Source organism: uncultured Zoogloea sp. (assembly GCF_937894855.1).
Lineage (GTDB): Bacteria > Pseudomonadota > Gammaproteobacteria > Burkholderiales > Rhodocyclaceae > Zoogloea > Zoogloea oryzae.
On record NZ_CALAYQ010000036.1, the window covers coordinates 1 to 108426 of the forward strand.

The 108426-nt window shown below is 67.7% G+C and carries 100 protein-coding genes and 1 riboswitch; of the genes, 55 read left to right on the forward strand and 45 right to left on the reverse strand.

The genetic code is table 11. The features are described 5' to 3' along the window. Together Q0672_RS03975 and Q0672_RS03980 are read left to right on the forward strand one after the other, a co-directional pair. On the forward strand, nt 1-871 hold an 871-nt coding region (locus tag Q0672_RS03975), incomplete at its 5' end, for an ISAs1 family transposase (protein WP_298619982.1). A 29-nt stretch (nt 872-900) separates the two neighbouring features. Next, a complete protein-coding gene (locus Q0672_RS03980) occupies nt 901-1554 on the forward strand; it encodes a transporter (protein WP_298619983.1) in 654 nt (217 codons plus the stop codon). A gap of 106 nt (nt 1555-1660) precedes the next feature. Here Q0672_RS03980 and Q0672_RS03985 read toward each other — a convergent pair whose 3' ends face one another. The 5 genes from Q0672_RS03985 to ada form a co-directional block, all read right to left on the reverse strand. Beyond that, nucleotides 1661-2074, reverse strand: a complete 414-nt coding sequence (locus Q0672_RS03985; protein WP_298619984.1) for a hypothetical protein — start codon at nt 2072-2074, stop codon at nt 1661-1663. A 129-nt stretch (nt 2075-2203) separates the two neighbouring features. Then, on the reverse strand, nt 2204-3646 hold the full coding sequence (locus Q0672_RS03990; protein ID WP_298619986.1) for a hypothetical protein: 1443 nt from the start codon (nt 3644-3646) through the stop codon (nt 2204-2206). A gap of 524 nt (nt 3647-4170) precedes the next feature. Next, complete coding sequence (locus tag Q0672_RS03995; RefSeq protein ID WP_298619988.1) at nt 4171-5040, reverse strand: DNA-3-methyladenine glycosylase; 870 nt, start codon at nt 5038-5040, stop codon at nt 4171-4173. A 69-nt stretch (nt 5041-5109) separates the two neighbouring features. Further along, nucleotides 5110-5760 (reverse strand): DNA oxidative demethylase AlkB, encoded by a 651-nt coding sequence (gene alkB / locus Q0672_RS04000; RefSeq protein WP_298619990.1) that lies wholly within the window; start codon nt 5758-5760, stop codon nt 5110-5112. Then, nucleotides 5757-6821 carry a bifunctional DNA-binding transcriptional regulator/O6-methylguanine-DNA methyltransferase Ada gene (gene ada, locus Q0672_RS04005; protein WP_298619991.1) on the reverse strand — a complete coding sequence of 355 codons (1065 nt, stop codon included), beginning with the start codon at nt 6819-6821 and terminating at the stop codon, nt 5757-5759. Before ada ends, alkB begins: the two co-directional genes overlap by 4 nt. 293 nt (nt 6822-7114) lie before the next feature. On the opposite strand from ada, the gene Q0672_RS04010 reads away from it, so the two are divergent. The 11 genes from Q0672_RS04010 (at nt 7115) to Q0672_RS04060 (ending at nt 18539) form a co-directional block, all read left to right on the forward strand. Beyond that, a complete protein-coding gene (locus Q0672_RS04010; protein WP_298619993.1) occupies nt 7115-8620 on the forward strand; it encodes an aldehyde dehydrogenase family protein in 1506 nt (501 codons plus the stop codon). A gap of 102 nt (nt 8621-8722) precedes the next feature. Next, nucleotides 8723-8863, forward strand: a complete 141-nt coding sequence (locus Q0672_RS04015; RefSeq protein ID WP_153160073.1) for a hypothetical protein — start codon at nt 8723-8725, stop codon at nt 8861-8863. A gap of 24 nt (nt 8864-8887) precedes the next feature. Beyond that, nucleotides 8888-9847, forward strand: a complete 960-nt coding sequence (locus Q0672_RS04020) for a ZIP family metal transporter (RefSeq protein WP_298619998.1) — start codon at nt 8888-8890, stop codon at nt 9845-9847. Between the two features lie 127 nt (nt 9848-9974). After that, complete coding sequence (locus tag Q0672_RS04025; RefSeq protein WP_298620000.1) at nt 9975-10475, forward strand: Dps family protein; 501 nt, start codon at nt 9975-9977, stop codon at nt 10473-10475. Nucleotides 10476-10825: 350 nt separating this feature from the next. Then, nucleotides 10826-12271 carry an aspartate ammonia-lyase gene (gene aspA, locus Q0672_RS04030; protein ID WP_298620002.1) on the forward strand — a complete coding sequence of 482 codons (1446 nt, stop codon included), beginning with the start codon at nt 10826-10828 and terminating at the stop codon, nt 12269-12271. A 33-nt stretch (nt 12272-12304) separates the two neighbouring features. Beyond that, on the forward strand, nt 12305-13609 hold the full coding sequence (locus Q0672_RS04035; protein WP_153160077.1) for a dicarboxylate/amino acid:cation symporter: 1305 nt from the start codon (nt 12305-12307) through the stop codon (nt 13607-13609). A gap of 178 nt (nt 13610-13787) precedes the next feature. Next, the gene (locus Q0672_RS04040; RefSeq protein ID WP_298620005.1) at nt 13788-14543 is read left to right on the forward strand and encodes a TSUP family transporter; all 756 of its coding nucleotides are present in this window, start codon (nt 13788-13790) and stop codon (nt 14541-14543) included. A 51-nt stretch (nt 14544-14594) separates the two neighbouring features. Further along, nucleotides 14595-16463 (forward strand): ATP-binding protein, encoded by a 1869-nt coding sequence (locus tag Q0672_RS04045; protein WP_298620007.1) that lies wholly within the window; start codon nt 14595-14597, stop codon nt 16461-16463. Continuing rightward, the gene (locus Q0672_RS04050; RefSeq protein ID WP_298620009.1) at nt 16456-17781 is read left to right on the forward strand and encodes a sigma-54 dependent transcriptional regulator; all 1326 of its coding nucleotides are present in this window, start codon (nt 16456-16458) and stop codon (nt 17779-17781) included. The genes Q0672_RS04045 and Q0672_RS04050 overlap by 8 nt, the downstream gene beginning before the upstream one ends. A gap of 211 nt (nt 17782-17992) precedes the next feature. Next, the gene (locus Q0672_RS04055; protein WP_153160081.1) at nt 17993-18274 is read left to right on the forward strand and encodes a DUF6156 family protein; all 282 of its coding nucleotides are present in this window, start codon (nt 17993-17995) and stop codon (nt 18272-18274) included. 46 nt (nt 18275-18320) lie between these two features. Next, on the forward strand, nt 18321-18539 hold the full coding sequence (locus Q0672_RS04060) for a Nif11-like leader peptide family natural product precursor (protein ID WP_298620012.1): 219 nt from the start codon (nt 18321-18323) through the stop codon (nt 18537-18539). A gap of 57 nt (nt 18540-18596) precedes the next feature. On the opposite strand, the gene cynS is transcribed toward Q0672_RS04060, so the two are convergent. The 5 genes from cynS to dinB all read right to left on the reverse strand — a co-directional run bounded on the left by cynS (nt 18597) and on the right by dinB (nt 24705). Beyond that, complete coding sequence (cynS, locus tag Q0672_RS04065; RefSeq protein ID WP_153160083.1) at nt 18597-19040, reverse strand: cyanase; 444 nt, start codon at nt 19038-19040, stop codon at nt 18597-18599. Nucleotides 19041-19130: 90 nt separating this feature from the next. After that, nucleotides 19131-20045: a hypothetical protein gene (locus Q0672_RS04070; RefSeq protein WP_298620015.1), complete on the reverse strand. Its 915-nt coding sequence runs from the start codon at nt 20043-20045 to the stop codon at nt 19131-19133. Nucleotides 20046-20062: 17 nt separating this feature from the next. Next, nucleotides 20063-20929 carry a surface-adhesin E family protein gene (locus tag Q0672_RS04075; protein WP_298620018.1) on the reverse strand — a complete coding sequence of 289 codons (867 nt, stop codon included), beginning with the start codon at nt 20927-20929 and terminating at the stop codon, nt 20063-20065. Between the two features lie 113 nt (nt 20930-21042). Beyond that, nucleotides 21043-23442: a 5-histidylcysteine sulfoxide synthase gene (gene ovoA, locus Q0672_RS04080; RefSeq protein WP_298620020.1), complete on the reverse strand. Its 2400-nt coding sequence runs from the start codon at nt 23440-23442 to the stop codon at nt 21043-21045. A gap of 111 nt (nt 23443-23553) precedes the next feature. Further along, nucleotides 23554-24705, reverse strand: coding sequence for a DNA polymerase IV (dinB, locus tag Q0672_RS04085; RefSeq protein ID WP_298620023.1), 1152 nt, complete (start codon nt 24703-24705; stop codon nt 23554-23556). 204 nt (nt 24706-24909) lie between these two features. On the opposite strand from dinB, the gene Q0672_RS04090 reads away from it, so the two are divergent. Both Q0672_RS04090 and Q0672_RS04095 read left to right on the forward strand, forming a co-directional pair. Then, on the forward strand, nt 24910-25248 hold the full coding sequence (locus tag Q0672_RS04090) for a TfoX/Sxy family protein (protein WP_153160086.1): 339 nt from the start codon (nt 24910-24912) through the stop codon (nt 25246-25248). Nucleotides 25249-25318: 70 nt separating this feature from the next. Beyond that, complete coding sequence (locus Q0672_RS04095; protein WP_298620029.1) at nt 25319-25921, forward strand: class I SAM-dependent methyltransferase; 603 nt, start codon at nt 25319-25321, stop codon at nt 25919-25921. A gap of 65 nt (nt 25922-25986) precedes the next feature. Here the strand turns inward: Q0672_RS04095 and Q0672_RS04100 are convergent, their stop codons facing one another. The 4 genes from Q0672_RS04100 to Q0672_RS04115 form a co-directional block, all read right to left on the reverse strand. Next, nucleotides 25987-27405: an esterase-like activity of phytase family protein gene (locus Q0672_RS04100; RefSeq protein WP_298620031.1), complete on the reverse strand. Its 1419-nt coding sequence runs from the start codon at nt 27403-27405 to the stop codon at nt 25987-25989. Nucleotides 27406-27873: 468 nt separating this feature from the next. Continuing rightward, complete coding sequence (locus tag Q0672_RS04105; RefSeq protein ID WP_298620034.1) at nt 27874-29688, reverse strand: ABC transporter ATP-binding protein/permease; 1815 nt, start codon at nt 29686-29688, stop codon at nt 27874-27876. A 123-nt stretch (nt 29689-29811) separates the two neighbouring features. After that, a complete protein-coding gene (locus Q0672_RS04110) occupies nt 29812-30438 on the reverse strand; it encodes a LysE family translocator (RefSeq protein WP_298620037.1) in 627 nt (208 codons plus the stop codon). A gap of 33 nt (nt 30439-30471) precedes the next feature. Continuing rightward, nucleotides 30472-31602: a methyl-accepting chemotaxis protein gene (locus Q0672_RS04115; RefSeq protein WP_298620040.1), complete on the reverse strand. Its 1131-nt coding sequence runs from the start codon at nt 31600-31602 to the stop codon at nt 30472-30474. A 165-nt stretch (nt 31603-31767) separates the two neighbouring features. Here Q0672_RS04115 and Q0672_RS04120 point away from each other — a divergent pair, with 165 nt between their 5' ends. After that, nucleotides 31768-32400, forward strand: a complete 633-nt coding sequence (locus tag Q0672_RS04120; RefSeq protein WP_298620043.1) for a DUF2238 domain-containing protein — start codon at nt 31768-31770, stop codon at nt 32398-32400. Nucleotides 32401-32403: 3 nt separating this feature from the next. On the opposite strand, the gene apaG is transcribed toward Q0672_RS04120, so the two are convergent. Beyond that, on the reverse strand, nt 32404-32790 hold the full coding sequence (gene apaG / locus Q0672_RS04125) for a Co2+/Mg2+ efflux protein ApaG (protein ID WP_298620046.1): 387 nt from the start codon (nt 32788-32790) through the stop codon (nt 32404-32406). Between the two features lie 147 nt (nt 32791-32937). On the opposite strand from apaG, the gene rpe reads away from it, so the two are divergent. Then, on the forward strand, nt 32938-33627 hold the full coding sequence (rpe, locus tag Q0672_RS04130) for a ribulose-phosphate 3-epimerase (RefSeq protein WP_298620048.1): 690 nt from the start codon (nt 32938-32940) through the stop codon (nt 33625-33627). A 7-nt stretch (nt 33628-33634) separates the two neighbouring features. Here the strand turns inward: rpe and Q0672_RS04135 are convergent, their stop codons facing one another. Then, entirely contained in the window at nt 33635-34576 is a 942-nt protein-coding gene (locus Q0672_RS04135) for a GlxA family transcriptional regulator (protein WP_298620050.1), read from the reverse strand. An 83-nt stretch (nt 34577-34659) separates the two neighbouring features. Here Q0672_RS04135 and Q0672_RS04140 point away from each other — a divergent pair, with 83 nt between their 5' ends. The 3 genes from Q0672_RS04140 to trpE all read left to right on the forward strand — a co-directional run bounded on the left by Q0672_RS04140 (nt 34660) and on the right by trpE (nt 38224). Beyond that, a complete protein-coding gene (locus Q0672_RS04140) occupies nt 34660-35832 on the forward strand; it encodes an MFS transporter (RefSeq protein WP_298620052.1) in 1173 nt (390 codons plus the stop codon). Nucleotides 35833-35878: 46 nt separating this feature from the next. Beyond that, nucleotides 35879-36556: a phosphoglycolate phosphatase gene (locus Q0672_RS04145; RefSeq protein ID WP_298620054.1), complete on the forward strand. Its 678-nt coding sequence runs from the start codon at nt 35879-35881 to the stop codon at nt 36554-36556. 195 nt (nt 36557-36751) lie between these two features. Then, nucleotides 36752-38224, forward strand: a complete 1473-nt coding sequence (gene trpE, locus Q0672_RS04150; protein ID WP_298620057.1) for an anthranilate synthase component I — start codon at nt 36752-36754, stop codon at nt 38222-38224. 56 nt (nt 38225-38280) lie between these two features. On the opposite strand, the gene Q0672_RS04155 is transcribed toward trpE, so the two are convergent. Beyond that, nucleotides 38281-38835, reverse strand: coding sequence for a hypothetical protein (locus Q0672_RS04155; RefSeq protein ID WP_153160099.1), 555 nt, complete (start codon nt 38833-38835; stop codon nt 38281-38283). A 185-nt stretch (nt 38836-39020) separates the two neighbouring features. On the opposite strand from Q0672_RS04155, the gene Q0672_RS04160 reads away from it, so the two are divergent. From Q0672_RS04160 to Q0672_RS04205, 10 genes are all read left to right on the forward strand, one after another. Next, entirely contained in the window at nt 39021-39593 is a 573-nt protein-coding gene (locus Q0672_RS04160; protein WP_298620061.1) for an aminodeoxychorismate/anthranilate synthase component II, read from the forward strand. Between the two features lie 11 nt (nt 39594-39604). Continuing rightward, a complete protein-coding gene (trpD, locus tag Q0672_RS04165) occupies nt 39605-40636 on the forward strand; it encodes an anthranilate phosphoribosyltransferase (protein WP_298620064.1) in 1032 nt (343 codons plus the stop codon). Nucleotides 40637-40660: 24 nt separating this feature from the next. After that, a complete protein-coding gene (trpC, locus tag Q0672_RS04170; protein ID WP_298620066.1) occupies nt 40661-41449 on the forward strand; it encodes an indole-3-glycerol phosphate synthase TrpC in 789 nt (262 codons plus the stop codon). A 3-nt stretch (nt 41450-41452) separates the two neighbouring features. Next, nucleotides 41453-45505, forward strand: a complete 4053-nt coding sequence (locus tag Q0672_RS04175) for a translocation/assembly module TamB domain-containing protein (protein WP_298620068.1) — start codon at nt 41453-41455, stop codon at nt 45503-45505. Nucleotides 45506-45662: 157 nt separating this feature from the next. Then, nucleotides 45663-46391 (forward strand): DUF2189 domain-containing protein, encoded by a 729-nt coding sequence (locus Q0672_RS04180; protein WP_298620070.1) that lies wholly within the window; start codon nt 45663-45665, stop codon nt 46389-46391. 27 nt (nt 46392-46418) lie between these two features. After that, nucleotides 46419-46967 (forward strand): peptide-methionine (S)-S-oxide reductase MsrA, encoded by a 549-nt coding sequence (gene msrA, locus Q0672_RS04185; RefSeq protein WP_298620072.1) that lies wholly within the window; start codon nt 46419-46421, stop codon nt 46965-46967. A gap of 191 nt (nt 46968-47158) precedes the next feature. Beyond that, nucleotides 47159-47797: a TetR/AcrR family transcriptional regulator gene (locus tag Q0672_RS04190; RefSeq protein WP_298620074.1), complete on the forward strand. Its 639-nt coding sequence runs from the start codon at nt 47159-47161 to the stop codon at nt 47795-47797. A 49-nt stretch (nt 47798-47846) separates the two neighbouring features. After that, nucleotides 47847-48830: an MDR family oxidoreductase gene (locus tag Q0672_RS04195; protein WP_298620076.1), complete on the forward strand. Its 984-nt coding sequence runs from the start codon at nt 47847-47849 to the stop codon at nt 48828-48830. A gap of 175 nt (nt 48831-49005) precedes the next feature. Next, nucleotides 49006-49350, forward strand: coding sequence for an FKBP-type peptidyl-prolyl cis-trans isomerase (locus Q0672_RS04200; RefSeq protein ID WP_153160130.1), 345 nt, complete (start codon nt 49006-49008; stop codon nt 49348-49350). A gap of 203 nt (nt 49351-49553) precedes the next feature. Beyond that, entirely contained in the window at nt 49554-51137 is a 1584-nt protein-coding gene (locus Q0672_RS04205; RefSeq protein WP_298620078.1) for a tetratricopeptide repeat protein, read from the forward strand. Nucleotides 51138-51149: 12 nt separating this feature from the next. On the opposite strand, the gene Q0672_RS04210 is transcribed toward Q0672_RS04205, so the two are convergent. The 3 genes from Q0672_RS04210 to Q0672_RS04220 all read right to left on the reverse strand — a co-directional run bounded on the left by Q0672_RS04210 (nt 51150) and on the right by Q0672_RS04220 (nt 53811). Next, nucleotides 51150-51335, reverse strand: a complete 186-nt coding sequence (locus tag Q0672_RS04210; protein WP_153160134.1) for an HRDC domain-containing protein — start codon at nt 51333-51335, stop codon at nt 51150-51152. Nucleotides 51336-51445: 110 nt separating this feature from the next. Next, nucleotides 51446-53194: an ATP-binding protein gene (locus tag Q0672_RS04215; protein ID WP_298620083.1), complete on the reverse strand. Its 1749-nt coding sequence runs from the start codon at nt 53192-53194 to the stop codon at nt 51446-51448. Next, nucleotides 53191-53811 (reverse strand): response regulator transcription factor, encoded by a 621-nt coding sequence (locus tag Q0672_RS04220; RefSeq protein WP_298620086.1) that lies wholly within the window; start codon nt 53809-53811, stop codon nt 53191-53193. Before Q0672_RS04220 ends, Q0672_RS04215 begins: the two co-directional genes overlap by 4 nt. Before the next feature lie 289 nt (nt 53812-54100). Between Q0672_RS04220 and Q0672_RS04225 the strand changes: the two genes are divergently transcribed. From Q0672_RS04225 to Q0672_RS04240, 4 genes are all read left to right on the forward strand, one after another. Continuing rightward, nucleotides 54101-54457: a hypothetical protein gene (locus Q0672_RS04225; protein ID WP_153160141.1), complete on the forward strand. Its 357-nt coding sequence runs from the start codon at nt 54101-54103 to the stop codon at nt 54455-54457. Between the two features lie 8 nt (nt 54458-54465). After that, entirely contained in the window at nt 54466-55206 is a 741-nt protein-coding gene (locus tag Q0672_RS04230) for a hypothetical protein (RefSeq protein WP_298620090.1), read from the forward strand. A gap of 36 nt (nt 55207-55242) precedes the next feature. After that, complete coding sequence (locus tag Q0672_RS04235; RefSeq protein ID WP_298620093.1) at nt 55243-57153, forward strand: MAC/perforin domain-containing protein; 1911 nt, start codon at nt 55243-55245, stop codon at nt 57151-57153. Between the two features lie 82 nt (nt 57154-57235). Then, nucleotides 57236-57490, forward strand: coding sequence for a hypothetical protein (locus Q0672_RS04240; protein ID WP_153160146.1), 255 nt, complete (start codon nt 57236-57238; stop codon nt 57488-57490). 98 nt (nt 57491-57588) lie between these two features. Here Q0672_RS04240 and recQ read toward each other — a convergent pair whose 3' ends face one another. The 3 genes from recQ to Q0672_RS04255 all read right to left on the reverse strand — a co-directional run bounded on the left by recQ (nt 57589) and on the right by Q0672_RS04255 (nt 60771). Further along, nucleotides 57589-59403, reverse strand: a complete 1815-nt coding sequence (recQ, locus tag Q0672_RS04245) for a DNA helicase RecQ (protein WP_298620097.1) — start codon at nt 59401-59403, stop codon at nt 57589-57591. A 27-nt stretch (nt 59404-59430) separates the two neighbouring features. Next, the gene (locus tag Q0672_RS04250) at nt 59431-60432 is read right to left on the reverse strand and encodes a hypothetical protein (protein ID WP_298620099.1); all 1002 of its coding nucleotides are present in this window, start codon (nt 60430-60432) and stop codon (nt 59431-59433) included. Nucleotides 60433-60504: 72 nt separating this feature from the next. After that, complete coding sequence (locus Q0672_RS04255) at nt 60505-60771, reverse strand: hypothetical protein (RefSeq protein ID WP_153160151.1); 267 nt, start codon at nt 60769-60771, stop codon at nt 60505-60507. 141 nt (nt 60772-60912) lie between these two features. On the opposite strand from Q0672_RS04255, the gene Q0672_RS04260 reads away from it, so the two are divergent. Then, on the forward strand, nt 60913-61854 hold the full coding sequence (locus tag Q0672_RS04260; protein ID WP_298620101.1) for an MBL fold metallo-hydrolase: 942 nt from the start codon (nt 60913-60915) through the stop codon (nt 61852-61854). A gap of 24 nt (nt 61855-61878) precedes the next feature. Here Q0672_RS04260 and Q0672_RS04265 read toward each other — a convergent pair whose 3' ends face one another. Both Q0672_RS04265 and Q0672_RS04270 read right to left on the reverse strand, forming a co-directional pair. Further along, nucleotides 61879-62295 (reverse strand): YbaN family protein, encoded by a 417-nt coding sequence (locus Q0672_RS04265; protein ID WP_284187247.1) that lies wholly within the window; start codon nt 62293-62295, stop codon nt 61879-61881. A gap of 377 nt (nt 62296-62672) precedes the next feature. Beyond that, the gene (locus tag Q0672_RS04270) at nt 62673-63101 is read right to left on the reverse strand and encodes a TOBE domain-containing protein (RefSeq protein ID WP_298620104.1); all 429 of its coding nucleotides are present in this window, start codon (nt 63099-63101) and stop codon (nt 62673-62675) included. Between the two features lie 176 nt (nt 63102-63277). On the opposite strand from Q0672_RS04270, the gene Q0672_RS04275 reads away from it, so the two are divergent. The 5 genes from Q0672_RS04275 to Q0672_RS04295 all read left to right on the forward strand — a co-directional run bounded on the left by Q0672_RS04275 (nt 63278) and on the right by Q0672_RS04295 (nt 68312). Beyond that, nucleotides 63278-64105: a TOBE domain-containing protein gene (locus tag Q0672_RS04275; RefSeq protein ID WP_298620106.1), complete on the forward strand. Its 828-nt coding sequence runs from the start codon at nt 63278-63280 to the stop codon at nt 64103-64105. A 23-nt stretch (nt 64106-64128) separates the two neighbouring features. Next, a complete protein-coding gene (gene modA, locus Q0672_RS04280; protein ID WP_298620109.1) occupies nt 64129-64884 on the forward strand; it encodes a molybdate ABC transporter substrate-binding protein in 756 nt (251 codons plus the stop codon). Between the two features lie 3 nt (nt 64885-64887). Beyond that, nucleotides 64888-65577 carry a molybdate ABC transporter permease subunit gene (gene modB, locus Q0672_RS04285; protein ID WP_298620111.1) on the forward strand — a complete coding sequence of 230 codons (690 nt, stop codon included), beginning with the start codon at nt 64888-64890 and terminating at the stop codon, nt 65575-65577. Beyond that, nucleotides 65574-66650 carry a molybdenum ABC transporter ATP-binding protein gene (gene modC, locus Q0672_RS04290; RefSeq protein WP_298620114.1) on the forward strand — a complete coding sequence of 359 codons (1077 nt, stop codon included), beginning with the start codon at nt 65574-65576 and terminating at the stop codon, nt 66648-66650. The genes modB and modC overlap by 4 nt, the downstream gene beginning before the upstream one ends. A gap of 87 nt (nt 66651-66737) precedes the next feature. After that, complete coding sequence (locus tag Q0672_RS04295) at nt 66738-68312, forward strand: ATP-binding protein (RefSeq protein WP_298620117.1); 1575 nt, start codon at nt 66738-66740, stop codon at nt 68310-68312. On the opposite strand, the gene Q0672_RS04300 is transcribed toward Q0672_RS04295, so the two are convergent. From Q0672_RS04300 to Q0672_RS04310, 3 genes are all read right to left on the reverse strand, one after another. Further along, complete coding sequence (locus tag Q0672_RS04300) at nt 68309-70324, reverse strand: TonB-dependent copper receptor (RefSeq protein ID WP_298620119.1); 2016 nt, start codon at nt 70322-70324, stop codon at nt 68309-68311. The two genes, Q0672_RS04295 and Q0672_RS04300, sit on opposite strands and share 4 nt — an antisense overlap. 133 nt (nt 70325-70457) lie before the next feature. Next, entirely contained in the window at nt 70458-72068 is a 1611-nt protein-coding gene (locus Q0672_RS04305; RefSeq protein ID WP_298620121.1) for a methyl-accepting chemotaxis protein, read from the reverse strand. A gap of 222 nt (nt 72069-72290) precedes the next feature. After that, nucleotides 72291-73904 carry a methyl-accepting chemotaxis protein gene (locus tag Q0672_RS04310; RefSeq protein WP_153160172.1) on the reverse strand — a complete coding sequence of 538 codons (1614 nt, stop codon included), beginning with the start codon at nt 73902-73904 and terminating at the stop codon, nt 72291-72293. Nucleotides 73905-74105: 201 nt separating this feature from the next. On the opposite strand from Q0672_RS04310, the gene Q0672_RS04315 reads away from it, so the two are divergent. From Q0672_RS04315 to Q0672_RS04325, 3 genes are all read left to right on the forward strand, one after another. Further along, a complete protein-coding gene (locus Q0672_RS04315; RefSeq protein WP_153160174.1) occupies nt 74106-75002 on the forward strand; it encodes a spermidine synthase-like protein in 897 nt (298 codons plus the stop codon). A gap of 85 nt (nt 75003-75087) precedes the next feature. Then, nucleotides 75088-76056, forward strand: coding sequence for a restriction endonuclease (locus Q0672_RS04320; protein ID WP_298620126.1), 969 nt, complete (start codon nt 75088-75090; stop codon nt 76054-76056). 118 nt (nt 76057-76174) lie between these two features. Next, complete coding sequence (locus Q0672_RS04325; protein ID WP_298620128.1) at nt 76175-77020, forward strand: putative RNA methyltransferase; 846 nt, start codon at nt 76175-76177, stop codon at nt 77018-77020. Nucleotides 77021-77308: 288 nt separating this feature from the next. On the opposite strand, the gene Q0672_RS04330 is transcribed toward Q0672_RS04325, so the two are convergent. The 3 genes from Q0672_RS04330 to Q0672_RS04340 all read right to left on the reverse strand — a co-directional run bounded on the left by Q0672_RS04330 (nt 77309) and on the right by Q0672_RS04340 (nt 79829). Next, entirely contained in the window at nt 77309-78559 is a 1251-nt protein-coding gene (locus tag Q0672_RS04330) for a nucleoside recognition domain-containing protein (protein ID WP_298620130.1), read from the reverse strand. Nucleotides 78560-78644: 85 nt separating this feature from the next. Beyond that, nucleotides 78645-79334 (reverse strand): L,D-transpeptidase family protein, encoded by a 690-nt coding sequence (locus tag Q0672_RS04335; RefSeq protein ID WP_298620132.1) that lies wholly within the window; start codon nt 79332-79334, stop codon nt 78645-78647. A gap of 228 nt (nt 79335-79562) precedes the next feature. Next, nucleotides 79563-79829: a hypothetical protein gene (locus tag Q0672_RS04340; RefSeq protein WP_298620134.1), complete on the reverse strand. Its 267-nt coding sequence runs from the start codon at nt 79827-79829 to the stop codon at nt 79563-79565. A 178-nt stretch (nt 79830-80007) separates the two neighbouring features. Between Q0672_RS04340 and Q0672_RS04345 the strand changes: the two genes are divergently transcribed. Together Q0672_RS04345 and Q0672_RS04350 are read left to right on the forward strand one after the other, a co-directional pair. After that, entirely contained in the window at nt 80008-80376 is a 369-nt protein-coding gene (locus Q0672_RS04345; protein ID WP_298620136.1) for a hypothetical protein, read from the forward strand. A 110-nt stretch (nt 80377-80486) separates the two neighbouring features. Continuing rightward, nucleotides 80487-80816 (forward strand): YnfA family protein, encoded by a 330-nt coding sequence (locus Q0672_RS04350; RefSeq protein WP_298620138.1) that lies wholly within the window; start codon nt 80487-80489, stop codon nt 80814-80816. 124 nt (nt 80817-80940) lie between these two features. On the opposite strand, the gene Q0672_RS04355 is transcribed toward Q0672_RS04350, so the two are convergent. Then, nucleotides 80941-81723 (reverse strand): SGNH/GDSL hydrolase family protein, encoded by a 783-nt coding sequence (locus tag Q0672_RS04355; protein ID WP_298620140.1) that lies wholly within the window; start codon nt 81721-81723, stop codon nt 80941-80943. Nucleotides 81724-82028: 305 nt separating this feature from the next. Here Q0672_RS04355 and Q0672_RS04360 point away from each other — a divergent pair, with 305 nt between their 5' ends. Next, nucleotides 82029-83045 carry a sensor domain-containing diguanylate cyclase gene (locus Q0672_RS04360; protein ID WP_298620142.1) on the forward strand — a complete coding sequence of 339 codons (1017 nt, stop codon included), beginning with the start codon at nt 82029-82031 and terminating at the stop codon, nt 83043-83045. Between the two features lie 38 nt (nt 83046-83083). Here Q0672_RS04360 and Q0672_RS04365 read toward each other — a convergent pair whose 3' ends face one another. The 6 genes from Q0672_RS04365 to Q0672_RS04390 all read right to left on the reverse strand — a co-directional run bounded on the left by Q0672_RS04365 (nt 83084) and on the right by Q0672_RS04390 (nt 93889). Then, on the reverse strand, nt 83084-86050 hold the full coding sequence (locus tag Q0672_RS04365; protein WP_298620145.1) for a bacteriohemerythrin: 2967 nt from the start codon (nt 86048-86050) through the stop codon (nt 83084-83086). A gap of 318 nt (nt 86051-86368) precedes the next feature. Continuing rightward, the gene (lldP, locus tag Q0672_RS04370; RefSeq protein ID WP_298620148.1) at nt 86369-88015 is read right to left on the reverse strand and encodes an L-lactate permease; all 1647 of its coding nucleotides are present in this window, start codon (nt 88013-88015) and stop codon (nt 86369-86371) included. Nucleotides 88016-88087: 72 nt separating this feature from the next. After that, a complete protein-coding gene (locus Q0672_RS04375; protein ID WP_298620151.1) occupies nt 88088-90865 on the reverse strand; it encodes an FAD-binding and (Fe-S)-binding domain-containing protein in 2778 nt (925 codons plus the stop codon). 86 nt (nt 90866-90951) lie between these two features. Next, complete coding sequence (locus Q0672_RS04380) at nt 90952-92331, reverse strand: LutB/LldF family L-lactate oxidation iron-sulfur protein (protein WP_298620188.1); 1380 nt, start codon at nt 92329-92331, stop codon at nt 90952-90954. 71 nt (nt 92332-92402) lie between these two features. Continuing rightward, a complete protein-coding gene (locus Q0672_RS04385) occupies nt 92403-93077 on the reverse strand; it encodes a lactate utilization protein (RefSeq protein WP_153160199.1) in 675 nt (224 codons plus the stop codon). Next, nucleotides 93074-93889 (reverse strand): (Fe-S)-binding protein, encoded by an 816-nt coding sequence (locus tag Q0672_RS04390; protein WP_298620155.1) that lies wholly within the window; start codon nt 93887-93889, stop codon nt 93074-93076. Before Q0672_RS04390 ends, Q0672_RS04385 begins: the two co-directional genes overlap by 4 nt. A gap of 279 nt (nt 93890-94168) precedes the next feature. Here Q0672_RS04390 and Q0672_RS04395 point away from each other — a divergent pair, with 279 nt between their 5' ends. The 6 genes from Q0672_RS04395 (at nt 94169) to leuE (ending at nt 100975) form a co-directional block, all read left to right on the forward strand. Continuing rightward, nucleotides 94169-94951 carry an FCD domain-containing protein gene (locus Q0672_RS04395; protein ID WP_298620157.1) on the forward strand — a complete coding sequence of 261 codons (783 nt, stop codon included), beginning with the start codon at nt 94169-94171 and terminating at the stop codon, nt 94949-94951. Between the two features lie 103 nt (nt 94952-95054). Next, entirely contained in the window at nt 95055-96371 is a 1317-nt protein-coding gene (locus tag Q0672_RS04400; RefSeq protein WP_298620159.1) for a leucine-rich repeat-containing protein kinase family protein, read from the forward strand. A 72-nt stretch (nt 96372-96443) separates the two neighbouring features. Next, nucleotides 96444-96530, forward strand: a riboswitch (cyclic di-GMP riboswitch). Between the two features lie 164 nt (nt 96531-96694). Continuing rightward, nucleotides 96695-98767 (forward strand): DUF945 family protein, encoded by a 2073-nt coding sequence (locus tag Q0672_RS04405; RefSeq protein WP_298620161.1) that lies wholly within the window; start codon nt 96695-96697, stop codon nt 98765-98767. Between the two features lie 225 nt (nt 98768-98992). Continuing rightward, entirely contained in the window at nt 98993-99511 is a 519-nt protein-coding gene (gene speG, locus Q0672_RS04410) for a spermidine N1-acetyltransferase (RefSeq protein ID WP_298620164.1), read from the forward strand. Beyond that, nucleotides 99429-100244: a hypothetical protein gene (locus Q0672_RS04415; RefSeq protein ID WP_298620167.1), complete on the forward strand. Its 816-nt coding sequence runs from the start codon at nt 99429-99431 to the stop codon at nt 100242-100244. Before speG ends, Q0672_RS04415 begins: the two co-directional genes overlap by 83 nt. Nucleotides 100245-100324: 80 nt before the next feature. After that, a complete protein-coding gene (gene leuE / locus Q0672_RS04420) occupies nt 100325-100975 on the forward strand; it encodes a leucine efflux protein LeuE (RefSeq protein ID WP_298620170.1) in 651 nt (216 codons plus the stop codon). A gap of 86 nt (nt 100976-101061) precedes the next feature. Here leuE and Q0672_RS04425 read toward each other — a convergent pair whose 3' ends face one another. The 5 genes from Q0672_RS04425 to Q0672_RS04445 all read right to left on the reverse strand — a co-directional run bounded on the left by Q0672_RS04425 (nt 101062) and on the right by Q0672_RS04445 (nt 105143). After that, entirely contained in the window at nt 101062-102444 is a 1383-nt protein-coding gene (locus Q0672_RS04425) for a phosphomannomutase/phosphoglucomutase (protein WP_298620173.1), read from the reverse strand. Nucleotides 102445-102535: 91 nt separating this feature from the next. Continuing rightward, nucleotides 102536-103507 (reverse strand): hydrolase, encoded by a 972-nt coding sequence (locus Q0672_RS04430; protein WP_298620176.1) that lies wholly within the window; start codon nt 103505-103507, stop codon nt 102536-102538. Continuing rightward, nucleotides 103504-103935: a nuclear transport factor 2 family protein gene (locus tag Q0672_RS04435; protein ID WP_153160209.1), complete on the reverse strand. Its 432-nt coding sequence runs from the start codon at nt 103933-103935 to the stop codon at nt 103504-103506. The genes Q0672_RS04430 and Q0672_RS04435 overlap by 4 nt, the downstream gene beginning before the upstream one ends. Before the next feature lie 71 nt (nt 103936-104006). Further along, complete coding sequence (locus Q0672_RS04440; RefSeq protein ID WP_153160210.1) at nt 104007-104207, reverse strand: zinc-finger domain-containing protein; 201 nt, start codon at nt 104205-104207, stop codon at nt 104007-104009. A gap of 15 nt (nt 104208-104222) precedes the next feature. Beyond that, nucleotides 104223-105143, reverse strand: coding sequence for a branched-chain amino acid transaminase (locus tag Q0672_RS04445; protein ID WP_153160211.1), 921 nt, complete (start codon nt 105141-105143; stop codon nt 104223-104225). Nucleotides 105144-105256: 113 nt separating this feature from the next. On the opposite strand from Q0672_RS04445, the gene Q0672_RS04450 reads away from it, so the two are divergent. The 3 genes from Q0672_RS04450 to mnmA are packed head-to-tail and all read left to right on the forward strand — an operon-like array spanning nt 105257 to nt 107401. Further along, the gene (locus Q0672_RS04450; protein WP_153160212.1) at nt 105257-105715 is read left to right on the forward strand and encodes an NUDIX hydrolase; all 459 of its coding nucleotides are present in this window, start codon (nt 105257-105259) and stop codon (nt 105713-105715) included. Then, the gene (locus tag Q0672_RS04455) at nt 105712-106299 is read left to right on the forward strand and encodes a hypothetical protein (protein WP_298620183.1); all 588 of its coding nucleotides are present in this window, start codon (nt 105712-105714) and stop codon (nt 106297-106299) included. Before Q0672_RS04450 ends, Q0672_RS04455 begins: the two co-directional genes overlap by 4 nt. Next, nucleotides 106289-107401 carry a tRNA 2-thiouridine(34) synthase MnmA gene (mnmA, locus tag Q0672_RS04460; protein ID WP_153160213.1) on the forward strand — a complete coding sequence of 371 codons (1113 nt, stop codon included), beginning with the start codon at nt 106289-106291 and terminating at the stop codon, nt 107399-107401. Before Q0672_RS04455 ends, mnmA begins: the two co-directional genes overlap by 11 nt. 66 nt (nt 107402-107467) lie before the next feature. Here the strand turns inward: mnmA and Q0672_RS04465 are convergent, their stop codons facing one another. Next, nucleotides 107468-108097, reverse strand: a complete 630-nt coding sequence (locus Q0672_RS04465; protein WP_153160237.1) for a lytic transglycosylase domain-containing protein — start codon at nt 108095-108097, stop codon at nt 107468-107470. Between the two features lie 2 nt (nt 108098-108099). Continuing rightward, nucleotides 108100-108426 (reverse strand): His/Gly/Thr/Pro-type tRNA ligase C-terminal domain-containing protein (locus Q0672_RS04470; RefSeq protein ID WP_298620185.1); only part of this gene is annotated, 327 nt, incomplete at its 5' end.

Consider the following 108426-nt stretch of genomic DNA (forward strand, 5'->3'; position numbering starts at 1 on the left):
GGCGTTTCGTGAATGGGTGGCTGGGGTGATTCCGGCGCTGCGGCAGGAGCAGGTGGTCGCCATCGACGGCAAGACGAGCCGGCGCACGACGAGCAAGGCGGCCGCGGCGCCGCTGCACATGGTCAGTGCCTTTGCGGCCGAAGTGGGTCTGGTGCTCGGGCAGGTCGCCACCGATCAGAAATCCAACGAAATCACCGCTATTCCGCAGTTGTTGCGCACGCTGGACGTGGCCGGCTGCATCGTCACCATCGATGCGATGGGCACCCAGACGGCCATCGCCAGTGAGATTCGCGAGCGCGGTGCGGATTACGTCCTGTGCGTGAAGGACAACCATCCGAAGCTGCTCGATTCGATCCTGCTGGCTCAGGCCGGTGTGGGCGGTGCGCTGCAGGCAGTCTCGACCTGGGAGAGCCACAACCACGGGCATGGCCGGGACGAGTGGCGGCGCTGCTGGGCCTTCGAGGCCGGTGATCGGCTCTACAAGGGTGAGCAGTGGTGTGACCTGAAGAGTTTTGCCCTGGTCGAGCGCACCCGCACCGTCGGTGAGAAGACCAGCGTCGAGCGGCGTTACTACATCAGCAGCTTTGCCCCCGATGCCGAGAAATTCATGCACGCCGTGAGAAGCCATTGGGAAGTGGAAAACCGGCTTCACTGGTGCCTGGACGTTCAATTCGGCGACGACTATGCCCGTGCCCGCGCAGGCCATGTGGCCCACAACCTCGCACTGGTCCGCCACATCGCCCTGAACCTCATCCGGCTCAACACCTCCGTCAAGACCAGCATCAAGACCAAGCGCCTGCTGGCTGCCACCTCCGATGAGTTTCGGGCAACTCTGCTGGGGTTTGAAGTCAATGAGGATGATGACGATTGATGTCGATAGGGTAGCTGCGGGAGCCCTGCGTGAAGTACGTGGATGTGGGCGGCGTCACCGTCGCCCCGCAGTTCCTGCTGCCCTTCGGCCAGGTGCGCACCGGTGGCGATCTGGGCGGGCTGGATGTGGCGAGTGGCATGGGCGACCTGATCCTCGCCTCCACCATCTTCCTGCTCAAGGACGACCCCGGCCGGCGCTCCTTCGGCATCACCCCGTGGCTGTGGCTGCCCACCGGCAAGTACGACCCGCAGCGGGCCCTCAACCCCTTCGGCGAGAACCGCTGGAAGTTCGCGCTGCAGGGCGCCGCCGTGGTGCCCCTGGGCGAAAAGTTCACCCTCGACCTCGTGGGCGACATGCAGTGGTTTGGCGACAACACCCACTTCGGCACCGACCGCCGCACCCTCAGCCAGCGTCCCATGTGGGAAGCCCAGGCCCACCTGCGCTACCACGTCGCCCCCACCACCAGCCTTCACCTCACGCTGTCGCAACTGGCCGGCGGCGAGACCGAGGTGGACGGCGCCCGCCAGAACGACCGCCAGCGCCGCACCCGCGCCCTGGTCGGCGCCGGGCACTTCTTCGCCCCCGGCTGGCAGCTACTCGGCTCCGCCGGCCGCGATCTGGCGGTGGAAAACGGCGTGCGGGAAGACCTGCGGGTCAATCTGCGGCTGATGAAGGTGTTCTGACCGACGCCGCATCAAGCCCGGCCGCCTGCCCCGCGCGGGTGGCCGGGGGCGGTGGATCCGAGCGTGAAGCCTGATCGGGCGTCGGGATGTCGGACTGAAGTCCGACCTACAGGGGCTTGGCACGCGGAATCTGTAGGTCGGACTTCAGTCCGACACGCCCACCCCGCAGCCCCACCAAATCCCCAATCCACCCAGCCTCTACGAAAAAACCGGCCAGCAAGATCCCACGCCTTTCCAGACAAATCCCCCATCGCCCCAGCCCTGCACGAAATCCGCCCAGCGTCATCCCGAACCTCGCCAGGTTTTCTCCGCAGCTCTCCAGCCCTGGGGCCATCCCCCCGAGGAAAATCCCGCCACGGAAATAAAAAATTCCGAAACCCTGCAGGAAAATCCCTTTTTCACGCAGGGGGTCGGCGAAATCGCAATTATCGAGAAGACGCCGGCAATCAATAAATTCCGAATCGGCCAGAGGCTGCCCGAAATTGGGATTAATTAATTGCTCAGCGGTATTTCTCGACAAAGCCGCGAGCGATTTTTTAATACCGGCGAGGTATTAAGTTGAAGCAGGAAGACGCAGAAAAAATGCTGCCGGGCAATTTAACTGGAGACCGGAGGGATTTTCCTGCGCAAGGCAGGCCGAGCGCTGGGCTCAACCGGCGCCAGGCGCCGCCCGCGCCGGATTTTGCCCCTGCACTTCCGCCCACACCTCGTCCAGCAGGGTGCGATACGCCGCATCCTCCGGCACCGGGTGGGTGGCGAGGTCGTCGAGGGTGATCTTGTAGAGCGGCTCGCCGCCGTCCTTCAGCGCACGCTCCAGCAGCGGGCGGACCACCTCGACCGGCTCGCCCCGCAGGTGGGCGCAGTAGGCGCGGTTGCCGAGGACGATCGGCTTGTCGTCGAAGTCTGTTGTTGCCTGATCGAACAGGTTGGCTGCCATGTTTAAGTCGGCTTGCCGTTGGCTCAAGTTGGCCCAATCTGCCTTGGCGCGGCACAGCAGCGTGAAGCCCTTGCCAACTTTTGTCCTCGCCAAAGGCTCACGCAGCGCCGGTGAGGCATTGAGAGTGTAGCGGGCGCTGACGAGATCGTAGGTCGCGATGGCTCTCTCGAAGTGTCCAAGTTGCCCGAGGGTGTTGCCCTTGTTGATGAGCGCTATTGCCACGTGCTCGCGCAGGGCGGGGGCGGTGTCGTTGGCGTAGCGGGCATCGACGAGCTCGTAGGTGGCGATGGCCTCGTCGGTGCGCCAGAGTTCTCCTAAAGCAACCCCGGCGTTGAAAAGTGCTTTGGCGGCGGCTTCTGCCGGTGAATCCTGCATGTCGGCGGCCCTCCGCCATGCCTCAGCCGCTTCGGCCTTTCTGCCCTCACCATAAGCCGCGTAGCCGCGGCGCTTCCAGTCGTCGAAGGTGTATTCGCTTTCGTCCTTCCGGTTCAGGGCGGCGGAGGAGCGTTCGAGCGCGGCGAGCAGGTCGGGGGGGATTGGGGCTGCTGTGGAGTCTGGCTTGTCCATCCGCTCCCCTATCAGACGTATGGCTTCGGTCACTTTGTCGACTTCCACCGTTACCCGGTCTCGCTCGGCGTGGATATGGGCGCTTGCCTGTGCCTTCAGTTGGGCGATCTCGGTTTCCAGCTTGGCGATGTGTTCCCGCGCGGTCTGGGCGGCCTGCTCGGCGTCGCTGATGCGGCGCCGGAGTTCCGTCTCATGGGTGGCCAACCACGCTTCAACCGTCTTGGGCGCTTCTTCCTTTGCTACAGCTTGCGCTTCATCGCGCGCGCGGCTCTTGACGGAAAAGTAGGCGATCAAACCGATGGCAGCGAGGGCGACGCTGACTAGGGCAGAGAAGCCCGTCAGCCATGTATTCACATCCCCGATCCGGTTCCCCTGCTGGTCGATCCGCTTGTCCTGGTTATCCACCCGCGTGCCCAGCGCGGCGACGTCTTTCTGCAGGCTCTCCTTCGCCGCGTCCAGCTTGACTTGGGCGAGTTCCTTGTAGGCGTTGAAGTCGGATTCGGGGATGGTCTTGTCGTCCGCGCTTGCGGGGCCAGTGAGGGCAAGGGCGAGCAGGACGGGGGCGAGGAGGTGGCGGACGGTTTTCATCGGTCGGGTGGTTGCGCGATGGTTTGCCGGGAGCATAGCGCAGGAATGACGGGGCGGTGGCTGCGGCGGGTAGCCGACTGAGGTTGCCCCTGCAGGGAACGCGTGCCGTTTAAGTCTCACCGCGACCAGTAAAGGCTCGGTGGTGGATAAAAGCCCGTCTGAGCCGCCGAGCAGCGCAGCAACGGGCGGGGAAGTCCGGCGCAGCTGTCTGAGCCCGAAGGGCGAGTTCTGCGCCGGCCGCCCGTTGTGAGCAGCGCAGGGCAGTCGGCCGAAGGCCGACCGGTGAAGCCGGGTCGCCTTCTTTGCCTCCTTTCTTGGCGACGCAAGAAAGGAGGGTGCCCGCCGGGGCGCGTCCCGGCCGAACACTGCAAGTTCGGGCGTCAAGCGGTAAGCGCTAGCGGAGGTGTTCATCGAGAGCCGATTTGTGGAAGTGCTGGGTGTGGGGATGCCGAACTGAACTTCCGGTGTCGGGTTACGCCCGGAGGGCTAAACCGACCTACGCCCGGGCGACAGGCTGGCGCCTTTCAGCTGGCCCACAGCAGCGCCGCGACCAGCGCCCGCCAGGGGGCGAACTGGGCGAGCCAGGTCTGGGTTTCCTTAGGGGTGGGCGGAGTGTCGTGGCCGAGGAGGGCCTGGAGTTTGCGGCGTACGGCCACGTCGCCGTGGAGGGAGCCGTCCATCTGGGCGAAGCCGCGGAGCAGGGTGTAGTCGATGGTCCACGGGCCGATGCCGCGGAGCTGGGCGAGGGTGGCGTGGATTTCGGCGGCCGGGGTGCGGGCGTGCAGCCAGTGGTCGAGGGGCAGGTGGCCGTCGGCGGTGCGGCGGGCGACGTGGAGGAGGGTGGCGGCCTTGGTGGTGGAGTAGCCGGCGGCGCGCAGGGTGGGTTCGTCGAGGCGGGCGAGGGTGGCGGCGTCGGGGTAGCAGGCGAGGCCGCTGGAATGGCGCGTGCCGGCGGCTTCGTTGGTCGTTTCGATCAGCCGGCGGCGGATGCTCACCGCGGCGGCGAGGCTGATCTGCTGGCCGGTGATGGCCCAGCTGAGGGCTTCGAAGGGCGTGGCGGCCTGGGGCACGCGCAGGCCGGGGAGGCGGGCTAGGAGAGGGCCGAGTTGCGGGTGATCCCCGTGGGCGGCGGCAAGCTCGGCGACGGGTTGGTCGAGGCCCAGCAGGTGGCGGGCGAGGGGGGCGACTTCCGCGGGATCGGGCGCGGGGCCGTCTACGTCGAGCCGAACTTCGGCCTCGCCTGGGTTCAGATCAAGCGTGAGGCGGGCCGGGTGGCCGTGCCACAGGATGCCTTTTTCGATGCGGCTGCCGGTGACCCGCTCGGCCACCTGCCGGGCGTCGCGGCCGTGGAAGGCGAGGAAATCGGCGGGGCGGAAGTCGGCGGGCAGTTGCATGGCGGGCGCGTTCGGTGGGGGCTCAGTCGGTTTGTCGCCTGGCAGGCCGATGAGTTCGCGCCGGGCGCTTCAGCCGGCCTTGCGGAAGGTGAGGTTGATGCGGCACGCGCCGGTGGCGGGGTGTTCGCCGTCCTTCAGCGGTGCGATGCCGTGGAAGCGCAGCCGCGCCGGGCCGCCCCACACGAAGACGTCGCCGTGCTGGAGCGGGATGCGCCGGGCTTTGTCGCCGCGGGCGTCGCCGCCCCACAGAAAGGTGGCCGGCAGGCCGAGGGAGACGGAGACGATGGGCTGGGTGAAGTCGCGCTCGTCCTTGTCCTGGTGCAGGGCCATCCTGGCGCCGGGGGCGTAGCGGTTGATGAGGCAGGCGTCCGGGGTGAAGCCGGCAAAGCCGGCGCGGGCGGCGGCATCAAAGGCGAGGCGTTGCAGGAGCGGCGGCATGGCGGGCCAGGGGCGATTCGTCTCGGGGTCGGCGCTGGCGTAGCGGTAGCCGCGGCGGTCGGTGATCCAGCCAAGCAGGCCGCAGCTGGTGGTGCCCACCGACATGGCAAAGCCGCCGGGGGTGACCATGTGGCGGAAGGGCGCGGTGGCGCTCACCGCGTCGATGGCGGCGAGGAGGGCCGGGGCGTCGGCGAGGGCGAAGCCGGGCAGGAGTACCGCGCCCGGGTCGATGGGGATGTCGGCCGGCGGGGCGAGGTCGTCGAAGAGGCTGGCGGTGGTCATGTTTCGGCTTCGCGGTCGAGGAGGGTGCGCTTGCGGTCGAGGCCCCAGCGGTAGCCGGCGAGGGCGCCATCGGTGCGCACCACCCGGTGACAGGGGATGGCGACCGCCACCGGGTTGGCGGCGCAGGCGCTGGCCACCGCGCGCACGGATTTTGGCAGGCCGAGGCGCTCGGCGAGTTGGGTGTAGCTGAGGGTGCTGCCCGGCGGGATCGCGCGCAGGGCCTGCCACACGCGCAGCTGGAAGGCGGTGCCGGCAAGGTCGAGCGGCAGGTCGAGGCCGATGCGCGGGCTTTCCACGAAGCCGATCACCTTTGCCATCCACTGCTCGAAATCGGCGTCGCCGGCGATCAGCCGGGCGCGGGGGAAGCGTGCTTCCAGATCGGCCACCAGCTGGGCCGGGTCGTCGCCCAGGGTGATGGCGCACAGGCCGCGGGGCGTGGCGGCGACGAGGATCGCGCCGAGGCTGCACTGGCCTACCGCGAAGCGGATGTCGGTGCCGGCGCCGCCCTTGCGCCAGGTGCCGGGCGTCATGCCGAGCACGGCGTCGGCCTGGGTGTAGAAGCGGCTGGCGGCGGGGTAGCCGGCACCCAGCAGGGCGTCGGTGACGCTGGGGCTGTCGGCCAGCCCGGCCTGCAGGCGGCGGGCGCGGCTGGCGTCGAACCACGCCCGGGGGCTGAGGCCGGTAATGGCCTTGAAGACGCGCTGAAGGTGCGCCGGCGTGAGGCTGGCGGCGTCGGCCAGATCGGCGAGCCTGGGCGGGGTGTCGGCGGTGTCGATGCGCCGGCACAGATCGGCGACGAGGGCCGCGTGGCGTTCGGCCAGGGGCGGGGCATCGGGCCGGCAGCGCTTGCAGGGGCGGTAGCCGGCGGCTTCTGCATCTGCCGCGGTGGGGTAGAAGCGCACGTGCTCCGGCCGGGGCGTGCGGGCGCCGCAGCTGGGGCGGCAGAACACGCCGGTGGTGCTCACGGCGTAGAAGAAGCTGCCGTCGGCGGCCGCGTCGCGGGCGAGGACGCGGGCCCAGCGCGGGTCGGCGGTGATCGGGCTGGCGGTGGCGGGTTTCATGGCAGGGCTCCGGCTTGGGTGCTCGAACTGTAGACCGGCTTGGCGGCGCCTGCACTCCGCTTCTTGCGATGGAATCGTGCTTGCGCTGGTGGCGGCCCCGTAGGTCGGACTTCAGTCCGACAGCCCCTGCCCAATCAATGCGCGGTGTCGGACTGACGTCTGACCTACGGGGGCTTGCAGGGATCGGTGCGCCCCCATCCGGCCGCTGTTTCCAGATCGAATTCGCGCAGGCTGCGGATTGTTGCGGCGGGCAGGGTGTCGAACAGTCATCACCGCCGGACAAGGAGTCTGCCATGGGCGCACCACTGCTTTCATCGGAAGTTGCCGCCATCTTCGGAGCCCTCGGGCAGCCGGCGCCGGCGGCGGGGGATTGGGCGGTGCGTTCGCCCATCGACGGCAGCCGGATCGGCATGGCCCCGCGGGCCGACGACGTGCCCGGCGCGGTGGCCCGGGCGCGGGCGGCCTTTCTGCGCTGGCGGCTCGAGCCGGCCCCCCGGCGGGGCGAGGTGGTGCGGCGCTTCGGGCTGCTGCTGCGCCGGCACAAGCCGCAGCTGGCGCGGCTGGTGAGCATCGAGAGCGGCAAGATCGTGGCCGAGGGGCTGGGAGAGGTGCAGGAGATGATCGACATGTGCGACTTCGCGGTCGGGCTGTCGCGCCAGCTCCACGGGCTCACCATCGCCAGCGAGCGGCCGGGCCACCGGATGATGGAAACCTGGCATCCGCTGGGGGTGGTCGGGGTTATCTCCGCCTTCAACTTTCCGGTGGCGGTGTGGGCCTGGAACGCCACCCTGGCGTTGGTGTGCGGCGACGCGGTGATCTGGAAGCCGTCGTCGCGCACGCCGCTCACCGCGCTGGCCTGCCAGGGCACGCTGCTGGCGGCGATGGCCGAGGCGGGCGACGTGCCGCCGGGGCTGAGCCAGGTGCTGGTGGGGCCGGCGGCCACCGGCCTCGCGCTGGCCGATCATCCGGACGTGGCGCTGCTGTCGGCCACCGGCTCGACGGCGATGGGGCGAACGCTGGCGCCGCGGGTGGCGGCGCGCTTCGGGCGCTGCCTGCTGGAGCTGGGCGGCAACAACGGGATGATCGTCACCCCGTCGGCCGATGTGGAGCTGGCGCTCAGGGCGATCGTCTTCTCGGCGGCCGGCACGGCGGGCCAGCGCTGCACCACGCTGCGCCGGCTGATCGTGCATGAATCCATTGCCCCGGTGCTGCTGCCGCGGGTGGCCGCGGCGCTGGCGAGCCTGCGGGTGGGGCATCCGCTGGATGAGGCCACGCTGGTCGGGCCGCTCATCGACGAGGTGGCGCTGGATGCCCACCGGGTGGCGCTGGCCCAGGCGCAGGCCGAAGGCGGCCGTGTGGACGGCGGCGAAACGGTGGCCGTGCCGGGCTGCCCGGACGGCTGCTACGTGCGTCCGGCGCTGGTGGAGATGCCTGCGCAGACCGCGCTGGTGGCCCGCGAGACCTTCAGCCCCATCCTCTACGCGCTGCGCTACCGGCGCTTCGAAGAGGCGATTGCGCTCCATAACGGTGTGCCCCAGGGGCTGGCGTCGTCGATCTTCACCACCGACCTGCGCGAGGCGGAGCAGTTTCTGGCCGCGGCGGGGAGCGACTGCGGCATCGCCAACGTGAACATCGGGCCGTCCGGCGCCGAGATCGGTGGGGCCTTTGGCGGCGAGAAGGAGACCGGCGGCGGCCGCGAGGCGGGCTCGGACGCGTGGCGCAATTACATGCGGCGGGCCACCAACACCATCAACTACTCGGGCAGCCTGCCGCTGGCCCAGGGGGTGCGCTTTGGCTGAGGGACGATCAATTGACCCTATCGCGAGCAGGAATATTGGCAATTGGACTTGATCGGGCGCTGCGGCAAGAATGCAATCATCAAGAGACAGGAGGTGACCGCCATGAGAACGATCCGCTACGCCAGCCACGCGGCCCACGCCAACGCCCAGGACCACCGCGTCCGCTTCGTGATCGGCTCGGTCGTCGTCGCCATCGGTGCAGCCTTGTGGCTCGCCGAGATGGCCCGCAGCCTCGTCGGCTGAGCCGGCCGCGATCGGGGAGGAACGATGAACGATAACAACAGCGCCGGCGGCCTCGCCCTGGCCGGCGGTGAGATGGCGGGCCTTGCCTGGCGGGACGCCTGGCGCATCCAGGCCCGCCAGCATCCGTGGATGACCGGCGGGCTGGTGATCTCGCTGGCGGCGGTGTTGCTGCTGTTGGCGAGCGGCGTGAGCGACGGCATCGCCGGCGGGGGCGAGCCCCTGCGGCTGGCGATGCTGGGCGGGCTGGCCGGCTTTGGCGCCACGGCCCTGGGCGCGCTGGCGGGGATCACCCTGCGCAAGCTGTCGGCCCGGGCCGAGGATAGTCTGCTGGGCTTTGCGGCGGGGATGATGCTGGCCGCCAGCTCCTTCTCGCTGATCCTGCCCGGCCTGGCCGCCGCCAAGGAGATGACCGGCAGCGGCGCGATGGGGGCGCTCACGGTGACCGCCGGGATGGCCTTGGGCGTGCTGCTGATGCTGGGCCTCGACCGCTTCACCCCCCACGAACACGAGAGCACCGGCCCCTGCGGCCCGGGCTGCGACCGGGTGGGCAAGGTGTGGCTGTTCGTGCTGGCGATCACCCTGCACAACCTGCCGGAAGGCATGGCCATCGGGGTGAGCTTCGCCCAGGGCGACATGAACGTGGGCCTGCCCCTCACCAGCGCCATCGCGATCCAGGACATCCCCGAGGGCCTCGCCGTGGTGATGGCGCTCCGCGCCGCGGGCGTGCGGGCCTGGCCGGCGGTGCTGATGGCGGGGGCGTCGGGCCTGATGGAGCCGCTCGGCGCGCTGTTCGGCGCGGGCATCGCCGGCGGGCTGGCGCTGGCCTATCCGATCGGGCTGGGCCTGGCGGCCGGGGCGATGATCTTCGTGGTGTCCCACGAGGTGATCCCGGAAACCCACCGCAACGGCCACCAGACCTCCGCCACCGTCGGCCTGATGGCGGGCTTTGCGGTGATGATGTTCCTCGATACGGCGATGGGCTGAGGCCCCGCGCCATCCGCCGGACGATTGGTTTTTCCAATCGTCAGCAGCGAACATGACAATTGGACGCAGCCCCCGGCCAGGCCGATACTCTCTCCATCGACGACGAACGACCGACAAGGAGACGACCATGAAAAAGAAAGCCACCAAATCCGCCGGCCCCGTGATGGACATCGGCATCAGCGCCGACGACCGGGCCGAGATCGCCGCCGGCCTGTCGCGCCTCCTGGCCGACAGCTTCAACCTCTACCTGATGACCCACAACTTCCACTGGAACGTGAAGGGGCCGATGTTCAACACCCTGCATCTGATGTTCATGGGCCAATACACCGAGCAGTGGAACGCGCTGGACGTGATCGCCGAGCGCATCCGCGCCCTTGGCCACCCGGCGCCGGGCACCGGCAAGCTGTTCGCCTCGCTCACCTCCATCGACGAGCCCGAAGGCGTGCCGGCCGCGCTCGACATGGTCCGCCTGCTGGTGGCCGCCCAGGAAGCGACCGCGCGCACCGCCCGGGGCTTGTTCCCGCTGGTGGACAAGGCCAACGACCAGCCCACTGCCGACCTGCTCACCCAGCGGCTGGAAGTCCACGAGAAGACCGCCTGGATGCTGCGCAGCCTGCTCGAAGAATGAGCTGACCCCATCCCGGATGACGGCAGCAGCGTGCAAGGCGCTGCTGCCGTTTTTTTCGTTTCGCGCCTGCTCTTGTCGGGCTGAAGCCCGACCTACAGGTTCGCCGGCCCTCACGCCGTGCAGGTCGGGCTTCAGTCCGACATTCCCCGCTCCGATTCGTCCCCGATCGTTCGGATTTCCGAACGCCTTTTCCGGCGCAAATCCGGAAATCCGTCTCCGGCTTTCGTTGCTCAGATAAAAATCCAAGCCAGATCAACAGCTTGCCGGCCTCGGCGGGCTGGCACGGGGCGTGCAATGGATTAGGCATGGCGCCCGCAGCGGCGCTGCCAATAAAACCGGAGACAAAAAACATGACCACCCCCAGCTTCCGCCTCGAACACGATCTGCTCGGCGACCGCGAAGTGCCCACCGACGCCTACTTTGGCGTGCATACCCTGCGGGCCCGCGAGAACTTCGATATCACCGGCATTTCCATCGCCGTCTATCCCGACCTGATCCGCGCGCTGGCCCAGATCAAGCAGGCCGCCGCCCGCGCCAACCAGAAGCTGGGGCTGCTCGACGCGACCCGCGCCGACGCCATCGTCGCCGCCTGCCGCGAGGTGATCGACGGCAACCTGCACGATCAATTCGTGGTGGATGTGATCCAGGGCGGTGCCGGCACCTCCACCAACATGAACGCCAACGAGGTGATCGCCAACCGTGCGCTGGAGCTCCTCGGCCACGCCCGCGGCGATTACGCGAAGCTGCACCCCAACGAGCACGTCAACATGAGTCAATCGACCAACGACGTGTATCCCACCGCCCTCAAGCTCGCCACCTACGTGGGCATCTTCCGGCTGATCGACGCGATGGCCGGGCTGAGGGGCGCCTTCGAGCGCAAGGCGGTGGAGTTCGCCGACGTGCTCAAGATGGGCCGCACCCAGCTGCAGGACGCCGTGCCGATGACCCTCGGCCAGGAGTTCTCCACCTACGCCGTGATGCTCGGCGAGGACGAAGCCCGCCTGCAGGAAGCCGCGCTGCTGATCCGCGAGATCAACCTCGGCGCCACCGCCATCGGCACCGGCATCAACGCCCACCCGGACTACGCGCCGCTGGTGTGCCGCAAGCTCGCCGAGATCAGCGGCATCCCGGTGGTCACCGCGCCCAACCTCGTCGAGGCCACCCAGGATTGCGGCAGCTTCGTGCAGCTCTCCGGCGTGCTCAAGCGCGTCGCGGTCAAGCTCTCCAAGGTGTGCAACGACCTGCGCCTGCTGTCCTCCGGCCCCCGTGCGGGCTTCGGCGAGATCAACCTGCCGCCGCGCCAGGCGGGCTCCTCGATCATGCCGGGCAAGGTCAATCCGGTGATCCCGGAGGTGGTCAATCAGGTGGCCTTCGAGGTGATCGGCAACGACATGACCGTCACCTTCGCCGCCGAAGCCGGCCAGCTCCAGCTCAACGCCTTCGAGCCGATCATCGCCCACAGCCTCTTCAAGAGCGTGCTGCACCTCACCAACGCCTGCCGCGCGCTGGCCAGCCACTGCGTCGAGGGCATCACCGCCAACCGCGACGCCCTTCGCGAGAGCGTCGCCCGCTCCATCGGCATCGTCACCGCCCTCAACCCCTACATCGGCTACGCCAACGCCACCGAGGTGGCCGCCGAGGCCCACGCCAGTGGCCGGGGCGTTGCCGAGATCGTGCTGGAGCGCGGCCTGATGAGCGCCGGCCAACTGGCCGAGGTGCTGCGCCCCGAAGTGCTCACCCGGCCCCAGCCCATCCCGACCCTTCCCGCCAACGCGACGACCGCCCACGCCGCCTGATCCCCACCCGCATCCGACCACGAGGAATTCATCATGAAAATGAACCGGCTCACGACCCTGATCGGCATTGCCCTGCTGCTCGGCGTCATCGTCGGCTACGCGTGCAACACGCTGGCCGGTAGTCCTGCCCAGGCGAAGGAGATCGCCAGCTACTTCGGCATCCTCACCGACATCTTCCTGCGCCTCATCAAGATGATCATCGCCCCGCTGGTGTTTGCCACCCTGGTGGCGGGCCTGGCCGGGATGGGTGACTCGAAGACCGTCGGGCGCATCGGCGCCAAGGCGCTGGGCTGGTTCGTCGGCGCGTCGTTCTGTTCGCTGCTGCTCGGGCTGGTGTTCGCCAACCTGCTGCAGCCGGGCGCCCACCTGGGCGTGCCGCTGCCGGACGTGGGCTCCGCCACCAACCTGAAGACCGGCGCCCTCAACCTGAAGGACTTCATCACCCACGTCTTCCCGAAGAACATCTTCGAGGCGATGGCGGCCAATGAGATCCTGCAGATCCTGGTGTTCTCGGTGTTCTTCGGGCTGGCCCTCGGCCACCTGCACAACCAGACCGCCCGCAGCCTGGTGTGCACGATGGAAGAGGTGGTGCACGTGATGCTGAAGGTCACCGACTACGTGATGCGCTTTGCCCCGGTGGGCGTGTTCGGCGCCGTGGCCGGTGCCATCACCACCCAGGGCCTGGGCATGCTGCTGGTGTTCGGCAAGCTGCTGGTGAGCTTCTACGTGGCGCTGGCCGCCCTGTGGTGCGTGCTCATCGCCGCCGGCTACTTCGTGCTCGGCAAGGATGTCTTCCGCCTGCTCAAGCTGGTGCGCGGCCCGATGCTGGTGGGCTTCTCCACCGCCAGCAGCGAGTCGGTGTATCCGAAGCTGATGGAACAGCTCGAGAAGTTCGGCATCCGCAACCGCGTCACCAGCTTCGTGCTGCCCCTGGGCTACTCCTTCAATCTGGATGGCTCGATGATCTACACCACCTTCGCCGCGCTGTTCGTGGCCCAGGCCTACGACATCCCGCTCACCCTCGGCGCCCAGATCACCATGCTGCTGGTGCTGATGGTCTCCAGCAAGGGCATCGCCGGCGTGCCGCGTGCATCCCTGGTGGTGGTGGCCGCCGTGCTGCCGATGTTCGGCCTGCCGGAAGCCGGCCTGCTGCTGGTGCTGGGCATCGACCACTTCCTCGACATGGGCCGCACCGTGACCAACGTGCTCGGCAACGCCATCGCCACCGCCGTGGTGGCCAAGTGGGAAGGCGCCATCGACCCGGTGGACCCGGCCCTCGCCGACATCGAAGAAGCCCTGCCGGTGGAAGGCGACGACAGCGTCCCGGCCCTGGCTTGATGGGAAGGTGGGTAGTGGGGAGTAGGGAGTGGGGCCCACTTCCCACTTCCCATTCCCCACTCCCCACCCACCCACCCACCCACCCACCAACGATCCTCCCTGATGAGGGCGGCCCTCCCATCCGCCCCATCTCCTTGCCCGGCGCTCCCCCGCGCCGGGCTTTTTTCCCTTCCGGATCATGACTATCGACTGGTTCATCCTCGCTCCCGCAGCCTTCTTCGCCGGCATGGTCGATGCCGTGGTGGGCGGCGGCGGGCTCATTCAGATTCCCGTGCTGCTGACGTCCTTCCCTCAGACAGCCATCCCGACCCTCTTCGGCACCAACAAGGTGTCGAGCATCGCCGGCACCGGCGCCGCCCTGTGGCGCTACGCCCGGGCGGTGAAGATCCCCTGGCGGCTGGTGCTGCCCGCCACCGGCGCGGCGCTGGTGGGCGCGTGGCTCGGTGCGGCGGTGGTGGCGTGGCTGTCCCGCGAGGCGATGCGCCCGCTGGTGGTGGTGATGATGCTGGCGGTGGCGATCTACACCTTCCTGCGCAAGGATCTGGGCCAGACGGAGACCCACGCGCCGCGCCCCGGTGACGCCTGGCGTGGCGCGCTGTTCGGGCTGGTGATCGGGCTCTACGACGGCTTCTTCGGGCCGGGCACCGGCAGCTTCCTGATCTTCGGCTTCGTGCGGCTCTTCGGGATGGATTTCGTGCGCGCTTCGGCCAGCGCCAAGGTCATCAACAGCGCCACCAACGTGTCGGCCATCGCCTTCTTCGCCAGCCACGGGCCGATTTTGTGGGCGGTGGGGCTGACGATGGCAGTGTGCAACCTCGCCGGCGCCCAGCTCGGCACCCATCTGGCGCTGCGCCACGGCGCGGGCTTCATCCGCAAGGCCTTCCTGCTGGTGGTGGCGGTGCTGATCGTCAAGCAGCTCCACGATCTGCTCTGAGCCCGCGCGCCGCCGCTGCTACCATAGGATCAACCCCCCGCATTGACCACCATGTCCCGCCGATTCCTGCACAGCCTGCCGATCTTCCTGCTGATGCTGGCCCTGATGAGCCTGACCGGCTTCGTGGCCCACCGGCTCGCCGAGCAGCTGGGCCTGGCCGAGCTGCAGGCCACCGGGCTGCACCGGCTCGACCTGTACTCCGCCAGCCTGGAGCGGGAGATCGGCAAGTACGCCTTCCTGCCCGGCACCCTGGGGCTCGAGCGCGACGTGCTCGACCTGCTGCGCCAGTCCGACGGCGCCCACCTCGCGCCCCAGGTCAATGCCTATCTCGAACAGCTCAACGAGCGCGCCGGCACCCTGTCGATCTACGTGATCGACGCCAAGGGCCACGTGGTGGCCACCAGCAACTGGCGCCGGGCCGACAGCTTCATGGGCGAGGACTTGTCGTTCCGCCCGTATTTTCGTGACGCCATGGCCACCGGCAGCGGGCGCTTCTTCGGCATCGGCACCACCCGCGGCGAGCCCGGCTACTACCTGGCCTCCACCCTGGTGGACGACAGCCGCACCCTGGGCGTGGCGGTCATCAAGGTCAGCCTCGACCAGCTGGAAAAGACCTGGAGCACCGTCGAGGCGCCGGCGATGGTCAGCGACGAGAACGGCGTGGTGATCCTCGGCTCGGTGGCCGACTGGAAGTTCACCACCCTGCGCCCGCTGGACGACGCCACCCGCAGCGCCTTCGACCAGACCCTGCAGTACAACCGCCGCGCCCTCAAGCCCCTGGGCCTGCAGGAGATCGCCGAGCTCGACCACGGCGCGCGCCTCGTGCGCATCGCCCGCGCCTCGCCCGAGCCGGTGTCGGTGTATCCGGTGGCCGGGCGTTTCCTGGCCCAATCGCGCCCGCTGCCCGGCACGCCGTGGACGCTCACCGTGCTGTCGCACCTGGAACAGGTAGACGACATGGTCCAGAGCCGCACCGCGCTGGCGGTGGTGGGCGCGGCCTTCATCTTCATGCTGGGCATGATGCTCGATGAGCGCCGCCGCCACCTGAAGGCCAAGCTCGCCGCCCGTGCCGCCTTGCAGAAAGCCCACGACGAGCTCGAACGCAAGGTCGAGGAGCGCACCGCCGATCTCTCCGCCGCCAACCAGCAGCTGCAGGGCGAGGTGGCCGAGCGCACCGCTGCCGAACGCACCCTGCGCGCCGCCCAGGACGAGCTGGTGCAGGCCGGCAAGCTGGCGGTAATCGGCCAGCTCGCCACCGGCATCGCCCACGAGCTCAACCAGCCTCTGGCCGCGCTGCGCACGCTCTCCGGCAACGCCGCGCGCTTTCTGGAGCGGGGCGACACCGACACCGCCCGCTCCAACCTCGAACGCATCGGCCACCTGGTGGACCGCATGGGCAACATCACCGGGCAGCTGCGCGCCTTCGCCCGCAAGTCCAGCGGCAAGGCCCAGCCGGTGGCCCTGTGCCGCGCCATCGACAACGCGCAGGCGCTGCTCGAACAACGCCTGCGCCAGAGCCGCGCCGAGGTGCGCCGCCACTGCCCGCTGCCCGAACCCTTTGCCCTGTGCGACGCCAACCGGCTGGAGCAGGTGCTGGTCAACCTGATCGGCAACGCCCTCGACGCCATGGACGACGTGCCCGAACCGTGCATCGAACTCGACGTGGCCGTGGTCGGCGACCGGGTGCGCCTGTCGGTGCGCGACCACGGTCCGGGCCTCGCCGACGAGGCGCTGGCCCACCTCTTCGAACCCTTCTTCACCACCAAGTCGGCCGGCGCCGGGCTGGGCCTCGGGCTCACCATCTCCGCTGGCATCGTGCGCGATTTTGGCGGCACGCTCACCGGGGCCAATCACCCGGAAGGCGGCGCCGTCTTCACGCTGGACATCCCCCTTGCCGACGAGGCCGCCCGCCATGAGTGAAACCCCCAAGGTCCTGATCATCGAGGACGACCCGGATGTGGCCCTCGGTTGCGAGCAGGCGCTGCAGCTCGAAGGCATCGCTGCCGAATGCGCCGGCAGCGCCGAGGCCGCCCGGCGCCGGCTGGGGCGGGATTATCCCGGCGTGGTGGTGAGCGACATCCGCCTGCCGGGCCTTGACGGCATGAGCTTCCTGCGCGAGCTGCTGGCGCTCGACCCGCAGCTGCCGGTGGTGATGATCACCGGCCACGGCGACGTGACGATGGCCGTGCAGGCCATGAAGGACGGCGCCTACGACTTCATCCAGAAGCCCTTCGCGCCCGAATACCTGGTGGACGTGGTGCGCCGCGCGCTGGAGAAACGCCGGCTGGTGATGGAGGTGCGCGATCTGCGCCAGCAGCTCGAGCAGCGTGACCTGCTCGAAGGCCGCCTGATCGGCCGTGGCCCGGGCATGGAGAAGGTGCGCGCGCTGGTCAGCGGCCTCGCCGACAGCGCCGCCGACGTGCTGATCCACGGCGAGACCGGCACCGGCAAGGAACTCGTGGCCCGCTGCCTCCATGACGCCAGCCCGCGCCGCAAGGGCAACTTCGTCGCCATCAACTGCGGCGGCCTGCCCGAAACCCTGTTCGACAGCGAGATCTTCGGCCACGAGGCCGGCGCCTACACCGGCGCCGCCAAGCGCCGTATCGGCAAGATCGAGCACGCCAGCGGCGGAACGCTGTTCCTCGACGAGATCGAGACCATGCCGGTGGCCATGCAGATCAAGCTGCTGCGGGTGCTGCAGGAGCGCACGCTGGAGCGCCTCGGCTCCAACACGTCGATCCCCATCGACTGCCGGGTGATCGCCGCCACCAAGTGCGACCTGCTGGAGCTCTCCGCCAAGGGCGGCTTCCGCAACGACCTGTACTACCGCCTGAGTGTCGCCACCATCAACCTGCCGCCGCTGCGGGAGCGCCGCGAGGACATCCCGCTGCTCTTCGAGCACTTCCTGCTGCAGGCCGCGGCCCGCCACAACCGCCCGGTGCCCGACACGCCGGCCGGGCGCATCCAGCAGCTGATGGGCTACCCCTGGCCCGGCAACGTGCGCGAGCTGCGCAACGTGGCCGACCGCTGCGTGCTGGGCATCGAAGGCGGCTCGCCGCCCTTTGGCGAAGCCCGCCCGGACGGCCCCCAGCCGCTGGCCGAGACCGTCGAAGCCTTCGAGCGCGCCCTCATCGCCGACGCCCTGCGCCGCCACGGCAGCCTCGCCCGCGCCGCCGAGGCGCTGGCGGTCGCCAAGACCACGCTCCACGACAAGATCCGCAAGTACGGGCTGGGCTGAGAGGCCGGATTCTCCCGTAGGCCGGATGTAGGTCGGACTTCAGTCCGACAACACGGGTTGATCTGGCAGGGCATGTCGGACTGAAGTCCGACCTGCAGGGCGCTCCCTGATGTGTCGCCGCCGGGCTGTTTGGCACCGAAATTGCTGTGAGGCTCCAAGCCCTTGCAATTTCCGGGGTTTTTGTCTACAACCCGACACGGCTCATCCCACCATGACGGCCAACAACGTCACCACGCGCTACTTCACCAGCTACAGCGGCGTGCGCCTGCCCCTCAAGCTCGTCGGCGAGCTGGCGAGCGAGGACATGCGCAACCGCAACACCTTCTACCGGGGCGGCTTCGATGCCGACGGCCGGCTGGTGCGGTGCGAGAAGGTCGTCTATGGCGAGATCGAGGTGTGTCACGAGTACCGGTATCACGCCGATGGCCGGCTTGCGCAGGCCCTCATCCACGACGCCAACGGGGAAGAGGAATGCCTCGACTACCCGGCGTGAGGCGGGTTTCGTGAATGCCGGTGCTCACCACCCACAAGGAGTCAGCATGTCCGTCGCACCCATCAAAGCCTTTTCCGACAAAGCCCGCGCCACCGCCGAACTGGGCGCCCAACTGAAGGCCTGCCAGAAGATCAAGGAGCTGCGCGCCCTGGCCCTGGCCGAAGGCTTCGAGATCGAGGAGAACTCGCTCTACCCGCCCAACGAGCCGCAGTTCACCGAGGAACAGCTCTCCGAGCGCCTGGTGAAGGCCCTGCTGCGCGCCTGAGCGTCGGCGGTACGCCCGAAGCCCCGTCCCGCTGCGGCAGGCCGGGGCTTCGTGTTTTCAGTAGGTCTTGTAGGGCAGGAACTTGCCGCTCATGGTGATGCGCACCCGGTCGCCCTTCGGGTCGGGTTCGCGGGTCAGATCCATGTTGAAGTCGATGGCGCTCATGATGCCGTCGCCGAACTCCTCGTGGATCAGCGCCTTGAAGGTGGTGCCATACACGTTGATGAGCTCGTAGAAGCGGTAGATCAGCGGGTCGGTGGGCACCGCGGTGGGCAGCGAGCCCTTGTAGGGCACCACCTGCAGCTGGGTGATCGCCGCTTCCGGCAGATCGAGCGCCGCGCCCACGGCCTTCGCCTCGGCTTCGGTCAGGGTCATCTGGCCCAGCAGCGCGGCGGTGCTCCATTCCTTGCTGTGGCCCACCACCTCGGCTAGCTGGGCCCAGGTCAGCTTCTTCTCGATCTTGCGGGTGACGATCAGGTCGGTGACTTCTTCGCGGTTCATCTGGGGACTCCTTATGGGGAGCCCCCAGCTTAGGGGCGCGGCGGTGGGGTGGGAAATACGTTGGATTGCGTAGGGGGCGCGGTGACGGTGTCAGCGTCCTGTGGTTGATGGCGCGGGGCAGACCTGCGCCGCCAGTGTCGTGCCTTCGTCGAACTGCGCGCGAAGACGATCCCATTCGAGGGGCGAGTCGGTCAGGTAGTTGCTGGTGAGTTGCTCACCGCCGCTGAAGTGCATCCTGAGCTGGCGGTTCTTCGCGAGCCGTAGCCGGCAGTCGATGATCCGACGCATCTCGCCCACTTCCAGGATCCGGGTCGCCTCCTGAGGTGTGGCGGCGGCAAGCTCGCGAGACTGGGCGAGACCGACCGGCGTCAGCCGGGAGCGTGTCCAGACGGCTACGAAGTCGCCGTTCCGGGTGAGCGTGGATCTGTCGTAGTGCGACACGTTCATGCGGTCCTGGTTGAACTCGACCCAGTCTCCCGGGCTGCCGGGCTCCGGGACCGGCGCAAGGACGGCCCGCACATGGGCCGCCGTGGTCAGCGGCTTGCGGTAAAGGACGGTCTCGCCCTGGCTGCCGTCCACGGCGAGCAGGTGGATGTGGTCCGGGCCTTCCACGCGCACCCGGCGCCGGCTTGTCGGTCCAGGCGTGTCGCCTGGCGGGAAGGTGCGCTCGATCTCCTCGACGAGCACGTCCCGCTCGATCGTCCACTTTCCCTCCGCATTCTGGGGGCGCACCATCTCACTGGTGGCAATGCGGTCCACCGCCGGATTGAAGGCTGTCGTGCTCATGAAGCTCCCGTTGCGCAGATACGTGCGCTCAATGGAGAACGAGCCGTTCTCCTTGATGTCGTCAGCCCACCAGGTGCCGAAGAGCAGGTCGGCCAGGCCGGCATCGACGGTGGCTTCGGCAGGCACCAGCGCTGCTGGAGAGGCCGCCAGAGCCGGCCCGGCGGTGAGCGCCGTCAGCAGCAACGCGGCGGTGAGGCTTCGCAGATTGATCGTTTTCATGATGCGCTCCTCGCTGGTCAGGGCTTCACGCTGCAGGCGATGCCGGGGCCGCCATTACGGTAGGAATCCGGATCGACGCGCTCCCACCGTCCGGGCTCGGCGGTCGGTGCGTTCATCGTCATGTCGCCCCCTTCGGACGTCGTGATGCGTATCTGCCGTACCCTCACCAGATTTCGCTGGCAGTCGATGAGCGAATAGGTGCGGATGGCCTTGAATGTGGGGGCGCGCTGTCCGCCTGAGGCACGTTTGTTCACCTCGGCGATTGCAGCCTCGCTCAGGTCCAGCCTTACCCATGCACCGACGATGTCGCCGCGTCGATCCAGGGTGCGTTTGTCGTAAAACGCGGTGCCTGCCGGTGCGCGCGCGAACTCGACCCAGGCGTCGTCACCGCCCGGGTCGGGCACGGCCTCTTTCATGCGCTGTAGGTGTTCCTCGGTGGTGTCGGGCTTGCGCGTGAACACCATGCGCACTCCACTGGACATCGTGGTTGAAATAAGGTGATCCGCATCCACCGGGGTGATCTGGAAGTGCTTGGAGAGCGGCACCTTGAACGCGGGGTTTGACGCCTTCCGTATCGTGCCGTTGATCGTGTCGCCGTCCACCGACCACGTGCCGCTGTACTCCAGCGCCGCCGAGCCGAGTTGCGGGTTGGTCTGCTTCGCAACCCCGGTGAAGCTGCCGTCGGCGGCGTAGGTGAAGTCCTGACTCACGGGCGAGCCGCCATCGAGCGAATCCACGTACCAGCTGCCGGTGACGTATCTGGCAAGCTGCCCGTCCCGGTAGACCAGATCAACCGGTTCGGTAACGGCGCTCTCGGCGATGGCGCCCGGGGCAAGACCCGCCGCAAGAAGAGAAAACATCAGACCAAAGGCAAGGCGTTTCATGGCGCGACCTTTCATCAGGCGGGCGCAGGCACCGGCCCACGCCCTATCTGAAGGTCATTCAACGCCTGTCGGATCGGGCATGCAAGTGCGCTGGCACGCGCCCTTGCTAAAGGTCAACTTTCCCGCTGCCAGAGCATCCCGTGGGTGACGATGAACTGGTACTTGCGGCGGTGTTCGCGGATCACCAGGGGCATTTCCTCCTCGCGGCGCAGCACGAAGCCTTCGTCCCGCAGGAAGGCCTTGAGGGCGTCGGCGCTCTTGATGGCGGCGCCGTTGTTGCTGTAGCCGCCGAGCCAGGCTTCCCGCGGGGTGAATTGCTCCAGCCACGAGTAGGGCGAGAACAGGGCGACGAGACCGCCCACCTTGACCAGCCCGCGGTGGCCGCCGAGCCGGCCGAGGAGCGACTTGGGGCTGGGCAGGCGGCACAGCAGGTTGGCCAGCATCACGGCGTCGAAATCCACCAGCTCGGCGGGCAGCGAACAGGCGTCGGCCTGGCGGAAGCTCACCCGGCTGCGGTCGATGGCGGGGTCGATGCGGGCGGTGACGGTGTCGCCCAGGTCGCCCTCGTCGCGGCGGAAGTAGTCGCGGCTGCCGGTTTTCTGGAGCTGCTCGGCGGCGTCGATGAAGGCGCGGGAGAGATCGACGCCCAGCACCGCTTCAAAGCTGCGGGCGAGCTCGAAGCTGGCGCCACCCACCGCGCAGCCGATGTCCAGCGCCCGGGCGGTGCCGCTGCCGTAGCGTTCGGCGCCTTCCAGCAGCCAGTGGGCGCAGCGCTGGGGGAAGGCGGTGGAACACTGGGGGCCGCCGGGCCAGGGCATCTGGGTGGCCGGGGCGCCGTGGTGGAGGAGCATGTATTCGTCCACGACGCGGGCGTCTTCATACACCTGCCGGCCGGCGTCGGCGGCGGCGAGCTTCACCACCCCGCCGTCGTGGTCGGCCTGCACCACCCGGAAGCCGGCGTGCTGGAAGAAGTGGGGGCGGAAGTGGAAGCGCGCCCACACGCTGGCCTCGTCACCGCACGACACCCACGAGCCGCCCAGCATCATCTGGTGCTGGCCGTCGTAGCAGGGGGTGGAGAAGTCGTCGTAGTAGGGATGAACCTTGCTGCCGGGCAGCGGGTTGAAGTCGTCGCCGATCCACTGCCACAGGTTGCCGAAGACATCACGCACACCGCTGGCGGCGGGCTTGCCGGCGTCCACGGGCCAGGGCGATCCGCAGGCGAGCTGGGTGTTCCAGCCCGTCTCGCGGCCGAGGGTGGCGCCGTCCGCGCGGGAGGCCGGGTCGGTGTCGGCCCAGGCGGCGTCACGCAGGGCCTGGTGCTCGGCTTCGGTGGGCAGGCGACAGGGCACGCCGTCGCGATGGCTGCGCCAGGCGCAGTAGGCCATCGCCTCGTGGGCGTTGACCTCGGCGGGCCAGTTCCAGGGCATCGGGATGGTTTCGAAGAGCGTGCGCAGGCGGTAGCGGTGCAGGCCGGCGGGGCCTTCGGGCACCCAGAAACACGGCCACTTGCTGTTGCGGAAACCGCGCCAGGCCCAGCCGGCTTCGGTCCACCAGCGGGGTTCGAGGTAGCCGCCAGACTGGATGAACTCCAGGAAGGCGCCGTTGCTCACCAGCAGGTCTTCCACCTTGAAGGCCTGCACGCCCACGCGGCGCTCGCCGTATTCGTTGTCCCAGCCGAAGCTGGGCCAGTCCACGGGCTTGCCCATGCGCACGGCGGTGGTGGCGATATCGACCAGATGCGGCGTCGGGAAATCCTGCCCGGCCTTGGGCGGAAAGCCGGTCTCGGCGCCAGCATCGGCGTGGAGTGCCGGCCAGCCGGCGGGGCGGGCGAGGAAGGCGACGGGCAGCTCGCGGATCAGCACCGACGAGGTTTCGAGGTGGATGCGCTCGTGGTCGAAGCCCATGAACAGCGCCCACAGGGGGTGGTTCATGGTGATCGGGGCGTGGCCGTCGGCGAGGTCCGGGTGGGTCTCGATGAGGTTGCGGACGGTGGTGTAGACCTGCTGGCGATAGGTGTGGGCCTCGGCAAAGCTGGGCCACAGCATCTCGTTCTTGGACATGTCGTCCCAGCGCATCTCATCCACGCCGGTCTCGAAGATCCGCTCGAAATAGGGGTTGATGGGCGCCGGGATCAGCCCGGCCACCCGCAGCTTGTTGATGTACAGCGCCGCCGGATGACAGTAGTAGAAGATCATCGGGTGGCGCAGGTGGTGGTAGGGCGGCCGGTAGAAGGCCTCCTCGCCCTGCAGCGCGGAGAAGAGCGTTTCGGTGAGCGTCCAGCCGTTGTCGAAGACGGCCAGCACCTGGTTGCGGGAGCAGGTGGCGAGGTTGGGCGCGGGCAAGGCCGTGAGGGTGCCGCCGGGCTGGCAGCCGGGGCAGGCGGACGGGGCGAGGCCGGTCCACCACCAGTCGGCGCGCGGGCCGCGCAGCAGGGCGTCGTGTTCGCCGCGGAGATTCTGGCGCCAGGGCTCGATGGCTGCGGGCAGGGCGGGTTCGAGCGTCGGGTGGGTCATGCCGTACTCCTGAGGTCTTGTTGTGCTGAAGGCCAGACTTTAGTCCGACTTTGGCCGGGGTGGGGTGGTGTTGGGGTTTTTCCGGGGGGCGTCAACCGGCCGGGGCCGTCGTCAGTCGAAGAGTTCCCCCTGGGTGGACCGCTCGTCGGGGATGGGCACGGCGTCGCGACGGATCAGGCTGCTCACCTTCACCCCCAGCAGGCGGATGCGCCGATCGAGCGGCACGCGTTTGAGGCATTCGCCGGCGGCCTTGCGGATCGCCGCGGCGTCGCCCACGGGCAGGGGCAGGGTCTGGTCGCGGGTGACGGTGTGGAAGTTGTCGAAGCGCAGCTTGAGGCCCACCGTCTTGCCCACGTAGCCCTTGCGGGCGAGATCGTCGGCGAGCTGCTCGCACAGGCGGGTGAAGCGGGTGGACAGCTCGGGTCGGTCGCCCTTGGGGTGGAGGTCGCGCTCGAAGGTGGTCTCGCGGGAGAGGCTCTTGGGCTCGCTCTCGGTGACCACCGGGCGCTCGTCCTCGCCCCGCGCCGCGCGATGCAGCCACACCCCGTAGCGCTCGCCGAAGTGATCCTGCAGCCAGGCCGGATCGGCCGCGGCCAGCTCGCCGATGGTGACGATGCCCAGCTCCTCCAGCCGCGCGGCGGCCTTGGGGCCGATGCCGTTGATGCGCTTGGCAGGCAGCGGCCAGATGCGCGCGGGCAGGTCGTCGGCGGTGACCACGGTGATCCCGGCGGGCTTGTCCAGATCGGAGCACAGCTTGGCGAGCAGCTTGTTGGGGGCGACGCCGAGGGAGCACGAAAGCCCGGTGGCGTCCCGCACCGCCTGCTGGAGCTGCAGCGCGACCAGCCGGGCGCCGTCCACGGTGGCGTCCGGGTTGAGGGCGGAGAGGTCGATGTAGATCTCGTCGATGCCCCGGTCTTCCACCTGCGGCGCAAGGTTGCGCACGGCGGCCTTGAAGAGCCGCGAGTAATGCCGGTAGGCGTCGAAGTTGGCCGACAGCAGGATGGCCTCGGGCGCCAGCTGGGCGGCCTTCATCAGCCCCATGCCCGAGTGTACGCCCAGCGCCCGGGCCTCGTAGGTGGCGGTGGTGATGACGCCGCGGCCCACGTAGGTGGCAAGGCGCGGGAAGTCCCCGCCATCGCCGCCGGCCCGGCGTCCGCCCACCACCACCGCCTGGCCGCGCAGTTGCGGGTAGCGCAGCAGCTCGACGGACGCGAAGAAGGCGTCCATGTCCAGGTGGGCGATGCTGCGGGAAAGGGCGGGCATGAGCAGGCGGCGGGTGACGGCGGGGCTATTGTGCCCCAAGGCGCGGAGGGCGCCATTGTAGGTCGGACTTCAGTCCGACAGACCCGGCCGGATCGAGCAGTGGTGTCGGACTGAAGTCCGACCTGCAAAGGGTGCGTACAGGGCTTGGAATGGGTGGCGAGTGCGGGCAAGCTGCGCCCGGTGTGATCGAGGAAGAGGCTGCGCATGGCGACCGAGCGGGAATTCATCGAATACGTGGCGGATCAGGCTGCATCGGCGGGGAGCATGAGCTTTCGCAGGATGTTCGGCGAGTACGCGCTGTACTGCGAGGGCAAGGTGGTGGCGCTGGTGTGCGACAACCAGGTGTTCGTCAAACCCACCGCGCCGGGCGCGGCGTGGGTGGGCACGGTGACCGAGGGCTTTCCGTATCCCGGCGCCAAGCCGTGGATGCTGATCGCCGATGAGCTGGACGAGCGGGACTGGTTTGCGCGGCTGATCCGCCTGACCGCCGACGCGCTGCCCCTGCCCAAACCCAAGAAGCCGAAGAAGCCCAAGGCGGGCTGACTTTCCTCCACCGGCCCGGCCGGGTCACAATCGGCGCTCCGCGCAGCGCGCACTTGATTGCAGGAAGACCATGTCCCGGGATTACTTTGCCCACAAGGCGGCGAGCTTTGACCAGAACCCCGCCCGCGTCGACAACGTGGCGGCCATCGCCGAGGCGCTGCAGGCGACGATCCGCCTCGACCGGACGATGCACCTGATGGATTTCGGCTCGGGCACCGGCCTGCTGCTGGAGCGCATCGCGCCGCTGGTGGGCAAGATCACCGCGGTGGATGTATCCGAATCCATGAACCGCCAGCTGGCCGAGAAGATCCCGAAGCTGGGCTGCCCGGTGGACATCCGGCCGGTGGATCTGGTGCGCGAGGCGATCGACGGGCCCTTCGACGGGATCATCTCGTCGATGACCCTGCACCACGTGGAAGACATCGGCGCGCTCTTCCGGCGCTTCCGGGCAATGCTGAAGGACAGCGGCTTCATCGCGCTGGCCGACCTCGACAGCGAGGACGGCAGCTTCCACAGCGAGGACACCGGCGTCTTCCACAACGGCTTCGACCGGGCCGAGATCAGCCGGATTGCCGAAGCCGCGGGCTTTGGCGAGGTGGCGGTGGTGTCCGCCAGCGTAGTACGCAAGCCTCAGCGGGATTACCCGGTGTTCCTGCTCACCGGGCGCTGCTGAGGTTTCGTCCGCCCCATGAAAAAGGCCCGCCGGAGCGGGCCTTTCGCTATTTTGGTGCGGGTGGATCAGCGCTGGCGGCGGCGCAGCACGAGGCCACCGACGCCCAGGGCCGCCAGGGCGAGGGTGGTGGGCTCGGGGATCTGCTGGGCCTGGAAGCCGGCCACCACGTCGTCGGTGATGCCGAGCACGAAGAACTGGTTGGGGTTGGCGGTGGGGGTGCCCTGCACCGACACGGTATCCAGGAAGTCGTTGTCGTTCACCACGATCAGGGTGTGCTGCAGCACGCCGTCCACCAGCACGTCGGGGCCGAAGGCGAGACCTTCGATCTTGGCGGGGATGGTCCGGTCGGTGAAGCCGTTGGCCTTGAGCAGGGTGACCAGATCGACGAACAGGCTCTTGGCGACGGCCTTGGGGGCCAGCGCCGCTTCGCCGGTGAGGGCCGAGACGTCCGCCGCGCCGGCGAGGTCGACGCGGTAGAGCTTCTTCTGGACGGCCTTGGAGTCGTCGCCCAGGCCCTTGCCGTCGCGCTCGTCGAGGATGAACTCGTGGTCGTTGATGGCGACGATCTCGCTGATGCTGCCGTACTTGGGCTTGGCGACGGTGCCGATGTTGTCGAGCTTGTAGGCGTATTCGTGGGTGATCTTGCCGCTGGCGATGTCGATGGTGACGATGCGCACGGTGCTGGCGTCGGTGCCGCCGTCCTGCTGCAGCGGGCTCTGCATCACGCCCACCAGGGTCTTGCCGTCGGGGGTGATGGCGAGGCCTTCCATGCCCTTGTTGGCCACGCGGCCGCTGGTGTTGGCGCTGATCTCGGTGGCGCCCTGGGCCGACAGGGTGCTCACCGCGAACTTCTCGGGCAGGGTGAACACGTTGATGCGGTTGCCGGTGGTCTTGTCGAACTGATAGACGTAGGGGCCGTACTCGTCGGTGATGAAGACGCTCTGGCCGTTGGCGGCCACGCGGATGCCTTCGGGGTCGAAGCGGGCGTTGTTGCTGTTGGTGGAGAGGCCGGCGCCAAAGGCGTCGGAGCGGCCGGTGAAGTAGTGCTGGCCGCTGCCGCCGGTGAGCACCGGGGCGCTGCCGTAGTTGAGGGCGCTGGTGCTGGAGAGCAGGGTGGTGCCGGTGAGGCTGGGGCTGAGGGTGGTGACCGCGCCGGTGGTGAAGCTGGCGCTGGCAAGGCCGAGGCTCACCGTCTGGTAGCGGGGAATCCACGAGGTGGTTTCATCCACCGCAGCGTTCCAGCTGCTGGCGTTGGGGCCGCGATCGGGGGTGGCGTAGAAGGTGTCGCCGCCGGCCCAGGCGATGGCCGAACCCAGGCCGCCCAGGATGCTGGCGGACGCGCCGTTTTCGAGGGTGCCGCCGAGGCCGGACAGATCGGAGCCGGCGAGCTGGCCGATGCCGATGAGGGAGACCCCGGCGTGGGCGGAGTTGGCGGCGAGCAGGGCCGGCACGACGACGGCCAGCAGACGTTTGGCGAACAACATGGGGACAACTCCTTGCAAGGCGGTGGATGCAAATCCGGGAAACACTACGCAAGGACTGTTACGCGGGGGTTAAGCCCGGTGATTCGGTTGTCCGGTGGGGAATGGGGCGGTGTCGGACTGAAGTCCGACCTACAGGGCGGGTGGTGCGCTTTGTAGCGGGGGATCGGGCGGTGGTGCTCTCTGTAGGTCGGACTTCAGTCCGACATCCGCCGTGCCAGGATGACGCATCGGGCGGACCTGATGATCCACGGACGCCGATAGATGACCGATGGGCGCGGAGAGATCGTTGATGGGCGCCGTGCCATCGATCATCTGGCGCGCGCCATGATCGATCTCGCCGGCACCATCGTTGATCCGATAGTCCAAACCATCAATGGGACGCTTCCCATCGAGGGTGGAGACTATCGGATGAAGGATGGAAGGCGCGAGATGCTTGATCTACGGGCCTCCGCCCTTCATCCGGCGGGCTCAGGCTGCGGCTTCGGCGCCGGCTTCTTCCTGCTGCTGCAGCTGCCACATGCGGGCGTAGGCGCCGCCCCTGGCGAGCAGGTCGGTGTGGTGACCGCGCTCGATGATGTGGCCTTGATCGAGCACGATGATCTCGTCGGCGTTCATCACGGTGGACAGCCGGTGGGCGATGACCAGGGTGGTGCGGCCCCGGGCGGCGGCGTCGAGCTGGGCCTGGATGGCTTTTTCGGTTTGCGAGTCCAGCGCCGAGGTGGCTTCGTCGAAGATCAGGATGTCGGGGTTCTTGAGCAGGGTGCGGGCGATGGCGACGCGCTGCTTCTCGCCGCCGGAGAGCTTGAGGCCGCGCTCGCCGACGCGGGTCTCCCAGCCGTCGGGCAGGCGCTCGATGAAGCTCGACAGCTGGGCGGCGCGGGCGGCGGCTTCCACCTCGTCGCGGCTGGCGTCGGGGCGGCCGTACTGGATGTTGTAGAACAGGGTGTCGTTGAACAGCACCGTATCTTGCGGAACGATGCCGATGGCGGCGCGCAGGCTGTCCTGGGTGAGCTGGCGGATGTCCTGGCCGTTGATGCGCACGGCGCCCGTCTGCACGTCGTAGAAGCGGAACAGCAGGCGGGCGAGGGTGGATTTGCCCGAGCCGGAGTGGCCCACCACCGCCACCGTGTGGCCGGCGGGGATGGCGAAATCCACGTCGTGGAGGATCTTGCGGGCCGGGTCGTAGGCAAAGCCCACGTGGTCGAAGCGCACGTCGGCGGCGCCGCGGGCGAGGGGCTGGGCATCGGGCGCGTCGGCCACTTCGCGGTGGGTGCCCATCAGGCCGAACATGCGCTCGATGTCGGTGAGGGCCTGGCGGATCTCCCGGTACAGCACGCCCAGGAAGTTGAGGGGGATGTAAAGCTGGATCAGGAAGGCGTTGACCAGCACCAGGTCGCCGAGGGTCATCCGCCCGTCGGCCACGCCCAGCGCCGCGCGCCACATCATCGCGGTGACGCCGCAGGCGATGATCGCCGCCTGGCCCACGTTGAGCAGCGACAGGGACTTCTGGTTCTTGATCTGGGCGGCCGTCCATTTGGCCAGCTCGGTGTCGTAGCGGCGGGTTTCGAAGGCCTCGTTGTTGAAGTACTTCACCGTCTCGAAGTTGATCAGGCTGTCGATGGCCCGGGCGTTGGCGGCGGAATCCAGCTCGTTGGCCTGGCGGCGCAGGGCGGTGCGCCAGTTGGTGACCTTGAAGGTGAAGGTGACGTACAGCGTGAGGGTGAACACCGTGATGAGGGCGAAGCTGGGTTCGTACTTCACCAGCAGGATGCCCACCACCAGCCCGATCTCGACGAAGGTGGGGAGGATCGAATACAGGGTGTAGCTGATCAGCGAGCCGATGGAGCGGGTGCCGCGCTCGATGTCACGGGTGAGGCCGCCGGTCTGGCGTTCCAGGTGAAAGCGCAGCGACAGGGCGTGCAGATGGCGGAACACCTGCAGGGATATCTCCCTCACGGCTTCCTGGGTGACCCGGGCGAACACCAGCTCGCGCAGCTCGGTGAGGGCCGAGGTGGAGAAGCGCAGCGCCCCGTAGGCCACCAGCAGCGCCGCCGGCACCACGATGAAGGCCTGGTCCCGGGAGAGGTCGAGGCCATCCACCAGCTGCTTGAAGACCAGCGGCACCGCCACGTTGGCGAACTTGGCGCCGATCAGGCAGCTGAGGGCGAACAGCACCCGCCACTTGTAGGCCCACAGGTAGGGCAGCAGCTTCTTGATGGTCTGCCAGTCGTGGCGTTCGCCGCTGGCGGGGACGGGAGGGGGGCCGGAAGGGGAGCGACGCATTTGGGGGCAGTGAGGAGTAAGGGGTGAGGAGTTAGGAGGGCTTTGCTGGTCGAGGGTGCGCTGGCGATGGGGTGTGGGTGGGGCGGAAGGAAGCAGAAGGGCAGGGTGTGGCCTCGTTGCGTCTTACCCTTCACTCCTCATCAAACGCACCGCCAGCCCGATGAACAGCACGCCGCACAGGCGGTCGAGCCAGGGGCCGAGGCGGGGGCGGCGGGACAGCAGGCGGCCGATGTGGCCGGCTGCGAAGGCCATCGAGCCGAAGATCACGACGGTCTGGGCGATGAACACGAGGCCGAGGGCGAGCATCTGCAGCGAGACGCTGCCCCGGGCCGGGGCGGCAAACTGGGGCAGGAAGGCCAGGAAGAACAGCCCGACCTTGGGATTGAGGGCGTTGGCGACGAAACCCCGGGCCACGTCGCGCTGCCACGGGCGGGGCGGGGTGCCGGCCGCCGGGGAAAGGGCGCCGCCGCTACGCAGGGCCTGGATGCCCAGCCACACCAGCCATGCCGCGCCGGCCAGCTTGAAGGCCGTGAACAGCCCGGCGGACGCGCGGATCAGCGCCGCCACCCCGAGGGTGGCCCAGGCGATGTGGGTGAGGCAGCCGGCCGCGCAGCCGAGCCCGAAGGCCAGCCCGGCGCGGCGACCGCGGGCCAGGCTCTGGCCGATGACCATCAGGTTGTCGGGCCCTGGCGCGAGGGTGATCAGGACCGAGATGCCGAGAAAGGCGAGCAGCGTGTCGAGGGTGGGCATGGCGCCCGATTCTGGGCGGCCATGGCCGGGGCGTCAATGTGTGTGCGTGTGCTCGTTGCAGAGCAGGGACGGATCGCTCACGGCGGTCTCGCCCATCTTCTGGAGGTTGTCGAGCACCCGCATCGAGGCGCTCTCCATCTCGTCCAGGTGGCGCAGCAGGGCGGCCTGATCGCCGGCAGCGTTGGCTTCGAGGGCGGCGATGCCGGCGGCGTGCACGCGGACGTGGGGCGGCTCGATCTCCCGGTAGCCGGGCAGCTTGCTGAAGCACGCCTGACCTTCGCCTTCGTAGTACCACTTGCCGAGACGGCAGCCGGTGTGGCTGGCCACGTCGCCGGCCTTCAGGTCGAGCATGCCGAAGATGGCCAGGTAGATGCGGAACTTGAAGACGATGTGGTCGATCTTGGCCACCTCGACGAAGCTCTTCATGGCGCTGCCGGCGATTACCCCTTCCATGGCGCCGGAGAGGGCCATCAGGCGCTGCATGTCACCGGTGGCGGTCTGGCCGCGGACGCTGAACTCGCTGGCCGTGCGGGCCAGGGTTTCCATGCTGTCGCGGGCGCAGGTGGAGTCGTCGCGGATGCGCGTGACGAGGGTGGAGATGTCGCGGGTGGCGGTGGAGGTGCGTTCGGCGAGCTTGCGCACTTCATCGGCCACCACCGCAAAGCCGCGGCCGGCTTCGCCCGCGCGGGCGGCCTCGATGGCGGCATTGAGGGCCAGCAGGTTGGTCTGGTCGGCCACGTCGTGGATCAGCTTGACGATGCTGCTGATCTCGTCGGCCCGCTGGGCCAGGTTTTCCACCTGATGGGCGGAGACTTCGGATTCGGCCGCCAGGTGGGACAGGCTCTGGGCGATCTCGGTGGTGGCCTGGCCGCTGGCGTGGGAGACGTGGGCGGCCTCGATGGCCTTGTCTTTCTCGGCGCGCAGCAGGTTGGCCATTTCGGCCAGGCTGCCCTGGGCGTTGGTGAGCGAGCTGCCGAAGGCGCTCATGCGCTCGACGACCGCCAGCTGCCCGGCGGCGGCCTGCTGGTGTTCGGCGCTGGATTGCTGCAGCATGGCTATCTGGTCCCGCAGGGCGGCGACTTCGGACCGCAGTGCCTGCTCCCTGTCGCGGGTCGTCTGGAGTTCGGTCTCCAGCTCCCTGAACGTGTTCTTGTTGATCCACATGGCGATTCTTCTCATCTCCGGGCTTGAAGAACGCGCGGATATGCCTGAGCGTGCCGCGTCATGTCTTCATCCCAATGTTGTAGTTAAGGCGGTAGGCTTGTTATCGGCGATTCTTTCGATAACTTTTGGCTGTGCACGGCCTTCTCCGCCGTATCGGATCCATCCATGAACCCGAATTCCGAGCGTCTTCCCCTTGCGCTTCTCGGCCTCGTGGCCATTGCCCTGGTGCTGTCGGGCATCACGCCCTTCGACCGGGCGACGTGGTGGATGGAGGTGGCGCCGGTGATGATTGCGGCGCCGCTGCTGGTGGCCACCCACCGGCGCTTTCCGCTCACGCCGCTGCTGCACGTGCTGATCGCCGCCCACGCGCTGGTGCTGATCGTCGGCGGCGCCTGGACCTACGCCAAAGTGCCCTTCGGCTTCTGGCTGCAGGATGTGCTGGCGCTCGATCGCAACCCCTACGACCGTATCGGACACTTCATGCAGGGCCTGGTGCCGGCAATGGTGGCGCGGGAGATCCTGCTGAGGCTGCGGGTGGTGCGCGGGCGCGGCTGGCTGTTCTACATCGTCACCAGCCTCTGCCTGGCGATCTCGGCGCTCTACGAGCTCATCGAGTGGGGCGCTGCGGTGGCCCTGGGGCAGGGGGCGGATGCCTTCCTCGGCACCCAGGGTGACCCGTGGGACACCCAGAACGACATGGCGATGGCGCTGGTCGGTGCGATCACCGGCCAGCTGCTGCTGGGGCGCTGGCAGGATCGGCTGATCGGCCGGCTGGGCGGGCTGCGCCGGCCGCTGTGAGGCTCAGTGGAGGGTGCGGGGCATCGCCAGGGTGAATTCGGCGATGGGCGCGTCGAAGCGGGCGCCGTCGCCAGCCACCATCTGATAGCTGCCCTTCATGGTGCCCACCGGGGTGTCGATGGTGCAGCCGCTGGTGTATTCAAACTGCTGGCCGGGCTGGAGCACGGGCTGCTCGCCCACCACGCCGGCGCCCTGGACTTCCTGCACCTTGCCTTCGGCGTCGGTGATGATCCAGTGGCGGCTGATGAGCTGGGCGGTCACGCTGCCGGTGTTGCGGATGGTGATGTGGTACGCGAAGACGTAACGGTTCGCCTCCACGTCGGACTGCTCGGGGATGAAACGGGCTACGGCCGTTACCTGGATGGATTCCGGGGTGGATGTCGTGGTCATGGTGCCGGGAGGGTTTGCGGGGTTGGGGTGCTTCATTGAAGCCCAATCGCCGCCGCCCCGCAACCATCGGCAGCGTTGGCGCGGCCGTTTGCCAGCGGTAAACTGCGCGCCTCCCTCCGCCATCCGAGCCGTAAACGGACCTTCCCCATGAGCTACCGCATCGCCCCCAGCCTGCTTTCCGCCGACTTCGCAAAACTCGGCCAGGAGGTCACCCAGGTGATCGCCGCCGGCGCCGACTGGATCCACTTCGACGTGATGGACAACCATTACGTGCCCAACCTCACCATCGGCCCGCTGGTCTGCGAGGCGATCCGCCCCCACACCACCGCGCCCATCGACGTGCACCTGATGGTCAAGCCCGTCGATCGCATCGTGCCCGACTTCGCCAAGGCCGGCGCCGACATCATCACCTTCCACCCGGAAGCCTCCGAGCACGTCGATCGCACCCTGGGCCTGATCCGCGACAGCGGCTGCAAGGCCGGGCTGGTGTTCAACCCGGCCACGCCGCTCAACTGGATGGACTACGTGATGGACAAGCTCGACGTGGTGCTGCTGATGAGCGTGAACCCGGGCTTCGGCGGCCAGAGCTTCATCCCGGGCACCCTCGACAAGCTGCGCGAGGCCCGCGCCAAGATCGACGCCTACACCGCCCGCACCGGCCGCGAGATCCTGCTCGAGGTGGATGGCGGCGTGAAGGTGGACAACATCGCCCAGATCGCCGCCGCCGGCGCCGACACCTTCGTGGCCGGCTCGGCGGTGTTCGGCGCCCCCTGCGACACCGATCCGAACCGCTACGACACCGTGATCGGCAAGTTCCGCAAGGCCCTGGCCGGCTGATCCGGCTTCATCCTGCGGCGCGCCGCCGGGCCGACGGCGGCACGCCCAGGAGCTTCACGAAGGCCCGGCGCATCCTTTCCGGATCGCCGAAACCGCAGCGCCGGGCCACTTCCTGCACCGACGCGCCGCCGCTCTCGAGCTGCGCCGCGGCCGCCTCGACCCGCAGCCGCTCCACCGCCCGCGCGGGCGATACCCCCACCTCCGCCGTGAAGCGCCGCGAAAAGTGGCGCGGGCTCATGCACGCCTTTTCGGCCAGTGCATCCACGTCCAGCCGCTCGTCCAGATGGCTGCGGATGTGGTCGAGCAGCGCCGCAAAGCGCCCGTCGGGGGGCTGCAGTTCGGCCAGTTCGGAAAACTGCGACTGCCCGCCCGGGCGCCGGTAATACACCACCAGCTGGCGCGCCGCGTGGCGGGCGGCGGCTTCGCCCAGGTCGTCGGCAATGAGCGCCAGGGCCAGGTCGATGCCGGCGCTGATGCCGGCGGAGGTCCACACCTTGCCGTCGCGGATGAAGATCCGGTCGGCCTCCAGCTTCACCTGCGGAAAGCGCTTGGCAAAGGCCGGCGTGCGCTGCCAGTGGGTGGTGGCGCGGCGGCCGTCCAGCAGGCCCGCCGTGGCGAGCAGGAAGGCCCCGGAGCACACGCTCGCCACCCGACGCAGGCGGGCACCGCTGCGGGCCACGAAATCCACCGTGGCCGCGCAGCCGGTGGCCGGATACACGCCGTCGCCGCCCACCACGATGAGCGTGTCGGCGTCCGGCGCGTCGTCCATCGCCTCGGTGGCGAGGCGGATGCCGCCAGAACTGGCCACGAGGCCGCCATCCCGCGACACCAGCTGCAGCGTGTAGGCGCCGGGCGCGGCGCCGTTGGCGGCCTCGAAGGCCGACAGGGGGCCGGCGGCGTCGAGGATCTGGAAATCGGGATAGACCAGAAAACGGATCGTGCGGGTCATGGCATGAAATGAGGTAATTGCGTCATTTACGCCATCACTCTAGCCGGCGACGATGGGCGGGTCAAAACCGTCCGGAGTCCGTCATGAACCGCAACGTCCTGCTGCTTGCCCTGAGCCAGGCGCTGGCGATGACCGTCGTCAGCCTGATGCTGTCTTCCTCGGCGCTGGTCAGTGTCGATCTCGCCGCCACGCCCGGCTGGGCCACCCTGCCGCTGGCGGCCCAATACCTCGCCACCATGCTGGCGCTGCATCCGCTGGCCCGCCTGTCGGCGCGGCTGGGGCGGCGGCCGGTGTTCGTCGGCAGCGCGCTGGTGGGGGCCGCCGGGCTCGCGCTGGCGATGGCCGGCATCGCGACCCGCAGCTTCGCGCTCTTCGTGCTGGCCGGGCTGGGCGTGGGCGTGCTGGGGGCGGCCAGCCAGTTCTACCGCTTTGCGGCGGCCGAGGCCGTGCCCGTCGAGCGGCGAGGCCAGGCGATCTCCCTGACCCTCGCCGGCGGCGTGCTGGCGGCCTTCCTCGGGCCGATCATCGCCCGCCACACCCGCGATCTGGTCACGACGCCCTTTGCCGCCAGCTTTGCGGTGCTGGTGGGCGTGGCCCTGCTGGCGGCGCTGCTCGGATCGCGGCTCACCCTGGCCGCACCGCAGCCGGTGGCTGGGGGCAGGGCGCCGCGCCGGCTGGTCGAGATCGCCCGCCAGGGGCGCTTCCGGCTGGCGGTGGCCGGCGGGGCCATCGGCTACGGGGTGATGGGCCTGCTGATGACCGCCACGCCGCTGGCCATGCTGTGCGTGCGGCACGACTTTGGCGCCACCACCGCGGTGATCCAGTGGCATCTGGTGGCGATGTTTGCGCCGGGCTTCGTCACCGGCGCGCTGGTCCGCCGCTTCGGGGCGCCGGCGGTGATGTTCGGCGGCGGGGTGCTCAATCTGGCGGGCATCGCCTGGGCGCTGGGCGGCGACGCGATCAGCGACTTCGGCATCGCGCTGGCCCTGGTGGGCGTGGGCTGGAATTTCCTCTACGTGGGCGCCACCACGCTCCTCACCGACGCCTGCCGCGAAGAGGAGCGCCCCGCGGTGCAGGCCTTCAACGACAGCACGGTGTTCCTCACCGTCACGCTGGCCACGCTGTTCGCCGGGCGGCTGGTGGATGGTCTCGGCTGGGAGCGGGTCAATCTGCTGGCGGCGCTGCCCGTGGTGCTACTGATGGCGGCGATCGCGGTGGGTGGCTGGCGGCGCGGCGTGCTGGCGTCGGCCCGGTGATCTCCCGTATCCTGCGCGGCTTCCGTTTCAGATGCCTCGCCCTGCCATGACTGCCCACACCCCTGGCCGCCCGGTGCGCGCCGTGTTGTTCGACCTGGACGGCACCCTGCTCGATTCCATCCCCGATCTGTCCGAAGCCTGTCACCGGATGATGGTCGAGCTGGGCCGCGCGCCCCATTCCATCGACACCATCCGCACGTTTGTTGGCAAGGGTATGCTCAACCTCGTGCGGCGCTGCCTGGCCGAGCACGGCACCGCCAGCGACGCCGAGATGGCCGAGGCGGTGGCGGCCTTCCAGCGCCACTACGCTGAGGTCAATGGCCTCGCCACCACCCTCTACGAGGGCGTGCTGCCGGCGCTGGCGGCGCTGCAGGCGCAGGGCGTGGCGATGGCCTGCGTCACCAACAAGCCGGCCGCCTTCACCGGGCCGCTGCTGGAGCGCATGGGCATTGCCCGCTACTTTGGCGCCACGGTGAGCGGCGACACCCTGCCCGAGAAGAAACCCCATCCGGCGCCGCTCTTCCACGCCTGCGAACTGCTGGGTGTGACGGTGGCGGAGTCGCTGATGATCGGCGACTCGGCCAACGACGCCGAAGCCGCCCGCGCCGCCGGCATGCCGGTGCTGCTCGTCACCTATGGCTACAGCGAAGGCATGCCGGTGGACAGCATCGAATGCGACGGGCTACTATCCAGCCTCGTCGATGCGCTTCCGCGCATCCGCTGATTCATCGGACCAACCCGATTCCATCGTGACCCCGAAGCGCATGACTTTCGTACAGGAGTTCCCTGCCGTTCGTATCCCCACCCCCGGTGGATGCGGCGGCCGGTCATGGCTGGGCTGCTGAGCCCCGTCTGAACCTGTCACGAGCAGCCCTCGTGATACCCTCGCGAAAAAGCATCATGTCCTTCCGGAGTCTCCATGACCGAAGCCGAATTCCAGGCCCTGGCCGACCAGGGCTATAACCGCATTCCGGTTACGCTCGAAACCTTTGCGGATCTCGACACCCCCCTCTCTGTTTACCTGAAGCTGGCCAACGCGCCCAACACCTACCTGCTCGAATCCGTGCAGGGCGGTGAGCGTTTCGGCCGCTACTCGATCATCGGCCTTGCCGCGCCGACGCGCATCGAGGTGCATGGCCGCACGGTGCTGCTGCTCACCAATGATCGGCTGGTTGAACGCCGCGATTACGGCGACCCGATCTCCTATGTGGGCGAGTTCATGCAGCGCATCAAGGTGCCGCCGCGGGATCATCTGCCGCGTTTTGCCGGCGGCCTCGTCGGCTGCTTCGGCTACGACACCGTGCGCTACATCGAGCCGCGCCTCGCCAAAACCGAGAAGACCGACGAGCTCGGCACGCCGGACATCCTGCTGCTGTTGTCCGAAGAGATTGCCATCGTCGATAACCTCTCCGGCAAGCTCACCCTGGTGGTGTATGCCGAGCCCGAGGTGCCCAACGCCTACAAGCGCGCCCAGAAGCGCCTGAAGGAGCTGCTTGGCAAGCTGCGCGAGCCGGTCAATGTGCCGGCGGACCAGCGTGCCGCGCCCACCGAGGCGGTGTCGAGCTTCGGGGAAGAGGCCTTCAAGGCCGCCGTGCAGCGGGCCAAGGACTACATCGTCGAGGGCGACATCATGCAGGTGGTGCTCAGCCAGCGCATGAGCAAGCCCTTCGGCGCCTCGCCGATGGCCCTGTACCGGGCGATCCGCAGCCTCAATCCGTCGCCCTACATGTTCTATTTCAACTTCGAGGAATTCCAGGTCGTCGGCGCCTCGCCGGAGATCCTGGTGCGCCTCGAGGACAAGGACGTGACCGTGCGCCCCATCGCCGGCACCCGCAAGCGCGGCGCGACCTACGACGAGGACCAGGCGCTGGAGCAGGAACTCCTCGCCGACGAGAAGGAGCGCGCCGAGCACCTCCAGCTCCTCGACCTGGGCCGTAACGACTGTGGCCGCGTCGCCACCACCGGCAGCGTCAAGGTCACCGAGCGCTTCACCGTCGAGCGTTATTCCCACGTGATGCACATCGTGTCCAACGTCGAAGGCAAGCTCAAGGATGGGCTCGACGCGCTGGCTGTGCTGCGCGCCACCTTCCCGGCGGGCACCGTGTCGGGCGCGCCCAAGCTGCGGGCGATGGAGATCATCGACGAGCTCGAACCCACCAAGCGCGGCATCTACGCCGGCTCGGTTGGCTATCTGGGCTTCCACGGCGACATGGATCTGGCCATCGCCATCCGCACCGCGGTGGTCAAGGACGGCAAGATTCACGTCCAGGCGGGCGCCGGCATCGTCGCCGATTCCGATCCCCAGTCCGAGTGGCAGGAAACCCAGAACAAAGCCCGCGCCATGCTGCGTGCGGCCGAGATCGCCGAAGCCGGCCTCGACACCGCGCTGTGAACACCATGCAAAAGGCCGCCCGCAGGCGGCCTGGTGCAACGCGACGGGCGAGAGGGTCAGAACGCGATGCCGACCTTGGCCTGAACCAGCCAGTTGTCCGCGCCGTGCTGGCCGGTGGCGATCGTCTTGCCGACGGTGTCCTGCCAGCGCGCGCCAAGGCCCAGGTTGAGCTGGCCCATGCGGTAGTCCAGATCGGCGCCGGCCTGCCAGGCGAACATGTCCACGGTGCGGTTGCCCGCGTCGGCCTTCACCCAGCCGATGCCGGGACCGATGCCGAAGGTCACGTCCTTGGCGACGGGGATCGTCCAGCGCGGGTTGAGTTCGACGGTGGTCAGATCAAGCCCGCCCTTGTCGAACTTGTTTACCGACAGCTTGGTGCGCACCACGCCGGTGGGCGTCTGGATCAGGCCGCAGTTCATGGCCAGCTCCAGGCCCCAGGCGTCGCCGCTCTTGGCGTGCTGCGGGTCCATGATGCCGCCGGTCACCGACGCCACGAAGTTCGGGGCGTAGCCCTTGTCGGCAATCGGCAGGAACTGCCAGTCGCCGGCGAAGGCCGGGGCGGTGAGGGCCGAGAGGGCGGCGGCGATCGTCAGGATGCGGGTCGTTTTCATCGTTCTTCCTCGGGTGTTGTTGGAATGTGGCCTCATCTTTCCACACCCGCCGACCGCCTGTCGGTAACCAAGGTTACAAACATTTGCCGGGCCCGCGCCGCGCAGCGCCGGGCCGGCATCAAGTCAGAACAAGCCAATGCGCCCGCCCGGAGCGGCGCCGGCGCCCAGCGAAAGGATGCTCCGTCATGCTGCTGATGATCGACAACTACGACAGCTTTACTTACAACCTCGTGCAGTACTTCGGCGAACTCGGTGCCGACGTGCGGGTGTATCGCAACGACGAGATCACCGTCGAGCAGATCGCCAACCTCAAGCCGGCCCAGATCGTCGTCTCGCCGGGCCCGTGTTCGCCGGCCGAGGCGGGCATCTCGGTGGCGGCCATCCAGGCCTTCGCTGGCAAGATCCCGCTGCTCGGCGTGTGCCTGGGCCACCAGAGCATCGGCGCGGCCTTCGGCGGCAAGATCGTCCATGCCAAGCGGCTGATGCACGGCAAGGTCTCGCCGGTGCATCATCTCGACAAGGGCGTGTTCAAGGGGCTGCCCAACCCGCTCACCTGCACCCGCTATCATTCGCTGGCCATCGAGCGCGAGTCGCTGCCCGACTGCCTCGAAGTGACCGCCTGGACCGATGACGGGGAGATCATGGGCGTGCGCCACAAGACGCTGTTCGTCGAGGGCGTGCAGTTCCACCCCGAATCGATCCTGACCGAGCGCGGCCACGACCTGCTGCGCAATTTCCTCGAACAATCCAAAGCCTGACCGGAGCCGCCATGTCCATCACTGCCCAGGAAGCCCTGCAACGCACCATCGAGCACCGGGAAATCTTCTACGACGAGATGCTGTCGCTGATGCGCCAGATCATGGCCGGCGAAGTCTCGCCGGTGATGACCGCGGCCATCCTCGCCGGCCTGCGCGTCAAGAAAGAGACCATCGGCGAGATCTCGGCGGCCGCCACCGTGATGCGCGAGCTGTCCACCAAGGTCATCGTGCCGCCGCCCAACGATCACTTCCTGGACGTGGTGGGCACCGGCGGCGACGGCTCCCACACCTTCAACATCTCCACCGCGACGATCTTCGTTGCCGCGGCGGCCGGCGCCCGCGTCGCCAAGCACGGTGGGCGCAGCGTCTCCAGCAAGTCCGGCAGCGCCGATGTGCTCGAAAGCCTGGGCGTGAACATCAACCTCAAGCCCGAGCAGGTGTCCGAGTGCATCGCCCGCACCGGCATCGGCTTCATGTTTGCCCCCAACCACCACAGCGCCATGAAGAACGTCGCCCCGATCCGTCGCGAGATGGGCGTGCGCACCATCTTCAACATCCTCGGCCCGCTCACCAACCCGGCCGGTGCGCCCAACACCCTGCTGGGCGTGTTTCACCCCGATCTGGTGGGCATCTGCGTACGCGTGATGGAACGCCTGGGCGCCAAGCACGTGCTGGTGGTGCATGGCCGCGACAGCATGGATGAGGTGTCGCTGGGCGCCTCGACCCTGGTGGGTGAGCTGAAGGACGGCCAGATCCGCGAATACGAGATCCACCCGGAAGACTTCGGCCTCACCATGATGTCGAGCCGCAACCTCAAGGTGGCCGACGCCGACGAATCCAAGGGCGTGCTGCTGGGCGTGCTAGACAACAAGCCGGGTGCCGCCCGCGAGATCGTCGCGCTCAACGCCGGCACCGCGCTGTACACCGCCAATCTGGTGGATTCCATCGGCGAGGGCATCGTGCGCGCCCGCGAGGTGCTGGCGTCCGGCGCCGCCCGGGCCAAGCTCGAGGAATTCGTCGCCTGCAGCAAGTCCTTCGCCTAAGCCGCTCCCATTCAGAGAACCTCCATGTCCGACATCCTCAACAAGATCCTCGCCGTCAAGCACACCGAAGTCGCCGCCGCCCGCGCCGCGGTGTCCGACGCTGCCGTGCGCGAGCTCGCCGCCGCCCAGGCTCCCGCGCGGGATTTCGTCGGCGCGATGCGCGCGAAGATCGCCGCCGGCCGCGCCGCGGTGATCTCCGAGATCAAGAAGGCCAGCCCCTCCAAGGGCGTGATCCGCGCCGACTTCCGCCCCGCCGAGATCGCCGCCAGCTACGAGAAGGCCGGCGCCGCCTGCCTGTCGGTGCTCACCGACCGCCAGTTCTTCCAGGGCGCGCCGGAATACCTCCAGGCCGCCCGCGCTGCCTGCAGCCTGCCGGCCCTGCGCAAGGATTTCCTGGTCGATCCCTATCAGGTGTACGAAGCCCGCGCGATGGGCGCCGACGCCATCCTGCTGATCGCCTCGGCGCTCTCGCTGGCCCAGATGCAGGAGATGGAAGCCATCGCCGAGAGCCTCGGTCTCGGCGTGCTGGTCGAAGTCCACGACGGCGCCGAACTCGACGTGGCCCTCAACCTGCGTACGCCGCTCATCGGCATCAACAACCGCAACCTGCGCACGTTTGAGGTCAGCCTGCAGACCACGCTCGATCTGCTGCCGCGCATCCCCGCCGAACGCATCGTCGTCACCGAATCGGGCATCCTCGCCCCGGCCGACGTGGCCCTGATGCGCGAGCACAAGGTCAATGCCTTCCTGGTGGGCGAAGCCTTCATGCGCGCCGACGATCCCGGTGCCGGCCTCGCCGCCCTCTTTGGCTGACCGATGAGCGACACGCCGGCGCCCGCCGGCGCTGCCCCGCAGGATCAAACCCCGCCGCCGCCCCGCTCGGGCTGGGGGCGGCGGCTTCTGCGCGGGGTGCTCGCGCTGCTGATCGCAGGCATCACCGTGGCCATTGTGCTGGTCGGCTGGCTGGGTGGCACCACCTCGGGCCTTGGGATGCTGGTGGATTTCGTCGCCCGGCTGTCGGGCGGCGTCGTCACCTTCGAGAAGGCCGACGGCTACCTGCTGGGTGATCTGCACCTGGGCCTGCTGCGGGTGCGCACGCCCACGCTGCAGGTGGATGTGCATGACCTGGCCCTCACCTGGAACCCCGCCGCGCTCACCCGCGGCCGGCTCGACATCGCCCGCCTCGCCGCCGCCGACGTGCAGGTGGCCAGCGCTCCCAGCGACGCGCCCTCCACGCTGCCGGGCAGTCTTGAACTGCCCGCCGCCATCGCCATCGACCACTTCCAGATCGGCCGGCTGCAGGTGGGCAAACTCGAAGATGGCAAGCCCGCCGCGCCGGACATCGAATTCACCGCCCTGGCCGGCGCGCTGCAATCCGACGGCCGCCACCACCGGGCGACCGGCCTCAAGGCCACTGCGCCCTTCGGCCAGCTGGCCGCCGACGCCGAGCTCGACGGCCAGCGACCTTTCCCCCTCAAGGCCAGCGCCAGCCTCGCCACCCGCCACGCCGACGAAGCCTGGACGGTAAGCGCCAAGGCCGGCGGCGACCTGCAGAAGCTGCTGCTGGATGCCACCATCGCCGGGGCCGGTGTTGATGGCACGGCCGCCATCGTCGCCACGCCCTTTGCCAGCCTGCCGCTGCAATCGGCCAAGGCCCACCTCACCGGCGTCGACCCGAAGCGCTTCCACCCGGACGCGCCCACCGCCACCCTCGACATCGACGCCGATCTCGTCCCGTCCGCCGCCACCGACAAGCCCACAGCCACCGACTGGGTGGTGAGCGGCCCGGTGCGCATCGTCAACCGCGCCCCCGGCACTTACGACGCCGGCGCGCTGCCGGTCGAATCCCTCGCCACCGCTCTGCGCTGGGCGGGCGGCGAATTGGCGCTGGCCGACATTGATCTGCGCCTGCCGGGTAACGGCCGCGCCGAAGGCTCGGCCCGCTGGCAGGCGCCCAAGCCCGGCACGGGCAACGAGCCCGCCGCCGGTTTCGGCAAGGTCGACGCCGAACTGCGCATCAGCAATCTCGACGCCCGCAAGCTCGACAAGCGCGCCGTCACCACCCGAATCGCCGGCCGCATCGACGCCGACGCCGACGCCGAGGCGCAGACCGTCCGCGCCGATCTCCGCGACCCGCAGCTCGCCCTGCGCCTCGACGCCCGCCACGCTGCCGGCCTCGTCACCATCGACAAGCTCCTCGCCACCGCCCGCGCCGCCCGGCTGGAGGCTACCGGCAAGCTGGCGCTGGATGCCGCCGGCGCCTTCGAGGCCACCGGCCGGCTCGACCGCTTCGACCCCCGCGCGTTCGTGACCACCGCGCCCACCGCCGACCTCAACACCCGCTTCACCCTCAAGGGCAAGCGCGCGCCGCACCTTGCCGGGCGGCTCGATTTCGATCTGGCGCCCAGCACCCTCGAAGGCAAGCCCCTGGCCGGCCGCGGCGTGCTGGCGGTCGAAGGCACGCGCCTCGCCGATGCCGACGTGGCCCTCACCCTGGCCGGCAACCGGCTCGTCGCCAAGGGCCGGTACGGCAAGCCCGGCGATGCCCTCGACCTGAACCTCGACGCCCCGGCGCTCGCCGCCCTCGGCCACGGCCTGGGGGGCAAGCTGCACCTGACCGGTGTGCTCCGGGGCAGCATCGATCACCCGGCGGGGGATTTCGAACTCACCGCCGAGCAACTCGCCGTCGGTGGCATCCGCATCGACGCCGCCAACGGCCAGGGCCGCATCGCCGAGGGTAGGAACGGCAGCATCGCCGTGGCCCTGTCGGTGGCCGGCCTGCGCACGCCGGCCAAGGACGGCAGCGTCGGCGACGCGCTGCTGCGTCGGGCGAGCTTCGTCTTTGATGGCACCCGCGCCGCCAACACCGCCCGGCTGGAGGCCTACGCCAATGGCTCCACCTCCGTCGTCGCCACCCTGGCCGGGGCGCTCTCCGATGGCCCCCGCTGGCAGGGCCGGCTCGATAGCTTCCAGCTGCGCGGCGACGATCGCCTCACCCTTGCCGCGCCGGCGCCCCTGCTGCTGTCCGCCGACGAGATCACCCTGGGCGCGGCCGAAGTGCGCGGCGTGGCCGGCGGGCGTTTCCGGCTCGACGAAACCCGCTGGCAGGCCCGGCATCTGGTCGCCCGGGGCAGCGTCAGCGGCGTGCAGGTCGGGGTGAATCTCGATCCGGCCACCCGAAAGGTGCAGTCCCGCGGCAACTCGCTGCAGATCGGCGGCGAATGGAACGTGGACATCGGCGAGCAGGTGAATGGTCTCGTGCGCGTCTTCCGCGAAAGCGGCGATCTTGAACTTCAGGGCGATTCGCCGGTGCAGCTGGGGCTGGACGAGCTGCAGCTCACCGTGAGCGCCGCGTCCAACCGCATCGCCTTCGGCTTTTCGGCCCACGGCAGCCGGCTGGGCAGCGCATCGGGCGCCGGCACTGCGCTGGCCGAGCGCACCGCCGACGGCACCGTGCGGCTGGTGCCCGGCGCGCCCCTGTTGGGCTCTGCGCGGCTCGACATCCCCTCCATCGCCTGGGCCGGCCCGCTGGCCGACCAGAACCTCAAGACCGACGGCAGCCTGAAGGGCGAATTTTCCCTCGCCGGCACCCCGGCCAGCCCCGAAGCCGCCGGCCGCATCCGGGGCGACAAGCTCTCCTTCGTGATGGCCGACCAGGGCCTGCACCTGTCGGGCGGCACCCTGCAGCTCGACTTCAACCGCGACCGGCTCAATCTCGAGGAATTCAGCTTCGTCTCGCCCAACCGGGTCAAACCCCGCGAAGGGCGCATCGACCTGGCCCGGCTCACTGCCACCCCGGGCACCCTCAAGGCCAAGGGGCAGGTGCAGCTCGCCACCGGCGAAGGCCATTTCGATTTCCGCGCCGACCGCCTGCCGCTCCTTCAGCGGGTCGATCAGTGGCTGGTGCTGAGCGGCGAGGGCGAGCTCGCCACCGGCTGGAATTCCGCCCACCTCAAGGGCCGGCTGGCTGCCGATGCGGGCTTTGTCGAACTCTCCCGCACCCCACCGCCCAGCCTGGGCGAGGACGTGGTGGTGCTCGACCCCGCGCGAGGTGCCAAGGCCCAGGCCAGCCCCTTCAGCATGTCGGTCGATCTGGCCATCGGCCTGGGTGACGCCCTCTACGTGCGCGCGCTGGGCCTCGACACCCGTCTCGCCGGCGACCTGCGGCTCACCTCCGGCCCCGGCCGCCCCCTGGCCGCCACCGGCACCATCACCACCGTGGGCGGGGTGTATGAAGGCTATGGCCAGAAGCTCAGCATCGAAAAAGGCATCATCACCTTCAACGGCCCGGTGGCCAATCCGGGCCTCAACGTGGTGGCGCTGCGCAAGGGCCTCACCGTCGAGGCCGGCGTGGGGATCACCGGCACCGCCCGCCGGCCGCTGGTGCGGCTGGTGTCGGAGCCCAACGTGCCCGACCCCGAGAAGCTCGGCTGGATCGTCCTCGGCCGTCCGCCCGATCAAGGCTCCGGCGGCGAAATGGCCCTGCTGCTGCCTGCGGCCCAGGCCCTGCTGGGGGATTCGGGCTCCGGCATGTCGGCCGGCCTGGCCCGGGCCCTGGGTTTCGACGAAATCTCGTTTGGCTCGAGCGTCGACAGCCGCAGCCGCGTGCAGACCAGCAGCGTCGCCACCGGCAGCGTCACCGGCACGGCGTCCAGCGCCTCGTCCAGCAACATCGACAGCGTGCCCGGGCAGGTCATCACCATCGGCAAGCGCCTCTCCGCCCGGGCCATGCTCTCCTTCGAGCAGAGCATCTCGGGCACGTCGAGCATCGTCAAGCTCACCTACCAGCTCACCCGCCGCATCGCCGTCATCGGCCGGGCGGGCAGCGAAAACGCGCTGGACGCGGTGTTCACGCTGTCGTTCAAGTAGGCGGCGCACGCGGTCAAGGCCAAGCTGAAGCGCCTTGCCGTCCAAAACCCCTTGCGCGATCCGTTCGCGCTGGGCTTTCGGGGTCTTGACGCAAATCATTGCCCGCTCGGACGGCATCAGGCCAGATGCATGATCTGACCCCGTGGAGGCTCGCCTGATGTCCGATCAACTCACGCCCTGTCGCATTTCTGTCGGCACGATCCTCTCGGCGGTTTCAAAGGGCTGGGCGGCGTATCGGCGGTGTCTGGTGCCGGCGGCGGGGTTTGCAGGGGTGTTCATGCTGATCGGCGTGGGCATCTTCGGGGCGCTGGCCCACTTTGGCCTGTCGGCAATGATGTTGCCTTTTGCCGGCGGCTTTCTGCTGGTGGGGCCGGCGGTGCTGGCAGGGTTCTTTGCCTTGCGGCGGGCTGTCGCCGCGGGGCGTGGTGCGGGCTTTGCCGATGTGCTGTCGGGCTTTCGGCAGGCGCCGAGGGGTTTGTGGGGGCTGGCGGCGGCGTGCAGCCTGCTCCTGCTGATCTGGCTCACCGACGCGGCCACGGTGTATAGCTTCATGATCGGCGCGAGTACGCCGGACGCGGCCCAGGTGGCGCGCTTTCATGCGTGGACCAGCCTGATGGGCGCGGTGCTGGCGTTCATCGTCTTCAACATCTCCGCTTTTGCGGTGCCCCTGCTGTTCGATGGCCGGGCGCAGCTGGTGGGCGCGGTGACGGCCAGCGTGCGAGGGGTGTTCGCCAACCCCGGGTCGATGCTGGTGTGGGCGGTGCTGCTGGCGGGGGCGATCATCGCCACCATCCTGTTTCCGCCGCTCCTGCTGGTGTCGCTGCCGTGCCTCGCGTTTGCGTCGGATCTGCTTTATCTTCAGGTCTTTCCGCCGGCCGGGGGCTGAGCGGAGCCCCAGCCTGGAGAGACAACAATGAGCGAAAAGACGAACGAGGTCGCCATTCTGGCGGGCGGCTGCTTCTGGTGCATCGAGGCGGTGTTCCTCGATGTGGCGGGGGTGAGCGCGGCCCAGTCCGGCTATATCGGCGGCCATCTGGATGCGCCCAGCTACGAGCGGGTGTGCGATGGCGACACCGGTCACGCCGAGGCCGTGCGCATCGAGTTCGATCCGGCGGTGATCGGCTATTCCGATCTGCTCGACATCTTCTTCGCGATCCACGATCCGACGACGCCCAACCGCCAGGGCAATGATGTGGGCACCCAGTATCGGTCGGCGATCTTCACCACCAGCCCGGAGCAGGACGCCATCGCCCGGGCCAAGATCGAGCAGCTGGCCCTCGAGGGCGAGTTTGATGCACCCATCGTCACCGAGGTCGAGCCCGCCGGCACCTTCTGGCCGGCCGAGCCCTATCACGACAACTACTTTGCCCGTAACGGCCGCCAGCCCTACTGCCAGTTTGTGGTGGCGCCCAAGGTGGCCAAGTTTCGCAAGGCTTTCGCGGGGCGTCGCAAGGGCGGGTGAGCCGGGCGCAGCACGGGGATGAACGCCAGCCGTCGCGGCCGCGCAGCGGGTGATGGTTTCAGCCGGCACTGCATCGATGGACTCCCTCTGGCAACATCAGCCACGAGCGACAGCCTTGATTCGTCAAGGATGCGCCTACGGACCAAACATAATCCTTGCAATAATTGAGACGATCGGTCTAATATTGGCTCATGGAGATACAGCATCCCGTTGCCCGTAGGCGCGGCCGCCCGCCGAAGCGGCCCGATGAGACGCTCGAAACGCGAGAGCTATTGATTCGCGCCGGGCTGGAGGCGCTGACCGAAAAGGGGTTCTCGGCGACGGGTATCGATGAAGTGCTCAAGCGGGTAGGTGTGCCCAAGGGTTCCTTCTATCACTATTTCGAGAGCAAGGAGGCCTTCGGGGCGGAGCTGATTGATCGGTATGCGAGCTATTTTGCTTACAAGCTCGACCGCCATTTCAACGATCAATCCAGGAAGCCGCTCGATCGTCTATCGGCCTTTGTCGAAGACGCCCGCGGTGGAATGGCGCGGCACGATTTCCGTCGTGGCTGCCTGATCGGTAACCTCGGTCAGGAGATGGCGGCCCTGCCGGAAAGTTTCCGGGCGCGGCTCAACGCGGTGTTTTGCGACTGGGAGCGGCGCTTGGCGTGCTGTCTCGAAACCGCGAAAGAGGCGGGCGAAATCCCCGCCGTCGTGGACTGCGCGCAGCAGGCCACCTTTTTCTGGATCGGCTGGGAAGGTGCGGTCCTTCGCGCCAAGCTCGAACGTAGTGCCAAGCCTCTGGAAATCTTTGCTCGCGGATTTTTTGCCGGGCTGCAGAGGCCCTGATTTTTTTAAGTTTTTGTAGACGATCGGTCTAAATTTCGAGGAGCGAAAAATGTTCAAAGGTATTCTGATTGAGAAGGATGAAGCCGGCTATCGCGCCAACATCAAGGACATTGACGAAGGGCAGTTGCCCGATGGAGATGTCACCGTCCGCGTCAGTCATTCCACGCTCAACTACAAGGATGGCCTTGCCATCACTGGCAAGGGGCCGGTGGTTCGACGCTTTCCGATGGTGCCCGGCATCGATCTGGTCGGCGTCGTCGAATCGAGTACGCACCCGGAGTACAAGGCCGGAGACAGTGTGCTGCTGAATGGATGGGGTGTCGGCGAGGGGCACTGGGGCGGACTGGCCCAGAAGGCGCGTCTGAAGGGTGACTGGCTGGTGCCATTGCCCGAGCAGTTTTCCCCGCAGCAGGCCATGGCGATCGGCACGGCAGGCTATACCGCCATGCTCTGCGTGCTGGCACTGGAGCGCCACGGTGTGACGCCCGCGCACGGCGAGATTCTGGTCTCCGGCGCCGCGGGTGGCGTCGGCAGCGTGGCAACCGCAGTGCTGGCGAAGCTGGGTTATACGGTGGTCGCTGTCAGTGGGCGGACAGAGGAGGCGGACTACCTGAAACACCTGGGTGCAAGCGAAGTGCTCAATCGCGCGGAGTTTGGGACGCCAGGCAAGCCGCTGGGTAAGGAGCGCTGGGCCGGTGCGGTTGATGTCGTCGGCAGTCATACGTTGGCGAATATCTGCGCCACCACCAGATATCGCGGTGTGGTCACGGCATGTGGACTTGCAGGGGGAATGGATTTCCCGGCTACGGTCGCGCCGTTCATCCTGCGTGGTGTGACACTCGCCGGTATCGACAGCGTGATGTGCCCGCGCCCCGATCGCCTTGAGGCGTGGCGACGCCTGGGTGTCGACCTTGATGTTTCCAAGCTGGAGATGATCAGCACCGAGATCTCGTTAAGCGATGCAATTCCCACGGCGTCGAAGCTCATCAATGGCGAGATTCGCGGCCGCGTGATCGTGGACGTCAATCGCTGACAGAGGGTGGCTGGCCTTCGCGGATCGCCGGTGTGGTAGGTTCAACCTGACGTTGCCCGCGCGTAGCGGTGAGCGGTCGTTGATGGGAATTTTCAAGTCATTGGGCGAAACCCTAAACCTTATCGCGTCATCTGATGATTGATAGAATCCGCCGTTCATCAAACAGGAGCGTTCCATGACTCAAGTAACCACGGCGAGCGGCCTCGTCATTGAAGATACCCAGGTTGGCACCGGCGCCGAAGCCGTTGCGGGCAAGAACGTCCAGGTGCATTACACCGGCTGGCTGACCGACGGCACCAAGTTCGACTCCAGCAAGGATCGCAACGACCCGTTCGTGTTCCCCCTCGGCGGCCGTCGCGTGATCGCCGGCTGGGACGAAGGCGTGCAGGGCATGAAGGTGGGCGGTACCCGCAAGCTGACCATTCCGCCCCAGCTGGGCTACGGCGCGCGCGGCGCTGGCGGCGTGATCCCGCCGAACGCCACGCTGGTGTTCGAGGTGGAACTGCTGGCCGTGCTGTAATCCAGCTGCACCTTGCTGCAAACACAACGGGCGCCACTGGCGCCCGTTGTGTTTTGTGGCGCGGAGCGAGGAAGGCAAGTCGTGAAGGGCGTTCAGGGGGCGGGCTTGCGCTGGCGCAAAGCGGCGGCACGGGCGCCTGTGTAAGCTGGAGATGATGCTGATCGGGTTATTGACGGGCAACCATCTGAAAGGGGAGAGCCATCATGTCAATGCTGAAGCGAGCGCGGGTGGCGGTGCTGGCGGCTTTACTGGCGTCTGGCGTGCCGCTGGCTGGGGCCCAGAGCCCGGCATGGCAGGTGCTGCAGCGGGATGCCATGGCCAGCTACCAGCAGGGCGATTTCGAGGCCTCGCGCCGCAAGGCGCTGGAAGCGCTCGATCTGGCCGAGAAGGAGGGCGGCCAGGAAAGCCCACCTGTGTTTGCCAGCCTGCAGGTGCTGGGCCCGGCGCTGCTGTCGCTGGGACGGCTGGACGAGGCGGAGGTGGTGCTGAAGCGGAGTGTTGTCCTGGTGGAGAGGGCGGCGGGGCCCGACTCTCCGTTGCTGGCCCAGCCGCTGGTGCACCTGGCCGGGGTGAAAATGCAGCGGGGGCAGGCGGCCGAGGCGGTGGCCCTGACCCAGCGGGCCCGGGGCCTGATCGAGCGGGACGGCGGGGCCACGTCGCTGCAGATGGCCGAGGCGCTGGATGTGCAGTCGAACGCCCTGGCGCGGCTGGAGCGGCATGAGGAGGCCGAACAGGGCTACCGGCAGGTGGTGAGACTCGTCGAGGCCTTGCGCGGTGCGGATGGCGGCGATCTGGCCTACGCGCTGGTCGGCCTGGGCCGGGAGCAGATCGCCCTGGGCCACAACGCCGATGCCGAGGCCACCATCGAGCGCGCGGTGACGATTGGCGAGCGGCAGTTGGGAGCCGAACACCCGGTTGTGGGGCTGGCGCTCACCGCGCGGGCCAAGCTCCGGCTGGCGCAGCTGCGTTTTCGGGAGGCCGACCTCGACGCCCAGCGGGCGCTGGCGATCGAAGAGAAGACTACCGGTGGCGGCAACGCGACGAGCGTGGAGGTGCTGGGGCTGGCTTTGAGCGCGGCCTCGGGCAGCGGCGACCAGCCCCGCGCGGAGAAGCTCGCCCAGCGCCTGCTGGCGGCAAGCGAGCAGGCTGCGGGGCCAGATTCGACGCTGGTGGCGAGCGCGCTCAACAATCTGGCGACGGTGTATCGGGCCCAGCGCCGTTACGACGAAGCTCATCAGCTTTACGAGCGCGCCCTCGGGATTGTGGCGGCCAGGGAGGGCAAGAATTCGCCGGAATACGGGCGGATGCTCAACAACCGCGCCTTTCTGTATGGCGCGCAGAACCGCCACCGGGAGGCGGAGGTGCTGTTCCGGGAGGCGCTGGAGGTGTTCAGGCGCAGCCCCCTTGCCACGCCGCCGATGATTGCCGCGGCCGAGATCAACCTGTGCGGCAATCTCGCTGAGCAATCGCGCCCGGCCGATGCGGAGGCGGTGTGCAGGATGGCGCTGGCCCGCTGGATCGAGGTGGCGGGTGAGGACAGCCTGCAAGTGGCCAACGTGCGCTTCCAGCTGGCCGGTTTGCGGGTGGCCCAGGGAGACGATGCCGGGGCGCTGGCGCTCAACCGGCAGGTACAGGCCACGGCGGAGCGCTACGTAGCCGAGGCGCCGGACTTCATGGTGGCTGCGCTGACCCAGCTGGCCGAGCTGGAACGCAAGGCGGGCCGCACCGCTCAGGCCGAGGCGGCCGCGAAGCGGGCGGCGGAGATCCGCTCCGGCCTGCCCCGCTGAGGCGCCGCGGCCTCAGTCTTCGGTGAGGAGCGTCAGGCTGTCCTTCCCGTAGGCCTCGAGCTCGCGATCGCCCACGCCGGAGATGGCGGCCAGCGCGATGATGCGGTCGGGCCGGCGGCGGGCGATGTGGCGCCGGCCGTCCCCGTTGCGGTCGAGGCGCTGAAAGCCGGATCGATCGGGCCCGTGATCCCGGCACACCTGGGCGTCGGCGGCTGGCGAGGCGGGCGGGTCGGGAGCATCGGCGGCATTCTGGAGCGATTCCCGACCATATGGCGCAAGCGCATCGTGCGTGCAGGTGATCCGGACGCTCAGTCGGGGCGTGCCGGTGCCAGCTGCAGCACGGCCTCGAGGAGGGCATCGGCGCTGATCGGCTTGTGCAGCAGCCGCACGCCGCCAGCCATGGCTTCGCGCAGACGGTCGGGGGCGGTGTCGCCGGTCATCAGGATCACCGGCGGCCGGCGCTGCAGGAACGCCCGGATGGCGTCGAGGGCCTGGTGCCCGGTGCGATGCCCGCGCAGGCGGTAGTCGGTGATGACCACCGCCGGTTCGAAGTCGTGCAGGCAGTCGATGGCGGCGGCTTCGGATTCGGCTGTCCGGCAGTCGCAGTTCCAGCTTTCCAGCAGCGCGCGCATGGCGCACAGGACGGTCTGGTCGTCGTCGATGACGAGCACCCGGAGCCGTTGCAGATCCCGGGGCTGGTCCGTCGTGGCGGCGGCCGGCCATGGCGGGCTGGGCGCGTCGGCGTGGCACGGGATGGCCACCCGGAACACCGATCCGCGTCCGGGCCGGGATGCGAGGCTGAGCGCCAGATCCATGGTCCTGACCAGCTGGCGGACGATGGCGAGCCCCAACCCGAGCCCGTGGCGCCGGTCGCGCTCGGGATTCCCGAGCTGGTGGAAGGCCTGGAAGATCGCCTCGTGCTGGGACGAGGGAATGCCGATCCCGGTGTCCCACACCTCGATCACCGCCAGCCCCGCCCGGGGCCGTCGGCAGGCGATGAGGAGGCCGCCGCACTCGGTGTAGCGGACCGCGTTGGCGATCAGGTTGCGCAGCACGAGCTCCAGGAGGCTTGGGTCGGTGTGGCAGATGGCGGGCGTGTCCCGCAGGCGGAACACCAGCTGTTTCTGTTCGGCCTGGGGGGCGAACTCGGCTTCGAGCTTGCGGAGCATCGGCTGGAGCGGGAAGGGCTGCGGATTGGCCTCGATCACGCCTGCTTCCAGGCGGGAGAAGTCGAGCAGGGTGTTGAGCATCTCGCCGGCGGCCCGGGCGGCGCCGTCCATGTGGGTCAGCAGGTCGGTCTGGCCCTCGTCCAGCGGGGTGCGGCGGAGCGAGGCGATGAACAGCCCCAGGGCGTGCAGCGGCTGGCGCAGGTCGTGACTGGCCGCCGCCAGGAAGACCGACTTGGCGCGGTTCGCCTCTTCGGCGCGCAGGGTTTCGGCGCGCAGCTGCTCGACGAGCTCCAGGTTCTCGAAACGCAGGAGGATGGAGCGGCGGGCGACCAGCGCGTAGTTGCGGGCGAACACCGTGAGCACCAGCAGGTACAGCGGGATGCCGATCCACAGCCACAGGTAATGGGCGCCGCCGGCAACGAGCACGTAGGCCCAGACCGGCAGGATTGCGGGGAAGAAGAACCCGATGGCGACCGGCAGGCATGGGGAGAAGATCGACAGGGCCGCGGCGCTCATGCCGGCGATCAGGGCCAGGGCGGAGACCACCGACGGGGGCGACTCCAGATCCATGTACACACAGCCGGCGAAGCCCCACAGGCTGCCGAGCACGATCAGCAGCGCGGTCATCCACCGGGCGTAGTCCTGGGCACCTGCCGGCGTGACCCGTGCCGGGTTGCGCCTCCGCCACAGGTGACCGAAGGCGCAGGCGAGGCCCATCGCGGCGCACCACAGCCCGACATGGGCCGGCCCGCCGGACAGCAGGACGGCGCTGCCGAGGAGCACTGAGGCGAGGAAGCAGCCGAGCATGGCGATGCCGAAGCTCTGGTCGATCAGCGCCATCCCAGCGGCCAGCAGGTGGGGGGCGTCTAGGCGCAGGGGCGAGGTCATGGCGTCTGGCGAAGGAGCCCGCGGCGCTGGGCTTCCAGCACCGCCTCGATCCGGCTCGCCACGTTGAGGTGGGCGAGGATGGCGGCCACATGGACCCGCACGGTGTTCTCGGCCAGCCCCAGGTGACGGGCGATCACCTTGTTCGAGCGCCCCAGGCCGAGGTGGTGCAGGACTTCCAGCTGGCGTGGCGTGAGCGGGCCAGGCGAGGCCAGACGGCCCGCGGCGCGCGGTGTGGCACTGGGCGGTGGGGTCTGGAGGCACTGGGCGATGCTGGCTTCGATCTGCTCCGGCGTTGCCGATTTGGACAGGAAGCCGGATACGCCATAGCGGGTCGCCATCTCGGGCGTCCAGGCCTCGGTGGTGCCTGACACGACGATGATCCGCGCCGCCGGGAAATGCCGGTGGAGCACCTGCGTCCCTTCCAGCCCGCTCAGGCCGGGCAGCTGGAGGTCGAGCAGGATCAGGTCGATGGCGGTGCGGCCGTGCTGCTCGACGGCCTCCATGACCGAGCCGGCTTCGAGGATGTCGGACGTTGGCAGGGTGTCGCCCAGCAACAGGCGCAGGCCGGTGCGGAAAAGGGTGTGGTCGTCGATCAGGAGCAATCGGTAGTGCTGCATCAATGGATTCTCCTCGCGCGGAGCCGGGGGCGCGGCGCTACAGGGACAGTGGGGAGGGAAGGGGAAGAACGCGCGACCGGGGATCGGAAAGGGCGGCAATGGCCGCCGCCTCTAGTCGGGAAGGACTAGCCGTAGTCAATCCGGATTATGGCGGTTTTGGCTGATGACGTGAATACTCTTTTGGCATTGGCAGGGCGCTGTGATGCAGCAGCCATGCGCATGAAGCCTCAGGGCCAGGTGAGCGACAGGGTGTGTCGCACAACTCAACACGTCACGAAAGGAAATGGACATGGTTTCGGAATCCGGTCAGGTGGAAAAGTACTATCAGTTCGCCGAGTGCCTCAACGACGGCGGTTTTGTGATGGATTTCGAGGTGTACCGGGGCGATGTCGCCGGCCGCCTCGATGGTGCGGGGGAGAACTGGAACAGCGGGCGTTATCCGATCGGGCAGCGGCGGAAGATCGATCTGGGCACCCTGCGTTTCAACGGCCAGCCGCCCGAGGTGGGCGACAGCCTGCAGATCTTCGTCCGCGTCGTGGCTGGCGTGGATAAGCGCGGGCCGAGTTTCCTGTACGCGCCGAACGGCCACACCGCGGTACAGCGCGCGGCCGGCACGACCCTCTTCTATGGCATTGACCTGCTGTGAGCGGCGCCATGATCGAGATCAGTAGCGGCACCGATACGGAGTGGTTCCGGGTTCACCCGAACATGGAAGTGCAGTTCGGCCTGAACATGGCCGACGCGCTGGCGAAGCCCCGGAATCAGGATGCCACCCTGCGCATGATGACGGATGTCCGCCTGAGCGCCGGCGGAAACGCGGCGGTGGAGGGGCGGTTGTTTCCCCATGCGGTCATCGCGCCGGCCAATGCGGCCCTGTCGATCCGGATCCGCTGTGCGGCGAAGGTGGGCTTCGGCTTCTCCATCCGCAGCAACGCCGAGACCGTCGTCGACAAGCTCTACGCGGTCGATCGCGTAGACGAGAACGGGATGATGACGGCCACGATCCGGCGCTATCAGTCCTCGTCCGACCTGCTCACCATCGACTCGGCGCGTGCCCGGATCGACGGTGGCGTGTCGACCGCTGAGGCGATGGCGCACTGGAGCTGCGACATCGAGGCGTGGCCCGTCCTGCAGTATCTGGATCCCATCTCGGGGCGCGTCTACGACGAGCGGCATCCGCGCAATCTCACCGCGCCACCTGCACCCCCGGTGCGCCAGGCGGCGCCGCCGCTCGCCGACGGGCTGGGCATGGCGACGGCGTCGTCGGGGGTGGGGGCCGGTGGTCTGTGGCGGGACGAGGGCGCGGAGCAGGTCTTCGAGCGCATCCAGGTGCAGAAGGAGAGCCCGCAGGAGCGGTTCGGGGTGTTGCATGTCACTTTCCTGGTGGCGCGCTGATGCCGGCGCAATGCCGGATTTCGGGGAAAAGCGGATATGACCAAGATTAGCGTCAAGATCATCAACGAGACGGATTCGACCAGGAACACCGTCCTGCAGTTCGAACGGACCCAGAGCCTCCAGGACGTGCGCGCCCAGCTGGTGAAGGAGCAGCTGATGAAGGACGGCGACGTCTTTCTCAGCGACGGCTTCGCGGTCGTGAAGGATAGCGAGGCGGGCACCCAGATCGAGAGCCTGCTGGCCACGAAGGACGCGACGGAGCTGCGGCTCTCGATCCGGACGAGTGCGGCGGATCTGCCGCCGGCGATGTACTCCTTCCAGCGCAAGAGCGAGGGCGGCAAGCGCGCGTTCAAGCTGAAGCCCACCCTCACGCTGGCCGAGGTGCGCACCGCGCTGGGCGCCTGGCTGGGGACGGAAGACCGCTTCCTCGGGCGTGACGGCAGCGAGATCGCCGTGGCCGAGGAAGGCGACTGGGCGCTGAAGGACATCGCCAGCGCCGAAGGCGTGGTGGCCGTGCAGGACGCGGTGGCGGCCAAGCCCCAGGAGGCGCGGCCCTTCACCTTCACCCGCAGCTTCGACGAGGAGAGCAAGTCCCTCAAGCTCAAGCCCGAGGACACCCTGGCCGCGGCGCGGACCGCGCTGGGGGCGTGGATCCAGAAGGACGACCACTTTGCCGACAAGGCCGGCGGCAAGGTGGCGCCGGATCAGGAGGCGGGCTGGACGCTGGGCGATGTCGAGGCGGAGAAGGGCGGTGTGCGGATCCTGTCGGCCAAGTCCGGCAAGCCGTCGGTACGCCCCGGGCAGCCGGGCACGCCGTCCTTCATCGATACCACCCGTCGCCCGCCGGCCTGGGGCCTGCCCGACGAGGGCTCGCCGCCCGATCTGCTGAAGGAGCTGGAGGTGCAGCTCAATGGTGCCGAGGTGGAGGTGCCGGAGCTGTTTACAAGCCTGAGCCTGGAGCAGGTCAAGGCGCTCTACACGATGCTCTACCTCAACCGGGGGCTGTACATCGGGCCGAACCCGCTCGACATGGATTTCACGCGGCGCTCGGACGATGCGCCGGTGGAGTACATCCACGAGAACCGCATCATGCGTTCGGCGCCGCCCAACTATTCGGCCTGCAGCGTGACCACGGCGACCGCAAGCCGCATCCTTAACGAGTTCCGCCAGCGCAGCGTCCATGCCGCCAAGGCCTCGGGGAGCTACGCCGGTTGCGGGATCGCAGCCGAGTTCCGGCACGACCTGGAAAAGCTCCAGCGTCAGGAGACCACGGACATCTTCCTGACCAACCAGACGCTGGTGCCCAAGGTGGTCCTGCTCTTCGACAGGGAGGCCGATCTGCGCTGTGCGCCGCGTTTCCAGGCGGCGGTCGAGAAGGTCTTCGAGACCTACACCTCGCTGCCCCAGCAATACGAGGCGCTGCATCGGGATGTGTTCAGGAGGTTCGGCTATTTCTACCCCTGCCGCGTGACGGTGGGCGGCAAGCTGCAGCGGAGCATGGTTGCGAAGTCGAACGCGAAGAGCGACCAGGAAAGCCTGTTGAACGAGTTCAACTTTGCGGCGAACGGCGAGTTCGAGACCGATTCCGGCAAGGCCAAGTTCGATGTGGGCTATTCGTACAGCGACCTTAGCCAGAGCAAGCACAACACGCTCATGCAGCTCAAGGAGCAGCAGATGATCTCCATGGGTGGCAGCTCGAGCCTGGCGCTGGACCCGAAGGATCTGGCGAAGTGGACGGGCAGCGTGGCTTCGGTGAAGTTCTGGGCGGTCATCAACAACGCCGATCTCGTCCCGGTGCTGTGCTTCCTGCCCGACGCCCTGGCCCAGCGCTGCGCCACGGTCATCGAGGAGCAGGCCCGCTCGGCCGTCACCGCCCGCTACACGGTGATGGACATGACGGCCTTTGCCCAGGTGATCTCCTCGAAGGCTTTCGAGGCGCTGATCTGATCGCCTGCCCGTTTTATATCCCGCCGCAGCGATGCGGCAATTCACTGGAATCCGATTCCAGACCTATTCGAGGAGTGAAATGATGACGACCATAACCTTGATCCAGGCCGCCAAATGCGGTGCCGAAGGCATTGCGCAGATGACCGCCCGAGTGACCGACAAGAAGACGGGGGAGGTGCGCAACCTGCAGCTGTCGGATCTGAAGAACGGACCGCTGGCGTTCCTGTGTACAAACTCCGTGACGGCTCTTGCCGGCGCCCGTGAGGTGGAGATTACCTACAACGCCAATTACGGGTCGGGTCACCAGACCATCCAGGTGAGCTCGGTGATCAGCTGATCCGTCTGGTCTGCCCCGCGCCCCGTGCGGGGCATGAAAAAGCCGCCAAGCCGTGAAGGCCTGGCGGCTTTTGTCTTGCTGGCCTGACTTCAGGCGCCTTACCCGACCTCGGCCAGCAGCGTGATGATGTCCTGCCCGTAGGCGTCGAGCTTGCGGTCGCCCACGCCGGAGATGGTGGCCAGCGCGAGGATGCTGTCGGGGCGGCGGCGGGCGATGTCGCGCAGGGTGGCGTCGTGGAAGATCACGTAGGCCGGCACGTTGCGCTCCTTGGCGGTGCTGGCGCGCCAGGCGCGCAGGCGGTTGAGTAGCTCGGCTTCCTCGCCGGTGGCCTCGGGCCAGTCGGCGCTGCGGCGGGTGCCGTCCTTCTTCTTTTTGGTCGGGCTGGGGTCGACGCGCAGGGTGAAGCCCGCCTCGCCGCGCAGGATCGGCCGCGCGGCCTCGGTGAGGGTGAGGGCGCCGTAGCGCTCGTGATCCACCGCCAGGGCGCCGTGGGCCACGAGCTGGCGGATCAGCGTGCGCCAGCCCTTGTCGTCGAGCTCGGTGCCGATGCCGAAGGTGCTCACCTGGTCGTGCTGCCACTTCTTGACGTTGTCGGTGGCCTTGCCGATCAGCACGTCCACCACGTGGGCGGCGCCGAAGCGGCTGCCGGTGCGGAACACACACGACAGCGCCTTGCGGGCCGATTCGCTGGCGTCGCGCACTTCCGGCGGGTTCAGGCAGGTGTCGCAGTTGCCGCAGGGGGCCGAATCTTCGTCGAAGTAGCCGAGCAGGCGCTGGCGGCGGCAGCCGGTGGTCTCGCACAGGCCCAGCAGGGCGTCGAGCTTGGCGGTGGCGACGCGCTTCACCTCGTCGCTGGCCTCGCCTTGATCGATGAAGCGGCGCTGCTGAACCAGATCGGCCACGCTGTAGGCCATCCAGGCTTCGGCGGGCTGGCCGTCACGGCCGGCGCGGCCGGTTTCCTGGTAGTAGCCCTCGATGGAGCGGGGCAGATCCAGGTGAGCCACGAAGCGCACGTCGGGCTTGTCGATGCCCATCCCGAAGGCGATGGTGGCGACCATCACGATGCCGTCTTCGCGCAGGAAACGGTCCTGGTTGATCGCCCGCTCGTCGGCGCCCATGCCCGCGTGGTAGGGCAGGGCGGCGATGCCTTTCTCCTGCAGCCAGGCGGCGGTCTCGTCCACTTTCTTGCGGGACGAGCAATACACGATGCCGGCCTCGCCCAGGTGGCCGTCCTTGATAAAGGCGAGCAGCTGGGCACGGGGGTTGTCCTTGGGGACGATGGTGTAGCGGATGTTGGGCCGGTCGAAGCTGGAGACGAACTCGCGCGCATCCAGCAGACGCAGGCGCTCGGCGATCTCGCGGCGGGTCTGGGCGTCGGCGGTGGCGGTGAGGGCGATCCGCGGGATCTGCGGGTAGCGCTCCTGGAGGATCGACAGCTGGAGGTACTCCGGCCGGAAATCATGGCCCCATTGGGACACGCAGTGGGCTTCGTCGATGGCGAACAGCGCCAGCTGGCCGGCCTCGTAGAGGTGATCCAGCAGATCGAGGAAGCGCGGCGTGACGAGGCGTTCCGGCGCCACGTAGAGGAGATCCAGCGCGCCGGCGAGCATCGCCCGCTCGATTTCCATCGCCCGGTCGAAGCTCAGGCTGGAATTGAGGAAGTCCGCCGCGGCGCCCACTTCCTTCAGCGCGGAAACCTGATCCTGCATCAGCGCGATGAGGGGCGACACGACGATCGCCACCCCGGGGCGCAGCAGCGCCGGGATCTGGTAGCACAGGGACTTGCCGCCCCCGGTAGGCATCAGCACCAGGGCGTCGCCACCGGCGCTTACGTGTTCGACGATGTCTTCCTGCGGCCCGCGGAACTGGGTGTAGCCGAAGACGTGGAATAGGGTTTCGCGGGCGCGGCTCATAGGGGCGGGATTTTACCCCGCCCTGCCTCAGAACAGCCGGGCGAGATGGGTGGTCAGGCCACTCGGGGAGACAAAAGTGAGCTCGTAGGTGCTGGAGAGGCCGGCAGCCTGCTCGTCGGTGAGGCCGGTGGCGCAGAGGATGAACTGGCTGCGGTCGATGCCGAGGCGCTTGCGCAGGCGCAGGTATTTGTCGATGTCCTGCCGGAACTCGCCGGTCTTGCACTCGATGCACACGGGCGTGTTGTCGTCGATGAGGAAGAACACATCAAGCTCGTGGAGGTCTTCGTTGGGGAAGATCACCGATAGCTGGCGGGCGCACGAGAAGCGCTGCCGGCGCTCGCGGAGCAGGCCCAGCACCTTCATGAAGGCGTACCACTCGAGCCATTCGCCACCGAAGAAGCTGCGGATCGCCGGCGCCGACTGGATGGTGCCGCGGCCGATCTTCTCCTGCTTCTGGTAGAAATATTTGGCCAGGAAGGCGCAGTCGTAGAGGCGCTTGCAGAAGGCGTTGAGGGTTTGCCCGTCCTTCTGGCTGAGCTTGCCGAGGTTGAGGCTGAAATTGGGCACATCCTTCTGCTGGCCCCAGCGGATCTTGTCCACGACCTCGCGGAGCTGGTCGTAGTTGTCGCCCAGCTCGATGGCGATCTCGTCGAAGAAACCGGTGGTGTCCACCGCATCGTGGTTGGCGCGGATCTGGATCTGGCGGCGCTCGAACCACTGGAGAACAGCGGCGTGCTGCGCCGCGTTGGCCAGGTGGTCGGAGTTGTGGATGTCGATGCTCAGATCGGTGCCGCCAGCCGTCGCGGCAGGGCTTTCGTTGAGCGTGGGGAAGGCGCTCGCCTGCTGGGCCTTGAGGGCATTCAGCTCGTCGCGCTGGCTGAAATACTGCTGGAGCACCTTCCGCACGAACAGGACGGTGTCGTAGACCGCCACCGGCTGGGTGCATTGTGGGCAGGCGATCTGCTGGCCGGTGAACTCGCCGGGGACTTCGGCGACGTGGCCACATTTGTTGCAACGGAGGATTGCCATGGAAGCGGAGAAACGAAGACGGGTCGCCGGATTATGCCAACCCGTGCTTCACATGGCGATATGCCGAAAGATCTAGGCCTTGGTGCCGTGGTGCTCGGCGACGTAGTGCTTGAGCACCGTCTTGAGCATGGCGGCGTGGGCGGTGTCGCCCTTTTCGCGGGCGTGGTGGATGTCGTCAATGATCATGCGGCGGATGCGTTTTTCGCCGCTGGGCGTGTGGCAGAGGTAGCAACCCATTTCGACGGCGGCCATTTCGGGGATGTGTTCGTGCTCGGCGATGGCGAGGATTTCGTCCTCGGACAGATCGGACAGCTCGATGCAGTCTTGCAGCGTCAACATGGGTTTTCTCCTCTCGTCTTGTAAGTCTTTTTCTTACTTGACATTGGGCGCTTTTTTTGAAATTGAAACATTGATGTAACGCAATTGGGTGCCATACGCTGCCGAATGGATAGAATCGAATCTTTTCGTCAGGGGATCGTGATGCAGGGTTTGAGCGCTTTCGGTAACGGGATTTACGCCGTGGATTCGGGTTACACCGGCACGGACGTGGCGGCGATTCACCTGATCGAGGAGGGCGGCCGGGCGGCGCTGGTGGATACCGGCAACAACGACGCGCTGGTGCATGTGGAGCACGCGCTGGCCGAGACCGGGCTGTCGCCGGAGGCGGTGGATTACGTGCTGCTGACCCACATCCACCTGGATCACGCGGGCGGTGCCGGGGCTTTCATTCGGGCGTTTCCCAACGCCAGGCTGGTGGTGCATCCGCGTGGCGCCCGCCACATGGCCGAGCCTTCGAAGCTGTTTGCGGGCGTGTCGGCGGTGTATGGGCCTGAGCGGGCGAAGGAGCTCTACGGCGAGCTGATCCCGGTACCGGCCGATCGCATCATCGAGGCCACCGACGGGCTGGAGCTGTCCCTTGCCGGGCGCACCATCCGGGTGTTCGACACGCCGGGCCACGCGCGCCATCACGTGTGCTACCTCGACACCAAAAGCCGCAGCTTCTTCACCGGCGACACCTTCGGGCTGTCCTACCGCCAGTTTGACGTGGATGGCCGGCCGAGCATCTTCCCGACCACCACGCCGGTTCAGTTCGAGCCCGACGCGATGCACGACTCCATCCGCCGCATGGAGGCCGAGCAGCCGGCCGCGATGTATCTCACCCACTACGCGCAGGTCACCGACGTGCCCCGTCTGGCCGCCGACCTGCACCGCCTGATCGACGCCCACGTGGCGATCGCCGAGCGTCACGCCGGGGCGGGCGAGGCGCGCAAGCAGCTGATCGAGGACGACATCTGGGCGCTGGTGGCCGAGGAGGCCAAGCGCGGCGGCTGGAAGACGTCGGAAGCCGAAACCCGACGCATCCTGGCCCTGGACGTGGAGCTCAACGCCCAGGGGCTGGATGTGTGGCTGGGTAGCCGCTGATCCGGATTGCCTGAGTCGGCCGGGTCACTCCGGCCGGCTGGCGATGTAGAAGCCGGCAATGACCTGCGGCAGGCCTGCCGCCGCCAGGATCAGCGGCGTGGCGTAAAGCGCCCAAGTACAGGTGGCCAGCCCGAAGGCCAGCCCGGCCAGGGCGAAGTGCTTGCCGCGCCTGCTGATGCGGCCTTCCTCGATCCACGCCCGCACGTGGGCGCCGGCGCCGGGGACGGCGTACAGGCGCTGCTGCAGGCGCGGGCAGCTCTTGCTCCAGGCCCAGGCGGCGATGATCCAGAAGATGGTGGTCGGCAGCAGGGGCAGCACGAGGCCGACGGCGCCGACAGCAAAGCTGATGCCGCCCAGGATGAACAGGCCGTGGCGGCCGGCGCTCGCGAGCAGATCCCCGGAGGGGGCGGCGATGGAGGTGGCATCCTGGCAGCGGGGCATGGCGGCGATCCTGTCTTGTTGTTCTCGTTCCACGGTTCTCTCCCGGGGGCGATGGGCCCGGCAAGCGTTTGAGCGCCGGTCGGTGCCGGTGGTTCGCGCTGGCGAGGACCTCCCGAGAGAGTTTTCACACCGCCGTCTACGGTTGTCGAGGCCCGGCTGTGGTACTGGCGCCGGCTCTGCGGTGGTGTCGAGGCAAGTATCGATCTTCGCCGTGAATCGCTCCAGTTGAATTGATCTCTGATAGAAATAGCAGAGCGCTATTGCCGACGCCGGCTGCCGGATGCGCTATATGGCGGCAGATATAGAAAGGCAGGGCGGCGCGCCGTTTGGCGTTCCGCCCTGCACCATCCGCGCCGTGGCGGCGAGGCTGCTGTCGTTCAGATGCCGACGCCGACGATCACCGACGGAGCCTTGAAGATGGCCGCCGCGGGCGAGCCGACCTTCAGGCCCAGTGCGATCGAGCCTTCATGGGTGATGGTGGCAGACACGCTGTCGCCACTCGGCAGGGCGATCGTCACGCTGCTGCTCACCGGGCCTTCGACGATGGCGCTGACGGTGCCGTCGAGGCGGTTGCGGGCGGACAGCTTCACGTCGGCGCCATCGGTCAGCACCAGCACCGACGAGGCCTTCACGATGGCCTTGACGGCCTTGCCGGCGGCGAGGCCGAGCTCGGCCACGCTGTCGTTGGTCACGGTGGCGACGATCTTCAGCCCGCCGGGGAGGGCGATATCCACTTCGCTGTTGACGGCGCCCAGCTTGACCGCCTCGATGGTGCCGTCAAAGACATTGCGCGCGCTGATTTTCATTGTGCTGCTCCTGGTCGGGGGTGAAGGGGGCCGGATGGGTGGCCAATCGGGCATTGGTTTCCACTTTATGGGCCGCGGCTGGATAGTTACAACCATAGCGCAGTGCAGCATTTGTGGCCCGTTATTTGCTGGAGTACAGTACGCCACGTTGTATATCTGGATATATAGGTAGATTCATGACAACCCGTCGCCCCATTCAGCACAAGCTTGTCGGAAAGCTGACAGTCGATACCGAATTCGGCACCTTTCTCGGCGACACCCGCATTCGTCTGCTGGAGGCCATCGACCGCTATGGCTCGATCTCCCAGGCCGCCAAGGCGGTGCCGCTTTCATACAAGGCGGCGTGGGATGCGGTGGATGCCATGAACAACCTCGCCGAGGCGCCGCTGGTGGAGCGCTCGGTGGGCGGCAGGCACGGGGGCGGCACAGCCCTCACCGACTATGGCCGGCGGGTGATCGCCATGTACCGGGCGGTGGAGCAGGAATATCAGGAAGCCATCGACCGCCTCTCCCAGCGCCTCGGCGGCGCCGACGGCAGCACGGTGCGCGAGTTCCAGACCCTGCTGCGGCGCATGTCGATGCGCACCAGCGCGCGTAACCAGTTTGTCGGCGCGATCACCGGCCTGCGCGAGGGCGAGGTGAGCTTCGAGGTTCGCCTGCGCCTCGACGACGCCAGCGAGCTGGTGGCGGTGATCACCCGGGCCAGCGCCGAGAACCTGGAGCTGACCATCGGCAAGGAGGTGCACGCCTTCGTCAAGGCGCCGTCGGTGCTCATCATCACCGACCCGGCCGCCCGCACCACCGCCCGCAACCACCTGTGGGGCACCGTGTCGGCGATCCACGAAGGGCCGGTGAGCTCGGAGGTGACGATCACCCTGCCCGGCGGGCGCAACGTGACCTCGGTGGTGACCCACGACAGCATCGACAACCTGGAGCTGCAGGTGGGCTCGCCGGCCTGCGCGGTGTTCCAGGCCACGTCGGTGATCCTCGCCGTTTTCGACTGACTTCCAACCTGCCGGAGAAAACCATGAAACCCGTCCTTCGCACCCTTGCCCTCAGCGTTTCCCTGGCTGGCGCATCCTTCGCGGCCCAGGCCGACGAGGTGTCGGTGGCCGTGGCCGCCAACTTCACCGCGCCGATGCAGAAGATCGCCGCCGACTTCGAGAAAGCCACCGGCCACAAGGCCCAGCTGGTGTTCGGTTCGACGGGCAAGTTCTACGCCCAGATCAAATCCGGCGCGCCCTTCCAGGTGCTGCTGGCGGCCGACGACGAGACGCCGGCCCGGCTGGTGAAGGAGGGCGACGGTGTGGCCGGCAGCCAGTTCACCTACGCCATCGGCAAGCTGGTGCTATGGTCGCCGAAGCCCGGTTTTGTGGACGACAAAGGCGAGGTGCTGAAGTCGGGCAGGTTCGAGCACCTGTCCATCGCCAACCCCAAGCTGGCGCCCTATGGCCTGGCGGCGGTCGAAACCCTCAAGGCGCTGGGCCTCGCCGATGCGCTGCAGCCCAAACTGGTGACCGGCGAGAGCATCACCCAGGCCCAGCAGTTCGTGGTGTCGGGCAACGCCGAGCTGGGCTTCATCGCGTTTGCGCAGATCCACAAGGACGGCAAGCTCATCGACGGCTCGTACTGGCTGGTGCCGGGCAAGTACCACACCCCGATCCGCCAGGATGCGGTGGTGCTCGACAAGGGCAAGGCCAGCGCGGCGGCCGCGGCGCTGATGGGTTACCTCAAGTCGCCGGCGGCGGTGGCGGTCATCCGGGCTTACGGCTACGAGCGCTGAATCATGGATCTCACCCACGAGGACTGGTCGGCCGTCTGGCTGACCTTGAAGCTGGCGGGACTGGTGACAGTGCTGCTGCTGATCGTCGGGACGCCGATCGCCTGGTGGCTGGCCCGGACCCGTTCGCCCCTGCGCAGCGTGGTGGGCGCGGTGGTGGCGCTACCCATCGTGCTGCCGCCGACGGTGCTGGGTTTCTACCTGCTGATCGTGCTGGCGCCGTCCGGGCCGGTGGGCCGGCTGACCGAGGCGCTTGGGCTCGGGGCCTTGCCGTTCACCTTTCCGGGGCTGGTGGTGGCCTCGGTGTTCTATTCGCTGCCGTTTGTGGTCCAGCCGATCCAGAACGCGTTCATGGCGATGGGCGCGCGTCCGCTGGAGGTGGCCGCCACCCTGCGTGCTTCGCCCCTGGCCGCATTCTTCAAGGTTGCGCTGCCGCTGGCGAGGCCGGGCCTGCTCACCGCGGCGGTGCTGGGCTTTGCCCACACGGTGGGCGAGTTCGGGGTGGTGCTGATGATCGGCGGAAACATTCCCGGCAAGACCCAGGTGCTGTCGGTGCAGATCTACAACCACGTGGAGGCTTTCGAGTACGCCCAGGCCCATGAACTGGCGGCCGGCCTCGTGGCCTTCTCCTTCCTCACGCTGGTGCTGCTCTACCGCTTTGGCGGCGCCCGCAACACCTCGGGTTTCGGATCATGAGCGGGCTGTCGATCCGGGCCCGGCTGCCCCTGGCGGATTTTGCGCTGGACTTGGATCTGGCCCTGCCCGGGCGGGGCGTGACGGCGTTGTTCGGCGCTTCGGGCTCGGGCAAGACGACGGTGCTGCGCTGCGTGGCCGGGCTGGCCCGGGCGGCGGGGCGGGTCGAGGTGAATGGCGAGGTGTGGCAGGACGACGCCCGGCGCATCTGCCTGCCCACCCACAAGCGGGCGCTGGGTTACGTGTTCCAGGAGGCGAGCCTGTTTGCCCACCTGTCGGTGCGGGACAACCTGGCCTTTGGCCAGAAGCGCATCGCCCCGGCCGACCGGCGGGTGAGCCACGACACGGCGGTGGAACTGCTGGGCATCGGCCATCTGCTCGACCGCAGCCCGGATCGCCTCTCCGGCGGCGAGCGGCAGCGGGTGGCCATCGCCCGGGCGCTCCTCACCAGCCCGCGGCTGCTGCTGATGGACGAGCCGCTGGCGGCGCTGGATGCGGCCCGCAAGCAGGAGATCCTGCCGTATCTGGAGCGCCTCCACGACGAGCTGGCGATACCGGTGATCTACGTGAGTCATTCGATGGACGAGGTGCTGCGCCTGGCCGACCATCTGGTGCTGCTGGAGCAGGGCCGGGTGCGGGCCAGCGGGCCGTGCCGCGAGCTGCTGGCCCGGCTGGACCTGCCCATCGCCCTAGACGAAGAAGCGGCGGTGCTGGTGGATACCACCGTGGCCGCCCACGACGAGGCCTACCAGCTCACCCGGCTGGCCTTTGCCGGCGGCAGCATCCAGGTGACGCGCAAGGCGCTGGCGGTGGGCGCCCGGGCGCGGCTCAAGATCCAGGCGCGGGATGTGAGCATCGCGCTCGCCGCCGACAATCCGTCGAGCATCGTCAATCGCCTGCCGGCGCGGATCTGCAGTTTTGCCCCGGCGGCCCACCCGGCCCAGTGCCTGGTTCGCCTGGATGCGGCGGGCACGCCGCTGCTGGCGCGCATCACCCGGCTGTCGAAGGATCAGCTCGGTCTTGTCGAGGGCATGGCGGTGGTGGCGCAGATCAAGTCGGTGGCGCTGGTGGGCTGATGCGCCAGCGGTTCAGAACGGCCCCGCGATGTCGTTAAACGGCCGTCGGCGACGCTCGTCGCCAAACCGGAATCGCCCCTTTTTGAGATGAAAGAGCCGTCCGTTCAGGCGGTAGCCGCCCCTCGCCGGGTTTCCCGCTTCGTGCGCGAGCGGGTGTGGTGGCTGGCCCTGCTGGTGGTCTGGGGGGCCGTGGTCGGCTTGTCGCTGGAGGTTCAGGTTGCGCGCATCCGGGAGCAGTCCATCCAGGTGGGCATCGAGGGGGCCCGCAACATGTTCCGGATGGTCATGCTGACCCGCAACTGGAACGCCTCCCACGGCGGCATCTACGTGCCGGTGACACCCGAAACCCCGCCCAATCCCTATCTCGAACACCCCCGCCGCGACGTGACGACCACCGACGGCCAGCAGCTCACGATGGTGAATCCGGCCTACATGACGCGCCTGATCGCCAGCATGGCGGCCAGCGACGGGGGCGTGGAGTTCCGCCTCACCAGCCTCCGGCCGATCCGCCCGGAAAACATCGCCGACCCCTGGGAGCGCCAAGCGCTGGAACGCTTCGAGCGCGGCGAGGTGGAGACGACCGGCGTCGAGCACGGCCCGAAGGGCGAGATGCTGCGCTACATGGCGCCCCTGAAGGTGCAGGAGAGCTGCCTCGCCTGCCATGCCAGGCAGGGCTACAAGCTGGGCGACGTGCGCGGTGGCATCAGCGTCACCCAGCGCTTCGCGCCCATCGAGGCGACCACCCGCGCCGGCATCCGCCAGACCAGCCTGGCCCACGCGGCGGCGTTTGCGGTGGTCTTCCTGGGCGGCTGGGCGCTGCTGGAGGCGCTGCGCCGGCGCTGGCTGGAGCTGGACGGCAAGATCGCCGAACTGGAAGCGGCCCACAGCCAGCTGCTGCAGTCCGAGAAGATGGCGTCCATCGGCGTGCTGGCGGCGGGCGTGGCCCACGAGATCAACAACCCGGTGGGTTTCGTGAGCTCGAACCTGAGCACGCTCAGGGGCTACAACGCCGCGATGATCGCCCTGCTGGAGCGCTGCCGCACTGGCGAGGCGACCGAGGCGGACTTTGCCGCGGCCGAGTTCGATTACCTGAAGGACGACATCCCGGCCCTGCTTGGCGAATCCCGCGACGGGCTCGACCGGGTGCGCAAGATCGTGGCCGACCTGAAGGATTTCTCGCGGGTCGATCAGGCCGAGTGGCAGGAGGCCGACCTCAACGCCGGCATCGAGTGCACCCTCAACGTGGTCTGGAACGAGCTGAAGTACAAGGCCGAGGTGGTGCGCGATTATGACCCGGCGCTGCCCCGCGTGCCCTGCCTGGCGGCGCAGATCAACCAGGTGGTGATGAACCTGCTGGTCAACGCCGCCCAGGCCATCGCCGAGCGCGGAACCATCACCGTGCGCACGGGCCACGACGATGCGTTGGCGTGGATCGAGGTGGCCGACACCGGCGTCGGGATGCCGCCCGAGGTGCAGCGACGCATCTTCGATCCCTTCTACACCACCAAGCCGGTGGGCAAGGGCACGGGCCTGGGCCTGTCGATCTCCTACGACATCGTGGCCCGCCACGGCGGCCGCATCGAAGTGACGAGCGCGCCGGGCGAGGGGACGACCTTCCGGGTGAGCCTGCCGCTGGCGGGCAGGCCGGCCGAGTCCGCCTAACGCAGCTCGAAGTTCGCCTTCAGCCAGAGGGTGCGGCCGGGTTCGTTCACCCGTGTGGTCTGGGTGAAGCCGCCGATGCTGGCGCCGCCGCGGCTGATGAACTCGGCGTAGGTCTTGTCGAACAGGTTGTCGATGCCGGCGCTGATGAGCGTGCCCTTGGCCGGGCGGTAGCCGCCATTGACCGAGAAGATCGCAAAGCCGGTCGAGCTGCCGATGTCCTGCCCCACCACGTTGCCGTAGTCGGTGTCGAAGCGCTTCTGGCCCTGCACCAGGCGCAACAGGGCGCCGCCACTCCAGGTGCGGTCGTCGTAGCCGGCGCCCAGGCGGGCTTCGAGCGGGGCGATCTGAGACAGGGGCTTGCCGGTGCTGTCGTTCTCGCCGTGAGTCCAGGCCAGGGTGGCGTAGGTCTTCCAGAAGTTGCCCAGCGCGTAGCTCACGTCGCCTTCGAGGCCGTAGGTGGTGGCGTCGATGTTGAGCGCGTCGCTGGCCCAGGCGTCGATGCGGCGGATCTGGATGAAATCCTTGTGCTTCGCGTAGAAGGCCGACACGGATGCCCGGAGCCCGCCGGCGGCGTAGATGGCACCGGTGTCGAGCTGGGTGGTCTTTTCGGGTTTGAGCAGGAAGGTGCTCGCGCTGCCGCTGCCCATTGCGGTGGCCGCGGGCGACTTGCTGCGCTCCCAGTAGTCGGCAGCACGCTCGCTGTGGCCGAGGCCGGCGAAGAGGGTGGTGGTGGGGGCGTAGGCGTTCTCCCAGCGCAGGAAACCGGCCTTGAGGGTGTCCTTGTCGGTCTGGCCCGAGGTGCTGCGGCCGCTGCGCTTGTCTTCGGCCTCGCTGAAATCCACCCGCGCGCCGCCCAGCAGGCGGTTGCTGGCGTCGAGTTCGTGGGCGACTTCGGCGAATGCGCCCCAGCTGGAGAACTGCATGTCGGCCACCCGGGGCTTGCTGGCGTAGCTGGCAACGGCGGCGCCGCTGGCCGTGCGCAGGGTGTGCTCGTTGCGCTGGAAGTCCAGCCCGGTTTCGAGGCTGGTGCGGGGCGACAGATCCAGTGTGGTGGCGATGCGCCCACCCTGGGTCTGGCGATCCGGGTTGCTCACCATCTTCATCATCGGCGGCGTGCGCAGGGTGTAGTTGTCCATCACGTGATCCACGTAGTTGTGATAGACCTGCGCCTCCAGTTTGGCCAGCAGCGGGCTGATGCGCTGCTTCTCGAACTTCAGCCCGACGTTGCTGCGGTCGAACTTGACGCCGTCCATCGAGCGGTCGGCGTAGGCGGCGCGGCCGTCGCTGCGGGCGAAGGTGAGTTCGAGCCGGGTGTCGGCGTCGGGCGTCCAGCCCAGGGCGCCGCTGGTGCTCCAGCGGTCGTAGGCCGAATGCACGCTGCGGCCCTTGCCGTCGCGGTAGTCCTGGGCGTGGGAGTGGGTGCCGGTGAGTTCGCCGTAGAAGCGCTCGTTGCCCACGCCGGCCTCGAACATCTGATCGTTGCGCCCGAAGTTGCCCACCAGCAGGCTGGCATCGGCGTAGGCCGAGTAGCCGTTGCGCACCTTGGGGCTGCGCTCGAAGCGCACCACGCCGGCGCTGTTGCCGGGGCCGTACTTCACCGTCTGCGGGCCCTTCAGCACGGTGATGCGGTCGAAGGCTTCGGGGAAGACGTAGGCGGTGGGCGGGTCCATGCGCATGCCGCAGCCGCCGAGGATCATCTCGCCGTCGAGCAGGATGCCGAGCCGCGAGGCGGCCATGCCGCGGAACACCGGGTCGCCGTCGGTGCCGCCCTTGCGGATCACCGAGAAGCCGGGGATGGTCTTGAGGTAGTCGGCGCCGTCGTGGGCGGGCACCGGCTGGCGCGGCGCGCGGGGGTCGGTGGTGACGGTGAGCGGCGCTTCCATCGCCGGGGCGGTGACGACCACCTGGCCGAGGGTTTCGGGCTGGGCGGCGAGGGCCGGCAGGCTGCAGGCGAAGGCGCTGGCGAGGGCTAGCGGAAGGACGGCGGGCCGGTGCGGAACACGGCGGATCATGGTGACGCTCCCTGTTATTTGGCAAGAGCGCGCACCTTAAATCCCGGCCTACCGGAAATGGTTGATGGATCGCAAAATCATGCACCAAAACGGTGCGTCATAGTGTCGCAGCCTGATCTGGCAGGCCTGTCGCTCAGACGCGGAAACGTGCCACGCTGGACTTGAGGCTGTCCGAAACAGTCACCAGCCGGTGGGCCGTGCCGGCCACCGAGGCCACCGCGGCAGAGTTCTCCTCCGACATCTGAGCGATGGCTTCCACGTTGCGGGCCAGCTCGGTGGAGGCGCCGCGCTGCTCGCGCAGGGCGTCGCTGATGCTCTCGATCGCGCCCTGCATGGTGCTGGCCGAGTCGCGGATGCTGCCCATCGAATCGCTGGCCGCGCCGGCCGAGGCGACCACCTCGGTGACCAGCGCGCGGTTGGACTGCATGCTCGTCACCGCGCCCACCGCGCCCTGCTGGATGGTGCTGATGACGTTGCTGATCTCCCGCACCGAGCTGGTGGTGCGTTCGGCCAGCTTGCGCACCTCGTCGGCCACCACCGCAAAGCCACGGCCCTGCTCGCCGGCGCGGGCGGCTTCGATGGCGGCGTTGAGGGCCAGCAGGTTGGTCTGGTCGGCCACTTCGCGGATCACCACGGTGATCGAGTCGATCTGGCGGACCTGCTCCGACAGGGTCTGGATCTGCTCGGCGGTGCTCTCCACCTGGGAGGCGATCTGGTTGATCTTGGCGGCTGCCGCATCGACACCGCGTCCGCTCTCGGTGGCCAGGTTGCCGGCCTCGGCAGCGCGGCGGCTGGCGTCTTCGGCGCTGTTGCCCACGTGGTCGATGCTCACCGTGAGCTCTTCCACCGCGGCGGCGGCCGAGGCGGTGGCGGCCGACTGCTGCTCGCTGCTCACCGAGACCTGCTGGGCTGCGGTGGACAGCTGTGTCGCCGAGCCGGCCACCTCGGTCGAGTTGTTGATGACTTGCTGGATCGTGTTGGACAGCTCGGTGCGCATTCTGTCGAGGGCGGTCAGCAGTCGGCCGATCTCGTCACGGTTGTGGTTGAGCGGGCCCGCGGACGTCAGGTCGCCGTTGGCGATCCGTTCGGCCATCCGGTTGGCGTCGTCGAGGCGATTGGTGATGCTCAGGCCGATGCTCCGCCCGAACAGCAAGAAGAGAACCCCCGCGAAAACGGGCAAGGCGCCAGCAATCCAGGTGGCGCTCGATTTGGTGGCGAGGCCGTTGGCGGTCGCTTCCTGGGCGAGTTTCTCGTTGAGGTGTCGGTGGGCGGTAAGTTGTTCGTCAAAGCGCAGGGCCAGACCGACGTTATTGATCAGGATCCCCTGCGCTTCTGCGTTCTTGCCGGCGCGGGCGAGGGCTAGGGCTTCGTCGATGTGGGCGTTGTATTCAGCGAGGCTGGCACGCTCCGCTTCCAGCATCTTGCGATCCTCTTCGTTGGCGACGAGAGGCTCGTAATCCTTGAGCGCTTTGTCCATCATGGTCCGGGCTTCCTGGAGCATCGTATCGAGCTTGGCCCGGTCGGCGGGGTCGGTCTGGATGGTGTAGCGGTAGGCGCGCACCCGCGCACGCCCCATTTCAGAGGTCACGGTGTTGAGCAGCCGGATGCTGGGGACTACGTTCTCATTGCCAAAGCTGGCCGCATCGAAGACGCGGTTCATCTGGTAAACGTTGATGCCGGCAAGGATGAGCAGGCTCGCGATGGCGATGGCAACAAGGAGCTGCAGGCGTCGGGAAATGGTCATAACAGGTCTCTCTGCGTCGGACGACAATGCGTGTCGTTGTTGGCGGGCTGTGTCGCCAGCAACGGCATTCCGCGCCAGAACTTGAAGGGATGACCTGGAAATAGCTTCAATAGGGTTCGATGGCCGGTCCGTTTCGTTTCTATTGATTTCTGCTGCTGCAGTTCGCTTTGTCCCTGCCGGGCGGCCACCAAGGGAGGCCGCCGATCTGGAAGTTCGGCCGACTTACACCCGGAAGCGCGCCACGCTAGATTTGAGCTGATCCGAGACGCCAACCAGGCGATGAGCCGTATCGGCCACCGACGTTACAGCAGCCGAGTTTTCCTCCGACATCTGGGCGATGGCCTCGACGTTGCGGGCCAGCTCGGTGGAGGCGCCGCGCTGTTCGCGCAGGGCATCGCTGATGCTCTCGATCGCGCCCTGCATCGTGTGGGCGCCATTACGGATGTTGCCCATCGAATTGCTGGCGGCGGTGGCCGAAGACACCACCTCGCCCACCAGGGTGCGGCTCGACTGCATGCTGGTCGCCGCACCGATGGCGCCCTGCTGGATGGCACTGATGACGTTGCTGATCTCGCGCACCGAGCTGGTGGTGCGTTCGGCGAGCTTGCGCACCTCGTCGGCCACCACCGCAAAGCCACGGCCCTGCTCGCCGGCGCGGGCGGCTTCGATGGCGGCGTTGAGGGCCAGCAGGTTGGTCTGGTCGGCCACCTCGCGGATCACCACGGTGATCTTGTCGATCTGCTGGACCTGCTCGGAGAGCTGCTGGATCTGGCTGGAGGTGTTCTCCACCTGATCGGCCACCTTGCCGATCTTGTCGGCGGCGGCGGTCACTTCGGCGCCGCTGTTGGCCGCCTGGCGACCGGCCTCGATGGCGCGTTCGTTGGCTTCGTCGGCGCTGGAGCCCACGTGGTCGATGCTCACCGTCAGCTCTTCCACCGCGGCGGCAGCCGACGCCGTGGACGAAGACTGCTGTTCGCTGCTCACCGAAACCTGGTGCGCGGTGGCCGACAGCTCGGAGGCCGAACTGGCCACCTGGTTGGAATTGGCGATAACGCCACTGATCGTCTGGGCGAGCTCGGCACGCATCTTTTCGAGGGCGGTCAGGATTTGGCCGATCTCGTCGTCGGCGGTGCCGGAGGTGGGCGGGGTCTGGCGCAGGTCGCCTTCGGCGATGCGGGCGGTCATCTCGGTGGCTTCGGCGATGCGGCGGGTGATGCTGCGGATCGTCAGCAGGCTGATGACGATCATCACCATCGCGGAGACGCCGAGGATCCCGAAGGCGATCCAGGTGGCGGTGTGCTTGGCGTCGATGGCTTCCGCCGCGGCCCGTTGGGCGATTTGCTCGTTGTATTTCACATGGGCTCTCAGGTCGTCGATAACCTTCACCTCCTTGTTCTGAATCCGCTTCAGCAGAGCCCGCGCTTCTTCGACCTTGTTCTCTCGGGAGAGCAACACCACGCCCTCGATGGCCTTGTTGTATTCGGCGAGCGACTGCTTTTCGACCTCCAGAAGGCGCTTGTCCTCAGCGTCGGCGATGTACTCCTCGTATTTCTTCAGGGACTGGCCGATCCATGTATGGGCCTCGGCCAGCGTCTTCTCGATCTCGGCCATCTCGGCGGGATCGGTGGCCAGCACATGGCGGAAGACACGCACCCGTAGCCGGCCGTAGTCCGAGGATGCCTTGATAAGGAGGTCGAGGCTTGGCACTACGTTGATGGTGGCGTGGTTGGCAGCATCGAATACCTTGTTCATTTGCTGGTAATTGATGAAGGTCAGCGTCAGCAGGCTGACAAGGGTGGCGCCGACGAGCAGCATGAGGCGTTTGGCGATGGTCATGTTTTTCCCCGAGAGGTGTTTGGGCAGTCTTCCGGCGGCCTGTAGCACCTCCAACAGGTCGCGCTAATAGGCGGTAACGACGCCGGGTGTTACAACTTTAGTGGTGACTGTCCGGCGCTTCCCCCGGTTCGGCTGCGACGGGGCGGTGGCTATGAAGCTGCCATCCGTCGCCACGCCGCATCCGGGGTGCGTGGCCTTACAATGGGCGCCCGTCACGCCCACGCAAGCTCCGCCGTGCCCGCTTCGTCGCCTTCCATCCTCGTTCTGCCCAGCCCTTTCCTGTCGGACACCGACACCATCCGCCTCATCGAGCCCGCCGACTGCGACAGCCAGTGGCTGCTGCGCCAGGTGCGCTCGGGCGAATACGACAAGCCCTTTGTGATCGACGACGGCACCACCCGCAGCCTGCATTTCTCCCTGTCGCTGATCCAGAGCACCATGAACCTGAAGGACCCGTACGCCCTGGCGCTGGATTACACCCAGGCGATGATGGGCTTCCTGCTGTTCTGCCAGCGCCCGCGGCAGATCCTGATGCTGGGCCTGGGGGGCGGGTCGCTGGCCAAGTTCTGCTACCGCCACGTGGGTTCGGCGAAGATCACCGTGGTCGAGATCGACCCCAACGTGATCGCCTTCCGGGATGAGTTCGAGCTGCCGCCGGACGACGCCCGCCTCGCCGTGATCGAAGGCGACGGCGCCGACTGGGTGGTGAGGAGCCGCGGGTGGGAGGACCGACCGGACATCATCATGATGGATGCCTTCGACCGCCACGGCCTGTCCGGCTCGGTGAGCTCCATCGGCTTCTATCGGGACGTGCACGAGGCGCTCTCGGGGCGCGGCATCATGGTGGCCAACCTGGCGGGCGACAAGGGCTGTCGCGAAGACCACCTGGCGATGATCGCCCAGGTCTTCGACGACCGCCTGCTGTCGATCCGCCTGCCCGACGGCAACGACATCGTCTTCGCCTTCCGCCAGCCCGGCTTCACCCCCCGCTGGCGCGAGATCGGCAACCTCGCCAAGGCCCTGCGTACCCGCACCGGGCTGGATTACCCCAGGTTCGCCCAGCGTCTCGAGCGCAGCCGGCGCACCCGCTACGGCTGAAGCCTTGAGGGGGTGATGTTTTTGCAATGACTTGTGCATTAATACCGCTTAAAATCGCGGCTTCTGTTGTCATTCAAGAAATAAGATGCCCGATTACAGCCGTCGTGGCGGGGCTGCCGGTGCGGTCGCGTCCGACAGCCCGGCCCCTCCCAGCTGGAAACCCGCCGCCCTTTTTGCCCTGGCCTGCCTGCTGATCGTCGTCGGCATCGCCCCGCTGGTGCTGGGCGGCCACGGCCACCTCAAGGGCATGTTGCCCGTGGTCCAGGGCATGTTCCTGTTCGGCACCTTCGTCTTCGGGGTGCTGGCCTTCATCCGCTACACCACCCAGGCCCATCATGGCGCCGCACCGCAGCCGCCGTTCATGGCGCCGCTGTCCGAGTTCGTGATGCCCTTGTCCGAATTCGTCAGCGAGCGCCGGGAGCCCCCTGGCCGGGTGGTGCCTTTCCCCGTCGCCCACCGGGACATCGCGGATCGACCCTCCCGGTGGTCCCTCGACGTGATCGACCGCATGGAATGGAAGCGTTTCGAGGACGTGTGCTGCGCCTTCTACAACGAGAAGGGCATCAAGGCCGCCACCACCCGGATGGGTGCCGACGGCGGCGTGGATATCCGCCTGTACCAGGATCCGGACGACGCCGACTGCTGCACCGCCATCGTCCAGTGCAAGGCCTGGGGCCAGCCGGTGGGCGTCAAGACCATGCGCGAGCTGCGCGGCGTGATGGCCCACGAAGCCATCGAGCGGGCCTTCTTCATGGCCCCCAACGGCTTCACCGACAACGCCCGGGAGTTCGCCGCGATCAACCGCATCACCCTGCTCGACGGCCGGCTGATCCTCGCCATGATCCAGCGCCTGCCCGACGACGCCAGCCGCCGTCTGCTCGAGCTCGCCACCGAGGGCGACTGGACCACGCCCACCTGCCCGAGCTGCGGCGCCAGCATGACGCCCCGCCAGGGCAAGCACGGCCCTTTCTGGGGCTGTTCCACCTATCCCCGCTGCCGGGCCAAGCTCGGCATGCGCGGGGTCGGGCCCGCCCGGCACGCCACCAGCGCCTGAGCGGCCCCGCCAGTGGCGGCAGGATGACGCCGGTCGTCACTCCGGGCACAATCCGGCTGCCCTGTTTCCCATCCCGCCCGACGTGCAGCCACCCCGGCGCGCGGCGGGCCCCCTGGTCATGATCCTGCCCTTCCAGGCACTTGCCTGCCCCCTCGACGGCGCCGCGCTCACGCGCCAGGGCGCCAGCTGGCGCTGCGCCGCCGGCCACAGCTTCGACATCGCCAGCCAGGGCTACGCCAACCTGCTGCCAGTGCAGCACAAGCGCTCGAAAGATCCGGGCGACAGCAAGGAAATGGTCTCGGCCCGGCGGCGCTACCTCGAGAGCGGCGTCTACCAGCCCATCGCGGCGGCCACCGCCCGGGCGGCACTCGCCGATCAGGCGTCAACGGCGTCGGTGAACTGTCTGGATGCAGGCTGTGGCGAAGGCTATTACCTGCGCGAGCTGGCCGCCGCGGCCGGGCCCGAGCTGCAACTGGCGGTGCTCGGCCTCGACATCTCGAAGTGGGCGGTGCTGGCGGCGGCCAAACAGGACAAGCGGCCGGCGTGGGTGGTGGGCACCAACGCCCGGCTGCCGGTGCTACCGGCCAGCGTTGACCGGCTGCTGTGCATGTTCGGTTTTCCGGTCTATCCGGAATTCGCCCGGGTGCTCAGGCCCGGCGGGCGCATCGTGCAGGTGGATGCGGGGCCGGATCACCTGCGCGAACTGCGCGAGATCATCTACCCGCGCCTTAAAGAGGATGCCAAGGCGGCCTTTGTGGCGCCGGCGGGTTTCGAGCTGCTGAGCGTGGAAACCCTGCGCTATCCGGCCGCGCTAGAGGGCGCCGGCCTGATCGGAGATCTGCTGGTGATGACGCCCTATCTCTACCGGGCGACGGCGGAGGGGCGGGCGCGAGCGGCGGCGCTCACCCGGCTGGACATCACCGTGGATGTGCGGATCACCCGGCTCGTGCGGACGGCGCCATAGTCCGATGCGTCAGTGAGCGACGGCTTGTGCGATGCACAAGAATGAGTCGTGAGGTGCTCAGTTCCGTCCCGTCCTGGTGCATCGGATGGCGCGCCATGCCATCGCCAGGGCGAGGGGTGAATAGGCGCCGACTGTCGCCATCGCAATGATCTCGGCCAATCCGCTGTCCATGATGTTTCTCCTGATATGTGATTCATCAAGAGAAAAGCAGACCGTGTGCCAGCCGGGGGGCAGGGTGGGGTGGATGGGGCGACGAGCGTGTATCAGCTCACGCCGCCGGCGCGAATCTCAGCCCCCGTGATAGAACAGATAGCCCACCAGAATCGCCCCGATCAGCCCCACGAAGTCGGCGATCAGCCCGCAGGCCACGGCGTAGCGGGTCTTGGTGATGTTCACGCTGCCAAAATAAACCGCCAGCACGTAGAAGGTGGTCTCGGTGGAGCCCTGGATGATCGCCGCGAGCTTGCCCTGGAAGGAATCCACGCCATAGGTGGTCATCACGTCCACCATCAATCCGCGGGCGCCGCTGCCCGATAGGGTCTTCATCAGCCCCACCGGCAGCGCCGGCACGAAGTCGGCGTTGAGCCCCAGGGCAATCACCGCGCTGCGGATGCCGTCCACCAGATAGCCCATGCAGCCGCTGCTGCGAAAGATCGAGATCGCCACCAGCATCGCGATCAGGTAGGGGATGATCTGCACCGCCACCCCGAAACCTTCCTTCGCGCCCTCCACGAAGCTCTCGTACACATCCACGCCCCGCAGCGCCGCCACGCCCACGAAGAGCACGATGATCGACACGATGATGCCGCTGCCCAGCAGCCCGATCATCTGCGCCATTGCCTCTGGCGGCATCGGCGCGAGCCACGCGTAGAGCCCGCCCATGAGCGCCGCAAAGCCGGCAAAGAAGGCCAGCACCGGGCCCGACAGCAGGTTGATGCGCTGCCACGCGGCCACCGCAATCAGCCCCGCGCAGAACGAGATGAAGGTGGACAGCAGGGTGGGGAGGAAGATGTCTGCCGCGTTGAAGCCCACCAGCCCCTGTTGTACCGCCATGCTCTGGCGGATCGCGATCACCGAGGTGGGGATCAGCGTGATGCCCGCCGTGTTGAGCACCAGGAACATGATCATCGGGTTGCTGGCGGTGTCCTTGTGCGGGTTGATCTCCTGCAACTCGCGCATCGCCTTCAAACCCAGGGGCGTGGCGGCGTTATCCAGCCCCAGCATGTTGGCGGAGACGTTCATCACGATGCTGCCGCTGGCCGGGTGGCCCGGGGGGATGTCCGGAAACACCCGCCGGAAGAAGGGCGCCACCAGCCGCCCGAAGAGCTGGATCAGCCCGCCTTTCTCGCCGATCTTCATCACCCCCAGCCACAGGCTCATCACCCCCACCAGCCCGATGGCGATGTCGAAGCCGGTTTTGGCGGTGTCGAACAGCCCGGTGAGCACGCGGGAGAACAGCTGCAGATCGCCCTGCACGGTCTGCACCAGGGTGGCGAGAAATCCGACCAGAACGAAGGCAACCCAGATGCGGTTGAGCACGATGGCAGGGCCGGCCGCGCCCATTGGATGGCGGGGCCGATGAAGGATGGAAAGGCGGTGAGTCTATCGGCGCGGCCGGCCGGTGTCACCGCCGGGGCAGCCCCCACGCCTGCTGGTGGCGGGCGTATTCGGATTCGGGCAGTTGCACCAGCACCGGCGCCCGGGCGGCGTCCAGCCACCGGGCGATCTCCTGCATGGGGGCCAGCGCCATCGCGGTGCACCCCGAGGTGGGTGTCTCCGGCGTCTCCCACACGTGCAGGAAGATGCACGAACCCGCCCCCGGCACTGGCGGGTTCATGTTGTGGGCCACCACGGCGCCCAGTTCATAGCGCCGGTCGTCCCGCAGCATGTCTTCGCAGCTCGCCCAGTCGCCGGGCACGCCTGCCGCATCCACGATGCAGTTGTAGTGGCTGGACTTCGGATCATCCACGCACTTGAGCCCCGGCCGGGCCGGGTGATAGGGCAGGCGGGCGGCGCGGGGCAGGGGGGCATCGGCGGGCGCGTAGCCAAACAGCGCGGTGATCGCAAACACCCCCGCCGGCGCCCGTCCGTCGCCTTCCTGCTTGGCCGTGCCGGCCATCAGCGGATGTAGCCCGCGCCCCCACGCCAGGCCGCTGCGCCCCAGCATCACCGGCAGCGGCTGGCCATCGGGCTGCCAGTTGCCGTCGGCGTTGCGGGTGAAGCACTGCAGTTCGCCAGCGGGCGAATCCCAGTCGGAGGCGATGCACAGCAGGAGCTGGGTGGAGGCGGGAGGAATCACGTAGGGAGCCACCATTGCGGATCGAAGGCCGGAAGCGCGAGGCGAAAGAAAGGACGCGATTGTTCCACAGGCTGAATGTGGGCCGGCGGATTGACGTGTGCTGCCGGATCAGCGCCGTGCGCTGCGCGGCGGAGGCCATGGGGTGCTGGCGAATTGCGCTTGGGCCGGCGCACCGGGATCGCGCCAGCCGACAATCTGAATCGGCATGACATATTGTCAGTTTACGGGCTGCGATTGCCAATTTCACGGCACCGATTGCCAATCGGGAGCCGCGATTGGCAATCGCAGGCCGTCAATTGGCAATCGCCGACCGAAGAACTCAAATCTCACGGTGAGATTGGCAATCGCACGGCGCAGATTGGCATTTTCACGCCGCAGATTGCCAATCTCGCCCCGACAACCGGGGTTCACGCGCCATATGGTGCCAATCCATGGTGGGCAGTGCGGATCGGCAGTCCGCCGGAGACGATGGGCAAACCCCGCCAGCGCCGAGACGCGATCCTTCGCCATGCCCCCTGCCCGCCGCCCGTCACGCAACTGCCCGCCGCGCACCGCGGGAGGCGCCGCGCCCCATGGCTGGCACGCGTCTTCTATATCGAATGGCATATTTATTGTTGAACTGCAGGCCTGTATGATTGAACACGTGGCGTCACATCCATCCGATCCATCCTTTCGTCAGGAAACGCTCATGTCCAGCTCTGCACTCAAACGCATCTCCACCACCGTGCTCCTCGAAGATGAAGACGCACTCTATGGGCTGCGCACCATCGAAGGCTACAACCCGCCCAACAAGGAATACACCCTCGAAATCGTCGAGGCCAATTTCAAGGAATACAAAGCCGCTCAGGAGGTCGAATCCGGCATCGAGAAGGCCCTCGAAGCCGCCCGTGATACCACCATCCGCTTCCAGCACAAGTTCCACAGTTCCGTGGTCGGCTCCCGCAAGCAGGTGGTTGCCATCTACGGCGAAGATGCCGACGAAGTCGTCGCCGTGGGCCTCAAGAAGAAATCCGACCGCAAGCCTGTGCGCCGCAGCAAGCCCGACGCAAGCAAATAAGCGCTCGCGCGCTGCCCGGCCCTTCATCCGGGCCGGCGCGCATCCAGCGCAAGGCGGGGCGTCCCACGTCGTCATGCCAGAATGCCTCCGGCAACCAACCGGAGATCACCATGGACCTGCTACGCGCAAGCGCTCTCTTCGCCATCACTGCCCTTGCCGAGATCATCGGCTGCTACCTGCCGTGGCTCGTGCTGCGGCAGGGCAGGAGCGCATTCCTGCTCCTGCCCGCGGCACTTTCCCTCGGTCTGTTCGCCTGGCTGCTCACCCTCCACCCCACCGCCGCCGGCCGCACCTACGCCGCCTATGGCGGCATGTACATCGGCGTTGCGCTGCTGTGGTTGCGCTTTGTGGATGGCGTGGCGCTGACGCGCTGGGATGTCGCGGGCGCGGCGATCGCGCTGGTGGGGATGGGGGTGATCGTGGTGCAGCCGGGGCGCTGAGGCCTGCCGGCTGGTGCGATAAGCCCGGCGGGGCTGCAAGCGCAGGGCCACGGCGTGCCCCGCGATGAAGAACGGCGACCGGATCACCCCCGGTCGCCGTTGTCGTTCATCCCGCCCGGTCTTCTCAGGCCAGGTTTGCTGCCTGCAGTACGGGCGTCCAGCGTTCCTCTGCGATCTTCCTGAAGCCCTCGCCCTTGGGGTGAAGTTCGTTGGCCCAGTCGTCGGGGCCGAGGGTGCCGCGGCTGTCGACGATGAGCAGGTGCGCCTTGTCCATGGCGCAGACGCGTTCGAGCATCTTGTGGAATTCATCGATCAGGTAATGCACGCAATCCTGGTGCAGATGCACGGGGACGCCCGCATCTACAAGCGCCGGCTTGAGCCATCCGGTCTTGCCAAACACGCCCCGCCCGTTGGGAATCGCGTAGTCGTAGTTGTGCAGGATGATGAAGCAGTCGAGGGACGTGTAGGTGTAGATGCGACCGATCAGGGTGCGGTAGTAGAGCTCCATCCGCTCAAGAAAGTCGTCGAGGCCACCGTCGTCCTTCATGAAGCACTCTGCGGCGGTGGTGGCGTTGGTGCAGTCAAGCCCCAGCAGGGGGCGCATGTCGTTGAAGCCCGCAAAGTCGTTGCCACCACCACTGATGAACACCGCGGAGAGTCCCGACCCGTAGAACTTGAGTGTGTGGATGATCTCCTTGCGGTATTTGCCGTCCACGTACTGGAAGGCTTCCGCGCCGTTGTTTCCCTTGGCAAGGATCGCGTGCCCCTTACTGTCGACAATGGGACCGAGATAGCTGGCGAGGCTGCCGCCAGGGAAGGGATACCAGAACCACGAATCGCCAATGGCGAGGATGCTTGGCATCCGGTGGTCACGGTTGAGGGCTTCTTCATTCCAGTAAATGCTCATGGCGGTCTTCCTTGGCTGGGGTTGGATGACGCTGGGCGCGGCGCGATCGCCGGGTGGGGAGTTCGGATTGCGGCGGTCTGTCCGCTGGATTAGGTATAGGAACAGACCATCGGGATAGCAAGATGGAATGTGTTTCGCGCCGGTTTTTTCGGACGCGATCGCCCTTCAGGGCGCGCCGCCGAGGCCTGCGGCGCAGATACGGGATCTGTCGTGAATCCCTGACACATTAGAGACTTATCAAGTACCCTCTATGACTAAAGGTGTATAGTTTTCATACGAAAAGCCTTGCCGTCGAGAGATTGCGCATGCCTTCAAAACAGCAGTTGCTGGACATCATCGCGATCCAGGCCGAGATTGCCCGGCTTGGGCTGGATCTGACCGCAACGATGGCCCTGGTGGTCGAGCGTACGCTGGGGTTGATCGAGGCGGATGGTGCCGCCATCGAGCTCGCCGATGGCGAAGAGATGGTCTATCGGGCGGGCGCGGGCATCGCTGCCAGCCAGTTGGGTTTGCGCTTGAAGGCAGGGGAGAGCTTGTCCGGCCTGTGCGTGAAATCCGGCGAGATTCTGCATTGCCGGGATTCGGAGAGCGATCCGCGGGTCGACCGGGACGCGTGCCGCATGGTGGGCCTGCGGTCGATGATCGTGGTGCCGCTCCGGCATGAGGGCGAGACCGTCGGCGTGCTGAAGGCGATGTCGCGGCAGTCGGACAAGTTCAGCGACATCGACGTGCGGGCGCTGCGTATGCTGTCGGAGGTGGTGGCCGCGGTGATGTATTTTGCGGCGAAGTACAACGTCGATGAGCTGTTCTACAAGGCCACCCACGACGCCATGACGGGGCTGGCCAACCGGGCGTTCTACATCGAGCGGCTGCGCAATACGCTGGCGCTGCACCGGCGGGACAAGCGCCCGGCCAGCGTGCTGATGATCGACATGGACGGGCTGAAACACCTCAACGATTCCTACGGGCATCGGGTGGGGGACGCCGCGATCATGGAGGTCGCCCGTCGCCTCACCGCCTGTGCGCGGGAATCCGACACTGTTGCCCGCCTCGGGGGCGACGAGTTCGGGATGATCTTCTCGCCGGTCGATCTGCCCGACGGGGGAGAGATGCTGATGCACCGGATCGAGGATGAGATCGCGCGGCCACTGCAGTTCGAAGGCCATTCGTACGCCCTGAGCGCGAGCGTCGGCATGGCCACGCTGCCGGCGGACGGGCTGGATGTGGATCATCTGCTCGAGACCGCCGACCGCCGGATGTACCGGGTCAAGCGGCTGCATCATGGCGAGAACGGGGCCGGCGGCCTTTCCAGCTGCGCCTAGCAGGGGCGGGATGCGCCCGTCGTCGTCTCCGCCCTACGTCAGGTTTTCATGAGCCACTCTGCCAGCGCGGCGTAGAGCCGTTCCGGGACGACCGGCTTGGTGATGAAGTCGTCCATGCCGGCTTCCAGGCAGCGGGCCTTGTCTTCGGCAAAGGCGTTGGCGGTCATGGCCAGAATGGGGGTGCGCTGGTTTCCGGGCATCTGACGAATGCGCCGCGTTGCGTCGAGGCCATCCATCTTTGGCATCTGCATGTCCATGAGGATCAATGCGTAAGCCTGGGTTTCGACACGCTGAATCGCTTCGAGGCCGTCGTCGGCGAAGTCGACCGACAGGCCCACGTCTTCGAGCAGCGCCTGGGTGATCTCCTGATTGATCGGCTCGTCCTCGGTAAGGAGGATGCGGGTGCCGGCAAACCGCTGCTTCAGGATCGTCTCGGCGTCCTGCGGGGAGGCGGTGGCGGCACGCCGGACTTCGGGCGTCCCCTGCTTGAGCCTGGCGGTGAACCAGAAGGTGCTGCCTGCGCCGGGTGTGCTCGATGCGCCCACCTCGCCGCCCATCAGCGCGGCGAGCCGCTTCGTGATGGCGAGGCCGAGGCCTGTTCCGCCGTACTGGCGGGTGGTGGTGGAGTCGGCCTGCTCGAACGCGGCAAAGAGGCGGGCGAGGGTGTCCGGCGCGACGCCGATCCCGGTGTCCTCGACCTCGAAGCGGACGAGCGTGCCGAGGGCGTCGTCGCCGATCCGCTTCGCGCGCAGGGTGACATGACCGTGGTCGGTGAATTTGATGGCGTTGATCGCGTAGTTGAGCAGGGCCTGCTGGATGCGGGTCGGATCGCCGAGCAGGCCATCGGGAAAACGGTCCACCTCGGTGGTGAATGTCAGGCCCTTGCCGTTGGCGCGCTCCCGGACGATCGAGCTCACGTTGCCGACGAGGCCTTCGATCCATACGTCGCGCTCTTCGAGCGAGAACTTGCCGGCCTCGATCTTGGAGAGGTCGAGAATGGCGTTGAGCACGCTCAGGAGGTGTTCGCCCGCGCCCTCCAGCTTGTTCATGTGTTCGATCTGATCCGGCGCCAGGCCGCCCTTGCGGATGAGGTGGGCGAGGCCGGTGATCGCGTTGAGCGGGGTGCGGATCTCGTGGGACATGTTGGCCAGGAAGGCGCTCTTGGCGACGTTGGCCGCTTCGGCCGCGGACTTGGCCTCCATGAGCTGCTGGGTGCGTTCCTCGACGAGGTTTTCGAGGTTCTGGCGATGGCGGGCCAGTTCTTCCTCGGCGCGCTTGCGTTCGGTCACGTCCATGTTGATGCCGGCGATCCGGTTGGGATAGCCGCGGGCGTCGCGCTCGATCACCTTGCCCACCGCGTGGAACCAGATCCAGTCGCCGGATTTCGTCATGCGCCGATATTCCACTTCGAGGGTCTGGTCGGTGGGGTGTCCATCGGCGAACAGCGCCAGCAGGCCGGGCCGGTCGTCCGGGTGGACGTGGGCCAGCCAGTTGTCCAGATTGGTCTCGAACTCGTCTGGCTCGTAACCCAGCAGCTGGGCGTAGGTCGGGCCGACATTGACCTCACCGGTCTCCACGGTGACATCGAACCATTCCTGGCGGGCTGCGCTGAGGGCGAGGCGCAGGCGCTCCTGGCTCTGCCGGAGGGAATCCTGCGCGAGCTTGCGTTCGGTGATGTCGTCGTAGACCCCGACGATCCCGATGATCTCGTTGGCCACGTTGCGCAGCGGCACTTTGGCGGTCTGCAGCCAGATCGTGGCGCCGTCCGGGGTGGTCTGGGGTTCTTCGTAGGACAGCTTGGCATGGCCCGAATCCATGACCGAGCGGTCGTCGGCCTGGTACAGGCCGGCCTGCGCTGACCAGCCCATCTGGTAGTCGTCCTTGCCGAGGAGCTCTTCGGGCGATGACTTGCCGGCGTCGCGGGCAAACGGCGGATTGCAGCCCAGGTAGCGCAGGTCCCGGTCCTTCCAGAACACCCGCATCGGCACGTTGTTGATGACGGTCTGCAGGAGGAGATGGGATTCGCGCAGCCGCTGTTCGGCCTGTTCCCGTTCGGTGATGTCGTACAGCGTGACGAGGTGGAGGCTGTCCGCCACGGCATTGAGCGACGACGCCGAGGCCATCACGGTGCGCTGGCGGCCATCCTTGGTCAGCAGCCGGACCTCCAGGGGCACGAACGCCGTGCCGTCGCGTTTCGACGTTTCCAGCCGCTCCGTCCAGGCTGTGATGACGTGCCGGCAATAGTCCGGATCGGGGTAGGCGTGGTTCCACCACGCCTGGAGCGTCGGGATGTCGTCGTGCGTGTAGCCGAAGGCGTGGGTGAAGGCCGCATTGAGGTAGGTGATGTTTCCGCTGTCGTCGTTCAGCGCCATCGGCACGGGCGCCGCGTCGATGGTGGCGTGATAGCGCACTTCGCTGGCGCTCAGGGCGTCGTTGGCCACCTTGTGTCGGGCGATCTCGCGCATCAGGTTGACGGTGTTGGTCGCCAGGGTGCGGTAGATGGTCAGGATCAGGTTGATCCACGTCTGCGTTTCACCGCTCATCCGCTCGGCGGCCTGACGTCGGGCCTGATCGGGCGGCAGGCCGGCTTGGATCGCTTCGACGGTGAAGGCCATGCGCTTGTCGGATTCGAGGATGTGCGATGCGAGCCAGCTGGCGAGAAACGCGAGGGTTTCCTGCACCAGCTCGTCGAGGGGCCTGACCGACTGTTGATCGATGAGGCCGCGGATGGTGTCGATGAAGCCGGCATGCACCTGCCGGTGACGGATCTCCTCCTCGGTTCCGGCCACATGGCTGTGCCAGATGTGCTCTTCGGCCTGGAAGTGATACACGGTGTAGCGCATCAGCTCGTCGAGGATGTGCCTGAGCTGGGCGCCGTCGCTTTTGTAGGCGACCTGACTGGCCAGCAGATTGAGGAGCGCGACGAGTTGACGGTGCTGCTGATCGATGTCGGTCAGCCCCGTCTCGAAACTATCGTTCCACGGAAAGATATCGATGGCTTGCATGTCGGGTTCAGGCAGATGCCCGCCGCGAGCAACCAGCCGCGTTGCGTGGAGGGCGGATCAGATTCATGAAATCTCCCAGGGCTGAACCGGATCGCGGTTCTTGCGGACCGCCGCACCGGGGCGCGAGTCTCAGCATCTTGCTGTATCGGCGGGCTATCCAGCAAGGTTTAGCCCGGCGAAGTGGCCGGGTGGTGCGACGACCGGCGGGGCGCCGCCTTGCCGTAGCGGGATGAAAAAAAACGGCGACCGGATTTCTCCGGCCGCCGTCGAGGCTCCCAGGGGAACGCAATCCCCATCCTGAAACTTGTCGTGCTGCGCTTACGGGATCATCCAGGTGAACACGTAGGCCTGCAGTGTGGTGATGATGCCCACCATGGCGGCAAACATCAGGCTGTGCTTGAGGGTGAAGCGGAACAGATCCGATTCCTTGCCCACCAGGCCGACGGCCGCGCAGGCGACGGCGATGGACTGCGGAGAGATCATCTTGCCGGTCACGCCGCCGGTGGTGTTGGCGGCCACCAGCAGGGTGTCGGAGACGCCGACCTGGTGCGCGGTGGTGGCCTGCAGCGAGCAGAACAGCGCGTTGGACGACGTGTCGGAACCGGTGAGGAACACGCCCAGCCAGCCCAGGAAGGGCGAGAAGAACGGGAACAGCACGCCAGTGCCAGCCAGCAGCAGGGCCAGGGTGGCGGACAGGCCGGAGTAGTTGGCCACGAAGGCGAAGGCCAGCACCATCCCGATGGAGTAGATCGGGCGCTTCAGCTCGATCACGGTTTCCTTCAGGGTCTTGGCGGCTTCGCTGGTGCGCATGCCGAGCACGACCATGGTGATCAGCGCGGCCAGGAAGATCGCGGTGCCGGTGGCGGAGAGGATGTCGAGCTTGTACACCGCGGCGTAAGGCGTGGCCTTGGCGACGATGGGTTCCATCTTGATGACCAGCTTGTCGAGCATCGGCACCGGGAACTGGAACACCAGCGAGTACAGCGGGCCGTCCTTGGCGAACAGGGCCTTGAAGGGCTTGAGACTCCAGATGGTGACCATGACGGTCAGGATCAGGAAGGGCGACCAGGCCTTGGCGATCTGACCGAACTCATAGTGCTTCTCGGCGGCGCGCTCGGTGGTGGCCTTGTTGTCGAAGCGGAAGATGCGCTTCGGCTTCCAGTTCTTCAGGAACACGGTGAGGCAGATCAGGCTGACCAGCGCGGAGGTGATGTCCGGCAGCTCCGGTCCGATGTAGTTGGCGGTGAAGAACTGGGTGACGGCGAAGCTCAGGCCAGCCACGATGATCGCCGGCCAGGTTTCCTTGATGCCACGCCAGCCGTCCATCATGGCGACGAGCCAGAACGGGACGATCACCGACAGCAGCGGCAGCTGACGGCCGGCCATCTGGCCGATCTTGAACGGGTCGATGCCGGTCACCTGACCGCCCACGATGATGGGAATGCCCATGGCGCCGAAGGCCACCGGCGCGGTGTTGGCGATGAGGCACAGGCCCGCGGCGTACAGGGGGTTGAAGCCCAGGCCCACCAGCAGGGCGGCGGTGATCGCCACCGGGGCGCCGAAGCCGGCCGCGCCTTCCAGGAAGGCACCGAAGGAGAAGCCGACGAGCAGCATCTGCAGGCGCTGGTCATCGGTGATCGATACCACCGAGGCCCGGATGATGTCGAACTGCCCGGTCTTGACGGTGATCTTGTAGAGGAACACCGCCGCGATGATGATCCACGCGATGGGCCACAGGCCGTACAGGAAGCCGTAGCCGGCCGACGCCAATGCCATTTCCACCGGCATCTTGTAGAAGAAGATGGCCACCGCCAGGGCGATGGCGACGGTGATGGTGCCGGCGATGTGCCCCTTCATCCGCAGCACCGCGAGGGCCACGAAGAAGAAGATGATCGGCAGCGCGGCGACCAGCGACGACAACCATAGGTTGCCCGCGGGGTCGTAAATCTGCATCCAGGTTTGCATTCGGTAATTCCTCCTTTGGTGAATGCGGGTGTTTCGGATTGGGGTGAGACGGGTTCTTGCGGTGTCCGGGGATCAGCAGGTGGCGAGGCGCGCGGCCTCCTCGCTGCATTCGTCGAGCAGATGCACGATGGAGCGGTAGGGCAGGCCGGTGGCGTTGGTGAGGCCGATCTCGCAGGTCTGGTTGCTCGAATAGCCACCGCAGCAGCCGGCGGGCACCTCGAGCTTGCGCAGGGCGTGGGCGTTGAGCTCGGGCACCACGAAGCCCCGGTCGCCGCCAAAGCCGCAGCACTTCACTTCGGGCGGCATCACGGGTTGCACGGCGCAGGCGGCGGCGAGCTGCTTCAACTTGCCCTCGAAGCCCATGCGGCGGGCCGAGCAGTTGAGGTGGATCAGCACCGGGTCGGACTTCTTCTGGAGCATCAGGCGCGGCAGCAGCGCGTCGTGGGCAAACTCCACCAGGTCGAACACCGGCAGGCGTTCGGCGAGGAAGGTCTTCATGCGCAGGCTGCAGGCGCTGGCGTCGAGGATGATCGGGTACTTGCCGTTGTCGCTGGCTTTGCGCAGCGCGGCTTCCAGTTCGGCCGACTTGCGGTCGGCGTCATCGGCCATGCCCTTGCTGGCGAAGGACTGGCCGCAGCACAGCTCATTGACGCCCTCGGGGATGATCGGGGCGTAGCCGGCGCGTTCCAGCACACGGATGACGGTGGCCGAGAGGGCGTGCTCGGGGGTGTCGGCGCCAAACATCCGGCCGGCGCAGGTGGGGAAGTACACCACCTTGTCGCCGTCGCTGCGGGTGGCGCGGTGGGTGAGGGGCTGCGGCATGGGCATGCCTTCCTTCCACTTGCCGCCGGTGATCCGGCCCAGGGCCTTGGGCCCGATGATGGCTTCGGCCAGATGCCCGGCCTTGAGCGCGGTGCGGGCCAGGGCCTGGGTGGCGCCGAAGTGGTCGGCGGCGAGCTTGCCAAGCTGGCGGGCCACGCCGGAGAGGTTCTCGCCGCGCACGGCGCGGGTCAGGGCGCCGGTCTCGATGCCCACCGGGCAGGCGGTGGAGCACAGCCCGCAGGTGGCGCAGGTGTCGAGGCCCATGTAGAGGTAGTCCTCGCCCAGCTGGCCCGGGGCCTCGCCGGCCGCCTGGCGGCGCGACAGTTCACGCCAGCCGACGATGCGCTGGCGCGGCGACAGGGTGAGGCCGTGGGACGGGCACTGGGGCTCGCAGAAGCCGCATTCGATGCAGCGATCCACCGGCGCGTAGAGCTGGCCGGCGGCGGGCATGGGCTTGAGGTGCTTGAGGTGGGCCTGGGGATCGTCGTTGATGATCACGCCGGGGTTGAGCAGGCCTTCCGGGTCGAACAGGGCCTTGATCTCCTTCATCAGGCCGTAGGCCTGGGTGCCCCATTCGAGCTCGACGAAGGGCGCCATGTTTCGGCCGGTGCCGTGCTCGGCCTTCAGCGAGCCGTCGTACTTCTCGACCAGCATCGCGCACACGTCGTCCATGAAGGCGGCGTAGCGGGCGACTTCGGACTCGATGCCGAAATCCTGGGTGAACACGAAGTGGACGTTCCCCTCCAGCGCGTGACCGAAGATGATCGCCTCCGTGTAGCCGTGCTTGGCGAAGAGGGCCTGCAGATCCAGGCAGGCGGCGGCGAGATCGGGCACCGCCACGGCCACGTCCTCGATGATGACGGTGGTGCCGGGCTTGCGCACCGCGCCCACGGCCGGGAAGGTGCCCTTGCGCACGTTCCACAGGCGGTCGATCTCGGCCGGGTTGGTGGTGAAGGAGGGGGCCTCGATCAGCGGGTAGGGGGCGAGCTCGGCGAGCACCGCGTCGATGCGGCGCTGGAGATCGGCGGCGTCCGGCGCGCGGGTTTCGATCAGCAGCGCGGTGGCGCCGTCGGCCAAAGTCTTGAGAAGCGGCGGCATGCCGGGCTTGTCGGCCACGGCGCGCAGCGAGGCGCGGTCGAGCAGCTCGACCGCATCCACCGGCTGCTGCTTGAGGCCCACCACCGCGCGGCAGGCGGTTTCCATGTCGGCGAAGAACACCAGCGCGCTGGCCTTGTGGGCGTATTCGGGCACGGTCTGGTAGGTGACTTCGGAGATGAAGCCGAGGGTGCCTTCCGAGCCGATCATCAGGTGCGACAGGATGTCGATCGGGTCGGAGTAATCCACCAAGGCGTTGAGGCTGTAGCCGGTGGTGTTCTTGATCTTGTATTTGGTGCGGATGCGCTCGGCGAGGGCATGGTTGGCGCGCACCTCGTCGGAGAGCCGGGCGAGGCTGTCGAGGAGGTAGCCGTGGCTGGCGTGGAAGGCCGCGCGGCTGGCGGCGTCGCCAGTGTCGAGCACGGTGCCGTCGGCCAGCAGCACGCGGATCGAGGCGAGGGTGCGGTAGCTGTTCTGGGCGGTGCCGCAGCACATGCCGGAGCTGTTGTTGGCGGCGATCCCGCCGATCTTGGCGGCGTTGATCGACGCGGGATCGGGGCCGATCTTGCGGCCCAGCGGGGCGAGGCGGCGATTGACCTCGGCGCCGACAATCGCCGGGCCGACCTTGACGGTGGCGCCGTCCGGGGCGATGCGGCAGGTGGCGAGGCCTTCGCCCAGCAGCACCAGCACCCCATCGGTGACGGCCTGGCCGCACAGGCTGGTGCCGGCGGCGCGGAAGGTGACCGGCCGGCTGTGGGTGCGGGCCAGCTCCACCACGTCGCGCACTTCGTCTTCGTCTTCCACCACCGCCACAACCTCGGGGATCAGGCGATAGAAGCTGCCGTCGGTGCCATAGGCAAGGCGGCGCAGTTCGTCGCTAATCACGCGGTGGGCGGGCAGCCGTTGGCGCAGGGCGTCGATGAGAGCGGACATGGCGGGTCCTCCCGTCAGGGATGAGGTTTGATTCGGTCAGTGGTGGGGGTGGGGCGACGGATGTCGCCCCGGGGCGGATCAGGCCGCTATCGTCGGTCGCGGACCATGTCCCTCAGCCTTCGCGGAGCGGGTGTCAGGGGCGTGCGGGCGGCGGTCCAACCGGCCTGATTCTTCGGCGCAAGGGCGCGGAAGCGGCTCGCCAGCCAGCTGAAGGCCCGGTAGCTGCCGGGGCGGCTGTACACGCGGGCCCACATCCGCCAGACGAAGGTCGTCAGTGCGCTGTAGCCGGCGCCCTGGCCGACCATCGCCGGGTTGGCGTGGGGTTCGGACTGGGCTTCGCCGCGCAGGCGGATGAGCAGTTCGGGGATGGGGATCTTCACCGGGCAGACTTCGCCGCAGGCGCCGCACAGGGTGGAGGCGGTGGGCAGCAGGTGGGTCTGCTCCAGCCCCATCATGTGGGGCGAGACGATCTTGCCGATGGGACCGGGGTAGGTGGTGCCATAGGCGTGACCGCCGATCCGGGTGTAGACCGGGCAGTGGTTCATGCAGGCGCCGCAGCGGATGCACTGCAGCGTCTTGCGCAACTGTTCGTCGGCATAGGCCTGGGAGCGGCCGTTGTCGAGGAGCACGAGGTGCACCTCTTCGGGGCCGTCCTTCTCATTGGCCTTGCGCGGGCCGGAGATCATGTTGAAGTAGGTGGACACCGCCTGGCCGGTGGCCGAGCGGGTGAGGATGGAGAACAGCGGGGCCACGTGCTCCAGCTTCTCGACCACCTTCTCGATGCCGGTGATGGCGATGTGCACCTTGGGCACCGTGGTGCACATGCGGCCGTTGCCTTCGTTCTCGACGAGGCACAGGGTGCCGGTTTCGGCTACCGCGAAATTGACGCCGGAGAGGCCGATGTCGGCGATCTCGAACTTCTCGCGCAGCACGCGGCGGCCGATCTGGATCAGCGCGTCCACGTTGTCGGTGTACTCCACGCCGGGGATGTGTTCGGCGAACAGCTTGGCGATCTGCTGCTTGGTCTGGTGGATCGCCGGCATGATGATGTGCGAGGGCTTCTCGCCGGCCAGCTGGACGATGTATTCGCCCATGTCGGATTCGAGGGCGCCCACGCCGGCGGCTTCCATGGCGTGGTTGAACTCGATCTCCTCGCTCACCATCGACTTGCCCTTGACGATCAGTTTGGCCTGATGGCGTTGGGCGATGCCGAGCATGATGGCATTGGCTTCTTCGGGCGTCTCGGCCCAGTGCACCTTCACGCCATTACGGGTGAGGTTGGCTTCGAGTTGCTCCAGCAGATCCGGCAGGCGGGTGAGGCTGTACTGGCGGATGCCCTCGGAGAGGCTGCGCAGGGAATCCAGCTCGTCCGCGTCGGGGAACTGGGCGGCGCGCTTGGCCATCAGGAAATCCATCGCGCCGCGGAAGCTGCTGCGCAGGTGGGCATCGTTCACCGCATCGTGCATCCGCTCCCGAAGCTGCTTGGCGGAGACGAATGCGATCGGCTTGCCGGTGTCGGCACTGGCGTTGGGCGCGCTCATTGGGGCTCTCCTTCGGCGTGGGTGACGATCACGATGAGTTCCTTCGGGCCGTGGGCGCCGTAGGCGAGGGTCTGCTGGATGTCGGCGGTCTTGGACGGGCCGGAGATCAGCAGCGCGTTGGTGGGCATGCCGGCCGACCAGCCTTCGGCACGGATCGCGTCAAAGAAGGTGGGCTGGATGGTGCGGGCGTCGAGCAGCGCGAAGTGCACCGGCGGCACCAGCGACAGGGTGCGCGGCTCGGCGTCGGACGGCCACAGGATCAGGCTGCCGGTTTCGGCGATGGCGCCGCGGGCCTGGGTGAAGCCTGCGCCGACGCGGTGGAACAGATCGGCCTTGATCTCCTCGACCTGGCCAGCCCACGGGCGCAGCGTAGTGCCGGCGAAGGTGGCGGCGTCCAGGCGGCGGCCGGCGGGGGTGTCACCGCCGTAGAGCAGGGTGCCGACGGCCTTCTCGACGCACAGCCGGGCCAGCAGCGCGGGCCAGTCGGCGTCGGTGGAAAAGTGGACGTCGGCGTGGAAGGCCTCGATACCGGCCTTGAAGCGGGCGGCGCGCTCGGCGACGGATTCGCCGCGGGCGCGGGGCGCGTAGTGTTCGTCGAGGCTGGGCAGCGGGTTCGGCGTGGCCGGCTGGGCGCCGCGCAGCTTGGCGAGGATGCGGTCGCGGGCGGTCATGATTGCTTTCCTCCAGTGCGGCGCAGCAGGAAGGTGGCAAGGTGCTCGCCCGGCAGCGACGGCGCGGCGCGGCCGGCGTTCTGGTCTTCGAGGGCGGCGCGCTTGGTGATGTTGAGCATGCAGCCACAGTCGGCCGTCACCATCTGGCGGGCGCCGGTGGCCTTCAGCGAGGCGACCTTGTCGGTGACCATCGCGGTGGAGATGTCGGGGTGCTTGAGGGAGAAGCTGCCGCCGAAGCCGCAGCATTCGGATTCGTGATCGTGGATCGCCAGACTGACGTTGCCCAGGCGCGACAGCAGCTCGCGACCCACCAGCAGGGTGCCCATCTCGCGGCGGGCCGAGCAGGAGGTGTGCAGCGCGACGGTGGTCGGCTCGCCCTGGTCGGGGCGCTTGAAGTCCAGCACATGCACCAGGAACTCGGCGAGTTCGAAGGTGCGGGCCGAGATGGCGGCGGCGCGGGCGGCGAGGTCGGCGTCGTCGCCGATGACCTTCTCCCAGTGCCAGCGGATCATCCCGGCGCAGGAGCCGGAGGGCACCACGATGGGGTAGTCCTCGGGAAAGAGATCGAGCTGGGCGGCGACGACTTCGCGCGCCTCGGCCGGAAAGCCGCTGGTGAAGGCCGGCTGGCCGCAGCAGGTCTGGTTGTCGGGGAAGATCACCCGGATGCCTTCCCGCTCGAGCAGGGTGATGGCGTCCATGCCCGCCTCGGGCACGAAGAGATCTACCAGACAGGTGGCGTAGAAATACACCGCCTGCGGGCGCGGGGGGTAAGTGCGCGCGGAGTGTCCGGCGCCGTGGGTCGGTCTGCTCATGGGTCTCCTCCAGTCCTTGTCGCTTGGAAACGGAATTCTGTTCCGTCGCTGCGGCTATTGGCCAGATGATTCTGGATGGTGTCGGTAAATTGGTAAGACCAATTGAACCGCTGAAGGAAAATCTACCCGCGCGCCCCGTCGAAGTCAATCCTCTACATAAGTCAAACCACTGATTTTTGGGTGATCTAGGGGTAAACGACTAGGTTTTTGGGTCTTCAGGCTTGAGCGTGGTCAAGACTTGGAGTTAGTATTTTGGTCAGACCAATTTTCGGAAGAAAAATGACCATCGGAAAAATCGCCGTCCAGCGGCTCTCCGACACCATTGCCCACGAACTCGAACAGCGCATTCTCGAAGGCGCCCTCAAGCCCGGCGACCGCCTGCAGCCCGAGCGCGAACTGGCCGCCGAGCTGGGCGTGTCGCGCCCGTCGCTACGCGAGGCGATCCAGAAGCTGGTGTCCAAGGGCCTGCTCCACAGCCGCCAGGGTGGCGGCACGTATGTGACCGACCGGCTCGACGCCGGCTTCACCGACCCGTGGGGCGAGATGCTCCGCCAGCATCCCAACATCCAGGCGGACCTGCTGGAGTTTCGCGGCATGCTCGAATCCGAAGCCGCCGCGTTGGCCGCCCGCCGCGCCACTGACGCCGACATCCAGCGCATCGGCGAGGCCTACGCGCGGGTCGAGGGGCTGTTCGCCCAGGGGCCGTCGGCCGAGGTCTTCGATGAACAGGTGCGGGCCGATCTGGCCTTCCACCAGGCCATCGCCGAAGCCGCCCACAACGTGATGATCGGCCACCTCACGGCCAGCCTGTTCCGTGTGACTCACGACCACATCGACCGCAACCTGCGCCACCTGCGCCGGCTGGAGGACGACTGGCAGGAGCTGCGCGGCCAGCACGCGGCCATCTGGGACGCCGTGAAGCGCCGCGACCCGGTGGCCGCCCAGGCGGCGGTGCGCTGCCACATGACCTTCGTCGAGGAGAGCATGCTGGCCCGCGCCCAGCATGAAGAGCGCGAGAGCCGCGCCCGGGTGACGCGCAAGCTGGTCGGCCAGGGGGCCTGAACGGAGCGCCCAAGGCGCCGGATGTGGGCAATTGTCGAGCGTCTGGTAACCGACTGACCGCTAGAATCGCCCCTCGCCCACTACGCCGTCATCCTCTCCCCTGATGCACACCCTCGAACAGCTGCGCGCAGGCACGCTCGCCGGCGCCCGTCACCTCAAGCTCGCCTGCGGGCTGCGCGAATTCCCGCGGGAGATCTTCGAGCTCGCCGATACGCTGGAGATCCTCGACCTGGCGGGCAATGAACTCACCACCCTGCCGGACGACCTGCCGCGGCTCACCCGGCTGCGGGTGCTGTTCTGCTCGGGCAACCCCTTCGAGGTCCTGCCCGAGGTGCTGGGCCGCTGCCCCGCGCTGCAGATGATCGGCTTCAAGTCGTGCCGGCTGCACACCGTGCCGGACGCCGCCCTGCCGCCCACCCTGCGCTGGCTGATCCTCACCGACAACCGCATCGAAACCCTGCCCGCCGGCATCGGCCGGTGCACCGGGCTGCGCAAGCTGGCGCTGGCGGGCAACCGGCTCACCGCGCTGCCACCGGAGATGGCAGCGTGCACGTCGCTGGAGCTGCTGCGCATCGCCGCCAACCGGATCGCCGCCTTCCCCGACTGGCTGCTCGATCTGCCTCGGCTGGCGTGGCTGGCCTACGCCGGCAATCCCTTTTGCGCAACGCTCGACGCCGCCTGGCAGGCCGAGGCGCACACCCGGCCAGTGCCGTGGGCGGCGCTGGCGACCGACGGCATTCTTGGCGAGGGCGCGTCCGGGGTGATCCACCGGGCGGCGTGGTCGGCGCTGGAAGGCGCGCGGTCGGTGGCGGTGAAGCTTTTCAAGGGCGAAGTGACCAGCGACGGCCTGCCGGCCAGCGAGCGGGCCGCCTGCGTGGGGGCGGGCGGCCACCCGCAGCTGATCCCGGTGCTCGGCGAGGTGACCGGTCATCCGGCCGACACCGCTGGGCTGGTGATGGCGCTGATCGACCCCGCCTTCCGCAGCCTCGCCGGCCCGCCCAGCCTCGATACCTGTACCCGCGACGTGTATCCGGCAGATGCCCGCTTCACGCCTGCCACGGCGCTCACCATCGCCCGAGGCATCGCCGCCGCCGCTGCGCATTTGCATCAGCGGGGCATCGTGCATGGCGATCTGTACGCCCACAACATTCTGCACGACGGGGAGGGGCGGGTTTTTCTGGGGGATTTCGGCGCGGCGTCCTTCGTCTCGCCGGCCGACCCGGTCCGCGCCCGGCGCCTCGAGCAGGTGGAGGTGCGCGCCTGCGGCTGCTTGCTTGAAGAGCTCGCCGAGCGCACGGCGCCCGGTGTGCTGCGCGACGGGCTCGCGGCCCTCGCGGCCCGTTGCCTCGGGTCGGTGCCGGCGCTACGGCCGGGTTTCGACGAGATCGTCCATCATCTGGATGGGCTGGCCGCAGGCTGATTGCATGACGCCGCCGGGCTGTTCGTGACAAAAGTCAGCCCGCGGCTGCGCCACAAGTTGTAAGATCAAGTTACGAGAAAAAGGCAAACGGGGTGAGAACCCCGGACGCAAAGCTTCGGATCCTAACCTGCACGCAGGAAGGATGGCCGGGTTCCCTCAGCGCTGGTGCGTTCGCACCTGCGTCGGTTTTCCGTGCTGTCCGCACCTTCCTCCTCGTGTTTTGTCGATCCGGCCGTCCGCGCGCGTCTGCCGCCCATGCGCCTTCTCTCGTGCGTTTCGTACGCGATCTTTCCATTTGCGCCGCCCGTCGGCGGGAGAACGACATGAGCAAGGACAACAAGAAAATCCTCGTCGCCGCTGGCGGCATCGGCATCGTGATGGCGGGCTGGCTGGGCGCCAGCGCCTATGTGGGCAGCGTGGCCGAACGGGAGATACGGGCCTTCGCCGCCAAACCCTCGTCCGAGACCGGGGTGCGCGTCCGCAACATTCAGCACAGCAGCGGGCTGTTCTCCGCCACCGGCTCCTTCGGGATGGAGCTTGTTGACCAGTGTTCCAGCGGCGAGGGTGGCCAGAGCCCGGCGCTGGAGGTCGAATATTCCCTCGCCAACCTGGTGCTGCCCTCCGCGCCCCTGCGCGTGACCTGGAGCGCCAAGCCCACCGGCGAACTCGCCGCCGCGCTGGCCGAACTCTTCGGCCCCAGCCTCAAGCTGCAGGGCAACGGCGACGTGAGCTACGGCGGCGATTTCCGCTCGGCCATGTCGCTGCCCGAGCTCGCCCTCGACCAGGGCGGCCAGAAGCTCACCATCGCGCCCTCCAGCGGCAGCCTCGCGGTTGGCAAGACTGCGCTGGCGGTCAATTGGGGTATCGACAAGCTGCTCACCCGTGGCAACGGCGAAGCTGTCGAACTGGGCAAGATCGCCCTCGACGTGGATCTGAAGAACCGCTATCTGGGCACCGGCTCGTCGTCCCTGTCCATCGAGCGCATCGCCACCAGCCACGGTTCGGCCGAAGGCTTCCGCCACGCCACGCTGGTGACCGAAGACGGCGAGCGCCTCAACGCCCAGGTCACCGAGAGCCTGCGTGCCGCGTCCTTCGGCGGCGAGACGGTGAAGGATCTGACCCTCGAGATGGCGATCCGCGATCTCGACAAGCGCAGCATCGAAACCATCAGCCGCCTGTTTGGCGACACCTGCGGCCTGCAGAACATGACCGCGGACGAGGACGAGACCTTCCGCAAGGCCCTGCGCACCCTGATGACCCAGGGTTTCTCCTTCGGCATTCCCAAGCTCGCCGGCACGGTGGGCCAGGGCAGCCTGGACGGCAAGCTGATGGTCGAGGCCCGCAAGTCCATGTCGGCGTCGGCGCCGATCTCCCTGGCGAACATGCTCAAGGCCTCCGGCGAGATGGTGCTGAAGGGCAAGGTGCTGGATGCCGGCAAGCTGCAGACGATGCAGGCCATGGGCTTCACCCAGGGCCCGGACGGCAGTCTGAAGGGCAGCTTCGAGTACGCCGAGGGCGTGCTGCGCACCAACGGCCGGATCTTCGACGGCAGCGCCGTGCAGGCCAGCCTGGGTGGCGCCGATCAGGTGCTCAACGCCTTCCTCGACAAGCCGAAGCTGGCCGCTAACGCCGCGCAGGCCGAATCCCTGCAGGCGCCCGCGCCGATCATCGCCGACGAGGCGCCCGAGGTTGCCGAAGCACCGGCCGCCGCGCCTGCTGTTGCGCCCGCACCCGTGGCCGCGCCGCCCGCCCAGCCGGCCGTGCTGCCGGTTCCGCCGGTGTCCCTCGCGCCGCCCGCCCAGCCGGGCGTAGCCGCGGCAAGCTGCGGCTCGGCCCGTCAGTGCCTGCTCCAGACCCTCGGCGCCGCCGCCCGGGAAGACACCGCCACCGTGTTTGCCGTGGCGGCCCGCATCGAGGAGCTGGGCAAGCCGGCGCCGGGCAACCGGGCCGTGTCCAGAAAGCTCAATACCGAAGGCCTGGACGCGCTGAAGGCTGAAGACCCGGCCCGCGCCGCCGAGCTGTTCCGCAAGGGCCTCGCTGAAAACCCCCGCGACGTGGAGCTGGCCGGCAACCTGGGCTACGCCCTCGTCAAGGCCGGCAAGCCCCAGGACGCCGCCGAGGTGCTGACCGCCGCCCTGCAGCTCGACCCGCGTCGCAGCTCCACCTGGACGCCGCTGGCCGAAGCGCTGGCCCTCTCCGGCCGCAAGGACGAGAGCCAGGCCGCGCTGTGGGTGGCCTACCAGTGGTCCGGCAACCGGGAGAAATCCCTCGCCTTCTACACCGACCGGGCCGAGAAGGAGCGCGCCACCCGCCCGGCGCTGGCCGACATGTACGGCACGGTGCTGGCCTGGGTGGCCGAAGGTCGCAAGCCCAGGCTGACGGTGAGCGCCGGCTGACCGGCCGCGCCCGGCCCGGGCCTGACCTTAGCCGGGCCGGCGGTCACGCATCACCACCGAAGGGTTGTCGCGCAGGCGGCAACCCTTTTTGTCTTTCAGGTCGCGATGCTTGACGGGGCACCCGTCCGGCATGACCATCCCGTCGAACTGTCGGCCCGGTGCGGGGTCAGACCACCCCGGGCCCTGCGGGGCCGTCAATTTTGCACAACACGGTTCGATGCCGGCATGAACGATCAACTCAAACTGAGACCCCTGGAGCGGGAAGACCTGCGCTTCGTCCACGAGCTGGACAACAACGAGACGGTGATGCACTACTGGTTCGAGGAGCCCTACGAGGCTTTTGTCGAACTGTGCGACCTCTACGACAAGCACATCCACGACCAGAGCGAGCGGCGCTTCATCGTCGAGCGCGAAGGCCTTCGGGTGGGGCTGGTGGAGCTGGTGGAGATCAACCACATCCACCGCCGGGCCGAGTTTCAGATCATCATCTCGCCTGATCACCAAGGCCGCGGCTATGCCGCCCAGGCGACCCGCCTGGCCATGGGCTACGCCTTTACGGTGCTCAACCTTTACAAACTGTTCCTGGTGGTGGATGTGGAGAACACCCGGGCGGTGTCGGTATACAGAAAACTTGGTTTCTCGGAAGAAGGGGTTCTGCGGCATGAATTCTTCGTCGATGGTGTCTATCGGGACGCCTACCGGATGGCAGCCTTCCAGCCCGACTACCTGGCGCAGCGGGGCTGAGCTCGCCCGTCGCGCCGTGCTGGGCGTGGCCTTCATGGCTTCGGCCGGGCTGGCGCTGGCCGCCCCGGCTCAGCCGGATCTGCCGCCCGCCCGGAAGGTGGCTGTGGCGGCCGGGGCCACCCAGGCTTTGTCGGGCAAGCTCAAGGGCTACCAGCTGGCGGATTACCTGATCCCGCTCGAAGCCGGCCAGTCGGTGGTGATGCAGCTCAGGACGAGCAACCCGAGCGGCTATTTCAATGTGGACGCGCCGGGCGCGACCGATGGCGCGATGTTCGTCGGCAGCACCTCGGGCGATCGTTTCGAGACCGTTGCCCCGGTGAGTGGTGACTATCTCGTCCGCGTCTATCTGATGCGTAGCGCCGCCCGCCGCAACGAAGTGGCGCGCTACACCCTGTCGGTGCGGGCTGGCGCCCATCCGGGCAAGGCCGCGGCGAGCGACGCGCGGGTGGCGGGCACGCCCTTCCACGCCACCGCGTCGATCCGCTGCATGCCGGCCGGCGGCCAGTCGACCGCCTGCGAGGCCGGCGTGATGCGCCGCGAGGCGGGTGCCGGCACGGTGCGGATCACCCTGCCCAGCGGGGCCGTGCGTCACGTGGCGTTTGCCGGCGGCAAGGCCGTGTCGTCCGACGGCCCGGCCGGCCTTGAGGTGGAGCGCGCCGGCGACACGTCGGTCATCACACTGGGCAACGGCGACCGCTTCGAGATTCCCGACGCGCTGGTCACCGGCGGCTGAGCGCCTGCCGTTGATCATGCTGCGAGCCCGCCAGCCTGCCGCGGCTGCGATAATCCACGTTTTGCCTTGCGGGCTCGCCCATGTTCTACGGCATCACCGACATCACTACCTTCGTGCTGGGGACGATCTTCATCGTGCTCCTGCCCGGCCCCAATTCGCTTTACGTGATGACCGTCGCGTCCCGCTGGGGTGTGGCGGCGGGGTATCGCGGCGCCTGCGGGATCTTCCTGGGCGACCTGATCCTGATGATCCTGTCGGCCACCGGCGCCGCCTCGCTGCTGCAGGCCACGCCTGCGCTGTTCATGGGGCTGCGCTACGCCGGTGCGGCGTATCTGGTGTGGCTGGGGATCGGGCTGCTGCGTGCGGGGCTGCGCACCTGGCGGGGCGAGGCCGACACGGCGGCGCCCGTGGAACCGCCGCGGGATGCATCTCATCCCTTCCGGGTGGCGCTGCTCATCAGCCTGATGAACCCCAAGGCGATCCTGTTCTTCGTGTCCTTCTTCATCCAGTTCGTGTCGCCGGGCTACGACCATCCGGAGCTGTCCTTCCTCATCCTCGGGGTGATCGTGCAGTTCTTCAGCGCGCTCTACCTGTCGGCGCTGATCTTTGGCGGCACCCGGCTGGCGGAGGTCTTCCGGCGCCGGCGGCGCCTGTCGGCGGGGGCGACGGGGAGCGTGGGTGGATTGTTCATCGGTTTCGGCCTGCGGCTGGCGGGGGCCGGGATGGGTTGAACGCCTGCCGGCAGCCCCGGCGCTGCCCAAAACAAAAACGGCGACAGGATTGCTCCGGTCGCCGTTTTTTTGCGCTGCGCTTCCGCTCAGAACGGCAGCTTCACCCCCGGCCAGACGCCCTCAATGGTGCGGCGGAAGTCGGCCTGGATGCGCTCGATGGCGGCCTGGTTGTCGGCCTCGAAGCGCAGCACCACCACCGGGGTGGTGTTGGACGGGCGGGCGAGGCCGAAGCCGTCGGCGTATTCGACGCGCACGCCGTCGATGGTGAGGATGCTCTCGGCGCCTTCAAACCTGGCCTCGGCCTTGAGCTTGTCCACCAGCGCGAAGGGCTCGCCTTCGTTCATCTTGATGTTGAGCTCCGGGGTGCTGGTGGCGTTGGGCAGGCCCTTGAGAACCGGGTTGGCATCCGGCTGGCGGGAGACGATCTCCAGCAGGCGGGCGCCGGTGTAGAGGCCGTCGTCAAAGCCGTACCAGCGCTCCTTGAAGAACACGTGGCCGCTCATCTCGCCAGCCAGCGGCGCGCCGGTTTCCTTCAGCTTGGCCTTCACCAGCGCGTGGCCGGTGTTCCACATGGTGGGCTTGCCGCCGCGATCCTTGATCCAGCCGGCCAGGTTGCGGGTGCACTTCACGTCGTAGATGATCTCGCCGCCGGGCACGCGGGACAGCACATCCTCGGCAAACAGCATCAGCTGGCGATCCGGGAAGATGATCTCGCCGTCCTTGGTCACCACACCCAGCCGGTCGCCATCGCCGTCGAAGGCGAGGCCGATCTCGGCGTCGGTTTCACGTAGCGCACGGATCACGTCGGCGAGGTTCTCGGGCTTGGACGGGTCCGGATGGTGGTTGGGGAAATTGCCATCCACCTCGCAGAACAGCTCCACCAGCTCGCAGCCCAGGCGCTTGAAGAGCTCGGGCGCCACCGCGCCAGCCACGCCGTTGCCGCAGTCCATCACCACCTTCATGGGACGGGAAAGCTTCACGTCGCCGACGATCTTGTTCACGTAGGCCGGCACCACGTCGGCCTGGGTGAGCTTGCCGGGCACGGCAGCGGTGACCAGGTTGCCGTCGATGATGCGCTGGCGCAGGGCCTGGATCAGCTCGCCGAACAGGGTTTGGCCGCCCAGCACCATCTTCAGGCCGTTGTAGTCCGGCGGGTTGTGGCTGCCGGTGACGGACACGCAGGAGTTCGTGCCGAGTTCATACGCGGCGAAGTAGGTGAGCGGGGTGGGCACGCAGCCCACGTCCACCACGTCGACGCCGGCGGCGCGGATGCCATCGGCGAGCGCACCGGCGAGCTCGGGCCCCGACAGGCGGCCGTCACGGCCGACGGCGATGGCCTGCTGGCCACGGGCGACGGCTTCGGAACCGAGGGCGTGGCCGATGGCGCGCACGGCTTCGGCGGTCAGCGTCTTGTCGACGATGCCGCGGATGTCATAGGCCTTGAAGATCTCGGGGGCGGGGACGAACATGCGGAGGGCTCCGGTGCGGAAATGATGAAAAGTGGATTATACGCGGGCTGGATGTCAGCCCCGTGAGACGGGTTTGGCGGCGCGCCGTGGATCAGGTGAATTCCGTGAAAAAGCGCACGAGGCGCCGGGGCAGCCAGTCGAGCCGGCCGGGCCACGATCCGCTGACGAAACCCACGTGGCCGCCCTCGGCGGGTTGCTCCAGGCGCACGTGGGTCGAGACGTCCGCCGGGCCGGGCAGGTGGCGGGCGGGCAGGAAGGGGTCGTTTTTCGGGTTGATGACCAGCGTCGGCAGCCGGATGTCCTGCAGGTGGGGCTTGCTGGAGGCGCGCAGCCAGTAGTCGTCGGTGTCCCGGTAGCCGTGCAGTGGGGCGGTGACGAGGTTGTCGAACTGGTAGAGGTTGGCGGCCGCGCGCACCGCGTCGGCGTCGAACAGGCCGGGGTGGCGGGCCAGCTTGGCCAGCGCGCTCTCCTTGAGGGTGGCCAGGAAGTGACGGGTATAGACGCGGTTGAAGCCGCGCCCGAGGTTGTGTCCGGCGGCGGCGAGATCCAGCGGCGGGCAGATCGCTGCCGCGCCGTCGATCAGTTTCCTGGCGTCATCGCCCCGGGTGCCGAGCCACAGTAGCAGGGCGTTGCCGCCCAGGGACACGCCGGCGGCAAAGCGCGGGACGTCGGGAAAGGCTGCGGCGATCCGTTCGAGGATCCAGCCGATCTCGTCGGCGTCGCCGGAGTGGTAAGCGCGGGGCTTGAGGTTGGGCTCGCCGGAGCAGCCGCGAAAGTGCGGGACGACGCCGTTCCAGCCGAGATCGGCGAGGTGGCGCATCAGGCTGCGGGCGTAGGGCGAACGGCTGGAGCCTTCGAGGCCGTGGAACAGCACCACCAGCGGCGCGTCGGGGCGGCGGGGCAGCCAGTCGAGGTCGATGAAGTCGCCGTCGGGGGTGGTCCAGCGTTCGCGCTGGAAGGCGGGCATCGGGCCCTTGCGCAGCAGCGGCCAGATCGTCTGGGCGTGGCCGCCGGGCAGCCAGCGGGGCGCCCGGTAAGTGGAGTCGGTGGGCGAAGGGCTCAATGGACGACGTGGGGGCTGTCGCTGCCGCGCAGGTTGTCCATGTCGGGGGCCGGCGAGGCGTGGTGCAGCACCATGCGCCAGCCGATGGCGCCGCGGGTGAAGACGTTGGTGGCGATGATCGGCGGGTGCAGGCGGTGGTCGCCTTCGAGGTGGACGCGCTGATGCACGGTGTGCACCGCGGTCATCACGTTGAGCCACTGCACCGGCTGGGTGGGATGCACGATGATCCGGGTGCCGGCGGCGAAGAGCTGGCGCCAGGATTCACGGATCGCCGCGAGGCCCACGAGGCGGATGCTGCCCGGGTGGATGCAGACGACTTCCTCGTCTTCGGACCACACTGCCATCATGCCGTCGAGATCGGCGCGGGACAGGGCGGCGTAGAAGGCGGTTTCGGCCTCTTCGGGTGAGGTGAAGATCGGACTCGTCATGGGCAGTCAGGTGGGTTGGACGTGACACGGGGGCGTTGCCGCCCCCGTTGATATCAGCACCGCAGACCGGGTCAGTGGTGGCCTTTGGGCAGCTCGCCAGCAAACTTGTACTGGGCGCCGCAATACGGGCAGGTGGCCTCGCCTTCCGAGGTCACGTCGAGGAAGACACGCGGGTGGCGTGCCCACAACGGGGCGTCGGGCATCGGGCAGTGCAGCGGAAGCTGCTTGGCGGTGACTTCGATCGGCTTGGTTTTGTCCTGGTTTTCAGGCATGGAAATCTCCCTTGCTTAAATGTAGGCAAGCCAGTGTTGGTATTCGGGGGCCTTGCCGTTCACGATGTCGAAGAAGCGGGCCTGCAGCTTCTGGGTGATCGGGCCGCGCTTGCCTTCGCCGATGACGCGGCCGTCGAGCTCGCGGATCGGGGTGACTTCAGCGGCGGTGCCGGTGAAGAAGGCTTCGTCGGCGATGTAGATGTCGTCGCGGGTGATGCGCTTGGAGATCACCTCGAGGCCGAACTCCTTGGCAACCTGGATCACCGAGGAGCGGGTGATGCCGGTGAGGGCCGAGGCGATCTCGGGTTCGTAGATGGCGCCGTCCTTGATCACGAAGAGGTTCTCGCCGGCGCCTTCGGCCACGAAGCCGTTGGTGTCGAGGAGCAGGGCTTCGTCGTAGCCGGCTTCGGTGGCTTCCAGGTTGGCCAGGATGGAGTTGGCGTAGGTGGAGGCCAGCTTGGCGCGGGGCATGGTCACGTTGACGTGGTGACGGGCGAAGGACGAGGTCTTCACGCGGATGCCCTTCTCGAGGCCGTCTTCACCCAGGTAGGCGCCCCACGGCCAGGCGGCGATGGCGACGTGCACCGTGGCACCCTTGGTGGAGATGCCCATCTTTTCGGAGCCGTAGAAGGCGATCGGGCGCAGATAGCAGGATTCGAGCTTGTTGGCGCGCACGACTTCCAGCTGGGCTTCCATGAGTTCTTCCTTGGAGTAAGGAATGTTCATCATGTAGATCTTGCCGGAGTTGAGCAGGCGCTGGGTGTGCTCAGCGAGGCGGAAGATCGCGGTGCCGCTTACGGTGTTGTAGGCACGAACGCCCTCGAAGACCGACAGGCCGTAGTGGAGGGAGTGGGTGAGCACGTGGGTGGTCGCTTCACGCCACGGCACGAGCTTGCCGTCGTACCAGATGAAACCGTCGCGGTCTGCCATCGACATTGTGGGGATCTCCAGCTGAATACAGAAAATTTAAGCCTTCGATTCTAGCGCATTCCGCAGGTCTGCGGACCGCCGCCCCGAAGGGGGTAAAATAACAATTTTGCGTGCACGAGATGTCCATGAGGATCTGGAAGCCAAATGTCACGGTTGCTGCGGTGGTCGAGCGCGACGGGCGTTTTCTGGTGGTGGAGGAGGAGACCGAGGACGGGCTGCGCTTCAATCAGCCGGCCGGGCATCTCGATCGGGGTGAATCGCTGGTCAATGCCGTCGCCCGCGAGGCGCTGGAGGAGACCGCCCATGGGTTCCAGCCCGAGTTTCTGGTGGGCATCTACCAGTGGCCGCGGCCGGCGGGCGACATCACCTACCTGCGCTTTGCCTTTGGCGGTTCGATCACCGGCTTCGATCCGGAGCGCAAGCTCGACACCGGCATTGTGCGCGCGGTGTGGCTGACGCTGGACGAGCTGCGGGCGACGCGCGAGCGCCATCGCAGCCCGCTGATCCTGCAGTGCTGCGAGGATTACATGGCCGGGCGGCGTTATCCGCTGGATCTGATCCGGCACTACGACGCGTGATCCAGCGCCTCCGCCCGGTCATCGCCGGGCTGGCGCTGATTGCCGCGCTGGCCCCGGGGCCGGTCCTGGCGGACGAGCAGGTGCTGATCTGCTACAACTACGGCTGTCTCGTCGAGGCCGAAGCGCGGTTTTCCGAAGCGCAGCTTGCCGAAGTGGCTGCGCGGCTGCTTCGGGCCGATTCGGAGGTGGCCGAGCGGGCGATCGTGGCGCAGGTGCTCGGGCAGCTTTATCGCTGGGCCGGCGAGCAGTTGCCGATCAGCGCCGACCGTCCCGGGGATTACCTGGATTTCGGCGAGAACGGCATGATGGACTGCATCGACCACGCCACCTCGACGACACGGCTGTTGCTGATGCTCGAGGAGCGCGGCCTGCTGCGCTTCCATGCGGTCGATCCCATCCGCCGGCGGGTGCGCTGGCTGGTGGCCCAGCATTTTTCGGCGGTGCTGCGCGAGCGCGGCACCGATGATGCGCCCGGTGAAGGGGCGCGTTTCGCAGTGGATACTTGGTTCGGGGAACATGGCGATCCAGCCGTGGTGTTGCCCCTGGAAGACTGGCTGGATGGAGAGGGACCAGATGTCTCGTAAGGAAAAAGTCGTCGTCGGCATGTCCGGCGGCGTGGATTCGTCGGTTGCCGCGCTGCTGCTCAAGCAGCAGGGGTACGACGTGGTCGGCCTGTTCATGAAGAACTGGGAGGACGACGATGACGACGAATACTGTTCGACCCGCCAGGATCTGGTGGATGTGGTGTCGGTCGCCGATGTGCTGGGGATCGACCTGGAGGTCGTGAATTTCTCGAAGGAATACAAGGAGCGGGTGTTCGCCGATTTCCTGCGCGAATACGAAGCCGGCCGCACGCCGAACCCGGACATCCTGTGCAACTCCGAGATCAAGTTCCGCGCCTTCCTCGACCACGCGATGGCGCTGGGCGCCGACCGCATCGCCACCGGCCACTACGCCCAGGTGCGCGAATGGACCAACGACGGCCGCACCGAGTTCCAGTTGATGAAAGCCGAGGACGGCACCAAGGACCAGAGCTACTTCCTGTACCGGCTAAACCAGGCTCAGCTGTCCAAGACCCTGTTTCCCATCGGCCACCTCTACAAGCGTGACGTGCGCAAGATGGCCGAGGCGGCTGGCCTGCACGTGTACGCCAAGAAGGATTCGACGGGCATCTGCTTCATCGGCGAGCGGCCTTTCCGCGAGTTCCTGGCGCGCTACCTGCCAGCGAAGCCGGGCGAGATCCGCACGCTGGAAGGTGACAAGGTGATTGGCCAGCACCAGGGCCTGATGTACCACACCGTGGGCCAGCGCAAGGGCCTCCAGATCGGCGGCATCAAGGGCAACCAGGACGACGCCGGCGAGCACGACGCGTGGTACGCGGCGAAGAAGGACGTGGCGAAGAACGTGCTGTACGTGGTGCAGGGCCACGACCATCCGGCGCTGCTGAAGGATCGGCTGGTCGCCGGCGAGCTGTCGTGGGTGTCGGGGCGTGAGCCGCGCACCAACTGGGTCTATACCGCCAAGCCGCGCTACCGCACGCCGGATGCGCCGTGCGAGATCGACGTGCTGTCGGGCGGTCGCGCCGAGATCGTCTTTGCCCAGCCCCAGTGGGCGGTGACGCCGGGGCAGAGCGTGGTGGTTTACGAGAGCCGGGTGTGCCTGGGCGGCGGGATCATCATGGAGTGATCCGGCTGTAGCTGGATGTGAAACGGGCGCCTTGCGGCGCCCGTTTTGTTTGATCGGCCAGCAATCTCAGGGATTCGAGGCCAGCCGCAGGGGTGGGTAGGCCCAGTTGCGCTCCCACGCGGCGCGCACCATGTTGGGGTACTCGGCACGGCCGAGGCTGCCGTTGTAGCGGCCCAGGGCGCGGAAGAGATCGCCCTTCTCGATGTCGAGGTAGTGGCGCAGGATCGTGCAGCCAAAGCGCAGGTTGGTGCGCATGTGGAAGAGGTTGGTTTCCTGGTTGCCGATGAGGCGCGCCCAGAAGGGCATCACCTGCATGTAGCCGCGGGCGCCCACCGGCGACAGGGCGTACTTCTTGAAGCCGCTTTCCACCTGGATGAGGCCCAGCACCAGCTGCGGGTCGAGCCCGGCGCGGGTGGCTTCGTAGTGCACCGCGCGCAGGAGCTCAGAGCGGGCGGTTTCGTCCGGGATGCGCTTGGCGAGGCGCTGGGACATCTCGGCCAGCCAGCGGGCCCGTTCGGGCGAGCGCTGGAAGCTCGGGTCGAGGGGCGCCTGATCCGCCACCGCGGCGTGCAGGGCGGCCTGCACGCTGGCGGCGAGGGGCTCGTACTGCTGGTTGCCGGCCTGCACCGACGCGGCGCCGCCGCCCAGCAGCAGGGCTGCGAGGCAGGTGCGGACGACGGAACGCAGGCGGCGCATCATCAGCCCTTCAGCTTGGCGATGACAGTGGTGCCGACATCGGCCACCGGCAGCTTGGTGGCTTCGGCGTCGCGACGGCCTTGATACTCGACCACGCCTTCCTTCAGGCCACGGTCGCCGATCACCACCCGGTGCGGGGTGCCGATCAGCTCGTTGTCGGCCAGGAGCGAGCCCGGACGTTCGTCCCGGTCGTCGAGGAAGGCGTCGATGCCGGCGGCGGTGAGCTGGGCATACAGCGCGTCGGCGGCTTCGCGGACGGCTTCGGACTTGGCGTAGCCCATCGGCACGATGGCGACCTGGAAGGGCGCGATGGCGTCCGGCCAGATGAT

Bases quoted from the DNA above. Each gene is read 5' to 3' on its own strand.
- Q0672_RS04355 (WP_298620140.1), bottom strand. From the start codon at position 81,723: ATGAGCATTTACTGGAATGAAGAAGCCCTCAACCGTGACCACCGGATG.
- Q0672_RS04135 (WP_298620050.1), bottom strand. From the start codon at position 34,576: ATGACCCGCACGATCCGTTTTCTGGTCTATCCCGATTTCCAGATCCTC.
- Q0672_RS04200 (WP_153160130.1), top strand. From the start codon at position 49,006: ATGACTCAAGTAACCACGGCGAGCGGCCTCGTCATTGAAGATACCCAG.
- Q0672_RS04045 (WP_298620007.1), top strand. From the start codon at position 14,595: ATGTCCCGCCGATTCCTGCACAGCCTGCCGATCTTCCTGCTGATGCTG.
- ada (WP_298619991.1), bottom strand. From the start codon at position 6,821: ATGAAACCCGCCACCGCCAGCCCGATCACCGCCGACCCGCGCTGGGCC.
- Q0672_RS04100 (WP_298620031.1), bottom strand. From the start codon at position 27,405: ATGTTGTTCGCCAAACGTCTGCTGGCCGTCGTCGTGCCGGCCCTGCTC.
- trpE (WP_298620057.1), top strand. From the start codon at position 36,752: ATGACCGAAGCCGAATTCCAGGCCCTGGCCGACCAGGGCTATAACCGC.
- modC (WP_298620114.1), top strand. From the start codon at position 65,574: ATGAGCGGGCTGTCGATCCGGGCCCGGCTGCCCCTGGCGGATTTTGCG.
- Q0672_RS04190 (WP_298620074.1), top strand. From the start codon at position 47,159: ATGGAGATACAGCATCCCGTTGCCCGTAGGCGCGGCCGCCCGCCGAAG.
- Q0672_RS04075 (WP_298620018.1), bottom strand. From the start codon at position 20,929: ATGAAACGCCTTGCCTTTGGTCTGATGTTTTCTCTTCTTGCGGCGGGT.
- Q0672_RS04060 (WP_298620012.1), top strand. From the start codon at position 18,321: ATGTCCGTCGCACCCATCAAAGCCTTTTCCGACAAAGCCCGCGCCACC.
- Q0672_RS04345 (WP_298620136.1), top strand. From the start codon at position 80,008: ATGTCCAGCTCTGCACTCAAACGCATCTCCACCACCGTGCTCCTCGAA.
- lldP (WP_298620148.1), bottom strand. From the start codon at position 88,015: ATGCAAACCTGGATGCAGATTTACGACCCCGCGGGCAACCTATGGTTG.
- Q0672_RS04375 (WP_298620151.1), bottom strand. From the start codon at position 90,865: ATGTCCGCTCTCATCGACGCCCTGCGCCAACGGCTGCCCGCCCACCGC.
- Q0672_RS04340 (WP_298620134.1), bottom strand. From the start codon at position 79,829: ATGGCGAAGGATCGCGTCTCGGCGCTGGCGGGGTTTGCCCATCGTCTC.
- Q0672_RS04350 (WP_298620138.1), top strand. From the start codon at position 80,487: ATGGACCTGCTACGCGCAAGCGCTCTCTTCGCCATCACTGCCCTTGCC.
- Q0672_RS04215 (WP_298620083.1), bottom strand. From the start codon at position 53,194: ATGACCTCGCCCCTGCGCCTAGACGCCCCCCACCTGCTGGCCGCTGGG.
- Q0672_RS04265 (WP_284187247.1), bottom strand. From the start codon at position 62,295: ATGCCCCGCTGCCAGGATGCCACCTCCATCGCCGCCCCCTCCGGGGAT.
- Q0672_RS04090 (WP_153160086.1), top strand. From the start codon at position 24,910: ATGGCGACCGAGCGGGAATTCATCGAATACGTGGCGGATCAGGCTGCA.
- Q0672_RS04025 (WP_298620000.1), top strand. From the start codon at position 9,975: ATGAAAAAGAAAGCCACCAAATCCGCCGGCCCCGTGATGGACATCGGC.
- ovoA (WP_298620020.1), bottom strand. From the start codon at position 23,442: ATGACCCACCCGACGCTCGAACCCGCCCTGCCCGCAGCCATCGAGCCC.
- apaG (WP_298620046.1), bottom strand. From the start codon at position 32,790: ATGACCACGACATCCACCCCGGAATCCATCCAGGTAACGGCCGTAGCC.
- Q0672_RS04465 (WP_153160237.1), bottom strand. From the start codon at position 108,097: ATGCGCCGCCTGCGTTCCGTCGTCCGCACCTGCCTCGCAGCCCTGCTG.
- Q0672_RS04300 (WP_298620119.1), bottom strand. From the start codon at position 70,324: ATGATCCGCCGTGTTCCGCACCGGCCCGCCGTCCTTCCGCTAGCCCTC.
- Q0672_RS04205 (WP_298620078.1), top strand. From the start codon at position 49,554: ATGTCAATGCTGAAGCGAGCGCGGGTGGCGGTGCTGGCGGCTTTACTG.
- Q0672_RS04140 (WP_298620052.1), top strand. From the start codon at position 34,660: ATGAACCGCAACGTCCTGCTGCTTGCCCTGAGCCAGGCGCTGGCGATG.
- Q0672_RS04195 (WP_298620076.1), top strand. From the start codon at position 47,847: ATGTTCAAAGGTATTCTGATTGAGAAGGATGAAGCCGGCTATCGCGCC.
- Q0672_RS04425 (WP_298620173.1), bottom strand. From the start codon at position 102,444: ATGTTCGTCCCCGCCCCCGAGATCTTCAAGGCCTATGACATCCGCGGC.
- Q0672_RS04035 (WP_153160077.1), top strand. From the start codon at position 12,305: ATGAAAATGAACCGGCTCACGACCCTGATCGGCATTGCCCTGCTGCTC.
- Q0672_RS04365 (WP_298620145.1), bottom strand. From the start codon at position 86,050: ATGCAAGCCATCGATATCTTTCCGTGGAACGATAGTTTCGAGACGGGG.
- Q0672_RS04450 (WP_153160212.1), top strand. From the start codon at position 105,257: ATGTCCATGAGGATCTGGAAGCCAAATGTCACGGTTGCTGCGGTGGTC.
- leuE (WP_298620170.1), top strand. From the start codon at position 100,325: ATGTTCTACGGCATCACCGACATCACTACCTTCGTGCTGGGGACGATC.
- mnmA (WP_153160213.1), top strand. From the start codon at position 106,289: ATGTCTCGTAAGGAAAAAGTCGTCGTCGGCATGTCCGGCGGCGTGGAT.
- Q0672_RS04010 (WP_298619993.1), top strand. From the start codon at position 7,115: ATGGGCGCACCACTGCTTTCATCGGAAGTTGCCGCCATCTTCGGAGCC.
- alkB (WP_298619990.1), bottom strand. From the start codon at position 5,760: ATGACCACCGCCAGCCTCTTCGACGACCTCGCCCCGCCGGCCGACATC.
- Q0672_RS04225 (WP_153160141.1), top strand. From the start codon at position 54,101: ATGGTTTCGGAATCCGGTCAGGTGGAAAAGTACTATCAGTTCGCCGAG.
- Q0672_RS04360 (WP_298620142.1), top strand. From the start codon at position 82,029: ATGCCTTCAAAACAGCAGTTGCTGGACATCATCGCGATCCAGGCCGAG.
- msrA (WP_298620072.1), top strand. From the start codon at position 46,419: ATGAGCGAAAAGACGAACGAGGTCGCCATTCTGGCGGGCGGCTGCTTC.
- Q0672_RS03995 (WP_298619988.1), bottom strand. From the start codon at position 5,040: ATGCAACTGCCCGCCGACTTCCGCCCCGCCGATTTCCTCGCCTTCCAC.
- trpD (WP_298620064.1), top strand. From the start codon at position 39,605: ATGTCCATCACTGCCCAGGAAGCCCTGCAACGCACCATCGAGCACCGG.
- Q0672_RS03990 (WP_298619986.1), bottom strand. From the start codon at position 3,646: ATGAAAACCGTCCGCCACCTCCTCGCCCCCGTCCTGCTCGCCCTTGCC.
- Q0672_RS04120 (WP_298620043.1), top strand. From the start codon at position 31,768: ATGAACCCGAATTCCGAGCGTCTTCCCCTTGCGCTTCTCGGCCTCGTG.
- Q0672_RS04175 (WP_298620068.1), top strand. From the start codon at position 41,453: ATGAGCGACACGCCGGCGCCCGCCGGCGCTGCCCCGCAGGATCAAACC.
- Q0672_RS04260 (WP_298620101.1), top strand. From the start codon at position 60,913: ATGCAGGGTTTGAGCGCTTTCGGTAACGGGATTTACGCCGTGGATTCG.
- Q0672_RS04435 (WP_153160209.1), bottom strand. From the start codon at position 103,935: ATGACGAGTCCGATCTTCACCTCACCCGAAGAGGCCGAAACCGCCTTC.
- Q0672_RS04110 (WP_298620037.1), bottom strand. From the start codon at position 30,438: ATGCCCACCCTCGACACGCTGCTCGCCTTTCTCGGCATCTCGGTCCTG.
- dinB (WP_298620023.1), bottom strand. From the start codon at position 24,705: ATGCCCGCCCTTTCCCGCAGCATCGCCCACCTGGACATGGACGCCTTC.
- modB (WP_298620111.1), top strand. From the start codon at position 64,888: ATGGATCTCACCCACGAGGACTGGTCGGCCGTCTGGCTGACCTTGAAG.
- Q0672_RS04180 (WP_298620070.1), top strand. From the start codon at position 45,663: ATGTCCGATCAACTCACGCCCTGTCGCATTTCTGTCGGCACGATCCTC.
- Q0672_RS04040 (WP_298620005.1), top strand. From the start codon at position 13,788: ATGACTATCGACTGGTTCATCCTCGCTCCCGCAGCCTTCTTCGCCGGC.
- Q0672_RS04445 (WP_153160211.1), bottom strand. From the start codon at position 105,143: ATGTCGATGGCAGACCGCGACGGTTTCATCTGGTACGACGGCAAGCTC.
- Q0672_RS04240 (WP_153160146.1), top strand. From the start codon at position 57,236: ATGACGACCATAACCTTGATCCAGGCCGCCAAATGCGGTGCCGAAGGC.
- Q0672_RS04390 (WP_298620155.1), bottom strand. From the start codon at position 93,889: ATGAGCAGACCGACCCACGGCGCCGGACACTCCGCGCGCACTTACCCC.
- Q0672_RS04400 (WP_298620159.1), top strand. From the start codon at position 95,055: ATGCACACCCTCGAACAGCTGCGCGCAGGCACGCTCGCCGGCGCCCGT.
- Q0672_RS04095 (WP_298620029.1), top strand. From the start codon at position 25,319: ATGTCCCGGGATTACTTTGCCCACAAGGCGGCGAGCTTTGACCAGAAC.
- Q0672_RS04155 (WP_153160099.1), bottom strand. From the start codon at position 38,835: ATGAAAACGACCCGCATCCTGACGATCGCCGCCGCCCTCTCGGCCCTC.
- Q0672_RS04395 (WP_298620157.1), top strand. From the start codon at position 94,169: ATGACCATCGGAAAAATCGCCGTCCAGCGGCTCTCCGACACCATTGCC.
- Q0672_RS04115 (WP_298620040.1), bottom strand. From the start codon at position 31,602: ATGTGGATCAACAAGAACACGTTCAGGGAGCTGGAGACCGAACTCCAG.
- Q0672_RS04320 (WP_298620126.1), top strand. From the start codon at position 75,088: ATGCCCGATTACAGCCGTCGTGGCGGGGCTGCCGGTGCGGTCGCGTCC.
- Q0672_RS04160 (WP_298620061.1), top strand. From the start codon at position 39,021: ATGCTGCTGATGATCGACAACTACGACAGCTTTACTTACAACCTCGTG.
- Q0672_RS04385 (WP_153160199.1), bottom strand. From the start codon at position 93,077: ATGACCGCCCGCGACCGCATCCTCGCCAAGCTGCGCGGCGCCCAGCCG.
- Q0672_RS04255 (WP_153160151.1), bottom strand. From the start codon at position 60,771: ATGTTGACGCTGCAAGACTGCATCGAGCTGTCCGATCTGTCCGAGGAC.
- Q0672_RS04250 (WP_298620099.1), bottom strand. From the start codon at position 60,432: ATGGCAATCCTCCGTTGCAACAAATGTGGCCACGTCGCCGAAGTCCCC.
- rpe (WP_298620048.1), top strand. From the start codon at position 32,938: ATGAGCTACCGCATCGCCCCCAGCCTGCTTTCCGCCGACTTCGCAAAA.
- Q0672_RS04275 (WP_298620106.1), top strand. From the start codon at position 63,278: ATGACAACCCGTCGCCCCATTCAGCACAAGCTTGTCGGAAAGCTGACA.
- Q0672_RS04105 (WP_298620034.1), bottom strand. From the start codon at position 29,688: ATGCGTCGCTCCCCTTCCGGCCCCCCTCCCGTCCCCGCCAGCGGCGAA.
- recQ (WP_298620097.1), bottom strand. From the start codon at position 59,403: ATGAGCCGCGCCCGCGAAACCCTATTCCACGTCTTCGGCTACACCCAG.
- Q0672_RS04020 (WP_298619998.1), top strand. From the start codon at position 8,888: ATGAACGATAACAACAGCGCCGGCGGCCTCGCCCTGGCCGGCGGTGAG.
- Q0672_RS04235 (WP_298620093.1), top strand. From the start codon at position 55,243: ATGACCAAGATTAGCGTCAAGATCATCAACGAGACGGATTCGACCAGG.
- modA (WP_298620109.1), top strand. From the start codon at position 64,129: ATGAAACCCGTCCTTCGCACCCTTGCCCTCAGCGTTTCCCTGGCTGGC.
- Q0672_RS04070 (WP_298620015.1), bottom strand. From the start codon at position 20,045: ATGAAAACGATCAATCTGCGAAGCCTCACCGCCGCGTTGCTGCTGACG.
- Q0672_RS04145 (WP_298620054.1), top strand. From the start codon at position 35,879: ATGACTGCCCACACCCCTGGCCGCCCGGTGCGCGCCGTGTTGTTCGAC.
- speG (WP_298620164.1), top strand. From the start codon at position 98,993: ATGAACGATCAACTCAAACTGAGACCCCTGGAGCGGGAAGACCTGCGC.
- Q0672_RS04440 (WP_153160210.1), bottom strand. From the start codon at position 104,207: ATGCCTGAAAACCAGGACAAAACCAAGCCGATCGAAGTCACCGCCAAG.
- Q0672_RS04310 (WP_153160172.1), bottom strand. From the start codon at position 73,904: ATGACCATCGCCAAACGCCTCATGCTGCTCGTCGGCGCCACCCTTGTC.
- trpC (WP_298620066.1), top strand. From the start codon at position 40,661: ATGTCCGACATCCTCAACAAGATCCTCGCCGTCAAGCACACCGAAGTC.
- Q0672_RS04415 (WP_298620167.1), top strand. From the start codon at position 99,429: ATGAATTCTTCGTCGATGGTGTCTATCGGGACGCCTACCGGATGGCAG.
- Q0672_RS04380 (WP_298620188.1), bottom strand. From the start codon at position 92,331: ATGCACGATGCGGTGAACGATGCCCACCTGCGCAGCAGCTTCCGCGGC.
- Q0672_RS04315 (WP_153160174.1), top strand. From the start codon at position 74,106: ATGGGCGCCCGTCACGCCCACGCAAGCTCCGCCGTGCCCGCTTCGTCG.
- Q0672_RS04230 (WP_298620090.1), top strand. From the start codon at position 54,466: ATGATCGAGATCAGTAGCGGCACCGATACGGAGTGGTTCCGGGTTCAC.
- Q0672_RS04055 (WP_153160081.1), top strand. From the start codon at position 17,993: ATGACGGCCAACAACGTCACCACGCGCTACTTCACCAGCTACAGCGGC.
- cynS (WP_153160083.1), bottom strand. From the start codon at position 19,040: ATGAACCGCGAAGAAGTCACCGACCTGATCGTCACCCGCAAGATCGAG.
- Q0672_RS04405 (WP_298620161.1), top strand. From the start codon at position 96,695: ATGAGCAAGGACAACAAGAAAATCCTCGTCGCCGCTGGCGGCATCGGC.
- Q0672_RS04325 (WP_298620128.1), top strand. From the start codon at position 76,175: ATGATCCTGCCCTTCCAGGCACTTGCCTGCCCCCTCGACGGCGCCGCG.
- Q0672_RS04270 (WP_298620104.1), bottom strand. From the start codon at position 63,101: ATGAAAATCAGCGCGCGCAATGTCTTTGACGGCACCATCGAGGCGGTC.
- Q0672_RS04220 (WP_298620086.1), bottom strand. From the start codon at position 53,811: ATGCAGCACTACCGATTGCTCCTGATCGACGACCACACCCTTTTCCGC.
- Q0672_RS04050 (WP_298620009.1), top strand. From the start codon at position 16,456: ATGAGTGAAACCCCCAAGGTCCTGATCATCGAGGACGACCCGGATGTG.
- Q0672_RS04295 (WP_298620117.1), top strand. From the start codon at position 66,738: ATGAAAGAGCCGTCCGTTCAGGCGGTAGCCGCCCCTCGCCGGGTTTCC.
- Q0672_RS04015 (WP_153160073.1), top strand. From the start codon at position 8,723: ATGAGAACGATCCGCTACGCCAGCCACGCGGCCCACGCCAACGCCCAG.
- Q0672_RS04305 (WP_298620121.1), bottom strand. From the start codon at position 72,068: ATGACCATTTCCCGACGCCTGCAGCTCCTTGTTGCCATCGCCATCGCG.
- Q0672_RS04335 (WP_298620132.1), bottom strand. From the start codon at position 79,334: ATGGTGGCTCCCTACGTGATTCCTCCCGCCTCCACCCAGCTCCTGCTG.
- aspA (WP_298620002.1), top strand. From the start codon at position 10,826: ATGACCACCCCCAGCTTCCGCCTCGAACACGATCTGCTCGGCGACCGC.